Here is a 105,252-nt window from a genome sequence, read left to right on the forward strand (position 1 = left end):
CGGCGCAACGCACGCCAGACTTTCCGCAACGCCTTCTGAACGGGGTGGGCTGCCATCCCAGTGCGGTTGACAGAAAAAAGTGACAAGAGGTCAAATGCTTGCCACCGTTCTCGATCACCAAGCGGCCATCCATGTAGGCTTCGGCCGCCTTCAGTTCCGGATTGAAGAAGATCTCGCGTTCGACCGCTTTGTCGGTTAGGCGGATCGTCACGTCGGGCCCATCCTGTCCACTGCCGAAGGCTTGCCTGAAACCGTCCTCGAATATGACAGTCAGGCGCCCGTTTTTTACAAAACGGGAGAGCAGATTTGGCAGCAGACGCATTGTGGCTCGTTTCTCGTCACTTGCCCCGTAAGTATGACTGCCCGGTGTCGGTACATCAATACCGATCTGGGGCGGAGAGGGATCGGACTTCAGAAGTCTCCTCCCAATGCCGAAGTAGCGACCCATCCGGGGCCGCCTGCCCCGCGATCGGAAATGTCTGCCCTGGCGCAATAAGATGTCCAAGGTGGTCGCCGGCAGCGTCTGCTATCCGGCAATCGCAAAGGATCGCCTCAAGGGCGGACATGCGGCGCAAAGCAGCCATGCCGCCGTCGCGTGAGACTCTGCTTCGGGTCGGAGAACGAACCCGCTACGCGGGAGGGCGCCTGCGGTTGAGGTAGAGATCAGGGACCGGTCGTCGCGCCCGCATTGAGCGTCATTCGGCGGCGGCAGAGCATGACGGGCTTCTTCAACAAGGAGCCTGACAATGACCCATCCCGCTCTCGATGCACCCATCAGCCCTTTGCGCCAGCGGTTGATCGGCGACATGAACATGTGGCGTTTCTCACGGGAGACGCAGCGCAACTATCTCCGACCCATTCGGATTTGCGTAACGGCGCGAGCCAGGCGGCGAAGGTGTCAGCCTAGTGCAAGGCCGGCCAGGTCACGGAAGAAGGCCAGATCGCCTGATCGATGCTTGGGAGATTTTCCAACGCGGGCCGATGTCTGCGTTGCGCGCCCGCATCGAAAAACATTCACCGAGCCGGCCATCTGATGGAGGCGCCAGAGCCTCCAAACGCGGACGATCGACAGCTTTTTGAGGTGAGCGTAACGAGATTCGTCAACGGGCGGATCCCCAAAAACGGCACCGACCCGAGAACAGTAGCTTTATCATTTTTTTGAGTCCTGCGCGGTAAGGTTCCGCGCATGTGGTTGAAGACTTACTTGATCATCACCGGCGTCGGCGCGTTCGTGGCGCTGACAATGCCATGGCTGGTCATTATCGGCAGTTTCCTGATCATCCCGGGGCTCATCCTCGCGTCGATGCCCACGGCCTTCATGTATGGCGTCGCCTTCGCCCCGTTCCGCTTGCTGCTCGGACGTTTCGTTTCAGGGGTTCCTCTGAACGTCATGTCGGGCGCCGCGACGCTGGCACTGTTTTGGACCATCCCCCAGCCAGGCCTCACCTGGGCGAAGGGCATGCTGGCCAGCCTGAAGGAGCCGGACATTCAGTCGAGCGCACCGATTGCGCTCAACGGCGACATTCTCCTCGCCCGCCCGTTCGAGGGCCGTTGCGATGCATTGTGCGCGGCCTTGCTCAAGACCCCGGGCGTCAATTCGGTCCGCGTCCAGACCCTTCGCGGTCATTCCAATACTTATCGCGTCGTGCCGGACTCGACGCCAGGCAAACGAAGCGCCGTCATCGGGCATGGCCTGCTGGAAGAGCGGCGCTACAATGCCTCCGATCCGCTCGCCCCTCAGCGCGCGCTGGAAGCCGAATGGAACCTGATGTTGTCAGAGGGCAAGGCGCTGCTACAAAGCGACGACGCCCCCGAACCCGACTTCACCATCGCGATCGAGAACGGCCCCGCCGTGCCCGATGCCAAGCCCCGATCGGGACGGGTGGATTGGTCGCTCGAACCCTCCGCACCCCACCGCATGGCGCTCACCATCACCGACGCCGGTGAACGGGTGCTGCTGCGGCAGTCGATCCTGTCGATCTTTGCCCCGGCGGCGCCGTTGCTGATCGGGGCTTCGGGCGGGATCGAGAACTTCCGGTTCGGCTGGGCGCGTCGGCGGCTCGGTGACGGAAGGATGTACGCCGAGGTTCCGGTCAACCGGCTGCTACTCGACCACACCAGCGTTTCGCGCGGCGTGAATATGGAAACGACGAAAACGAGAACGCGCGAGGAACTCGCCAGAGCGCTCGACGATCCGCGTAAGCCGGTGAGGAATCCCGCGTTCGCGCTCGCCAATCAGTGGATGGACTCGTTCCGCGCGAACGACCAGCCGCTCGGCGAGAGCGACCGGCGTCTGCTGGTTCGCATCTTGGAGGACCCGCGGGTGCGATCCTCAGACGGTCTGTGGGCGATCATCAAACAGGTCGATGGTGACTCCGCCGATCTGCGGCGGCTCGCCGCCCGCCGCTACCTCGCGGCCTCTGACAAGAAGGAGGCGCGCCACTGGGTCAATGCCCTGGCCGGCCTTCCCTTAGATGCATACGCCGATCCTCTGCCGGAAGAGCGCGCGATTCTCGCGGATCCGGCGGTCAGCCGCTTTGCCACCGGCCTGATCCAGCGCCAGGGCGATCGCGGCGTCGATGCCGTGCCCGACCTGTTGCGGCTGCTGCGCGAGTACTCCGTCTACGATCCGGGCAAGTATGGCTTCAGCGACCTGACCGTGGCCACCGATGCCGTGCGAAGCGGCTTTCGCCGCATTGGCCCTGCGGCCTCTTTCGCGCGGCCTGAGATCGAGCAGCTCCTGGCTTCGCCGGGTCTGGAGTACCGCTACAAGACGCTCGGCCAGGAAGAATGGGACACGCTGCTGGTCGTCCTCGGGAAGCCTGTCGAAACGCTTACCAAGCCGGAAAACCGAAGTGGAACGGACGCGAGGTACCGCGAGCGCGTCGCTCAACGGGCCGCCAGGCCTTACGATCCGCGCCGGGATTGATCGACGACACGGGACGAGAACCTCGCCAATTATTGCATGCGGATTCCGCTATTTCGGCCTAATCGTTCAAGCGATTGATCGTGCTTCGAAACATCCTGCTTTTTGGAAGAGTGTGCCGCCGCTCAGAGGCAGAATCTCAGCGCAGAGTAACGTCAATGGTTTGATTCAGCCCTTGTCCGCGATGGCGGGATCGTTGGTTACTGGCGCAACCATGATCTCCAGCGTGGTCGTTGGCTATGTCTGCTTTCAGGAAACGGCAAAACTGATCTCAACGACCTGAATGAGGCGCAGGGCCGACCGACACAAGGTTTGGGGCCACCCCGATTGCGGCTGTCGGCCCGCTGGTCACCGCCAGCCCCGCGCTTTCCCCATAGCATCCACCCTGCACCCCGCGGCTTCCTGCTTGGGAGGTTTTCCAACGCGGGCTGATGTCGATCCCAGCCCGCACCCTCGCGTTGCGGCCCACATCGAAAAACCTTCACCGGTATGCCGTTAAATCGTGTAGTATCGACGTTTTTCGGAGACGGCATGTCCGAGGAGCGGGTTGAGCGCCGTCTGGCGGCGATCCTGGCTGCCGACGTGGTAGGCTACAGTCGCCTGATGGAAGCAAATGAAGAGCGAACGCTCGGCGCGCTTCGCCAGCATCGCCGCGAGTTCTTCGATCCCACTGTAGCCAAGCATGGCGGGCGCATCTTCAAGGTGATGGGCGACGGCTTACTTGTCGAGTTCGGCAGCGTTCTCAACGCCGCCCGTTGTGCCGTAGAAATCCAGCGCGGGATGGTAGAGCGCAACGCCGGGATCCCGGAAGACCGCCATTTCAAGTTTCGGATGGGCATCAATCTCGGCGATCTTATCGTCGACGGCGACGATTTTTACGGCGACGGTGTGAACATGGCAGTCCGGTTGCAAGGTCTCGCCGTACCCGGCGGCATTGCCTGTTCGGAGGCGGTGCGCCACGAGGTTGGCAACAAGCTCGGCGTGGGCTTCGCCGATCAGGGTGCCAGGACGGTGAAGAACATGTCCCATCCGGTGCATGTCTATTTCGCCAATTGGGGGAATGTCGCCTCGCGCAACGAAATGCGGACCGGTGACATTGGGACGCGCCCCGACAAGCCTTCGGTGGCCGTCCTGCCCTTCGCCAATATGAGCAACGATCCCGACCAGGAGTTCTTCAGCGACGGCATCACCGAGGACATCATCACGGACCTGTCCAACGTTTCGGGCCTCTTCGTGCTCAGCCGCAACACCGTCTTCGCCTGCAAGCGCCGCGCCCTGAACCTGGAACACATCGCCAGTGAACTCGGTGTCGCCTATGTGGTCGAGGGAAGCGTCCGCAAAGCCGGGAACCGCGTCAGGATCAATGCCGAACTGACCGAAGGGGCGAGCGACGGCCACGTCTGGGCCGCCCGCTACGACCGCGACCTCACCGATATCTTCGCCGTGCAGGACGGGATCACCAAGGCAATCGTCGAGCAGCTCAAGGTCAAACTCCTTCCCGAGGAGAAGAAGGCGATCGAGCAAGCGCCGACCGAGAATGTCGAAGCCTATACGCATTATCTGAGAGGCCGCGAGTATTACCACATCGCGTCGAAGGCAAACCACCTGATGGCCAGGCAAAGTTTCGCCAGGGCTATCGAACTCGACCCGAGCTATGCTCGAGCCTATGCCGGCATCGCGGTCTGCAACACGCGGCTCCGCTCGCAATTTGGCTTCGACATTCAGGTCGAGGATATTCTGGCAACCACTGCAAAGGCGTTGGCTATCGACCCCAATCTGCCAGAAGCGTATGCGGCCATGGGGCACGCCCTTTCGGGCGCTGGTCGCCGCGCCGAGGCGGTTGCCGCCTTCGAGCGGGCTTTGGCCATCGATCCTAACTGCCATGAGGCCAATCGGTACTATGCCGAGTTCTGCGTGACCCAGGGTCAGTTCGAAATGGCAGCGACGTATTTCCTGAGGGCAATGGAGATCAAGCCGGCGGACTATGGTGCGCCGGTTATGCTCGTGAACGTCTTCCGCTCGCTCGGGCAGAACGATCAAGCCGAAAACTATGCGCGGATCGCGATAGAGAAGGCCGAGGAGGAGCTAAGGCTCCACCCGGAGAATGCCAATGTCGGATGCCTTGGCGCGATCATGCTCGCCTTCCTCGGTGAGCACGATCGAGCATTGGCATGGCTGGAGCGCTCCCTTGCGACCGAATCCGGCGACATAAACATCCAGTACAATGCCGCCTGCACCTATGCGATGCTGGGCGAGAGCGACCGGTCGATCGACCTGCTGGAGGCCTGGTTGCCTCAGGTCGGCACGGAAATGAAGCTGTGGTTCAAGAACGACTCCGATTTCGAGTCCATTCGCGGCCACCCGCGCTATCCCAGGCTGATAGAACTCACGGAATAGGGCGGGGCCGGGGCGCGTTCGCAGACCCGACAAACAAAAGGCTTACGTTGCTTACGAAGTTCTCGCCAAGCAACGGAGATTAATTTATGCTTAGCTAATATAGGTCGTGGGGTACTGGGATGGCGACCCGATTCAGGCTCTTTGTCCAGCCTCCGTTCGAGGACGATAGAGCGTGCCCTGAAATCGTCACGGTTTCATCGCCCCTCGGAAGCGTCGGTGTCGGCCCGTCGGACGATCGAATGTATGTCGTGGAGCCGGTTGGCAAGACCATGCCCTATGGCGTGAACCGCGCGCCCTTGGGAACGCCGTTTATCTATCTGCCGCCCTGGACAGGAAATATCCTCGCGCCGGCAGTGCCCGACGAGCGCGGCAATTTCGATCACTACCAGCCATCGACGCCCGGCTTCGAGGCCGCGCATCTGTTCGGCTCCGTGCGGTTCACGCTCGATGTGTGGGAACGCTACCTCGGCCAGTCGGTAGCATGGCATTTCCGCGATCACCATGAGCGTCTGGAAATCTCGATTCTGCCGACATGGAACAATGCTCAGTTCGGCTACGGCTATCTCGAAGTGGGCAGCCAATTCGAGACGGACGGAAGTATCCTCCCTTTCAGCCTCGACTTCGATGTCATCGCTCACGAGGTCGGCCACGCGATAGCCTTCGCCGTGCTGGGCGTGCCGGGCCTGGGCAAAGAGTTCCCCGAATATGTCGGCTTCCAGGAAGCCTTTTCCGACTGCGTGTCGCTGATCGCCGCCATGCATTTCCCGTCGGTGATCGACAATGTGCTGGATGAGACGCGCGGCAACCTCTATCTCGCCAACCGTCTCGCGCGCTTTTCGGAATTTTCGCCGCATAGCCAGATAAGGTTGGCGAACAACCAGCGGACGATGGCCGAATTCGTTCACGGCTGGAAGAACGAGCATGACCTGTCGGAGCCGCTCACCGGCGCGATATTCGACATCCTGGTCGATATCTTTCACGAGAGCTTGGTGGCACGCGGCCTGATCTCGTCCGAGGTCGAGAATCTCGCCGATGTCGCCGAAGCCGATCCGGCTGCCCGGGCGCCACTACAGGACGCCTTCGACCGCGCTTTCGCCCGCCGGATTGACGGCTTCCGCGAGGCGCTGCTCGATGCGCGCGATGTCGTCGGGATGTATCTCGCCGAAACCCTATGGGCTCTGGGGCCCGATTTTCTGGACTATGGAGATGTCGCGACGGCGATGCTCGCCGTCGACGAGGTCGAGACGGGGGGTGGGTTCTCAAGGCTCATCGATCGCAATTTCAGGCGTCGGGGCATCGGCGAGCTGCACGCTGGCAGGCGGATCAACAATAGGCCGCGCCGCGGCCATTCCCATTCGGCGCGCACCTTGCTGCCGAGAGATATATCTAATTTTCCGAAGATGAGCTATCGAGAAAGAGTTCTGTTAGCGAGGTCGATGTCTATCTAGATAATAATGAGTGGAGAGGAAGATGTCAGATAATGAAACACTACTTGGCGTATCATCTGTATATCTGTTTGGGCGGCCGCTTGACGACGTGATCCTGAGAGGAGGCGGCGTATACGGTAACTTACGGGTACCAAGACCAGGAAACAACAATTTTCTGCGACGCCAGCTCGAACATGTTGTTGGAACTGCTCCGAATCAACGCCCTGATGCGCGTCTGGCGCGGATTTTTTCTTTTTCCTTTGAGGGAGCATTTTATGAACTGGCTCCGCCAGCGATTTTTCTCGTCCATGGGGCTGGCCTTGACCCCGACGACCCTCCCCCGACCAATGCCGCTGGCCAAGTTGAGTACAAAAGACTGTCCCGAGCTCCCGGCTCCAGTGCGCGAACGGGCCTCGGCTTGCAAATTGGAGCCTTCTCCAAGGACATGAGAGTATGGATTTACGACAAGAGCGACCATTCACTCAGGCTGGACGCAGAGACGGGGTCACTCGAGCAAATCCTGTTATCTGGAGAGGCCCATGGCGGAGGCATGGGCAGGTCGGGCGGAGGCATGGGTAGATCGGGCGGCGGCATGGGCAGATCCGGTGGCAGCATGGGTAGATCGGGCGGCGTGATGGCAAGATCAAGCGGATGGACGCCACGAAAAGCAGGCGATCTAGATTGATTTCGTCGAAAGTGAGGCAATAACAAGGAGGAACATCCTATGCCTGTAGATCCTGTAGATATAGATCGTTTGGAAGATAACCCTGTTGACGTCCCTAAAGGTGGCATTAAATACTTCGACATTGTTGGCAATAATCTACTGACAGCTGGCTTGGAATTCTACGCCTCATTCGATCAAGCTGGCGCGAAACGGGACAATGAAATTAAAATCTATGTCGATGAGTTTGGAACAAGAAAAAAAGAAAGACTGCCGATGATTGCTGAGGCAACTGAAAAAGCGGACAACAATGCGAATAAAGTACGCTGGGTTGTGATCAAATTGAATGGCAATATAGCGGACACAGAACAAGGTTTGAGAGTCATTTAGAGGCCTTCGCCGCCTGCAATCCGGCCCGCCAGAAGTCGGCTCCTGGCGCTGTTCCCACCATTTGAGCACACGCATTGCACGCAGCCTGTGCGCGGTTAATCGACCACCACTCAAGGTGTCAGCACGACCTTGCCGGTCGAGCGGCGCTCCTCCAGCAGGCGGTGCGCTTCGTTGGCCCGGTCGAGCGGATAGCGGCCGCCTGTTGTCACCAAAAGTCCGCCGCTGGCGGCTAGATGGAAAAGCTCTGACAGACTACCGCGCAGCACGTCGGGAGAAAGCAGCGGCAGCAGGGCAAAACCTCGCAGGGACTGGTTCCGGGTGATCATCGCTTCCAGTTCCGCAGCGCCGACCGTGTATCTGCCCAGCGCCGCAAAAACCAGCTCTCCGCCAGGCGCGAGCGCTTGCAGCGATGCCGCCGTCATCGAGCCGCCGACAATGTCGTAGACGACATCGACGCCGGCGCCGCCAGCCGCCTCCCGCACTCGCGCGGGCCAATCCGACGTGCTGTAATCGACCGCGGCATCGGCGCCAAGCGACAGGGCAAGATCGAGCTTGGCCCTGCTGCCGGCGACCGCGATCACGGCGCTGGCGCCCTGGCGTTTGGCGAGCTGGACCAGCAACGAGCCGACACCGCCCGCGGCTGCAGTGACCAGCACCGACTTGCCGGCTGGCGGGCTTTGCCGCAGCAGATGAAAAGCCGTCAGTCCCTGCACCATCAAGGCCGTCGCGTCTTCGAATGAGAGCGCGTCGGGCAAAGGCACGGCCAGCGATGCGTCGATCGTCACATAGTCGGCATAGCCGCCAAAGGGGTGCGTTGAAGCGAACAGCGGCGCCGCGACGCGTGTCCCTGCCAGCGAGGTGTCAGCGCCTTGACCAAGCGCCTCCACTGTGCCGGCAGTTTCGACGCCGAGAACCATCGGCAATTGCGGCGTCACCGCGTAGCGATCCCCGCGCATCAACACTTCGAAGAAATTCACGCCGGCCGCATGAACGCGGATCAGCACCTCGCCTGTTTGCGGCTCTGGCTTCGGCATCTCGACGACGTCCAGGACGTCGGGACCGCCGAAACGGTTCAGTTGAATGGCTCTCATGGCATGCATCCATCGCTATGGCATCGGCTGCTGTTTGCCACTATCTGCCTGATCGCGACTACACACTCATTTGTTCCCTGCTGACCAGGAGGTGACCATGGCCATGCCAACCAAAACGGGGCCGACCAAAAGGGTGTCGACCAAAAGGCTGCCAACCAAGAGACTGCCGCTGCTGCCGGCGGAACGCGCCCTGAAAGTTATCTCGGGCCGATGGAAGGCTGTCATTCTCTACCATCTCTTCGACGGCCCCCGGCGGCTGTCGGCGCTGAAGACGCTGGTGCCTGATATCACCCAGAAAGTGCTGATCCAGCAGCTTCGCGAAATGGAGGAACACGGCCTTGTCAGACGCGAGATCTTTGCCGAGATTCCCTCACGCGTCGAATATTCGGCGACGCGCCTCGGCCTCAGCCTCGAGCCTATCCTTCTGGCGCTCTGCGGGTGGGGCCAGCACCATGCGGATGAGTTGAACGAGATGGACCGCCTCGCCGACTGCATCATCAGGCCTCGGCAGGCGCGGCAGCCAGCCATCGCCTGAATCAAAAGGGGCGACGCAAGCGCCGCCCCGGAAAACCTTGGGAGGATTGTTCTGGTTCTGCGGTTCAGGCCGCCTTGACTTCCTCGGCCACCGCGTCGGCCTGGCGCGCCGCCTTCAGCACTTTGGCCCACCACGCAACGTCGTTGATCAGCGCGGTCGCCGCCTGGTTCAGGTGCTCGAGCTCCTCGAGCTTCTTTTCACCTTGCCGGACGGCAAGAAAATCGCCCCACGCAATATGGACTGCCGACTTGACCGGCGCCATCTGCAGCTCGACCGCATGCAGCCTCAGCTGCTCGACGGCACGCGCGCCGCCGACGCTGCCATAGCCGACGAAGCCGGCCGGCTTCTTGTTCCACTCATTGGCGGCGTAGTCGATCGCGTTCTTCAGCACGGCGGTCGGGCCATGGTTGTATTCGGCGGCGGTAAAGATGAAGCCATCGAACTCGGCGACCTTTCTCTGCCAGCGCTTGGCCACTTCATTCTGCGACGGCGCCCAGGCGGACGAAGCGACCTCGTCGAAGAACGGCAGCGGGAAGTCGCGCAGGTCGACCACCTCCACGTCGATGTCAGCATGCGACTTGGCGATCTTGGCGATCCACTGGGTCGGAACGTCGGCGAAGCGTGCGGCGCGGGTCGAACCGACGACAATGGCGATTTTGGGTTTGGACATAGAGGGGCTCTCCTTCAGGCGAATTACTGGTATCGTTTAGATACCTGAGCTATATGAGTGACTGTGCTCACGAGGCGCAAGGAGGCACCTTTTTGATACCAAGACACCCGCACCGCACCGAGGACTGCCGCGCCATCTCGGAAATCCTGCAGCGCGTCGGTGACAAATGGACCGTGCTCGTCGTCGGCAAGCTCGGTGACGGGCCGCTGCGCTTCAACGAATTGCGCAGCGCCGTCGGCGGCATTTCGCAAAAAATGCTGACCACCACGTTGCGCGGGCTGGAGCGCGACGGCTTCGTCACCCGCACAGTGTTTCCGACCATTCCGCCACGCGTCGACTATGAACTGACCGACCTTGGTTACGAGCTGCTTGTGCCGGTCGGCGCGCTCGGCGAATGGGCGCGCAAGAACACCGAGCGGGTCAAGGCCGCTCGCGAAAAGTTCGATGAGATACATGCCTGAAACCTTTGCGCTGCAAGGGTTGCGGCAGCGAGCGCTCGCCAAGGCAGGTTCAGGATGTGTTGACGCATTGCGGGCGAGCCGCCTTACAAGGGGGGAGCTTGGCCGTCATCTTTGATTTCGCCAATCGCCAACCTCGAAAAAGAGGCGCTGTCGGCGGAACTGCCAATCTCCCCCCAAGTGGGGGAGATGTCCGGCAGGACAGAGGGGGGCGCCGTAAAGCGCCATCCTCAATAACCACCGAGCGTTGACCAATGCCTCACACGCCACTGCCTCCGCGAAATCGCGCAAACGCCAGGTCGATGCGGAAGGCGATGACCGGTGCTGAACTGAAGCTTTGGAACGAGCTTCGCGCACATCGGCTGATGGGGCTTGGGTTCCGGAGACAATTTCCGATTGGCGGTTACATTGTCGACTTCGCTTGCCCGGACAAGAAGCTCGTCGTCGAAGTCGATGGTTCGCAGCATGCCGACGCCGATGCAGGCGATGAGGCGAGGACAAAGCGTCTGGAACGGGACGGCTGGACCATCCTGCGCTTCTGGAATGACGACGTCATTCGTGACATCGACAACGTCTGCCAGCATATTGTGATCGAGGCAGGGCTCGCCGGTACAACTTGATACGCCGGCGGGACAGCGCCCCCCTCTGTCCTGCCGGACATCTCCCCCACAAGGGGGGAGATTGGCAGTTCCGCCGACAGCGCCTCTTTTTCGAGGTTGGCGATTGGCGAAATTCAAAGATGACGGCCGATCTCCCCCCTTACAAGGAGAGAAGGGAAGTCAGCCACAAGGGGAGAAGGTAACTCAGCTTTCCGCCGGAACGGCCTTCGGCTTGCCTTCGCCGTCCAGCGCCACCATGACGAAGTCGGCGTGGGTGACCTTCTCCATCAGGTCGGAGAGGTAGCGCTGCGCCCATGCCTCGACCTTGAGCGTCATCGAGGTGCGGCCGACGCGCTCGACATGCGTATAGATGCACAGCGTATCGCCGATCTTCATCGCCTTGGCGAACGACATTTCCTTCACCGCCGCCGTCACCACGCGGCCCTTGGCACGCTCGGCGGCGCGGATGCCGCAGGCCAGGTCCATTTGCGCCATCACCCAGCCGCCAAAAATGTCGCCCGCCGCATTGGCGTCCGAAGGCATGGCCAAGGTCCTCAGCGTCAGATCGCCGATCGGCCGTCCGTCCGCGTAATGCACCATGCGCCAAAAATCCCCTCGATATCGATCTTCTCCCGTATCGGGATGGCACCGATGCGTCAACGCGCTGCCAGGTGCTAGACTGCGCACAGCGAGTTGAGAAAGGCAGCTGACATGAAACTTACCTCTCGCCCTCTGACATCAGATCTATGGCCCGCGCTCGAGGACCTGTTCGGTGAGAGCGCCGTCTGCAGTCGCTGTTGGTGTATGTACGGGCGGATCGGCAGTTCTTATCGAAAGCGACCAGGCGAGGAAAACAAGGCTGCGTTCCGGCAAGCCGTCGAGCATGGTCCGCCTCCAGGCGTACTCGCTTTCGACGGCGCTACTGCTGTCGGCTGGTGTCAGGTGACGCCCAGAGATGCCGTGCCCTGGCTCGATCGGCTGTGGCAGTTGAAGCGGGTGGATGATGCGCCGGTCTGGTCCTTGTCCTGCCTCTACGTGCGAAAAAAATACCGCCGGCAAGGCATCACGTCTCACCTGATCGCAGCGGCGCTGCAAGCTGCAAGGCGCGCAAACGCCCCTGCACTCGAGGCCTATCCGTTTGATGCCGGCGTATCGCCGAGCGCTTCCGGCAGCGGACACGCCTCCACCTTCGCTCGCGCCGGGTTCAGGGTCGTCGCCCGCAGAGTGCCAGCCCGCCCGATCATGCGTTATGATTTCCAGAAAAATGCTGATGATGGCGTGTAATACTGGACGGCTTGGAGACGCGGCAAAGGCCGCTTCGGGCAGGACACCAACTGCAAATGAATTGCCGGTCGCTTTTTTCACAGGCGATGCCGGAAGCTCCGGTGATCGCGGCGGCTTGTGGCGTCTAGGTTGAGCGAGAATTCGGAGCCGGCCGCAGCCATCATGCAGACCTATGACTTCATCATCGTTGGCTCCGGCTCGGCCGGTTCGGTCGTGGCCGAAAGACTGTCGGCTTCCGGACGCTTCTCGGTTCTGGTGCTCGAGGCCGGCGGCAGCGACCGGCGTTTCTACGTGCAGATGCCGCTCGGCTACGGCAAGACCTTCTTCGACCCTGCGGTCAACTGGAACTACAAGACCGAGCCGGACCCCGGCCTCGCCGGCAATGTCGACCACTGGCCGCGCGGCAGGCTGCTCGGCGGCTCGAGCTCGATCAACGCCATGGTCTGGATCAGGGGCGCGCGCGAGGATTTCGACGCTTGGGCAGCGGCCGGCAATCCCGGCTGGGCCTTCGACGACCTGCTGCCCGTCTTCAAGGCGCTGGAGGACAATCAGGCCGGCGCCGATCAATGGCGCGGCGTTGGCGGTCCGCTGCATATCACCGACTGCTCGACCGCCGTCCATCCGCTGACCAAGCGCTATCTGGCGGCCGCCAATCAGGCCGGCCTGCCGTTCAACCCGGATTTCAACGGCGCCGCCCAGGAGGGCGCCGGCATCTATCAGATCACCACCAAGAACGGCCGCCGCATGTCGGCTGCCCGCGCCTTCCTGCGCCCGGCGATGAAGCGCAAAAACCTCCGCGTCGAGATCAATGCGCTGGCGACCAGGATCCTGTTCGAGGGTAAGCGCGCCGTTGGCATCGAGTATCTCCAAAATGGTGAGACGAAAACCGCCCGCGCCGGCCGCGAGGTCATCCTGTCGGGCGGCTCGATCAATTCGCCCCAGTTGCTGCAGCTTTCCGGGATCGGTCCCTCGGCGATCCTTGGCGCGCTCGGCATTGCCGTCGTCCACGCCAACGAGAATGTCGGCGCGAACCTGCAGGACCATGTCGGCATCAACTACACCTTCAGGGGCAGGCTGCCGACGCTCAACCAAATCCTGCGCCCGTGGTGGGGCAAGCTCATGGTCGGCATGCAATACATGCTGATGCGCTCCGGCCCGCTGTCGCTGTCGATGAACAATGCCGGCGGCTTCTTCCGCACCGACCCGGCCGCGGCACGGCCCAACATGCAGCTCTATTTCCAGGCGTTCTCGACCGTCATTCCGAAGAGCGGAGAACGCCCGATCCTGACCCCAGACCCGTGGCCGGGCTTTTCGATCGGCCTGTCCAACTGCCGTCCATCGAGCCGTGGCGAGATCATGATCCGCTCCGCCAATCCGCGCGACTATCCGAAGATCGTCGCCAACGCCTTTTCGACCGAGGCTGATGTCGCCGAGATGCTGGCGGCGGTGAAATTCTTGAGGAAGATCGCCGCCATGCCGGCAATGGCCGAGATCATCGAGGAAGAGGTGTTGCCGGGCCCGTCGATCACCTCCGACGCGGATATCATCCAGGATTTCAGAAAGCGCTCGGGCACCGTTTACCACCCGGTCTCGACCTGCCGCATGGGACCGGACGCTACCGCCGCCGTCGTCGACCCGCGCCTGCGGGTTCACGGCCTCGCCGGCTTGCGGGTCATCGACGCCTCGATCTTTCCCGATAACATCACCGGCAACACCAACGCCGCCGCGATCATGACCGCATGGAAGGGCGCCGAACTGGTTCTGGAGGATCAAAAATGAAAATCACCGACGTCAAAACCTGGGTTGTCGGCAATCCGCCGCCCGGCATCGGCGGCAAGTATTTCATCTTCGTCAAGCTCACCACCGACGGCGGCGTCGTCGGCTATGGCGAGGCCTACAATGCTACCTTCTCCGCCCACGTCACCGCAAGGATGATCGAGGACATGGCCGAGCGCTATCTCATCGGCCGCGATCCGCACGACATCGAGAACTTCTTCCGCCGCGCCTATTCGTCGGGCTTCACCCAGCGCCCGGACGTGTCCGGCATGGGCTGTTTTTCGGCGCTCGAAATCGCCTGCTGGGACATCATCGGCAAGGAGGCCGGCAAGCCGGTCTACAAGCTGCTCGGCGGGCAGGTGAACGAAACGTTGCGTTCCTATACCTACCTCTATCCGCACAGCGGCAGCGTCCATTCGGAAGATGCCCGCGGCAACAACGTCTACAACGACCCCGAACTGGCGGCCGAATGCGCGCTCGAATATGTCGAGCAGGGTTTTAATGCCGTCAAGCTCGATCCGGCCGGCCCCTACACCGCCTTTGACGGTCACCAGCCGCGTCTCGTCGACATCGATCTCTCCGCCCGCATGGTCAAGGCGATCCGCGAGGCGGTCGGCACAAGGGCCGACATCCTGTTCGGCACGCATGGCCAGTTCACCGCATCGGGCGCGCTGCGCATGGCCCGCGCCATCGAACCTTACGACCCGCTGTGGTTCGAGGAACCGGTGCCGCCCGACATGCCCGAAGTGATGGCGCAGGTGGCGCGCGGCACGTCGATCCCGATCGCCACCGGCGAACGGCTGACGACCAAGTTCGAGTTTGCCCGCGTCATCGAGAACCGCGCCGCGACCATTCTGCAGCCCGACCTTGGCCGCTCCGGCGGCATTCTCGAAACCAAGAAGATCGCCGCCATGGCCGAGGCCTATCACATCCAGGTCGCCCCGCACTGCTATTGCGGGCCGATCGTCGGCGCGGCCAACATCCAGCTTGCCGTGACCTTGCCCAATTTCCTCATCCTGGAATCGCTGAAGCAGTGGGACGGTTTTCACGAAAAACTGCTGAAGAAGAAGATCGAGTGGCAGGACGGCAACGTCATTCCGTCGAAGGAGCCGGGCCTTGGCGTCGAGCTCGACGAAGCCGTCTGCGAAGCGCATCCCTGGACCGGCACGGAGCTGCAGTTGCAGATGATGCAGACGCCGTTGACGCCGTGAGCGCGCGCAAGAGATGCGGCCGGGTTTCCCGGCCAGGCTCAAGCTCTGCCGTCAGGTAATTGTCGCGCGATTCCAGCATGTTGGCCTGGTCGCCTAAATCACGATCGAAGCGACCGGAACCAAGGTCTCAACAGCTTGATTCAATACCTCAGCGTCAGCGCGCCGGGCAGGATTTCAAAGGTCGCCGGTATGCGCCCCGGCGACTCGCCGTCTATGTCGACCAGAGCGCCGTTCTTTTGCACATCGCCGAGTGGTTCGACAACGACTTTCCTGCCGCGCAAAATGGTGATTGCCGGATGGTTGCGATGCCGGCCGCCATAGAGCAGACGGATGTCCCAGATCAGCTTCAGCTTGCCAGCCGCGCGCAGGATGACGATGTCGAACTGGCCGTCGTCCAGTTCGGCATCCGGCGCGATCATCATGCCGGCGCCGAAGAATTTTCCGTTGGCCACCGCCACCAGCGCGACGCGCGCCTCGACCGGGACGCCATCGTCGATGGTGATCAAGACGTCCTGGAATCGGTAGCGCATGAATTCCCACACGGTGCGCCAATAGAACAGCGCCTTGGCCGACACATTGCCCTTGCGCTTGTCGGCGTTGACCGCGCGGTCGGTGGCGCCCGACAGGCCGAGGCTGGCGATGTTGATGAAATGGCGGCTGGCCAGGGCGCCATGGTCGTCGACGTAAGAGATGCGGCCGGCATCGACCCGGCGGGCCTTGGCCTCGGCGATGCGCTTCAGCGTCAGGTCGACCTCGTCCGAAAGGCCGAGCCCGCGGGCGAAATCGATGCCGGCGCCGCAAGGCAGCAGGCCGAGCTCGGCCGTCCGGCCACTTTCCGCAAACGCCTGCAGCAGCCCGTCGGCGACTTCGCTGGCGGTGCCGTCGCCGCCCGCCGCGATCACCAGGTCGAAGCCGCTGGCGGCAAGGACCAGCGCCAGCCGTTCGGCGTCGCCGGTCGCCTGCGTCTCGCGCAGCTCGAAATCGCCGAAATGTTTCCTGAGCGAAGCGCTGACCTCCGGCCAATGCCGCTTGAGCCAGCCGCCGCCGGCAATCGGATTGAGAACCACCCCGACCTTCAAGAATGCCTCCCCATAGGATAGCAACGACACTGCTGTCCTAAAATCCTTCGCCGGCATTGAAGCCCGCGCCGCAGTGTCGGGCAAGGGCGGAATGCTCGATCTTGCTGCTCACCGCAGATCAGGGCCGTGTCCCGCCTCCTGCATCTCGGCAAAATAAACGCGCCGATGCGGGCCCTGGTCCCCGATAATCCCGCTATCCACAGGCTCGCAACCGTTTCGCCGAACGCTTATCTCCCGTACATTAAACCCATCTCAGGCGGCTACCGATTGCCAAGTCGAAAGGCAAAGCGAAACGGCGGATTTCCTGAGGCCCGTACGGCCCCGAACGCAGGCTTGCCTGTTTTGAGGACCGAGACTACGGGGCCGCGGAAAGCGTGCGAACGCCTACGGCGGACCGATGCTGCCATGAAGGACGGCAAAAACCTTCGATGGCGCGCTGGACGAAGCTTGCAAGGGTGGAGACTGGCGAGGTCCCGAACGGACGCTGCCCTCGGGCGGTGGCTGGCAGGACCGTCAACATCAAGGCCGGGATGGCGCGACGTCTTTACGGAAGTTGCTGCCGCGACCGTGTCCTGATCTGACAGGGAGGCGCTGGGAGAAATCCCGGCGCCGACTGTTTTTTGGGCTTCTCTCGCGATTTGACCGCCTGTCTCACGCGGTTCGCCCGGAGCGAAGCTTCCTGGTGTTGTTTTCAGAAACTGGCAGCAGACCTCAAGTTCGGGCTAACCCGCCGCCGCGTCCGTTGCGCCGATCTTGCGCACCAGCGCCGCCGTCGCCAGCATCGCCCCGACGTCGGCGATGATAGGCGCGACATGCTTGGCGTAGTCGAGCGGCACCGAGATATCGGGCAGCTCGAAAAAATTCCTCGTCTGCGGCAGGAGTAAAAAGCCGTCGCTGCCATTGAGCGCGACCCGCGCCGGATCATCAGGCCATGTCTCCTTGAGCCATGTCAGTGCCTGCGCCAGCCGGCCGCTCACCAGCGGCTGCGCCGCTTCGACATTGTCGCTGCGGAAGTCGTAGGCGGCATCGAGCTCGGGCACGCCGCATGACAATTCCTGCATCTTGCTGGCGAACATGCCGCGGAAGAACCCGACGGCCAACCCAGTCCGGCGCGCCGCCACCAATATGCCGGGGAACGGCACCATGGTCCCGAAGGCAACGACGATCCCCTTGAATGCTATCGTGCCGCCCGTGCCTTGCCGGAGATCGGCTTCGTAAAGCTCGAACGGAAATCCCTCGTAGCGGCCGGATACGATGTCGTCGAAGCAATTGGTGTTGAACGTGCCGATCGTCTCGCGCGGCAGCCGGTCGAACGAATTCGGTGTCACCTCATGCTCGTAGCGCAGGTCCCTGATGAAGCCGAAGATGATCGGCAGCAGTGTCTTGCGATGCTGCAACCTGCTCGTCGGCTTGATCGCCTGGAAATAGAGCAGGATCGCCGCCACCAACCCGACGACATAGAGCAACACATGCGGCGTCGAGAGCCATTGCTCGTAGGGATCGGCGATCCTGTTGAAAAGCCAGCCGACAAGCGCCACGAACACCAGCACCAGTCCGATGAACAGCGGCACCCGCCAGCGGACTTGCCGGTAGGCCGAAGCCCTTTCGGCCTCGTAGGCCGCCAGATTGCTCTTGATGCCGGCGATGTCAGCTTCATCAGGCATGAAATCCGCTGCTTCCATCGCCATCCCACGCCCCCTAACAAACTCATGATAGCCGATTTTATCGACATCTCGACTACAGCACTGAGAGGCAGCGCTTCTCAAGCAGATGTTTGCGCTGCCCCTCATCCGCCTGCCGGCACCTTCTCCCCGTGAACGGGGAGAAGCCCGCTGTCGCTGCGCTGGCGCTCGTTCGGCGAGGCTGTGATTCGCGAAGTCATCAAATGACGGCGTCTTTCTCCCCGTTTACGGGGAGAAATGTCCGGCAGGACAATGAGGGGCAGCGCCATACCTGTGCGATAAGCAACGTGCGACTAGCCCTCACTTACGGCGCTACGGAAAAATCGCAGTCAACCGGCCTTCGACTTTGCTGCGCATTCGGTCCTCCAGCGCCTCGACGGGAACCAGATGCTCATGGTCGCCGGCGCGCAGCCGCATGAAGGGATGCAGCCGGTAGGCGGCAACGGCGCCACGCGTGCCGGCGTCGGCGCTGATATCGACGGTCAGGATGCTACCGATGCGGCCGGGCCATGGCTGGCGCGCAAAGGCGGTGCCGAGGAAATCGCCGAGCCCATAGGCGACGAGCGCCTTGCCGATCCGCTCCACCGGTTGCACGACATGGGCATGGTGGCCAGCGATCAGCCCGACGCCCTGCGCGGCCAATCGCCGGGCCAGCGCCCGCGTTTCAGCCTGCGGAAAATGCCGGAATTCCCAATCCCAATGTGGCACGGCGCAGGTAAGGTCGACGGCGTCGCGGCGCGGCCATCGTGCCGGCTCGCCTTGCATCGACACACGGCCGGCGAACGCCGCCGCGCCGGCGTTGCGCCACAGCGTTAAGGCGGCGAAGCCTATTGTCAGCGGCCCGACTGCGACGCGTTCGACCGGACCGGCGGCCGCGGTACCGATGCTGCGGATGCCAAGCCGTTCCAGCGCTGCCACGGTCTCGTCAAAACCCTCGACGCCCTGGTCGAGCGCATGGTTGTTGGCGAGCGACAGCACCAGCCTATCGCGCGAGATGCCGACGGCGGCCAGCGTCTCGGCAAGGAACCGCTCGGTCATGGCATGACGGGTGCCAAGCTTCGTGCCCATCGCCGCGCCCGGTCGCTCCACCACCGGGCTTTCGCAATTGCCGATCACCAGATCGGCGGAGCCGAGCAGCGTGGCGATCGCCGGGTCGCATTGCGGCGCGCTGCGATTGGCCACCGCCGAGATATCGCCGACAAAGGCGAGCCGCACCGTTCGCGCCGGTGGCGGCTCGATCATGATTCCTGCTGCTGGCGCAAGGCATTGGCGACCGCCGCTGAGCGAAGGCTTCAAGAAGCGTGGCAGCCAGGACAATTTGTAGGAAAGCGGATAATTCGACACGCGCAGCCTGCACCGGGATGAATGGCCACGGTAGACGATGCGCCCGATATAGCGAAGCGCCTCCGTTCGCAATCGTGCGGCCAGATGCCCCGCAGTAGGCGCAACACACAAGATGCGTATATGGTTGCCGCCGAACGGCATACCGGAGGACCAAGATGACGCGATTTCCGAGCCTGCTGGCGTCCGCCCTTCTTCTGCTGCTGCCGGTTGCTTCCGCCGGTGCCGCGGCCCGCGAACCGGCCGCCCTGTTCGAGGCAAAAACCGTGGCCGACCGCGACAGCACGCTTGCTGCGCTGGAAGCCGCTGCGCCCACTGATCCTGCGTCGGCCTACGCCACCGGCGCCGGCCAATTCTTTTCCGCGCTGGAGATTCTGGCCGGCGGTCTGCACCGCCACGGTTTCGAAAGCCCGCAATCCTTCATGCTGCCGCTGATGCGGCTGCCGGTGTCGGACAATCCCAATCCCGCGCCGCTGACCTACGACGGCTTCCGCGCCATCCTGGTCGCCTTCCGCGATCGGCTGGAAAAGTCCGCCGCCACGCTTGGATCCGTGCCTCCCGATGCCGACATCGGCATCGAGGTCGACCTCACCCGTCTCGGCATCGACCTCAACGAGGACGGCCAGATCGCGCCGGACGAAAGTGCCGCCGCAATCATGGCGTCCCTGTCACGCGGCGGTGCGCCAGACCCGGCCGCACCCGCCCTCACCTTCCGCTTCGACCGCGCCGACGGCTACTGGCTGCAGGGCTATGCCGAATTCCTGATGGCGCAGGCGGATTTCTGGCTGGCGCATGACTTCAGCAACGCCTTCGACGGCTCGTTTCACATGCTGTTTCCGCGCGCAAAACTGCCGCTGCAGGACACGCTCGTGCCGCCGGACGGCGGCATGAGCGGCGGCATGTTGTCGGCCGAGTGGCGCATCGCCGACTTCATCTCGCTGGTTCATCTGGTCAATTGGCCGGTGGTCGAGCCGGAGCGCCGCCAGGCGGCGCGCCGCCACCTCATGGAAATGATCCGGCTGTCCCGCGAAGACTGGAAGGCGATCCGCGCCGAAACCGACAACGACCGTGAATGGCTGCCCGGCCCGCAACAGAAAGGCGCCAGCCCGCTCACCGGCCTGGCGGTCGGCGAGGAGCAGGTCCAGGCCTGGCACGCCGCGCTTGACATGGCCGAGGACCTGCTCGAAGGTCGCATCCTGCTGCCGCATTTCCGCTTCGCCGACAAAGGCATCGACATGAAGCGCTTTTTCGACAAACCAAAGCCCTTCGATCTGGTGCTGTCGATCACCGGCCCGGCCATCGCGCCCTATCTCGAGAGCGGAAAGATCCTAACCAGCGAAGAGTTCGACCAGATCCGGCGCCAGTTCGGCGGCGCCGGGTTTTTGACCTTTGCGCTGTGGTTCAACTGAGGGCGTTTCGACATCGCTCCTGACACCCTTGTGTCAGCAGCCTGGTTTCCTCTCGCGCCCCTGGCCACTCCGCTCTTTCCATTTTGGCCGATACCTCCCATATTTGGGGCATGGCCAAACTTCCCGACAAAAAGACGCCGCCGCCGGCGCGTGACGATCGTGCTTCGCCGCCCAAGCGGCGCAGCCCGTTGACCGATTTCCTCGATGCGTCGGAGCCATTGCACAAGGGCGGCTTTGCCGAGGCGCCGCAGGCTGAATTGTCAGGCACGCCGCTGACCGGCTCGATCGCCGATTGGGCCGAGCAGATCGAGCAGGAGGCCGAAAAGGAAGGGCGCCAAGTCCCCCCCCTTGAGGGGGAGATGTCGCCGAAGGCGACAGAGGGGGTCGGCAAAGGAAGCGCTCAACATAAGGCATCGTCGAGCCCGGCCGCACCGACCCCACCCGGCGGCTCCGCCGCCACCCTCCCCTCAAGGGGGAGGGAAGTCGCCAAGGCGAAAAAGATCCCCGAACGCTCCTCCTCTCCGGGCCGCACGGCGCGAGGCACCTCGATGGGCGGCGCGGCGTCTGCCAGGGAGCGCACTGCGGCTGGCCTCAATCCTGTCGCCGGCCTCGATGTTTCGCTGGAGGAAGCCGAGACCATGGCCTCCGGCGGCGTCACCGCCACCGTTGCGGCGCTGTCGGCGCTGATCGAATCCGGCAACCCGCTGCACAAGGACGGCGTGCTGTGGACACCGCACCGCCCGGCCCGGCCCGAAAAATCCGAAGGCGGCATCGCCATCAAGATGGTGTCGGATTTCGAGCCGGCCGGCGACCAGCCGACGGCGATCAAGGATCTTGTCGAAGGCGTCAACGACAACGACCGCACCCAGGTGCTGCTCGGCGTCACCGGCTCGGGAAAAACTTTTACCATGGCCAAGGTGATCGAGGAGACGCAGCGCCCTGCCTTGATCCTCGCCCCCAACAAGACGCTGGCCGCGCAGCTTTATTCCGAGTTCAAGAAATTCTTCCCGGAAAACGCCGTCGAGTATTTCGTCTCCTATTACGACTACTACCAGCCGGAAGCCTATGTGCCGCGGACGGATACCTTTATCGAAAAGGAATCGTCGATCAACGAGCAGATCGACCGCATGCGCCATTCGGCGACGCGCTCGCTGCTGGAGCGCGACGATGTCATCATCGTCGCCTCGGTGTCCTGCATCTACGGTATCGGCTCGGTCGAGACCTACACGGCGATGACCTTCCAGATGCAGATCGGCGACCGGCTCGACCAGCGCGCGCTGCTCGCCGATCTCGTCGCCCAGCAGTACAAGCGGCAGGACATCAACTTCGTCCGCGGCTCGTTCCGCGTGCGCGGCGACACGATCGAGATTTTTCCGGCCCACCTTGAGGACCGCGCCTGGCGCATTTCGCTGTTCGGCGACGAGATCGAGGCGATCACCGAATTCGACCCGCTGACCGGCCAGAAGACCGGCGAATTGAAGAGCGTCAAGATCTATGCCAATTCGCACTATGTGACGCCGCGCCCGACACTGAACCAAGCCATCAAGTCGATCAAGGAAGAGCTCAAGCAGCGGCTGGTGGAACTCGAACGGGCAGGACGCCTGCTCGAGGCGCAGCGGCTGGAGCAGCGCTGCCGATTCGACCTCGAGATGCTGGAAGCCACCGGCTCCTGCGCCGGCATCGAGAACTATTCGCGCTATCTCACCGGCCGCCAGCCGGGCGATCCGCCGCCGACCCTGTTCGAGTACATCCCCGACAATGCGCTGGTCTTCATTGACGAAAGCCACGTCACCGTGCCGCAGATCGGCGGCATGTATCGCGGCGACTTTCGCCGCAAGGCGACGCTGGCCGAGTACGGTTTCCGTCTGCCGTCCTGCATGGACAACCGGCCGCTGCGTTTCGAGGAATGGGACGCGATGCGCCCGCTTTCGGTCGCGGTTTCGGCGACGCCCGGCGCCTGGGAGATGGAGCAGTCCGGCGGCGTCTTTGCCGAGCAGGTCATCCGCCCGACCGGCCTGATCGATCCGCCGGTCGAGGTGCGCCCGGCCAAGACCCAGGTCGACGACATCGTCGGCGAAATCCGCGAAACGACAAAAGCCGGCTACCGCACGCTGGTCACCGTGCTGACCAAGCGCATGGCCGAGGACCTGACCGAATATCTGCATGAGCAGGGCATTCGCGTCCGCTACATGCACTCCGACATCGACACGCTGGAGCGCATCGAGATCCTGCGCGACCTGCGCCTCGGCGCCTTCGACGTTCTGGTCGGCATCAACCTTTTGCGCGAAGGCCTCGACATCCCCGAATGCGGCTTCGTCGCTATTCTCGATGCCGACAAGGAGGGTTTTTTGCGCTCCGAAACCTCGCTGATCCAGACTATCGGCCGTGCCGCCCGAAACGTCGACGGCAAGGTCATCCTATACGCCGACCAGGTCACCGGCTCGATGGAGCGAGCGATGGCCGAGACCAACCGCCGGCGCGAAAAGCAGATGGAGTGGAACGCGGCCAACGGCATCACCCCGGAATCGGTCAAGTCGCGCATCTCCGACATCCTGGACTCGGTCTACGAGAAGGACCACGTCCGCGCCGACATCTCGCAGTTCACCGACAGCGCCGGCGCGATGATGGGCAACAATCTGAAAGCCCATCTCGATGCGATGGACAAGCAGATGCGCGACGCCGCCGCCAATCTCGATTTCGAGAAGGCGGCCCGCATCCGCGACGAGATCAAGCGGCTGCGCGAGATGGAACTGTCCATCTCCGACGATCCGCTGGCCAAGTATGCCGACATGGAAAGCCCGGTTTCGGGCCGCGAAAAGGGCAAGCACAACAAGGGCCGCGCCATCCACCGCACGGTGGATGATGACGGCAAGGGTCTGTTCCGCAAGCCCGCGCTCGACGAGATGGGCGCCGACGGCGCCGTGCTGGTCAAGAAGCCGCTCTTCGCAAAACCCTCGCTCGACGCCATGGGTCCGGGCACCGACATGCCGACGCCCGCCGGGGCGGTATCGCGCTCGCTGTTCAAGAAACAGTCGGCCGAAGAGGCGCACGGCTCCGATTTCGGCATCCCCGGCGAGCCGACCAAGCCGCTGTTCAAGAAGAACTCGCTCGACGAAATGACGGTGCGACGGACTGAAAAGCCTGTTGAGGGAAAAGTGCCGGCCAAGCCACAGCCGATCTCCCCACCTGTGGGCGCGAAGGAACGCGACGGTTCGGCCAAGCCAGTTGTCCGCCAGCGTTCCGGCATCGGCTCCTACGAAGACCCCGCCGACGCCCGCCGCGAAAAGCGCCGGCCGGGCAAGACGGGCAGGCCGGGACGGTAGTGAGCTTCCCTTCTCCCCTTGTGGGAGAAGGTGGCCGAGCGAAGCTCGGTCGGATGAGGGGTGTTCCAGCTTGGCAAAAGCGGTGCTCCGTCCAGCACCCCTCAACCGTCTCGGCGCTGCGCGCCGATCCACCTTCTCCCACAAGGGGAGAAGGGATGCGCCCGCCCTTGCCATCGGCCCCTCCCTTGGTGTAGCCAGTTCTACAACTCGAACGTCTTGAAAGGAGGGCTGCGTGCATATCGACCACCACCGTCAGCGCGGCCCTGTCCCTGCCCTGCGAGCTTGCTTGCAGGGCTGACCAAAGACGGTCCGGGTTCCCCCGCTTCGATTTTCTTGGTCCTGCCCTTCGTGGTGCTGCAACGCCGAGCCTGATGGCCAGCCTGCGCACCGTCAAAGTGCATCGAACCGGAATTCATTCCGGGCAGACCAGAGAAACCAACATGGCCCTGATCAGCCTCAAGTCCCTCGGCGTCACCATGAGTGCGCCGCTCTTTTCCAACCTTGACCTCAGCATCGGCACCGGCGACCGGCTCGGCATCGTCGCCGCCAACGGCCGCGGCAAGTCCACCTTGCTGAAGTGCCTGACCGGCGAGATGGAGCCGACATCCGGCGACATCACCCGCACGCGCGGCCTGCGCGTCGGCTATGTCGAGCAAGCCATTCCCGCAGCATTGGCCGAGCACGGCTTTCAGCAGGTGGTGGCCGACGCCTTGCCGGCCGAGCAGGCCCAAAGCGAGCAATGGCGCGTCGATGTCGTTCTCGATTCACTCGACGTGCCGCAGCCGATGCGCGAGCGGCCGATGCGGGCCTTGAGCGGCGGCTGGCAAAGACTGGCGCTGATCGCCCGCGTCTGGGTCACCGATCCCGATGTCCTGCTTCTCGACGAGCCGACCAACCATCTCGACCTCGCCAAGATCAGCCAGCTCGAAACCTGGCTGAACGCACTGCCGCGCGAGGTGCCGGTGGTGATCGCCAGCCACGATCGGGCTTTCCTCGACGCAACGACCAACCGGACGCTGTTCCTGCGCCCCAAGCAGTCGCCGGTATTTTCGTTGCCCTATTCGCGGGCGCGCGATGCGTTGAGCGAAGTCGACGCCTCGACCGAGCGCAAGTTCCAGCGCGACATGAAGGTGGCGCAGCAATTGCGCCGGCAGGCGGCCAAGCTCAACAACATCGGCATCAATTCGGGCAGCGACCTTTTGACGGTCAAGACCAAGCAGCTCAGCCAGCGCGCCCAGCGCCTCGAGGAGGTCGCAGCACCGGCGCACCGCGAAAAATCGGCGGGCGCGATAAAGCTCGCCAATCGCGGCACCCATGCCAAGGTGCTGATCACGCTTGACGACGTGGCGGTCGAAACGCCTGACGGCACGCTGCTGTTCAGGATCGGCAAGCGCCACATCTGCCAAGGCGACCGCATCGTGCTGCTCGGCCGCAACGGCGTCGGCAAGTCGCGGCTGATCAGCCTGATCAGAGATGCCGTCGTCGAGCCAGATACAGCAATACAAGGCGTGAAGGTGACGCCGTCGACGGTGCTCGGCTACAGCGACCAGGCATTGTCGGGCATCAGCGGCGACGACACGCCGCTGGCGATGCTCTCGCGCAGATTCGATGTCGGCGAGCAGCGCGCCCGCTCGCTGCTGGCGGGCGCAGGCGTCAGCATCGACATGCAGGAGCGCCGGATCGGCGTGCTGTCGGGCGGACAGAAGGCGCGGCTGATGATGCTGGCGCTCAGGCTCGCCAATCCCAACTTCTACCTGCTCGACGAGCCGACCAACCATCTCGACATCGACGGCCAGGAGGCGCTGGAGGCGGAATTGCTCGGCCATCAGGCGAGTTGCGTGCTGGCATCGCACGACCGCTCCTTTATCAGGGCGATCGGCAACCGTTTCTGGCTGATCAAGAAGCGGCGGCTGGCCGAGATCGACAGCCCGGAAGACTTCTTCCGATCGGTGGCAGAAGCGGACGGTTGAAGCTTTGCGGCAAAAAAATCTGACGCTCTGTCGGATCATGGCCGCGCGCCACGTCCTTGGGATGCCGACACGGTGATGCCGGCGCCAATCGAGGAGAGAGCATCATGTCCATTCTGTCGTCCGTTAGTCGCATCGCGACCCGTTACTCGGCGGCTCGCGCCCGTTACCGCAGCGAGCGCGCCCTGCTTTCATTGCCGATCGAACTGCGCAAGGACATCGGCTGGCCGGAGATCGTCGTCGACGCGCAAAACAGCCGCCGGATTGCAATCTCCTTGTCCGAGGCAAGATGATCCGAGGCAAGTTGAAGAGACCAACCGGCCGCAGCGGCGCCGTCATAAGCCTTGCGCGTCGCCCGGGGTCACTCCAACCGCCGGCGGCCCGGCGCATCTGGTCCCGGCATTAAAAAATGCATCTGACATGTAGGATCGCCGCCGCTTCATTCGTCCTGTGATCCGCAAGGTCAAACCAAACGCAGAGAGGAGCAAAAAGATGAACGACCAGCCCCAAACCCAGCCTAAAGCGAAAGTCCTCGGCGGATTGACGCCCTACCTTCAGCTGGACGGCGCCTTCAAGGCTTCGGAATTCTATCAGAAGGCCTTCGGCGCCGAGCAGGTCTTCTTCTACCCGCCGGACGAGCAGGGCCGGACGATGCACATCCATCTCCACATCAACGGTTCGACCTTGATGATTTCCGACTTCTATCCCGAGCACGGAATGGCCCCGGTGAAGCCGCAGGGCTTCACCATGCAGCTGCATCTCGGCAGCGACGACATCGACGCCTGGTGGCAGCGCGCCATCGATGCCGGTTGCAAGGTCGGCACGCCGCTGCAGGTGATGTTCTGGGGCGATCGCTGGGGTCAGTTGACTGATCCCTTCGGCGTGGAGTGGGCGATGAACGCGCCAGTAAAGGCGGCGTAGCGCCACCGTTTCTTCCTTCTCCCCTTGTGGGAGAAGGAAAATCCAACAAGGAGAACCACAATGTCCTATGTCGATGGTTTCGTACTCGCCGTGCCCAAGGCGAATCTCGATGCCTACAAGGAAATGGCGCGGCTGGGCGGCACTGTCTGGATGGAGCATGGCGCGCTTGCCTATGTCGAGTGCATTGGCGACGACGTGCCCTATGGCGAAATGACCTCGTTCCCGCGCGCCGTGCAGGCCAAGGACGACGAGATCGTCGTCTTCTCGTGGGTCGTCTATGAATCGCGGCAGAGCCGCGATGCGGTGATGGCCAAGGTCATGGCCGATGAGCGGCTGAAGTCCGACTGGTCGGCGATGCCGTTCGACGGCAAGCGCATGATCTTCGGCGGCTTTCAGCCCTTCATTGAGTTGTAGGCCCGCATTACGCCAGCCGGTCGAGCAGCGGCTTGAGCCGGTCGCCATAGCGCTTCCACAGATCGACCGAGCCCTGGTACATCGGCTGGCGCACCTGCGCCGCCGACGCCGTGCGCACCGGCCGATCGGTCTCGTGGAACGACAGCACTGCATCGTCCCATGGCAGGCCGAGATAGGCGATCAGCGCCCGCGTCTGCCCTTCCTGGTCGGCGACGAAATCCTCGTAGCGCACATCATGCACGACATCAGGCAAAACGGTGCGCCAATGCGCCATGATGTCGGTGTAGAGATTGTGAAAATCGGCGAGCTCGCCGAGATCGTAGCCGTAGCGGTGGCTGTCGCCGCGGAAATGCACCTTGTAGATCGACAGGCAGGTCGCCGCCGCGTCGCGCGCGCAATGGATGATCTTGGCCTTGGGCAGCATCAGATGAATGAAGCCGACCAAAAGGAAATTGCCGGGCATCTTGTCGGTGACATGCCGGAAACCCGGATAGCGGGCGTGCAGCAGGTCCAGATAGGCCTGGCCTGCCTCGGCAAAGGCCTTGTCGGGCATGTCGGCGATCCCGCTGGGGAAACCGCCCTTCATACCAGGCGGAAACTGTTTTCCCACCGCCGTCTTCAAAATGCCGAGCTCGCCCGCGCCATAGACCTGCGGATGGCTGGCGATGATCTGCTCGACAAGCGTGGTGCCGGAGCGCGGCATGCCGACGACGAAGATCGGCGTGTCGTCGGCAATCCCGCTCGGTCTGTGGTTATCGAAGAAGGCCTTGTCGAACACCGCCTTCATCGTTTCGAATTCGGCGCGTGTCTTGTCCGCATCATAGTCGATGCCCATGCGGCGGATGGCATTGCCTTCGGCGAAATAATCGAAGGCACGGCCATAATCCTTCAGGTCGTCATTGGCCTTGCCGAGGCCGAACGAAAGCTGCATGCGCGCCAGGCTGCCGTCCGGCGCCTTGGCGTGCTGCGCCTCCATCCCGGCAAGCTCGGCGTCGCGCTCCTGCTGGCGCTTGACCTGGGTGAGCAGCAGCCAGGCCCTGGCCATGCCGGGATCGACCGCCAGCGCCTGCCGGAAATGCTCCGCTGCCTCTGCGAGGCTGCCCTTCTCCATCAGCCCGACGCCCAGCCCGTGCAGCAGGTCGGCGTCCTTCGGCCGAATTGCCAATGCTTCGCGGAAGACGGCGAGCGCCTCGTCGAGCCGCCCAGCCTCCTGCAGCGTTTCGGCAAGCCCGATGCGGGCGCGGACATGGAACGGGTTGCGGCCGATGGTGCCGCGATAGATCTCCTCCGCGCCCTCGAACTGGCCGAGTTGCTTCAGCGAGGAGCCGAGATTGTCGCGCGCCGCGAGTTGCTCCGGCCGGATTGCCACCGCGCCACGGAAGAAATCGACGGCTGCACCGACACGGCCGAGGTCGCGCATCACCGTGCCGAGATTGTTGAGGAAATCTGGATTCTTGGGTTGCAGGCGCACCGACTGTTCGAGGAGATCAAGTCCTTCGGCGCTGCGCCCGGTCTGGTGCAGCAGCAAACCGAGGAAATGTGCTGCCGCCGCATGATTGGCCTTTTGCGCCAGCACCTGCCGGTAGAGCATCTCGGCTTCCTGCCGGCGCCCCGCCTGATGCAATTGCAGTGCCTGCTGCACGTGCTGGTCGAGCCCCAGCGGCGGCTGTCCGCCTGAGCCGAAATTGCCGCCCGCGCCTGCCGGTCTTCTCGGATCTCTGTTGATGGGAAACCTGCCGTGTTTTGTCCGCCTGCCGCGATCTAAGCCATCGGCGCGGCAGGTTCAAGGGTTCGCAGGCCAGCTTGCCGGAAATCCTGGGTTCATGGGCCGGCCGTGTCAGATCAGGCGGTTGGTCTCCGCAACCTGTCTGGCCCGCCGCAGCGTGCCGTCGGTATCGGCGATCCTGCGCCTTGCTGCCTCGTCACTTCGTATCGTCAGCCGTGCCGACACGACTTTCGCAGGCCCGGCGACCTGCTTGACAATCGGCTTGATGGTTACGGTCGAACCATTAGGTGTTTTCACGGAAACCATGATTTTTCCTTTCAGATATAAATAAAAATCGATGCCGGGATGAATTTTTCCGGCACAATCTCAAACAATTCTTGTGAAGTTTCCGGACCGTATCACCATTTCCCAAATAGCCCTAGAAAAGTAAATTTACGACAAGGTCGGCGACAGGCGGGAATCTTCTTGAATAAACCGCATTTTGGGATTAATGAATTGAGATCGTTTTTTGGGCCAAGCTTGGCATCTCGCGGCGTCAGAAGTTCTCGACCCGCCAAACTCATTCCAGATCGCCGATACCCAAATTGCCGATACCCAAATTGCCGAACAGGGACCCACGACCTTAAGTCCCGGTGCCGCGAAGCGGGCACCATCTTGTCGGATCCAAGACGCACTTCGAGGCACGAGAATGTCTGGCCGAACTACCCATTCCATCGCGCATTTCGAGGCACCGTTCATGATTGGCGGCCTGGACGGACAATTGCCGGCCGGCGACTACGACATCGACCATGATGAGGAGCTTGTCGATGGCATCTCGTGGCTTGCCTGGCGCCGTGTCGCCACATTCATCCACCTGCCGGCAAGGACGGTGAAAAGCCAGACCAGCCAATTGGTCGCCATCGACTTCGCCGAACTCGAAACCGCGCTGAGGCGCGACCAGGAGAATGCCGTATGATCCGCTTCCAGCAGAACGCGCGCCCGCGCACCGACACGCCAGCGCATCTTTTCGCGATCGGCCAGACCGTTCGCATGAAGAGTCGCACCGGCCTTGTCCAGAAGACCGCCGAGCTGTTCCAGATCAAAAGCAGGCTGCCGGTCAAGGACGGCTCGCCGCAATACCGCATCCGCAGCGACGAGGAGACCCATGAGCGGGTCACCACGGAAGACAATCTCGAAGTGGCCGACGATCCAAACAGCTAGCCGCCCATCAACCGTCGCCACCATGTTCACCAATCACGAGGGACCAGGAAATGGCCAAGGGTCAACAGCGCAGCAACCGCGAGACACGCAAGCCCAAGAAGGACAAGACGGCGGCAAAACCGGTCTCCCCCTTCGGCTCGGCTGTGAAGCAGGCGGAAGCCGGTTTGAAACCGAAGTCCAAGGGCTAGCGGCAAACGGATGAGCAGCCCTGCATTCATCCAGCCATCGCGGGCCAGATTAAAGATCACGTAATTTCGAAGCCCTATAAGGTCCGCTGGAACCGGGCCCGATCACGGTTGGCTGCCTGGCGGGCCGCGCGCGAAATCGTCGCTCGCAGCCGAAGGCAGGGAGGCGCACATGGACAGGTCGCGCATCATCGTGACTGCGGTGGTGCTGGCCCTGCTCGGGGCGATAGTGCCCATCGCGGCGATGTTCCACTTTTCATGGGTCCTGGCGGTTCAAGAAGAACACGAGCGGCTGGAGCTGTTCGCCAACCGCGCGATCGCCAGGGCCAGCATATCCCTCAAGGATGCAGCCGGCGCGTTGCGGGAGATCGACCGGTTCACCGGCGACCGCTGTTCGGTGGACCACATTGCCCGCATGCGGCGGCTCACCATCAACACGCGCTCGATCGAAGAAATGGGCTATTTCGAAAACGGCCTGCTCAAATGCACATCCTGGGGACCGACCGAAGGAAGCGTTGCGCAAGCCGCACCGGATTTCACCGCTGCAGACGGCGTTGCCGTCACTGCCCGGATACGGCCCCTGGCCAACCAGGACCATCCGCTGATGGCCCTGCAGTACAAGCGCCATAATGTCCTTATCGACCCCCTGCGCTTTGTCGACATCGTCGTCGATCCCGACGTTCAGCTTGCCCTGGCGACAAACACGGGCGTCCTGCTCAGCGCGCTGAACGGGCCTGATCCTGCGCGCATCGGCAAGATCATCGCCGACCCGGGCAAAGGCCTGGATGACGGTCATCTGTTTGCCGCGGTGCGCGGGACGGACTGGATCGCCGTCGCCACTGAACCGGAAAGCCAGATTGTCGACAGCGTGCGTCGGCGGCAATTGCTGTTGCTTCCCCTCGGCGCTTTCATCGCCGCCTTCATCATCGGCATGGTTGTCTGGCTGTCACGGCGGCGGCTGTCGCCGCTTGGAGAATTGCAGATTGCCGTGCGCAAGCACGAGTTTATCGTCCACTATCAGCCGATCGTCGCGCTCAGGACAGGCAATTGCGTGGGTGCCGAAGCGCTGGTGCGCTGGAGACGACCCGACGGCTCGCTGGTCCGGCCCGATCTTTTCGTCCCGCTGGCCGAAGAGAGCGGCCTGATCGCGGCAATCACCGACCAGATCATCGCCCTTGTTGTTTTGGACCTGAAAAAACTTCTTGTCGCCAATCGTTCGCTCCACATCGCGATCAATCTCAGCCCGGCCGACGTCAGAACGGCAAGGGTCCTTCCGGTCATCGAAAAGGCCCTGCAGCACACCGGAATTCAGCCTCGGCAGATCTGGCTGGAGGCGACGGAGCGCGGTTTCGTCGACGTCGGTTCAGCGCGTTCGACCGTCATTCGCGCCCGCGAGCTTGGCCATGCGGTCGCAATCGACGACTTCGGCACAGGCTATTCGAGCCTGTCCCATCTCGAGGGCCTGCCGCTCGATGCGCTGAAGATCGACAAGTCGTTCATCGACACGATCGCTACGGATTCCGCCACCAGTTCCGTCACGCCGCATATCATCGACATGGCCAAGACGCTGAAGCTGAAGATCATTGCCGAGGGCGTGGAGACGCAGGCACAGGTCGACTATCTGATGGAACGCGACGTCGACTATGGTCAGGGTTGGTTGTTTGCCAAACCTATGCCCGCGGCCGAGTTCATGGCCTATTGCCGCAGGGCGGGGCTGCCGGCGTAAAGGCAAGAGCCGCCAGCTGCCGTCGCGCGGCTGCGCCCAGTTGATGGATGAGCCTCCCCGCCCGGAGACGGGGAGTAAACCAGCCTCTCAGCAGGGACCGTCGTCTACGATGCGATAGTCGGCGGCGCGAGCCTCGCAAGCGTTGGGGAAGGTGCGCAACTCGCCGCCGCGGCGGGCGCAGACCGGGCGGTATTCGCGCGTGCAGAACGTCTGCTCTCCATCACCGCCACCGTCGCGGCACCGGCCGCCGCTGATGATGCGATATCCGGCCCGCTCGGCAAGGCAGGCATTGGCGAAGGTCTGGCGGTCGCCACCGCGCCGGGCGCAGACCGGATCATATTGTCTGGTGCAAAATTGCGGCTCGGGCCGAGGCGGGCGGTACCCCGGTCCGTCCTCCTCCACCACCACCGCGGTACAGGCTGCAAGTACTGCCGACAGCAACAGGATGGCAAAACCCTGTCGCGAGAAGATTGCCGCAGGAAATTTCATCACCAGACCTCCCTCGAGCCCCCGCTCCAATGCATGTCACCCAAAGCATGCCCACGGGACTCTGACCCGAGGGTGCGAAGCGGTTTGGGACAACGGCATGCCAAAAATGAAGCCGATCCTCGCCATTCCACCCGCCGAATGCAACCCCTGTTTGCAGGCTCCCAGCCTGCGTGGCAGGGCTATGGCCGACGACCACCGGGCGAGAACACCGCTTTCTCGATGCCGTGCGTGCGGACGCGCCCATGGGCGGCCGTTGGCGCTACCTTGCAACCACCGCGTTTCCGTGCGATAAATTTTGTGTTCGGGCATTTGCGACCCGGAGAGCGGAACGTTTTGGACGACCTTTCCCCGATACTGTGAATCTCTGACGGCCCCGTTTTTCGGCGGGGGGTTTTGACCATGCGCCAATGCATGACTGCCGAAGCAACCACCGGGACTTGCCCACGGCGTCAGGCGGCGGGCAAACCACAAAGACTGACACGGGTGAAGGAGTTTCCCCAATGGCCCAGACCGGCACCGTTAAATTCTTCAACGCTACCAAAGGCTTCGGCTTCATCACGCCAGATGACGGCGCCAAGGATGTGTTCGTTCACATCTCCGCGATCGAGGCTTCGGGCCTGCGCACGCTCGTCGATGGCCAGAAGGTCACGTTCGATGTCGAGCCCGACCGCATGGGCAAGGGACCGAAGGCGGTCAATCTCCGCGCGGACTGAACCGTCAGCGCTCACTCCAGCCCGGACGTGCCAGGCCGGAGGTGCCAGGAATGAGCCCGAGGCCGCTCCAAAGGCCTTGAACCGGCTTTCAGCGCCGGACCCGAGTTTCGAAGGGCGCGGCGGTTTCGTCGCGCCTTTTTTCGTGGCAGGGCGGCAAGCCACTGCTCGCAAAACTTTCTCTTGCCGATGGCGCTAAAATAAACGACAAATTTCCACTCGGGCATTTGCCGGCCCGAGACTGGACTTGATGGGATCAAAGGAGCTTCCCATGCCGCAGACCGGCACCGTCAAATTCTTCAATCATGCCAAAGGCTTCGGCTTCATCACGCCGGATGATGGCGCGAAGGATGTCTTCGTCCATATTTCGGCCGTGCAGGCGTCGGGTCTTCCCGGTCTTGAGGATGGGCAGAAGGTAACATTCGACACCGAGCCGGACAAGCGCGGCAAGGGTCCGAAAGCCGTCAACCTGTCGATCGGCTGAGCCGAGTTCGAGACAGCGTCGGACGGTCCGCTGGCGCAGCTCCGCTCCTTGTTGAGCATACGATATCTGTGCCTTTCGCCATGCCTGATCGATGAATCGACTGGTCCCAGCCCGCCAATTTCGTTCAGCCCCCGTTCAGCCACGGTCACCTATTAATCTTCGGTAAAGCCGGACCGCATCCCCCAGATTACCCGGGCCGCAGATTACCCGGGCCGGCATGAAGGAGACCGAGATGAACCGAATTTTCAAGACCGCCGTCCTGTCCGCCGCAATTGTTGCAACCACGCTCGCGACCTTGCCGGCGGCCAGCGCTGGTGACTGGCGCCACCGGCACCACCGGGGTAATGGCGATGCGATCGCGGCAGGCGTCCTTGGCCTCGCGGCCGGCGCCCTGATCGTTGGCGCGCTCAACAACCCGCAGCCCAGCTATTACGACCCCGGCTATGACGATTATGGTCGTTATCCACGGCCCGCCCCGGTGCGCCGCTACTACACGGAACCGCGGGTCGTCTACAATGACAGCTATGCCGAGCCATGGACCCGTGGCTGGTATGAATATTGTTCGGATCGCTATCGCTCTTTCAACGGCCGCACCGGCACGTTCACCGGCTATGACGGCGAACAGCATTTCTGCACCGCGAACTGAGGCTTCCCTGCCCCCCAAAAAGCGCTGTCCGCAAGGCCAGCGCTTTTTTTTCGGCGTCATAAGGAAAGGAGAGACCGACGCGCGCCGCGTGACGCTCCGCAGCCACGACGCGTTTAAATCAGGAAGGGGTTGCTCCGGCGCTCCTCGCCGAAGCGGCCGCCGGGACCATGGCCGCAGATGAAGCCGATGTCGTCGCCGAGCGGCAGAAGCTTGTTCTTGATCGAGGCGATCAGCGCGGCGTGGTCGCCGCCCGGCAGATCGGTGCGCCCGACCGAGCCGCGGAACAACACGTCGCCAACATGGGCGAACTTCGCAGCACGATTGTAGTAGACGACATGGCCGGGCGCGTGGCCCGGGCAATGAAAGACTTCGAACGCGTGCTGGCCGAACGAGACGGTATCGCCTTCGCCGAGAAAGCGGTCGGGCACGCAGTTGCGCACCGGCTCGGTGATGCCGTAGTGTTTCGCCTGCTTCTCGAGATTGGCAAGCAACGGACGGTCGGCCTCATGCGGGCCGATGATCTCGATGCCGAGCGCGTCCTTCAGCTCCATGGCGCCGCCGGCGTGGTCGATGTGACCATGCGTGATCCAGATCGCGCCGGCGTTGATCGCATTGTCCTTGAGCACTGCCAGCACCTTGTCAATGTCGCCGCCGGGATCGACGACGACGCCTTGCCTGTCGTCCATGTCGAAGAGGATGGTGCAGTTTTGCTGGAAGGCCGTGACCGGCACGATGCCGGCGTTGAGCTGACCCATGATCGTCCTTTCGCTGTGTCGCTTCTGATTTAGAGACACATGCGAACGTCGTCCACCGCATCCGGCTGTCGCGACAACGCCAAAATGAAATGGGCGGCCGAAGCCGCCCACGCAAAAGCCCGAAACCGCTAAAGCGCGTCGCGGCTGAATGGATTTATGCGACGCGCTTTAAGTTATTGTTTTTATGCATGTCGTTATCGCAAAACCGCTGCGCATCACGGGTCAGGCCCTGGAGGGCATGCTTTTGCGCGACATGCATTAAGCTTACTTCTTCGTCGCGTTCATGACCGCGCCGATGATGGCCGTCAGGATGGCGCCACCACCAGCACCGCCGAGGATGTTCTGCACATTCAGCGCGCTGCCCAATCCGCCCGTTGCCGCTGCGGCCGCAGCCGGATCGATCGTGCCGCCGCCGAGCAGGCTGCCGAGGATGGCCGCACCGCCGACGCCGCCAAGGGCGCCGCCGAGGATTTTGGTAAGCTGCCCCATTGCCGCTGTCTTGAGCGCGGCGCCCACCGCCTGGCCACCAATGACACCCATAATCACCTGAACAATGATCTGAAGAAGCGTGTTCATGTCCATATTACCAGTCCCTCCATAGCTGCCAGCCTCCCGGGCCGACAGCATCATGAGACGCCGAACTGGACGAAAGTCAAATGCCGAGGTGCTTAAATAAAAGGGGCAGTCCGAAAACCGCCCCTACTTGTTAAAAAAGTTGTGACTTTCGTTATTCTGCGGCAATCGCATGCTTGGGTTGAACGGCTGCAGAATAGTCGTTCATCAGAGTCTTGGCGATTTCGCCCACCTCGAATCGGTATGGACCGATTTCTGAAACGGGCGTCACCTCGGCCGCCGTTCCGGTGAGGAAGCACTGCTGGAAGCCTTCGAGTTCTTCCGGCATGATGGTGCGCTCGATCACCTCGAAGCCGCGATCCTTGGCAAGACCAATGACTGTACGGCGGGTGATGCCGTCGAGGAAGCAATCGGGGGTGGGTGTGTGGATCTTGCCGTCCTTGACGAAGAAGATGTTGGCGCCGGTTGCTTCCGCAACCTGGCCGCGCCAGTCGAGCATCATGGCGTCGGCATAGCCTTTGGCTTCGGCGGCATGCTTGGACATGGTGCAGATCATGTAGAGGCCGGCAGCCTTCGATTTCGACGGCGCGGTGCGCGGATCGGGGCGGCGCCATTCGGCCAGATCGAGGCGGATGCCCTTCAGCTTCTGTGCCGGATCGAAATAGCTGGGCCACTGCCAGATGGCGATGGCGCAGTTGATCCGGCTGTTTTGCGCCGAGACGCCCATCTGTTCGCTGCCGCGCCAGGCGATCGGCCGGACATAGGCATCCTGAAAACCCTGCTTCTTCAACAGCGTGCGGCAGGCGTCGTCGATCTCGGCAACCGAATAGGGAATCTTGAAGCCGAGCAGGCGTGCCGATTCGTGCAGGCGCTCGCTGTGGTCGGTCAGCTTGAAAATCTCGCCGCCATAGGCGCGTTCGCCCTCGAACACCGCGCTGGCGTAGTGCAGGCCATGGGTCAGCACGTGGATCTTGGCGTCGGCCCATTGGACGAACTCGCCGTTCATCCAGATAAAGCCGTCCATTTGGTCAAAGGGAACGGATGCCATGGTAACCTCCCGCGGGCGGCCGCCCGCACATTATCGTTGCGCGTTTCTTGTCAGCCGCACCGGGCGGCCACTATCTCGAAGCGTAGGCGGATATATAAGGTCTGGCAAACACAGGAAGTTCCGGAAAAACGGCTTTCCCTTGCCTTTTCGTTCGCAATCCGCCGAAAAGCTTGTCAAAAATTACCATTGCCGGGAAATTACGTCAATAGTACTGACATAATTTCCCTTTCGCACGGAGAAAAGATGACGGATCGCAGCCACCCAGCCGGAAAACCGATCAGGACGGCGATCACCGACGAGGACGGCATCGACTTTGCCATCATCGAACTGTTCTTCTTCGCCTATCGCGATTTTACCTCCGATCCGGACCAGATCCTGTCCGACTATGGTTTCGGCCGCGCCCATCACCGGGTCCTGCATTTCGTCAATCGCAGGCCGGGCCTGACGGTCGCCGAACTCCTCGACGTGCTGAAGATCACCAAGCAGAGCCTGGCGCGCGTGCTCAAACAACTGATCGATACCGACCACATCGTCCAGTTGCAGGGTCCGCGCGACCGCCGCCAGCGCGAGCTCTATCCGACAGCCAAGGGCCGCGCCCTGGCGCTGGCGCTGGCACGGCCACAGTCACGCCGCATCCATGCTGCATTGGAAGATTCCGGAGCCACCGAACGCGCCTTGATCGAGCGCTTCCTGGAAGCGATGGTCAATCCGGAACTAAGGGCGCAGATCGACATTGTGCCCGCAAAAACGTCAGGGAAAAGCCATGGAGACCATTGAAAGGGTTGATCAACCGGCAGCACCGGACGACGATGCGCCGCATCTGCTGGTGATTGATGACGATACCCGTATCCGCAATCTTCTCAAACAATATCTGACCGAAAACGGCTTTCGCGTCACTGTTGCCGGAAATTCCGGCGAAGCGCGGCGCAAGCTCGCCGGCCTCGATTTCGATCTGCTCGTGCTCGATATCATGATGCCGGGGGAAACCGGCGTCGATCTCGCCAAGGCATTGCGGGCAACCAAGAACGTCCCGATCCTGATGCTTACCGCGCTGTCCGAGACCGACAGCCGGATCACCGGGCTCGAGGCCGGCGCCGACGACTATCTGCCGAAGCCTTTCGATCCCCGAGAATTGATCCTGCGCATCAACAACATCCTGCGCCGCGGCGGTCCTGCAACGACGCCCAAGGTCGAGCAGCTGGTTTTCGGGCCTTACACGTTCCAGATCGCCAGGCGGGAACTCAAGCGCGGCGGCGAGGCTCTGAAGCTGACCGACCGCGAGCAGGAGATCCTGGCGATCTTCGCGGCCCGGGCCGGCGAAACGATACCGCGTCATGAACTTGTCGGCGACGAGTCCGAAGTCGGCGAGCGCACCATCGACGTCCAGATCAACAGGCTGCGCCGCAAGATCGAGCGCGATCCGTCCAATCCGGTCTGGCTGCAGACCGTGCGCGGTATTGGGTATCGGCTCAGCGTGGAATAGACTGCCGCCCGCAGCCCCTTGTCGAGCGGCTGCGGATGAGCAAAAAGGGCGAATGGCGACCACGCAACTGGAACGGCCGGGAGATCGCGGCTTGAGCGCTCGCGCCAGGCGGGCGCTGAAGGCCGTGCCGCTTGCCTGGAAACGGTTCTGGCGCCTCGTTTCGCTTTACATGCCGAAGCGGCTCTATGCCCGCTCGCTGATCATCGTCATCGCGCCGATGATCCTGCTGCAATCGGTCCTCGCCTTTGTCTTCATGGAACGCCACTGGCAGACCGTGACGCAGCGCCTGTCGCAGGCCACGGTCCGCGACATTGCCGCGATCGTCGACCTGGTGGAAACCTATCCGCACGACGCCGACTACGCCAACATCATCCGCATCGCGCAGGATCGCATGCAGCTGAAGATCGACTTGCTGCCGCCCGATCCGCTGCCGGCGCCCGGTCCAAAGCCGTTCTTCTCGATCCTCGACGAAATTCTCTCGTCCGAGATCACCCATCAGATCAACCGTCCGTTCTGGATCGATACGGTCGGCAATTCCAATATCATTGAGGTCCGCGTCCAGCTCGAAGGCAAGGTGCTGCGCGCCTTCGTGCGCCGCAGCCAGGCCTATGCCTCGAACACGCACATTTTCCTGATCTGGATGGTCGGCACCTCGCTGGTGCTGCTGATGATCGCCATCCCGTTCCTGCGCAACCAGATCCGGCCGATCCTGACGCTGGCCGAGGCCGCCGAAAGCTTCGGCAAGGGCCGGCCGATGCCGCTCGATTTCCGTCCGCGCGGCGCCGAGGAGGTTCGCCGCGCCGGCTTTGCCTTCATCCAGATGCGCGAACGCATCGAACGCCAGCTCGAACAGCGCACCGCCATGCTGAGCGGCGTCAGTCACGACTTGAGGACCATCCTCACGCGCTTCAAGCTGCAGCTTGCGCTGACCGGGACCAAGGCCGACACCGAGGCGCTCGGCCAGGACATCGACGACATGCAGTCCATGCTGGAAGGCTATCTCGCCTTTGCCCGCGGCGAGGCAACGGAAGACGCCGGCCGTTTCAACCTTGAAGCCTATTTCGACAAGCTCGGCGAGGAGGCGACGCTGCGCAAGCGCAAACTGTCGACCTCGCTCGCCGGCGATCCAAATGTGCATGTGCGGCCCCACGCCTTTGCCCGGCTGTTGTCCAATGTCGTCGGCAACGCCTTCCGTTATGCCAAAACGGTTGAGATCAACGCCAACCACGGCCGCGGCTCGCTGCTCGTCACCATCGACGACGACGGTCCGGGCATTCCGCCTGAAAAGCGCGAGCACGTGTTCAAGCCTTTCGTGCGGCTTGACGAAGCCCGCAACCTCGATGCCAGCGGCACCGGCCTTGGCCTTGCCATCGCACGCGACATTGCCCGCAGCCATGGCGGCGACATCATGCTCGACAAGAGCCCGCTCGGCGGCTTGCGCGCCGTCATCAAGGTTCCGGCCTGAATTAGAGCGACGTGCGTCCAATTGAACGCACAAAGTACGCTCTACACTTTGAACCCACGCGACGTGCGTCCAATTGGGCGTACTGCCTTCATCGGCCCGTCATGAAACCATGCTGAAGAGCGCGCATGAAGCGCGTGATCCCGATTGATTCGGCCTTGCGGCCCCGCATCAAGGAAACCGACGACCTTTCAAGCAAAGGCCTGCTATGCGCATCCTGATGGTCACCGACGCCTGGCGGCCGCAAGTCAACGGCGTTGTCCATACGCTGGAACGGCTTTCAGAAACCCTGAAATCGTTCGACGTCGAGACGGACTTCCTGACCCCGAATATCTTTCGCACCTTGCCGCTGCCGACCTATCCCGACATCCGGCTGGCGCTGACGACGCCGGGCCACGTCGCGCGCCTGATCGAAGTGCGCAACGCAGACCATATCCATATCGTCACCGAGGGCCCGCTCGGCATGATGGCGCGGCGCTATTGCCGCAAGGCCGGCCGGCCGTTCACGACAAGCTATCACACGCGCTTTCCGGAATATCTGAGCGCGCGGCTGCCAATACCGGAAGCCTGGGCCTATCGCTGGCTTCGCGATTTCCACAATTCCGGACAAGGCACGCTGGTCGCCACCCAGTCGCTGGCGGACGATCTGGCGGCGCGCGGCTTCACCAAGCTCAGGCCATGGACGCGGGGCGTCGATACCGACCATTTCCGGCCGGACAAGAAAAAGGATATGGGGCTCAAGCGACCGATCTTCCTCTGCGTCGGCCGCGTCGCGATCGAAAAGAACCTGGCCGCCTTCCTCGACCTGGATTTGCCCGGCAGCAAGGTGGTCGTCGGCGAGGGACCGGAGTTGGCCAGGCTCAAGGCGAGATACCCCGATGCCCATTTCCTTGGCCACCGCCCGAACGACGAACTGGCCGAAATCTATGCCTCGGCCGATGTCTTCATTTTTCCCAGCCGCACCGACACGTTCGGCAATGTCATCATCGAGGCGCTGGCCAGCGGCACGCCGGTCGCAGCCTATCCGGTGACCGGGCCGATCGACATTGTCGGCGACGGCGTCGGCGGAGCCGTATCGAACGATTTGCGTGAGGCCGCGCTCGCCGCGCTCGATGTCGACCGCGCCGAAGCGCGCCAACGGGCAATGCGCTATAGCTGGAAGGCCTGCGCGGAGATGTTCCTGGAGACGGTTGGAGAGGCGCTGGGCACCCAGCGAAAACTGACACCACCTTCGTCATCCACGGGCGAAGCGGCGGCAACGCCGGCGCGCAGACCCGAGGATCCATTTCGTGACCTCCGAGCGGCCCCTTCGGTGAAGAACTTGTTGGGTTGAGGCGGCGGCGGGCCGCACTTACTCCGCAGGTTCATCCGGAACGCTTTGCCGAAAACAGGCAAGCGGAGGCGCTGATCGATTTCAATTACTTGCGCCAGGGTGCAGCTCTTGGCGTCCGTCAGGATCGTGACTGCGCTAGCTGAGGCAGCGACCCGGTAGCGCACCCCTCCCGTCGGAAGCAAGAACGCCGTTGATCAGTTGAAGGTGTGCAGCCGGAGTTTCAGGCTGCCATCTGCCTGCTTTTCGAAGACGTGGGTTGCCACCCCGGCCCACGGCTGATCCGCACCATTGGCGTCTTTACCCTTGGCCGACCATTTCGCCGTGCCAAACAGCAGGTTGCCGTCACCTCCTGCTTCGATAAGTTCGAGCTTGTGGCCTGTCACTCCCATGCCGAAGAGGCCGCCAAAGAATTTCTCGACCCCGTCCGGTGCCTTGATGACGTCATGGGTGGCGGGCAAGAAGATCGCGTCGTCGGTGTAGAACGCCGCAACCGCCTTTGCGTCTGCTTTGTTGAAAGCAGCGTCCCAGGCCACGTAAGCGGCTTTCACCTGATCGTCGACGGGGTCAGCGTTGGCGGACGACCACGAAAAGAGGCAAAGGGAAAGCACAGCGAAAATCGCAGTCAGCAGTCGAACCATCGTATCCTCCCGAGAATTGGCGGCACAGCCCGACAGATGCCGCGTCAAAACAATAAGCCTGGGCCGTTGGACTGTCGACTAATCCGTTTGGGGTGGCCGCCCACAACGAAAACTCAATCGATGTTGTCGCCGAGAACTGCAATCACGTGCAGGTCAAGGCTGTGGGCACCCTTGGTTCATTCGCGGGCATTCGGCGTGGTCGCGATACTGCGGCCGAGGTTTCTGGTGATCACGACTTTTGGGGAAACCACGCGCTTCTTGAGATCAAACCCTGGAGCGGCCAAGGAAAATCTGCGCGTCGGCGTCGCTCCCGCTCCGCCCGTGGATGACGAAGCTAGAACAGTCGGCCGCCGTCAGGCACCCTGCGTTCGATCGCACCGAGGACGACCGCACCCTCCTCGTCGGGAAAGCCAAGCGTCAGCACTTCCGACATGAAGGGGCCGATCTGCCGCGGCGGAAAATTGACCACCGCGAACACCTGCCGGCCGATCAGCGTCTCGGGCGCATAGTATTTGGTGATCTGCGCCGACGATTTCTTCACTCCGATGTCAGCGCCGAAATCGATCTTCAGCTTGATCGACGGCTTGCGCGCCTCGGGAAACGGCTCGGCCTCGACGATCGTGCCGGCGCGAATGTCGACACGGTCGAAATCGGCGAAGCTGATCTCTGGCTTGCGCTGGCTGCTCGAACTCATGGAGGATCAGGACCTGGCTCAGGCGTTTCCGTAGGTCTCGAACAGGACGCCGGCCAGCGCATCCTTGGCCGAGGTTCCCGACCAGACGACGAACTGGAACGCCTGGAAGTAGCATTCGCAGGCTTCCAGCGCCGACGACAACAGCACCTCGACCTGCTGGCTCGACGGCTCGACCCCGCCGGCGAGCAGCAGCGACTGGCGGAACATGATCGCGCCCTCCTGCTCCCAGAGGTCGAAATGGCCGAACAGCATCTGCTCGTTGATCAGCGAAAGCAGCCGCATCACTTCGAGTGCGCGCGCCTCCGGCACCTTGATGTCGAAAGCGCAGGCCAGATGCAGCGCCTCGAAATCCTCCATCCAGGAAAATGAGACGTGGTAGTCGGTCCAGCTTCCGGCAACCGAAATCGAAATCTCGTCGTCGCCGGCCCGTTCGAAGGACCAGTCGTTGTTGTGCGCCACCTGCTCGATAACATCCACCGGATGGATTTCGCGCGAGAATTCGAGTTCGAGAAGTTCCATGAATGCTTCCTGTCGTTCCTTCGCCTCGGCCGGCGGGGCACCCACAACGAACAATTTTGTCTAGAACTCGGACGGCCGGGACTTCGTCAACGCAAAGACCCCAGACCGGACCCCACCGCCCGGCGCATGACCCTGCTCCGAATCATGCAACAAATTCAGTCTATTGATCGGGAGTCGCGTGACCAGCCCAATTTTTCGCACTGCGTCATTCGCATGTGGAAAGCCGCTGTCACAAAGATTCACGCAATGCCGGTAAGCGATTCACGACAAAGCGCTTTTTGCGATTGTGCTTTGTGGAAAAGTTTAACGTTATTTTTTCGGTCTGGGCTTTGCCGCGGCCGCAGGCGCGGCCTGCCCGGTCAGTTCGGCGAGCTTCGCCTCGAGCGCTTCGAGGCGCGTCGCGAGACGGGTGTTTTCTTCCCTGGCTTTTACCGCCATGTCGCGGGCGGCCTCGAATTCTTCGCGCTGCACCAGGTCCATCGAGTTGAGAACACGCTCGGCCTGCCCCTTGAAGGCGGTTTCCACTTCGCGGCGCACGCCTTGCGCGGCACCGGCAGCGTCGGTCATCAGCTTGGCGAATTCATCGAGAATGCGGTTCGGTCCGGTCGACATGGCAAATCCTCGCTTGCTCGATTTGACGTAGTGGCGCGCGACGCGGAATGCAAGCATCCACGTCGCCTTGACCCCGTCAAAACCCTGCCGCATGGTCCGCGCCCGAACGTGATCGCAACCGGGAGATCCTGTTGAGCGAGTATCTTATGCTGCCGCTGGCCGCCCTGCCCTTCCCCAACATCGACCCCGTCATCGTCCAGATCGGGCCGCTGGCGGTGCATTGGTATGGCGTCGGCTACATCGTCGGCATTTTGTTCGCCTGGTGGTATGCCAAACGGCTCGTCACCAATGCAAGGCTCTGGCCCGACGGCACCATGCCCATGAAGCCTGAGGATCTCGACGACTTCATCGTCTGGGCGGCTATCGGCGTGGTGCTTGGCGGGCGTGTCGGCTACGTGCTGTTCTACGACCTGCCGCGCTACATCGCTCAACCCTTCGATATCCTTGCCGTCTGGCAGGGCGGCATGTCGTTCCATGGCGGGCTGCTCGGCGTCATTCTCGCCATGACGCTGTTTTCCTGGTCGCGCGGCATCCGCACATGGTCGCTGTTCGACGTGGTGGCGGCCGGCGTGCCGGTCGGCCTTGGCCTCGTCCGCATGGCGAATTTCATCAACTCCGAACTCTGGGGCCGGCCGACCGACGTGCCATGGGCGGTCGAATTCCCCAATGGCGGGCCCTTTGCGCGCCATCCGAGCCAGCTCTACGAGGCGCTGCTCGAAGGCCTGGTGCTGTTCCTGGTCCTGCGCTTCCTCACCCATTCCAGGCTCAAGCTGAAGACGCCGCGCTTCGTCGGCGGCGCCTTCATCGCCGGTTACGGTCTCTCGCGCATCTTTGTCGAATTCTTCCGCGAGCCCGACCAGCAGCTCGGCTACCTCCTCGGCACCAACTGGCTGACGATGGGCATGGTGCTGTCGCTGCCGATGCTGCTGGCCGGCATCTGGGCGATGGTGACTGCAAAGCCGGTAACACAGCCACAGCCGGTATGACCCGGCTGAAAACCCGCATCGTCGAGCTGATCGGTGCGGCGGGGCCAATCCCCGTCAACCATTACATGGCGCTTTGCCTGTTCGATCCGCTGGACGGCTACTATACGACGCGCGAGCCGTTCGGGGCTGCCGGCGACTTCGTCACCGCACCGGAGATCAGCCAGATGTTCGGCGAGCTTATCGCCGTCTGGCTCTACGAAGCCTGGCTGGCGACCGGCCGGCCGATGCCGGCCACCATCGCCGAGATCGGCCCCGGCCGCGGCACGCTGATGAAGGACATGCTGCGCACGCTTGCGCGGCTCGATCCGGCGCTGATCGCCGGTGCATCGTTCGCCATGATCGAGACCAGCCCGCGGCTGGCCGATGTCCAGAAGCAAACGCTTGCCGCCACGCCTGCCGCGATCGGCTGGCACGAAAGCATCGACACTTTGCCGCAAACCCCGCTTTTCATCGTCGGCAACGAATTGTTCGACGCAGTGCCGATCCGCCAGTTCGTCCGCGCCGGAACAGGCTGGCGCGAACGGATGATCGGCCTCGACGGCGCCGACGAATTGCACGTCTTCGCCGGCGCCGGCTCGGTCGATCCAACGCTGTTGCCGGACGATGCCGAAAACGCGCCACAGGGCGCGATCGTCGAGGTCGCGCCGGCCCGAGCCGCGCTGATGGCGACCATCGCCGAGCGATTGGCCGGGCTCGGCGGCGCCGGCCTGTTTCTCGACTATGGCTACCTCCAGCCAGGGATCGGCGACACCTTGCAGGCCTTGCGCAAGCACGATCACGAAGATGTGCTGGCCAATCCGGGCGAAGCCGATCTCACCGCCCATGTCGATTTCGCCGCCCTCGCCGCGGTTGTGCGGGCGCATGGCCTCGATGCCCATCTCTCCACGCAAGGCGAATTCCTGGTGGAAATGGGGCTTCTCGAACGCGCCGGTCAGCTCGGCGCCAATGCCAATGAGGCGGCGCGCGAAAAGATTGCGGGCGAGGTCGAACGCCTCGCCGGCCCGCAAGCCATGGGCGACCTGTTCAAGGTGCTTGCTGTCCTGCCTGCCGGCATCGCCGTTCCGCCCTTTGCAACGGCGGATTGACTTTTCACTGCCGCCTCTCCCACTCTCCCGCCTTCCGACTGTCGCCGTTGGACTGTCGCCATCTTTCGACTGTCGCTTGACGAAATCGCTCTCACGGACAACAACGCAGCCATGCTGAATCAGACCAAACCGGATCCCGTTCGGTCGCCCTTGCTGGAGAAAGCGCGTGCGCAAGGCATTCGCCACGGCTATTTCACCCGCGTCGGCGGCGTCTCCAGCGGCATCTATCAGGGCCTCAACATCGGCACCGGCTCGAGCGACGACCAGACGCAGGTCGCCGAGAACCGCCGCCGCGTCGCCGACTGGATGGGCGTGCCATCAAGACATCTGTTGACCGCCCACCAGATCCATTCGCCCGACGTCGTCATCGCCAGGGAGCCTTTTTCCGGCGAGCGGCCGAAGGCCGACGCCGTCGTCACCGACCGGACGGGGATTGCGGTGGGCGCCTCGACGGCCGATTGCGGACCGGTGCTGTTCGCCGATGCCGGGGCGCGAATCGTCGGCGCAGCCCATGCCGGCTGGAAGGGCGCCTTGTCAGGCGTGCTGGAAAACACCATTGCGGCGATGGAAAGCCTCGGCGCCCGGCGCGAGCGCATCGTTGCGGTTCTCGGCCCGTCCATCGGCCCGGAAAACTATGAAGTCGGCCCGGAATTCATCGCTCGCTTCGTCGAGGTCGATGCCAACAATATCGGCTATTTCGCGCCCTCGGCGAAGCCGGAACATGCAATGTTCGACCTCAACCGCTATACGGTCGATCGGCTGACCCGGGCCGGCGTCACCGCCGATGGGCTCGGCCGCTGCACCTACGCCGAGGAGGATCTGTTCTATTCCTACCGGCGCAGCACCCATCGCAAGGAGCCGGATTACGGGCGGCAGATTTCGGCAATCGTTTTGGAGACAGAATAATGGCGCTGCATTTCGAACGGTCGGAATTTGACGCGCGGCGCGATCGGCTGATGATCGAGATCGCCGAGAAGAAGCTCGATGCCGTCCTTTTGTTTGCGCAGGAGAGCATGTACTGGCTGACCGGCTACGATACGTTCGGCTTCTGCTTCTTCCAGTGCCTGGTGGTGAAGGCAGACGGCTCGATGATCCTGCTCACGCGCTCGGCCGATCTGCGCCAGGCGCGCCACACCTCGATCATCGACAACATCGTGCTGTGGACCGACCGCGACGGCGCCAATCCGGCGATCGACCTGCGCAATTTGCTCAACGACCTCGACCTGCTCGGCGCCCGCATCGGCGTCGAATACGACACCCACGGCCTGACCGCCTACAATGGCCGGCGCCTGGACGAGCAATTGCAGACCTTTGGCCAGATCGCCGACGCGTCCGGCATCGTCAGCCGGCTGCGCTTGTTCAAGAGCCCCGCCGAAATCGCCAAGGTGGAAAAGGCCGCAAATCTCGCCGACGACGCTCTGGACGCGGCCCTGCCGCTGATCAAGCAGGGTGGCGACGAAGCCTTGATCCTCGCCGCCATGCAGGGCGCGATCTTTGCCGGCGGCGGCGACTATCCGGCCAACGAGTTCATCATCGGCTCCGGCGTGGACGCACTGCTTTGCCGTTACAAGGCTGGCCGCCGCAAGCTGAGCAAGAACGACCAGCTGACGCTCGAATGGGCCGGCGTCTTCCACCATTACCATGCGGCGATGATGCGCACGGTGCTGACCGGCAAAGTGTCGAAACGTCACCAGGAACTGTTCGATGCGGCGCGCGCCGCACTTCTGGCGGTCGAAAAGGCGATGACGCCCGGAAATACCTTCGGCGACGTGTTCGACGCGCATGCCCGCACGCTCGAGGCGCACAATTTGACCAAGCACCGGCTCAACGCCTGCGGCTATTCGCTCGGCGCCCGCTTCACCCCATCATGGATGGACATGCCGATGTTCTATCAGGGCAATCCCGAACCGATCGCGCCGAACATGACGCTGTTCGCCCACATGATCATCATGGACTCCGAAACCGAGACGGCGATGACGCTTGGCCGCACCTATCTGACGACTGAATCGCAGCCGAAGCCGCTGTCCCGCCATGATCTCGACTTGATTGTGCAATGAATCCATAATGGTAAGAATGCAAGAGGCGTTCATCGCCAGGGAGTTTTGAGGGAAATGAGGCGATCGCATGCGACGACCGTGTCATTGCTCGCGGCGCTGACGCTGGCCGCCTGCACCAACGCGAAGGACGTTCTCGAACCCTCGGCCATCGCCCCGCAGTCGACGCAGGCCGTGGCAACGCCCGGAAGCGGCACGGCTGCAACGCCGACCGCACCTGCAGCCACCGCCCAGCCTTCCGCGACAACACAGCCTTCCGCGACGGCACAGCCCGCAACCGAGCTGCCGGCAAAAAGCGCCGCCGTCATCGCACGCACCCGCCTGCAGGTGGCGCCGATCGTCGGCGCCTCGGTGGAAGCCGCGACACCATTGACCGCGCAGCTTCAGACGCGAGCCAAGCAGCGCGGCATCACCTTGGCAGGAAGCGCCGGACAGACCCCGACGCATGTGCTGAAAGGCTATTTCTCGACGATGTCGGAAGGCAAGGATACCACCGTCATCTATGTCTGGGACGTCTATGACCCGGCAGGCAACCGGCTGCATCGCATCAACGGCCAGCAGAAGGCGCCCTCGGTCAATGATGGCGAAGGCTGGGCTGCAGTCGCGCCGGAGACCATGCAATCGATCGCCGACCAGACGATCGACCAGTTTGCCACATGGCTTGGCGGGCAAGCGGGCTGACCGGCGGGCTGACATGTTGCCGGCTTCCCTCGCCGTTCATGTTTATTGAGATTAGCCGGCGGATTCCGATCACGACGCTTGCAATACCGGCACGGGCCGCTAAAAGCCCCGACTAAGGGGCTCAAGAGAGTCTGCCAGAGTCTCCATCCTTCACCAGGAACGGTGCATGAAGCTTTTCGCGGGCAATTCCAACAGGGTGCTGGCCGAAGCGGTCGCCCGCTATCTCAACATCCCGCTGGGCAAAGCCAGCGTCAGGCGCTTCGCCGATCAGGAGATCTTCGTCGAAATACAGGAGAATGTGCGTGGCGAGGATGTCTTCATCCTGCAGTCCACCTCGTTCCCGACCAACGATCACCTGATGGAACTGCTCATCATGATCGATGCCTTCATGCGCTCGTCGGCCAAGCGCATCACGGCGGTCATTCCCTATTTCGGCTATGCAAGGCAAGACCGCCGCGCCTCGGGCCGCACGCCGATCTCGGCCAAGCTGGTCGCCAACATGATCACGCGGGCCGGGGTCGATCGCGTCTTGACGCTGGATCTCCACGCCGGCCAGATCCAGGGCTTTTTCGACATCCCGACCGACAATCTGTTCTCGGTGCCGGTCATGGCCCGCGATGTGAAGGCGAAATACAAGCGCCTTGCCAATGTCATGGTCGTGTCGCCGGATGTTGGCGGCGTGGTCCGCGCCCGCGCTCTCGCCAAGCGCATCGACGCCCAGCTTGCCATTGTCGACAAGCGTCGCGAGCGCCCTGGCGAATCGGAAGTCATGAACGTCATCGGCGACGTGCGCGGCAAGGATTGCCTGCTGATCGACGACATCATCGATTCGGGCGGTACCTTGTGCAATGCGGCCGATGCGCTGCTTGCCGCCGGCGCCACCAGCGTCACCGCCTACACCACCCATGGCGTTCTGTCCGGCGGCGCCATCGCCCGCATCGGCGCCTCGAAGCTGCAGGAACTGGTCATCACCGATTCCATCCAGCCGACCCAGGCGGTGCTCGACGCCAGCAACATCCGCGTCGTCTCCATCGCCGACCTGATGGGTGAGGCGATCTCGCGCACGGCGACCGAAGAGTCGGTGTCGAGCCTGTTCGACTGAAATCTGCCCGCGATACAGCGCCGCGCGTCCAGAGACGCGCAAAGGACGCTGTAGCACCTTGATTTTGCGCATGATCCTTTCGGGGTCATGCGCTTCCGTTCGACACCCTGATGTTGTCCCTTGAGCCGCGCATATAGCCGCGCGGCGACGCCCCCAGCATGCGCTTGAACATGGTGATGAAGGCCGGCACGCTGTCATAGCCGAGATCGAGCGCTACCCTTGTGATCGGCTCGCCGTCCGCCAGCCTCGGCAAGGCCGCGAACAGGCAGGCCTGCTGGCGCCATGTCGACAACGACAATCCGGTCTGGCGATGAAAGGCGCGGGTGAAGGAACGCCTGCTCATGCCGACAATATCGGCCCATTCGTCGATCGTCGCGTGCGGCGAGGGTGCTGCGACGAAGCGCCGGCACAGTGCCGCAAGCCTTGGATCCGAAGGAAAAGGCAGGCCGAGCGGCCGTTCCGGCAGGTTCGGGATTTCGTGCAGCAGCAGGCTCATGATCAGCCCGCCGCGCCCCTCAAGCTCGGCGCCCTGCGGCAGCTTTTCCGATTCCACGATCAGGCTGTGCATCAGATCGGTGATGCCGACGACGCGTAAGCCATCCGGCAGCCCGGCAATGGCGTCCGGCATCACATAGACCGAGCGCATGCTGACGTCGCCAAGCATCTCGACGGAATGCTCGGTGCCGGCGGGTATCCACATCGCATGATCGGGCGGCACCATCCAGCGCCCATGCCGCGTCGTCACCAGCACGACGCCGACAAGCGCATGCAGCAATTGACTGCGGCTGTGACGGTGCTGCGGAACGTGGTAGCCGTCGGGAAATTCGGTCGGCAGGGCCACCGCCGGCCCGACAGCCTGCTCCAGCCATTGCCAGCGGCGCAACAGCCCGAGATCGGTGAACTGGCCGAGATCGGTGTCGCCCGCTTTGAAGATTTCTTTGCCATGCGGCATTGGCTATTGGCCCACTCGCGAAACTATTGGACCAAACCACGAAAGAAGTCGCCCGGCAAGTAACTTATAAGGCAGCGGGGCCATAAGGGCCGCCTGCGGGAGCGTCCGCCAAAAAGACCATGGAGCCTGCGTTGACTGATACGACAGCCACCTCCGCCGCCACGCCGGCGACGGCCAGCCACACTTCGGCGCAAGCGACGGCCTTCACCGTCATCCTTGCGGTGAGCTTCTGCCATTGTGTCAACGACATCATGCAGTCGCTGCTGTCGGCCATCTATCCGCTGCTGAAGGACAATTACCGTCTCGATTTCTGGCAGATCGGCCTTTTGACCTTCACCTTCCAGGTGACGGCGTCATTGCTGCAGCCGCTGATCGGCATGGTCACCGACAAGCGGCCGATGCCCTATTCGCTGCCCTACGGCATGGCGTCCTCGCTGATCGGCCTGGTCGTGCTGGCCTATGCCGGACACTACTGGCTGCTGCTGATCGGCGCGTCGCTGATCGGCATTGGCTCGGCGATCTTCCACCCGGAATCCTCGCGCATCGCCCGCTTCGCCTCGGGCGGCAGGTTCGGCCTGGCGCAATCGCTGTTCCAGGTCGGCGGCAATCTCGGCCAGGCCATCGGGCCGCTGCTCGCCGCCTTCATCGTCGTGCCGTTCGGCCAGACCAGCATAGCGTGGTTCGCCGCCGGATCGCTGATCGGCATCATCGTGCTGTGGCGGGTCGGCGGCTGGTACAGCCGGCTGCGCGCCTCGCTCGCCAACCGCAAGGCGGCAGGCTTCGTCTCGCCCTTCCCGCGCCGCAAGGTGATGAGCGCGCTGGCGGTGCTGACCTTGCTGGTGCTGACAAAAAACGCCTACGTTGCCAGCCTCGCCAGTTACTACACCTTCTACGCCATCGATAAATTCGGCGTTTCGGTGCAGATGTCGCAGGTCATGCTGTTCCTGTTCCTCGGCGCCTCGGCGCTGGGCATCCTGCTCGGCGGCCCGTTCGGCGACCGCTACGGACAGAAGCCGATGATCTGGTTCTCGATCGTCGGCGTGCTGCCGTTTACGCTGGCCCTGCCCTACGCCAATTTCGAATGGACGATGATCCTGACCGTGCTGATCGGCCTGATCCTGTCCTCGGCCTTCTCGAACATCGTCGTCTTCGCCCAGGAACTGGTGCCCGGCCGCGTCGGCATGATCGCCGGCATCTTCTTCGGCTTCGCCTTCGGCATGGGCGGCATAGCCGCCGCTGTGCTCGGCGTCGTCGCCGACATGAAAGGCATCGACTTCGTCTTTCAGATCTGCTCGTATTTGCCGCTGCTCGGGCTGCTGACGGTTTTTCTTCCCAATATGAGGCAAGCCAGGAAGATCGAGGAGGAGACCCCGATCGGGTGAGGCTTGAGTTGGATTTCGGCCTTAAAGCTGGGCTGTCATTGCTCTCAGGAGCCGGCTTCGGTCTGGCGAGATTGTGACCGGAGTGCCCAGCGATATTCGGGCGTGCCCGGCGACGCCGGCTTCGGCTTCTGTCAGCCGCTTTCGTAGTTCATGCTGTCGACATCAAGGCTTGGGGTCAGCCACTCGGGAAAGCCGCCTTCGAACCGGCGTGAGGCCCAGCCTCGCGCCCTCAGGATTGCCAGCGCGTCAGCAGAAAGAACGCACTGGACACCACGACAATAGGCGACGATGACCTTCTGTCGTGGAAGCTCCGCAAGTCGTTCTTCCAACTCACCCACGGGAATGTTGATCGCACCCGGCAAATGCCCGGCCGCGTATTCCTCTTGCGGCCGGACGTCGAGCAGCACGACTTCGTCGTCCCGCATGCGACGCACCAGTTCCTCGCGCGAGATGCTCTCCAGCCTGTCCGGCCGGCTCATAGTGTCATCGATAAGCTCGCGGATTTGCTCGCGCCTGTGGTTCGCAAGGCTGCGCAGGGCCCCAAGCACGTTTTCGATTGGACCATCGGCCAAACGATAAAGCACGCGTTTCCCGTCTCGCCGGGTCTGCACCAAGCCGGCCCGCTTGAGCTGTTGAAGATGCTGCGAGGTGTTGGCCATGGCGATGCCGGAAAGTTGCGTCAGCTGCTCCACGGCCAGTTCGCCGTCGGCTATGTGGCGCAGAAGAACCAGCCGGTGTGCATGCCCCAGCGTGCGGGCGAGATCGGCTATTTCGTCAAAGATCGGATGATGGACATCTGCGTTTTTCATATCGCATGGTACAATAATCAAACGATCAATCAATACATTGATTGTTTTATTTGAAGCGGCTAGTGTCCGGCGCCCGTGACAGGAAGCATGGACAAGGCAGGAGCAAAAAAATGAACGAGCAGTTGGAGTTCGTTGTCCGCGCAGCCGCGATCGGAACGGGGGCGACGGCGGTGATGGATCTTTGGGGATTGTTTCTGAAACGAACGTTGGCGATTCCGCCGCTTGATTATGCTTGGGTCGGCCGCTGGATCGGCCACTTTCCGCGAGGACGTTTCGCACATGCGAATATCGCGCAGGCGCCCCGAATTCGCGGCGAAACGCCTGTTGGCTGGGTCGCGCATTACACGATCGGCATCGTCTTTGCTGCATTGCTGATGGCAGTATGGGGCCTCGACTGGGCACGAGACCCGACATTGCTTCCCGCCCTTGTTGTCGGCATGTCCACTGTCGTTGCCCCGTTTTTCATAATGCAGCCAGCCTTTGGAGCCGGAATTGCAGCCTCGAAAACGCACAATCCGAGCACCGCGCGTCTGCGCGGCCTCATCACTCATCTGTCCTTCGGCGTCGGGCTGTATGCCGCTGCGTTGTTTTCCGCACACCTGTTCCCGATCTGATACTGGTCGATTGCGGTCGGCTTTCAGGACACAACCCCAATATTTTGCAAATGCGGGAGCAAGCACGAATTCAAAAGCGAGACACTGCCCACCCGCGTTCGCCACCCGCCTTTGGCTTGCACCCCGCCCCACCTTCCGCTATAGAGCCGCCACCCGCGTAGACACCCTTGGAGGCAACGCGGCGGAAGGCTGTCCGGCCTCACGTGATCCCAAAAAGATTTTGGACCAGATCATGTAAGGCCATGACGGCTTTCGACGTTTACGGCCCAGGCATCTCGCCGGCCGCGAACGCTCCAGAACAACGCGAAAGGAAATGCCATGAGCCAAGCTTCTTACGAGCTCAAGGCCGAAGCGCGCGAACAGGTCGGTAAGGGGTCCGCCCGTGCAGTTCGCCGCAACGGTAAAGTGCCTGCAGTAATCTACGGCGACAAGCAGCCTCCCCTGGCGATTGCGCTGACCTACAAGGACATCTACTACAAGATCCATGGCGGCGGGTTCCTGACCACGATCGCCACGATCGATGTCGACGGCAAGAAGATCCAGGTCCTGCCGAAAGACTACCAGCTCGACCCTGTCAAGGATTTTCCAGTCCATGTCGACTTCCTGCGCATCGGCAAGGACACCGAAGTCAATGTCGACGTGCCGGTCCACTTCATCAACGAGGACAAGTCGCCCGGCATCAAGCGCGGCGGCGTGCTCAACATCGTGCGTCACGAGGTCGAGTTCCACTGCCCGGCCAATGCGATCCCGGAATTCATCACCGTCGATCTCACCGGCACCGATATCGGCGATTCGATCCACATCTCGGCGGTCAAGCTGCCGGCCGGCGTCAAGCCGGTGATCTCCGACCGCGACTTCACCGTCGCGACCATTGCCGGCTCCGCGGCGATGAAGCCGGAGGCGGAAGAGACGGTCGAAGCGGCTGAACCCGAAGCGGCTCCTGCCGACGAAGAGAAGTAATCCTTTCCGCTCGGAGGTGACGATGCTGCTGTTTGCAGGCCTCGGCAATCCGGGCGCGAAATACGCCAACAATCGGCACAATGTCGGCTTCATGGCGGCGGACGCAATCGCCCGCCGCCATTCCTTTTCGCCCTGGTCGAAAAAGTTCCAGGGCCTGATCGCCGAAGGCACGCTTGCCGGCGAGAAAATCGTCCTGATCAAGCCGCAGACCTTCATGAACCTGTCCGGCCAGTCGGTCGGCGAGGCCCTGCGCTTTTACAAGCTTGACGCTTCGGCGCTGACCGTCTTTTATGACGAGATCGACCTTGCCGCGGGCAAGGTGCGGGTCAAGGTCGGCGGCGGTTCCGGTGGCCACAACGGTATCCGCTCGATAGACCAGCATGTCGGCAAGGATTTCCGCCGTGTGCGCATTGGCGTCAGCCACCCTGGCGTCAAGGAAATGGTGCATGGCCATGTGCTTGGCGATTTCGCCAAAGCCGACCGCGAGTGGCTGGACGTGCTGCTCGACACCATCGCCGACGATGCCGGACTGCTTGCCAAGGGCGACGACAATTCCTTCATGAATCGCGTGACGCTGGCCTTGCGCGACAAGCTCACGCCGACGGGCGACGACGACCGCCCACCACCCAAGGCGCCGAAAGCACAAAGCCACGTTCGCCAGGCGCGGCCGCAGCAGCCGGCAGCCAAGCTGCCCGAAACCGGCCCGATGGCCGCCGTGCTGAAGAAGCTGTTTGGCGGCAAGGATTGAGCCTGGCCACGGATCGGGGCTGCAGGGCTTGACGTTCGTCACCCGTTTCGCCCATAGCCCTCATCAAATTACGATTTCCCGATAGGACCGGATAAAAATGGGTTTCAAATGCGGCATCGTTGGCTTGCCCAACGTCGGCAAGTCGACGCTTTTCAACGCGCTGACCAGAACGGCGGCGGCGCAGGCCGCCAACTATCCGTTCTGCACCATCGAACCGAACACCGGCGAAGTGGCGGTGCCCGACCCGCGCCTGCAAAAAATCGCGGCGATCGGCAAGTCGAAGGAGATCATCCCGACCCGCATCTCGTTCGTCGACATCGCCGGCCTGGTGCGCGGCGCCTCGAAAGGCGAAGGGCTGGGCAACCAGTTCCTGGCCAATATCCGCGAGGTCGACGCCATCGTCCATGTGCTGCGCTGCTTCGAGGATGACGACATCACCCATGTCGAGGGCCGCATCGATCCCGTCGCCGACGCCGAAACCGTCGAGACCGAGCTGATGCTCGCCGATCTCGACAGCCTCGAGCGCCGCATCGTGCAGTTCCGCAAGCGCGCTTCCGGCAAGGACAAGGAGGCGCTGACCGTGCTTCCGATGATGGAAGCCGCCCTTGAACTCCTGCAGGCCGGCAAGCCGGCCCGCATCCTGCTCAAAAATATCTCCGCGGAGGATCTGCGCATCCTGCAGGGGCTGAACCTGCTGACATCGCACCCCGTGCTCTATGTCTGCAATGTCGCCGAGGCCGATGCTGCCACCGGCAACGCACACACCAAAGCGGTCGAACAGATGGCTGCCGCGCAGGGCGCCCGCACCGTGGTGATTTCGGCGGCGATCGAAGCCGAGGTCGCGCAGCTCAGCGACGAAGAGGAAATGGAATTTTTGGCGACCCTGGGGCTCGACGAGCCCGGCCTGAACAAGGTCATCCGCGCCGGCTACGAGCTGTTGCAGCTCATCACCTATTTCACCGTCGGGCCGAAGGAGACGCGCGCCTGGACCGTGCACAAGGGCGCCAAGGCGCCACAGGCGGCAGGCGTCATCCACACCGATTTCGAGCGCGGCTTCATCCGCGCCCAGACCATCGCCTACAACGACTTCGTCACGCTGGGCGGCGAAGTCGCGGCCAAGGAAGCCGGCAAGGCGCGCGACGAAGGCAAGGAGTATGTCGTCCAGGACGGCGACATCATGCTGTTCAAGTTCAACACCTGAGCCGACCGACGGCGCCTTCTTCCTTCTCTGGTGCCAAGCTGGAACACCCCTCATCCGACCTCGATTCGCGAGGCCACCTTCTCCCACAACAAGGGGAGAAGGAAGAGACTGCACGGGCCTTTCCACCCGGCTTGACTGCCCGCAACGCCCGGTCTAAGGGGCGTCTGCACCGGCCCTGCTTTCGTCGAAAGCGCGTGCAATCCGAAACGACGCGCCCGCTCCAACCTATCCTTTTGGCCTCAGCAAGGGAGACCCGGCGATGATCAAGGCATTCGTCGTGGACAATGATCGCCTGCGCCTTGCCGACGATCTCCTGGCAAACAGCGACCAGGTCGTCTGGGCCGACCTTGTGAGCCCGACAAAGGAAGAGGAAGCGGCCATCGAGGCCTGGCTCGGCGTTGCCATTCCGACGCGCGAGGAGATGGAGGAGATCGAGATTTCGAGCCGCCTCTATGTCGAGGACGGCGCCTATTTCATGACCGCCATTCTGCCGGCCCAGACCGAGGCCGACGATCCCCTGATGTCGCCAGTCACCTTCGTGCTGGCCGGCAACAGGCTGATCACGGTGCGCTACCACGAACCGAAGGCCTTCAAGACGTTTCCGCAGCGTGCCGAGAAGGTGGCGACCGGCTGCACCAGCGGCGACACCATCCTGATCGGCCTGCTGGAGGCGATCGTCGACCGCCTCGCCGACATTCTGGAGCGCGCCGGCCGCGACATCGAGACGATCTCGCGCGACATCTTCCAGCCAAGTTCGACCAAGGCGTCGAAGCGCAATCGCGATTTTCAGGAATTGCTGAAAGCCATCGGCCGCAAGGAGGACATCGCCTCCTCGATCCGCGACAGCCTGATCTCGCTGCAGCGGCTCGCCGGCTTCCTCACCCACGCCTCGACCCAGACCAAGATGAGCAAGGACATCCGCGCGCGCATCAAGACCTTGTCGCGCGATGTGCTGTCGCTCGCCGACCACGCCACCTTCCTGTCGCAGAAGATCAACTTCCTGCTCGACGCGACGCTCGGCATGATCTCGATCGAGCAGAACGCCATCATCAAGATCTTCTCCGTCGCCGCGGTCATCTTCCTGCCGCCGACGCTGGTCGCTTCGATCTACGGCATGAATTTCAATGTCATGCCCGAACTGACCTGGAGCTTCGGCTATCCTTTCGCCATCGGCTTGATGATCCTCTCGGCGATCCTGCCCTTCTGGTATTTCCGCCGCCGCGGCTGGTTGTAGAGGCTCGGAGCTTCCATTCCCGTTGAGCGTGATGGCCTGGCGCACCAGAAATGACTTGACCGCCCCGCCTGCATCCGGGAAACCCGATCCGTGGCGATCGTACAATCTTGAACCGGATTCCAGACCATGACCGGAAAGAACGCAAAGACCTCGGCCCATGAAAAGACTGGGGCCCATGAAAAGACCTGGGCCTATGAGGATTTCGTCGAGGGCGCATCGCTCGACCTCGGCACGAAGCTGGTGAGTGCGGCCGAGATCGTCGAATTCGCGCAAGAGTTCGATGCGCAGCCAATGCATCTCGACGAGGCGGCGGGCAGGGCCAGCATCCTTGGCGGGCTGGCGGCCTCCGGCTGGCACACCTGCGCGATGTTCATGCGCATGCTGTGCGACGCTTTCCTGCTGGACTCGACCTCGCAGGGCGCGCCTGGTGTCGACCAGGTCCGGTGGAAGCGGCCGGTGCTGGCCGGCGACATCTTGAGCGGCAGCACCACCGTCCTTGCCAAGCGTCTGTCCAGGTCCAAGCCGCAGCTCGGTCTCGTCACTTTGCGCAGCGAGCTTTTCAACCAGCGTGGCGAAGGCGTCTTCGAACTCGAGAACACGGTCATGTTCCTCGCCCGTGATGCCGCACAGGGCCGCTCATGACATTGGACGAGTTCTTCTGCATCGGCGTCACCGTCACCCTCGGCTCGCACAGATTCGAGCCCGAGGCGATCAAGGCGTTCGCCAGGAAATACGATCCGCAGATATTCCATCTCGACGAAGAGGCGGCGAAGAACAGCGTGTTCGGCGGCCTGTGCGCTTCCGGCTGGCACACAGCTGCAACCTGGATGAAGTTGAACCTCGAGACCGGCGTGGAAGCCGAGGGCGTCCGCTGGGCCGGCGCTGGGCCCGCCCCCGAATTCGGCCCCTCGCCCGGCTTCAAGAACCTCAAATGGCTAAAACCCGTCTATGCCGGAGAAACCGTGACCTTCACCCGCACCGCGCTTGCCCACCGCCCCATCGCATCGCGGCCGGGCTGGCGAGTGCTGACACTGCGCTCGGAAGCTTTCGATTCGACCGGCGACAAGGTCATCGAGTTCGAAAGCGCCGTGCTGGTGAAAGTGGAATAGTTTCTTCCTTCTCCCCTTGTGGGAGAAGGTGGATCGGCGCGTAGCGCCGAGACGGATGAGGGGTGCTCCAGCTTGGCACTGCGGCACTCCATGCAGCACCCCTCATCCGACCTCGCTTCGCGAGGCCACCTTCTCCCACAAGGGGAGAAGGCAGAGCCGCGTCCTCTCAATGCCCTTCGAACCCGATCAGCGTCCTGACCGGCACGCCGAGCGCCTCGAGCTTGTCGCGGCCGCCGAGGTCCGGCAGGTCGATGACGAAGCAGGCGGCGAGGATGTCGGCGCCGATCTGCCGCAGAAGCTTGACCGCTGCCTCTGCCGTGCCGCCGGTGGCGATCAAATCGTCGACGAGGATCACCTTCTCACCCGGAGACACGCCATCCCTGTGCATCTCCATCTCGTCCAGCCCGTATTCGAGGCTGTAGGCGACGCGCACCGTCTCGTAAGGCAGCTTGCCCTTCTTGCGGATCGGCACGAAGCCGGCCGAGAGCTGGTGGGCGACGGCGCCGCCAAGGATGAAACCACGCGCCTCGATGCCGGCGATCTTGTCGACCTTCTGGCCGGCATAGGGATGCACCAGCTCGTCGATGGCGCGGCGGAAGGCGCGCGCATTGCTTAGCAGTGTGGTGATGTCGCGAAACAGGATGCCCGGCTTCGGATAGTCCGGAATGGTGCGGATCGCGGCAAGCAGCGTGTCTTCGAGCGAAGGTTTCATGGGGCGGCTCTCCGGGCGTTCGTCCGACTTGAAGACGTGAGGGGGAATTTCGGCCGATCGTAACCCGGCGCGGCCGCCGACGGCTACCGCGATGTGGCGCCTGGAAAGAAAATTGTCCGGCAAAGGACCGGAGCCGGCGGCCTTCGGAGGCGGTCTTCGGAGGCAGTCCTCAGAACATGCAAAAAGGGCGCCCTTCGGCGCCCTTTTGATCCCGTGGTTTTCCGTAGCTCAGTGCGCCACGCCGGCCCACACCTTGCGCTTGGTCAGATAGACCAGCGCGCCGAACAGCAACAGGAAGACCAGCACGCGAAAGCCGGTCTTCTTGCGGGCTTCCAGATGCGGCTCGGCTGCCCACATCAGGAAGGCCGACACGTCGCGGGAATACTGGTCGACCGTCTGCGGCGAGCCGTCGTCATAGGTCACCTGATCGTCGGAAAGCGGGTTGGGCATCTTCAGCGAGACGCCGGCTATGAAGTACGGATTGTAGTGGGTGCCTTCCGGTATCTCCATGCCCGCCGGCGGCTGCTCGTCATAGCCGGTCAGCAGCGAGTGGATGTAGTCGGGACCGCCCTGGGCGTATTGCGTGAAGATGTCGAAGACGAATTGCGGAAAACCGCGCGTGACGCCGCGCGCCTTGGCCAGCAGCGACATATCGGGCGGCGCAGCCCCGCCATTGGCGGCCGCTGCTGCCTGGTCGTTGGGAAACGGCGCCGGGAAATGGTCGGACGGTATGCCGGGACGTTCGAACATGTCGCCGGCATCGTTGGGACCATCGTTGATCGTGTACTCGGCGGCCAGCGCCTTGACCTGCGCTTCCGAATAGCCAAGATCTTCCAGCGTGCGAAACGCCACCAATTTCATCGAATGGCAGGTGGCGCAGACTTCCTTGAAGACCTTCAGCCCGCGCTGCAACTGCGCCTTGTCGTAGGTGCCGAAAGGCCCGGCGAAGCTCCAGTCCATCTCCTTCGGCTGGTGTATCGGGAAATGCGTCGGCGCGGCTTCGCTGTGCGCCTCCTCCTGGGCGATCGCCCCGGTGGTCGCGGCCGCGGTGCCTGCCAGCACAAGGCCGAGCAGCGCCAGCGAGGTGAGAATCGTCTTCATACCAAATCCCCTTGAGATTCTCTGGCGCGCTGTCGTCGTCTCGAGCATGATCTTGTCCGAAAACCGGTCTCCACTTTTCGGGGTCATGCTCAGCCCTTGGTTTCCGGCGCGGCTGTCGCGCGAGCCGGATGCCCGCCACCGCCACCCTTGTTCTTCTCGAGAACTGCCTCGGTGATCGAGTTCGGCAATCGGCGCGGCTTCTCGACCAGGCCCAGCACCGGCAGCACGACCAGGAAGAAGGCGAAGTAGAACAATGTCGCCATCTGCGCCATGAAGACGTAGCTGCCCTCGGCCGGCTGCGAGCCCAGCCAGCCAAGCAGGACGGCATCGATCACGAACAGCCAGAAGAACAGCTTGTACCAGGGCCGGTAGACCGCCGAGCGCACTTTCGAGGTGTCGAGCCACGGCACCAGGAACAGCATGGCGATGGAGCCGAACATCGCGAGCACGCCACCGAGCTTGGAGTTGATCGGCCCGATATTGAAGGTGATGGCGCGCAGGATCGCGTAGAACGGCAGGAAGTACCATTCCGGCACGATGTGGGCCGGCGTCTTCAGCGGGTCGGCGACGACGTAGTTGTCCGGATGGCCGAGAAAGTTCGGCAGGTAGAAGACGAAATAGGCGAAGATGAACAGGAACACCAGCATCCCGAACGCGTCCTTGATGGTCGCGTAAGGGGTGAAGGCGACGGTATCGGTCTTCGATTTGACCTCGATGCCGGTCGGGTTCGACTGCCCGACCACATGCAGCGCCCATATGTGCAGCACGACGACGCCGGCGATCATGAACGGCAGCAGGTAGTGCAGTGAAAAGAAACGGTTCAGCGTCGGGTTGTCGACAGCGAAGCCGCCGAGCAGAAGCTGCTGGATCCATTCGCCGACCAGCGGAATGGCGGTGAAGAAGCCGGTGATGACGGTCGCGCCCCAGAACGACATCTGTCCCCAGGGCAGCACATAGCCCATGAAGCCTGTCGCCATCATCAGGAGATAGATGATGCAGCCGAGGATCCACAGAAGCTCGCGCGGCGCTTTGTAGGAGCCGTAATAGAGGCCGCGGAAGATGTGGATGTAGACGGCGACGAAGAAGAACGACGCGCCGTTCGAATGCAGATAGCGCAACAGCCAGCCCGAATTCACGTCGCGCATGATCTTCTCGACCGAATCGAAGGCGAGACTGCTGTCCGCCGCGTAGTGCATGGCCAGCACGATGCCGGTCAGCATCTGCGCCGCCAGCATAAGCGCCAGGATGCCGCCGAAGGTCCACGCATAATTGAGGTTGCGCGGCACCGGATAGGCGACGAAGCTGTCATAGACCAGCCGCGGCAGCGGCATGCGGGCGTCGACCCAGCGTCCGATACCGGTCTTGGGCGTATAGGTCGAGTGTCCCTCGCTCATCGAAATGTCCCTCGCCTCAGCCGATACGGATCTTGGTGTCGGAAATGAACTGGAATACCGGCACCGACATGTTCTCCGGCGCCGGCCCGCCGCGGACGCGGCCGGCGGTGTCGTATGTCGAACCGTGGCACGGGCAGAACCAGCCGCCGAACTCGCCTTCCTGGCCGAGCGGAATGCAGCCGAGATGGGTGCAGACCTGGACCATCACCATCCAGGCCTCCTTGCCCGGCATGGTGCGGTTGGCGTCCGTCGCCGGCGCATCGGCCGGCAGATTGGCGTTGCGAGCGAGCGGATCCTTGAGCTCGGCCAGATTGACCGCCTCGCCGTCCTTCATCTCTTGTTCGGTGCGATTGCGCACCACCACCGGCTTGCCGCGCCATTTCACGACAAGCGACGTTCCCGGCGTCAGCGAGGAGACGTCGACCTCTACCGAGGCCAGCGCCAGCGTCGAGGCATCCGGGCGCATCTGGTCGATGAACGGCCAGGCGACGGCACCCGCGCCGACCACCGCGGCCATGCCCGTGGCGACGTAGAGAAAATCACGACGGTTGGGATCCTGGATGTCGGTTGCGCTCACGGGTGCCTGATCCTTTCGCCTCTTCCGTGCCGGTGGCCGAGGCTTGTTCCCCGCTCTTTCACGCCAACCCGACAGCGCATGGCGAACAGGCTAGCGAATTCCTCCGGCAATTGGCCTTCGGTTTATGCGTGAAGCCCGTTTTTGTCCAGACGGGTGAAGGCACAAGGGCAGATTGTCGCGGGGACGCAATTCGACGGCGGACGGCGTGGCGACGGGCACATGTCGAACACGGCGAAAACGAGCGAAATCAACCCGCGAAGCAGCGCGTGCGTTGTCTCGACAGGAGACCCAGCCTCGGTCTATCCTCGGCTCATGGCGCATGTCATCGACCGCGACAAATGGGCCAGGACGCCCGACCGCTCGCCCGACCATTGGCAGGGCGAACTGCAGTGCGGTGCCTACGGCTCCAGAAGCTGCCTGATCTTCAACCATCTGCCGGAGATCGGCGGCGGCCCGCGGCTGCACATGCATCCCTATTGCGAGATTTTCATCATCCGCACGGGCACCGGGCTGTTCACCGTCGGCGACCGGCAGATCGAGGCGTCGGCCGGCCAGATCCTGATCGTGCCGCCGAACACGCCGCACAAATTCACCAATCTCGGCCCAGGCGCGCTGGAGACCACCGACATCCACGAAAACGGCAGCTTCATCACCGAATGGCTCGAGTAGACCCCGAACCGAAAGTCCGCGTCAGCGAATAGCGGAACCGGTTTCGGAAAAGACCATGGTCGAACTGGTGGTGAGAATCCGACGCTTGGTACCCGAGGTTAGACAACCGCTTTGGGTGGAATGCTGCCATTCGTCTCGTCGATTGGGAACGAGAAAGTGGCGCCATTAACGGACCTTCGTGCGATCCGACTTCTTTGGCGGCAGGCGCTCTCGGCGTGGCCCGAAATTTGGTCGTGCCGTAAGGCGGCACAGATGTTATCTTAGTAGAAACTAATATTAATGCCGAGGGGACAACCATGCAAAGGAGGACCAACCATGAAGCCGCATTCCCTCAGCGCCCGCCGTATTGGCCTGCTCATGTTCTCACTGTGTGCTTTCGGGCTGATGACGTCAGCCTCAATGCCCGCAGACAGCAAATTCGCCGTCGAGCCGGTGGTTGAGAAAAAGCTGAAGGAACTGCCGCCCGGACCATTGTTTTGGCGGCTGGAAAATTTCCCAACGCTGGCGCAGGCCCAGAGCGCTGCGGGCCCGACCTCACTTGCGGCGGAGGTCGCAGGCAAGGTCTGGCTGTTCACGCTTGGACCGAAGGATGGCTCCACGCCCGGCGGAACCAAGGTCGTCGAGATCGGACCCCTTCCGCCGATCAGCGCGAGCGAGTATTTGCTGCGCGTCAACCGCGCCGGTGGAGCGCCCGGTGCCAAGTCGGCGATCCATACACATCCGGGACCGGAGGCCTTCTATGTGCTGGCCGGCAAGCTCGGCCAGAGGACGCCCCACGGCGTGACCTATGCTGAAGCCGGCACGACCATGACCGGACACGGGGCCAACACGCCGATGGAGGTGTTCAGCGCCGGCACAACCGATCTCGACGAGCTGGCCATCTTCGTGGTCGACGCCAATCAGCCGTTCTCGTCGCCGGCCAGCCTCGACTGAGGCGCGAATGTTTTGGACGAGCTGAGGCGGCACCCCAAGCGAAGATCCGCAAGATTCCAGAAATTTGGATCTTCGCTTACACGCATCATCGAATGTCAGTTTTGGTCCTCAATCCTGCCACAGATGACAATTCCTGGTACCTCCGCTCTCCACCCCGGCCGGACCTTCCTGAGCCTCATCAAGCAATCTGAAGCCGAACGCACCAACCGACGATGTGCGCCACTGCAGTCGGCTGCGAACGGCTCAGCATTGACCGCTATGAGATCCAATGCGCGCCTTTGAGACAACGGCGATGGGCTACGGCGTGGCCGTTGAGGTAACGATACCAGTCATGGGCGTTGGGCGACATCAGCTTGGACAAGCGCTAACGTCGCCTTCTACGGGAAGGAAGAAGCGACGCCGTTCGCACGCGGTCAGTTCGCGTGGAACAGTTTGCTTCGCGAAATCGATGAGTTCTTGGTGTGTCTGAAAAGCCCGTATGACGCGAACGCCTTCATTATGGGATACAATCACTATCCTCGTTCCATCCGAATTAAAGGCCGCGCGCGTCAGTGCTGGTCGCTTGTTCTCCTCGTCCGGACTGACAAGTACTGCCATCTGGCGCCCCGATTGAGCTGCCCAAAGACGGACCGTTCGATCCTGGAATGAAGCCGTCACGACATAAAGGCCATTGCCACTGAATTGCGCACTATTCACTCCGCCACTGTGTCCCCTTAGAACTGTTCTTTCCGTTCCTTCCGGGACGCCCCAGGTTCGTACGGTGCCGTCGCGTGAGGCAGTCAGCACGGACCGGCCGTCCTGGCTGAAGGACACTGTTGTCAGCTCGTTGCTGTGCCCTTTCAGGATCGCGACGGTGCGTCCGTCTTTGACCGACCAGATCCGCGCCGTGTGGTCGAGCGAAGCCGTGGCAACCAGTTGGCCATCCGGACTGAATGCCGCGCCGGTTATTGAGCGCTCGTGCCCGACCAGTTTCTTCAGTTCGGTCCCGTCCGGTTTCACCAGGTGTCCCGCGCTGCCGGTCGCAGCGAAGACGAGATCGCCATCCCGGTTGAAAACAACCTGCGGTAACGTCTTGCTTGAAGGGATGGTGGCGACTTTGGCGCCGCTCGCGGCGTCCCACATCAGGGCGGCACCGCGACCCGAACCCGCCGCCAGAAGGCTTCCCGCCGGGCTGAACTGAATATGACGCAGTCCAATGGGCGATTTGATGGTCGCGAGCTGACGTTTACTCGCAACATCCCAGACCAGAACTCGGCCCGCGAGAGATACGGTTGCGACCCGAGTTCCGTCCGGGCTGAACGTCGCACTGTGGACGATCTCGCCTGTGTCGAACTTGGCAATCTCGCGTTCGGTCGTGACATCCCAAAGGTGTACTTTGGCGTCCCCGCCTCCAGTCAGAAGATGCACGCTATCGGGACTGAAGACCGCAAAGGTCGGTGGATATTCATGCAGCAGATCCGTCGTCAGAATCCCGTTGACGTCCCATAGGCGAGCGGTGCCATCGTGTGAAGCGGTGAGAAGAGTGTTGCTGTCGACCGGACTGAACTCCACGTGTTCGATCAAGGCATCATGGCCGGCAATGGTTGTGAACAGCGACGCTCGACCGACGTCCCAGATGCGTATCGGACCGTCGATGGATGTGGTCACCAGGAGGCGATCGTCGGGGCTGAACGCGCTGTTCATTTCCTTGTAGGGGTCATAACCGATGTCAGCCAGTTTCAAGTTCGGGGTCTCCTGGCCAAGCACGTCAAGCAAGGTTCCCGACTTGCCGTCCCAAATCCGTGCGCTGCCATCGAGCGAGACCGTTGCGATCTGGCGGCCACCGTGACTGAAGATGACACCCTGCAGTTGGGTGTCGCTCTTGTGGCCGGCCAGTCTGGCGATCTCGGTCCCGTTCCCAACGTCCCAAAGGGCGGGCAAACTACTGTATGAAATTGTGCCCCACGAGCCTACCAACAGCCGGCTTCCGTCGGGGCTGAATGTCAGCATGGATGCCCAAGTGCCTACATTCCATTCATGGATCAGAGTGCCATCCGTGGCATTCCAGACGAAGACCTTCCGCGCTTGTGAAGTCGCAAAACTGCGACCATCCGGATTAAAGTCGGCCAATGCATCTCCAATGTCTGATGCACCTCCGGTGCTGCCTACGCTCAGGAGTTTCGTTCCCGTCCGGGCGTCCCAGAGTGACGCCTGAACGTTTAATCCCTCTGTCAGCACCCGCTCGCCGTTAGGATCGAACACAGCCGTAGGATAGGCGCCGGACGACTCGAGCACAGCACGTTGCTCACCGGACGCAGCATCCCAGATGCGCGCGGTGCCGTCCGTTGCGGCCGTAATGACCCGGCGTCCGTCCGGACTGAATCCGGCTCTCTCCACAGGTCCCCGATGGCCCTTCAAGACTGCAATCTCGGTACCTTTCGAGACGTCCCAAATGCGTGCCGTCTTGTCGTGGGACGCAGTGACAATGCGATCGCCCGTCCGATTGAAGACGGCCTGCGTCACTTCGGCGTCGTGTTTGAACACCATCGTCTGGCGGTGTGCCAGCAGAGCGTTGAAAAGTGCGGCCTCCGCTTCAAAGAGATGTGGTCGCGCAGGCTTCGCTCCGCTCTTAGGCAACGCCTCCAGCGCCAACAGGATCGCGGTCTCCGTATCGCCGCTCGCTGCGGTTTGCTTTGAGAGAAGCGAGAGCGAAAGAGATTGGTTGCGGAGCGCCTGGTCTCGTGCTGCGAGGGCGTCCTTTTCGGCCGACCTCGCCTTGTCCGCGCTCTGTTCCGCCAACTCCGCTTGCCGCGTTGCTTCCTGTTGTCCTTTAAACCCGAAGAACGCGCCCGCGCAGGCTATGAGAGCCAATACGGTTGCCACGATCGCAGCATAGCGCGTGCGTCGCGCGAGCCGGCCCGCTGCCGTGGCTGCGAGAGTACGGCGTTCGGCCTCGCGCTCCAGACGTTCAGCCTCGCGCTCCAGACGTTCAGCCTCTCGCTCGAGGCGTTCGCGTCTTGCAGCTTCAGCGGCCTCAATCAGTGCCCGCTCGCCTTGCCGGTCCTTCTCCTCCCGCTCTTTCTGGGCACGCGAAGAAGCCTCGATGTAGGCGATGACCTGATCGTCGACTTCTTCCCGTCTCGACTGCAGCAGTTCCTCGCCTTCAGCCAGACGCTTGCCGGATGGCAGGAGGAGTTCCTGGTTCCTGTTATCCGAGTGCCAGCGTTGGGCATCGGCCATGAGCCGAGCCCGCGCCTCGAGGAATCTCCTGTTTGCATTAACAATATTGCCAGCGCGCGGCCACCGGCTCAACAAGGCTTCATGGGCCACGCGGACGAAGACGTGGCCTGCGGCATCCTCGTCGCTGACGAGGAGGCGAGCGGCGACCAGTGCTTCAACGAGAGCCAATCGTTGAGGTGTGCCCGTGACCTCGGCGCGCAAGGCCGGACGTGCCGCAACGGCTTCATCACCCGGGCGCACCGTGGTAAGGGCACGCAACACGACTGGCAGCTCCTCCTGGATGTCGGGCGGGAGCGCGTCAACGACTTCGTCGGCGCGGCGCGCGATCGCCCCTTCGAAACCGCCAAGCGCCTGATACGCAGCAAAGGTCAAAATGCGCTGCTCCCGCCCCGCCTCGTACAGAGCGTCGAGCACAAATTCGAGAAGCGGCAAGGATCTGGGATCAGCAGATGCCGCACCCCGCAACACATCGTCGAGCCGCCCGCGATCAGGACTCTCCTCGAAGCGGAGCCCGGCGGCGCGGGCCGGCTCGCGGATAATCTGGGCGATCTCGGGCCCGGACGGCGGCAAAAGCTCGTAGCTGCCGAGCCCATCCTTCAATTCCGAGAAACCGGGGACTTCGCCACAACGGTGAAAGAAATCAGATCTGATCGTCGCAATCACCCAAACCAGTCCACTGCCGGCGAGAGCTGCGAGGAACCGCAGCAACGCCGCACGCGCTGCCGGCTCATCCTCCGTCGTGAACAACTCCTCCATCTGGTCGATGGCCACGATCAGTCGCAGTCGCGTAGGGACTGAACCTGCTGCGGCCGCAGCTTTGGCGTGGGCCTGGCGTACCAGCGCCAAAGCTCGATCAGGCGAACTCCGACAGAGTCGAGCCAACGCTGCCGGTTCGCAGCCAAGCTCGGGGAGTGCATCTTCCCGAAGCAGCCCCGCAGCCAATGATGTGACAGGATCAGACCCATCCGACGGGCGGACCAGACAGCGGCGCCAAAAATTGATGCCAGCCACTGCGCCGGGTCGAGTGATGGAAGGCAGCAGCCCGGCTCGAAGGAGAGAAGACTTACCGGAGCCACTCATACCATAGATGAGCAGGAATGCCTTGCCATTGGCAGCTTGCTGCTCGAGGCGCTCAATGCAGTCGGCAATCGCGCGGGTTCGGCCGAAGAAAAGGTCAGCGTTTTCGAACTCGAAGGGGTTGAGACCTCGAAAGGGCGACGTGACCTGCTCCTCCGAGGCGAGCGGCACGCGGTAAGCGTGTACAGGCCGAGCGATGTTCTTCACCCTGTGCTCGCCAAGATCCACGAATTCCAGCGAGAGCCGATCACGTGCCTGTGCGTAGACCGCTTCCGAAATGCACATTCCACCCGGGTGTGACAGCGCTTCCAGACGGGCAGCGACGTTCACACCGTCGCCCATGAGATTGTCGCCCTCTACGACGACATCGCCAAGATTTATGCCGATGCGAAAGCGCAGTCGGCTCGCCTCGGAAAGCTCAGCATTTTGTTTGTCGACCTCGAATTGGATTTCGGTCGCGCACCGAACCGCTTCGACAGGGCTCGCGAACTCGGCGATGACGCTGTCCCCAGCGCTCCCGAATATCCGCCCCTCATGTTGCTCGATTACCCGGTCAATGATCTGACGATGCGCCCGCAGCGTCGCAAGCGTCCCTTCCTCGTCTCTGCCTGTCAGACGGCTATAGCCAACTGCGTCGGCAGCGAGGATGGTAGCCATTCTGCGATGAACGCGATCCAAGCCGGAACCCTCCCGCGATCTCGCAACATCCTAGTGGAAATGGTGCCTTTTGGGGAGGGGCGCCCAACTAACCGCAAGGGGTCCGCTTCCGGCGTGCAACCAGACATCCCGCCTGTGTGGCGGCAATCACTGCGTTAGGTCAACTTATTCCGTAGCGCGAGCGAATCTGGACGACTGGAACGGGTCGAGTATTTCGTCCTCGGTACCAAGCGTCAGATTTCAACACTGGTATCTATTTCGCGCCGAGCCTGGCCAGCACGGCCTTGGGAATATTGTATTCCCGGATCACCGCGTCGTGCTTGCGCAAGCCGCACAATTCGCGCTGGATGAAATAGGCGTGGACGGCCTCGGCCGCGTCCTTGAGCAGCTGGGCGCGATGTTCGCCATCGTCGCCATGCTCTCGCAATCTCGCTAGCGTCTCATCCACGCGCCGGCCGGCGCGGCCGAGCGCCGCCGCCTTTTCGCCGAGGATTTCATGGCCGAGCAGGTCGAGCGCGCTCTCCTGCGCCCCCGACCGTCCGAAATTCGATGGCATTCGCACCGACATGATTCACTCCGGTTTTGCTGAAATCTGGCCCTACTCCGCCGGCCGCGTTTCCTCCAGCACGCTCTCCTCGTTGAACAGGAAGCCGCCGGACTGCCGCTTCCACAGCCGCGCATAGAGCCCGTCTAGCGCGACCAGCTCGTCATGCGTGCCTTGCTCGACGATGCGGCCGCCGTCGAGCACCACCAGGCGATCGAGCGCGGCGATGGTCGACAGCCGGTGCGCGATGGCGATGACCGTCTTGTTCTCCATCAGCCGCGCCAGATTTTCCTGGATGGCCGCCTCGATGTCGGAATCGAGCGCCGACGTCGCCTCGTCGAGTATCAGGATCGGCGCGTCCTTGAGGAAGACGCGGGCGATCGCCACGCGCTGGCGCTGGCCGCCAGACAATTTCACGCCGCGCTCGCCGACAAAGGCCTCATAGCCTTGGCGACCGCGATTGTCGCGCAAGTCGAGGATGAAGTCGTGCGCCTCGGCCTTCCTCGCGGCCGCGATCACCTCGGCGTCGGTTGCTTCCGGCATGCCGAGCTTGATGTTGTCGCGCAAGGAACGGTGGAAAAGCGCGGTATCCTGGCTGACGACGCCGATGTTGGCACGCAGCGAATTCTGCGTCACCTTCGAGACGTCCTGGCCGTCGATGGTGATCTTGCCGGCCTCGAGCTCGTAGAGGCGCAGGATCAGATTGGCCAGCGTCGTCTTGCCGGCGCCGGACGGACCGACCAGTCCGACCTTCTCGCCCGGCCGCACGACAAGATCGATGCCGTTGAGCACGCCGAATCCCTTGCCGTAGTGGAACTCGACGTTGTTCACTTCGATCCGGCCGCCGGTCACGACAAGCTCCTTGGCGTCGGGCGTATCGGTCAGGCCGAGCGGCTGCGAGATCAGCGCCTTCGAGTTTTCCAGCACGCCGAGATTCCGCAGGATGCTGTTGAGCTGCATCATCAGCCGGCCGAGCAGCATGTTGAGTCGCAGCACCAGGGAAAGCGTGAAGGCGACGGCGCCGACGGTGATCGAGCCTCCGATCCAGAGATAGACGGCAAAACAGGCGATCGCAGTGATCATGATCCCCGACAGCGTCGTCAGCGCCATGCGCACGCCGGTCAGCCTGCGGGTGAACGGGCGCAGCGCATCGAGATAGATATTGAAGCCGCTCCTGATGTATCGGTCGTCGCCATCGGCGGAGAACAGCTTCAGCGTCTGCACGTTCGAGTAGGAATCGACAAAGCGGCCGGTGATCATCGAACCGGCCTCTGCGGTCTGCTCGGCATGCTTGCGGATTGCCGGCAGATAGCGCCTGGCCAGCCAGCCGAAGGCGGTGATCCAGATCACCACCAGCGCCGCCAGCCGCAAGTCGAGGCCGGCGACCAGCACCAGCGTCGTCACCGTATAGACGACCATGAACCAGACGACCTCGATGAAGCTTTGCATCAAATCGCCGGTCGCCTGCCCGGCCTGCCAGACTTTTGTTGCGATGCGGCCGGCGAAATCGTTCTGGAAGAAGTTGTAGGACTGGCGCGAGACATGGCGGTGCGCCTGCCAGCGCACCAGATTGTAGAAGCCGGGGGTGATAGTCTGCTCGTCGACCAGCGCCGCCAGGCCGACGACGATGGTGCGGATGACCAGCACCACGGCGGCCATGAAGACAAGTTCGGGGCCGGCGGCAGTCCACAGCGCGTCCCAGCTGCGCTCGCCCGGGATCTGGTCGAGAATGTCGACCAGCCTGCCGACGAAGTAGAACAGCCCAGCCTCGACCAGCGGCGCAATGCCGCCGATGACAAGCATGGCGAAGAAGGCGACCTTCGCCTGGCCGACATAGTGCCAGAGGAAACCGCTGACGCTGACCGGTGGCCGAAGGTCCGCGGGCTCCCTGAACGGATAGACCCAGTTCTCGAACCAGCGATAGACGGCAATCATCATTCTGGTGCCATCATTCTGCGGCCCATCATTCCGCTGCTTGACCCTTGACAATGGCATCGTTGGCGGCCGCACCCTCGTCGAGCAGGAAGCCGCCCGACTGACGCTGCCAAAGCTGCGCATAGAGCCCGCCGCTGGCGACGAGTTGCTCATGCGAACCCTCCTCGATGAGGCGGCCCTTGTCCATGACGACGAGCCGGTCCATCGCTGCGATGGTCGAGAGCCGGTGCGCGATGGCGATGACGGTCTTGCCTTGCATAAGCTTGTAAAGGTTCTCCTGGATTGCCGCCTCGGCCTCTGAATCCAGCGCAGACGTCGCCTCGTCGAGGATGAGGATCGGTGCGTCCTTCAGCATGACACGGGCAATCGCGATGCGTTGGCGCTGGCCGCCGGACAATTTGACGCCGCGATCGCCGACATGCGCATCGAAACCGGTGCGGCCACTGGCGTCCGAAAGCTTTGATATGAAATCAAGCGCCTCGGCGCGGCGTGCTGCCTCGACCAGCATCTCGTTGCTGGCGTCCGGTCGGCCATAAAGGATGTTCTCGCGCACCGAGCGATGCAGCAGCGAGGTATCCTGCGTGACCATGGCGATCTGGGCGCGCAGCGAATCCTGCGTCACCGCCGCGATTTCCTGGCCGTCGATCAGGATCCTGCCGCTTTCAAGGTCGTAGAAGCGCAATAGAAGGTTGACCAGCGTCGACTTGCCGGCGCCCGAGCGGCCGACGATGCCGACCTTTTCGCCCGGCCTCACCGTCAGCGACAGGCGTTCGATCATGCCTTTCTGCTTGCCGTAGTGGAAGCGGATGTCCTCGAAACGGATCTCGCCCTTGGTCACGACAATGTCCTTGGCGCCAGGCCTGTCTTCGACGACGCGCGGCAGCGAGATCGAGCTGATGCCGTCCTGCACCGTGCCGATATTCTCGAACAGGGTGGACATCTCCCACATGATCCATTGCGACATGCCCCAGAGCCGAAGCACGAGGCCGATGACCAGGGCGACGGCGCCGATCGTCACCACCTGGCCGAGCCAAAGCCACAGCGAGATCGCAGTGACCGAAAACAACAGCAGTGAGTTGAGGACGTAGAGCAGGCCGTAGAGCTGCGTCACCAGCCGCATCGACCGGTAGACCGTATCGAGAAAGCCGGCCATGCCTTCCCGGGCGAAGGACGCCTCGCGCCGCGCATGCGAGAACAGCTTGACCGTCTGGATGTTGGAGTAGCTGTCGACGACGCGGCCGGTCATGGTCGAGCGCGCGTTGGCCTGCTCCTCGCCGACCTTGCCCAATCGCGGGATGAAATAGCGCAGCAGCAAGACATAGCCGGCAAGCCAGACGGCAAGCGGTGCCGCCAGCCGCCAGTCGGCCGAGCCGACAATCAACAGCATGCCGAGGAAATAGACCACGACATAATTGAGCACGTCGATGAGCTTGATGACGCATTCGCGCACGGCGAGCGCCGTCTGCATCAGCTTGGTCGCGATGCGTCCGGCGAACTCGTCCTGGTAGAAGGCCATCGACTGCTTGAGCAGATAGCGATGCACCTGCCAGCGGATACGCATCGGATAGTTGCCCATCAGCGTCTGCTGGTTGAGGAGCGCATGGAACCAGACCGTCGCCGGCAGCGCGAAAACCACGATGAAAGCCATGCCTGCGAGCTTCCAGCCCTCGGTCTGCAGGAATGTCTCGCGATTCTGCACCGACAGCCAGTCGACGATCCGGCCCATGAAGCCGAACATCCACACCTCGGCAAGGGCGATAGCCGTCACCAGCATCGCATCGATTGCGATGTAGGGCCACGCGCCGCGCGTATAGTGGACGCAGAAGGCGATCAGCGTCTTCGGCGGCTCGACCGGCTCCTCGGCAGGGAACGGATCGAGCCTTGTTTCAAACCAGCGGAACATTGTCTTGGTACTCACATGCTCGTTTTCGCTCACGCCGCGCGGGAGTGCGTAGCGTCCTGGGAGCGCATGGCGTCATGGTTCGCGTGGCAGCAAGGACCGGCGTCCCGGAATCACCCGGGCCGCCGATCCTGCTTCGCGCAATATAGGATGTCGCGGGCTTTTCGCCGACAGGCTCGTTTGACGATCCTGACAGCGCTGTGTCGACGACCCGGAGTTTCGCGCCGGTTTTTGCGGCAGGGCGGATCAGCCTGATGATCCGGCGCACCAGCGACGGCCGGCTGCGGTCGGGAACCGCGCGCGAGAAATCGACGTCCGGCAGCATGCCGCGATGTGGGCGCCGGCGGGTTTCGGCGTGAACCGCCGACGAGTAGGTTTCGCCAACCAAAAGCGCCCAGGTCGCCATCCTGCGCTCGTGAAGGTTTCTTGAACCGGGAATTTTGCAGGGATCGAACATCGGTCCGTCCTCCATGTGAAAATAGGGAAGAAAATCCGGCCTGTTCGCAGGTGAATGGCCAGCGAATGGCGGGGGTTGAACAGCGGCGTGCTCAGGCGGGGCGTTCAGCCCCTTCGACAGCTTGAAAAACATCGCAGGATTCCTTCGAAGACCGAAAAAGGGTTTCGGCTAAGAATCGGTGCGATCGAAATCTAAAAGGTCAGGAGAATCGTCGAACCGAAACCGCCGGCAGGCTGGTAAGCCCACATGAGGGGCGCTGGATGTGCATGATCATCATGAATTACCCCTCCATCGGTTCGGGTTGACAATGCCCGGCGTATAACCGACTTCGCAGAAAATGACCACCCGCCGGTCCAGAAATTTCCAAAACCGCGAACCTGTTGTGGCCGATCTGCCACTTATTAGAAGGATGCGGAAATGAACAACCGTCTCCGCATCGCGCTCTACCAGCCGGATATCGCCGGCAACACCGGGACAATCCTGCGCTTCGCGGCTTGCCTCGGTCTCGGCGTCGACATCATCGAACCGGCCGGCTTCCCGCTCTCCGACCGGGCGCTGAAACGGGCCGGCATGGATTATCTCGAAATGGCGGCGCTGACCCGGCATGTCGACTGGCAAGCCTTCGAGCACTGGCGCAGGGGCGAAGCGCGGCGGCTGGTGCTGCTGTCGACCAGAGCCGCGACCGCCTATACGGATTTCGCCTTCGCCGACGCCGACATTCTTCTGTTCGGCCGCGAATCCGCAGGCGTGCCTGACCCTGTCCACGAAGCGGCGGATGCGCGACTGATCATCCCGATGCAGCCGGGCGCGCGCAGCATCAACGTCGCGCTTTCCGTCGCCATGGTGGCCGGCGAGGCGATCCGGCAGCTCGGATAGGATTTGCAGATCCTCAGCGGGTGCAGCGATTATGGCGGCTTTCTCGCCGACGACCGCACCGGTGCTTGTCATTCTCACCCAGGCGCACATCGCCTTCTCCTGCGGTTTGCATATCAAGGGTTTCTTCGTTACAAGCTCAACTTAACTTGAGGTCAAGCGGAAAATTCAAATGGCTGCGGTGACGGAATTGACGGTCGGCCAGGTGGCCACGCGCAGCGGGGTGGCAGTGTCGGCGCTGCATTTCTACGAGGCGCGCGGATTGATCCGCAGCCACCGCACATCAGGCAACCAGCGGCGCTACGGCCGCGACGTGCTGCGGCGGGTGGCGATCATCAAGGTGGCACAGGAGGTCGGCATCTCGCTGGCCGAGATCGGCGAGGCATTGGCATCGCTGCCTGAAGGCCGCACGCCGACGCGCGGGGACTGGAATGTGCTTTCAACCGCCTGGCGCGACCAGCTCGATCGCAAGATTGCCCAGTTGAAGAAGCTGCGCGACGGGCTGACCGATTGCATCGGCTGCGGCTGCATGTCGATCGACAAGTGCCCGCTGCGCAACAAGGAAGACCGGCTGAGCGCCCAAGGCCCGGGCGCAAGGCGGTTGTTGGTCGCTCGCTAATCCGCCGCCGGCAATCGCCTGATGGTGAATTCGATGACGTCGCCCGGCCGCTCGAACCAGCTTTCGATCTCGGTCCAGTAGGCCTGCTTGGGAAAGCGCTCGAACCACTCCTTCGCCTTGAGCCGCGCATCGGAGCGCGGCAGGACGAAGGTCTCGCGCAAAAACCCGTCGCGCGGCATGCGCTCGCGCTCGGCGCGCGAACGGTCGAGCCTCTTCTTCAGGCCATCCAGCGGCGGTCTTGCCGGAGTGCGCACGAAAGAACTCCATTCACACTTGACCCTTGCACCTAAGAGATTAGGGATCGCGGCCGGAAAAGACGAGTCATTTGTCGGGGTACGCTCCCCACAACCGGAGACAGCATTTGCAACGACCCGAAATACCGGCGGGGCTGCCGGCCGACATCGAGCAGAAGAAGATGAAGGCGCGGCTGTGGTTCGAGACGCTGCGCGAGCGCATCTGCGCCGCCTTCGAGCAGATCGAGCAGGACCTGCAGGGGCCGCAGGCCTCATGGTCGCCCGGCCGCTTCGAAAAGACGCCGTGGCAGCGCGACGCCGGCAAGGGCGGCGGCGGCACCATGTCGATGATGCGCGGCCGCGTCTTCGAGAAGGTCGGCGTCCACACCTCGACGGTCTATGGCGAGTTCTCGCCGGAGTTCAGGAAGCAGATGCCGGGCGCCGAGGAAGACCCGCGCTTCTGGGCGAGCGGCATTTCGCTGATCGCCCATCCGTGGAACCCCAACGTGCCGGCGGTGCACATGAACACGCGCATGGTCGTCACCTCGCGCCAATGGTTCGGCGGCGGCGCCGACCTGACGCCGGTGCTCGACCGTCGCCGCAGCCAGGAGGACCCGGACACGGTCGCCTTCCACCGCGCGATGCAATTTGCCTGCGAGAAGCACGCTGGCGTCGCCGACCACGCGAAATTCAAGGCCTGGTGCGACGAGTATTTCTATCTGCCGCACCGCAACGAACCGCGCGGCACCGGCGGCATCTTCTTCGACTGGCTGCATTCGGACGAGGACAGAGGCGGCTGGAACGCCGATTTCAACTTCGTCCAGGATGTCGGGCGCACTTTTCTCGTCGTCTACGGGCATCTGGTGCGGGCCAATTTCAACAACAACTGGACCGACGGCGACCGCGAAGAACAGCTCATTCGCCGCGGCCGCTATGTCGAATTCAACTTGCTTCACGATCGCGGCACCATCTTCGGGCTGAAGACCGGCGGCAACGTTGCCGCGATCCTGTCCAGCCTGCCGCCAGAGGTGAAATGGCCGTAAAATCTCGGTGAGTCGGACGTGAGTCGCAATCAGGCCCAAATCGCAGGATTCTGGCGGCGAATGTGGCGCGCAGAATATCTTTTTCGTCTAATATCCATTTGAAAAAGCAAGACTATTTTTCGTTACGGGCCGGGAAACGCCGGCGGTTCTCGCCTCCCTGGAACCGCGACCCGACGCGACTGGACGGCCCATGATTAAGTGGGGCACCTTCCCAAAATGGTGCCTTCATTTCCAGGAGAGCATGCCATGCGCAAGCTTATTATGTCGGTTGCGGCTGCTGCCGTTCTTGCCTCTGGTGGAGCTGCCTTCGCAGCGGTCAAGCACACCACGGGCACGATCAAAACTTACGATGGAACGGCGATGAGCCTTGTTCTGGATAACGGATCTACCTTTACGCTGCCCAAGGCCTTCAAAAATCCTGGCCTGAAGGCCGGCGAAAAGGTCCGCGTTTCGTGGGACATGAGCGGCAAGCACAAAATCGCCGAGGCAGTCAGGATCGTGAAGTGATGGCCTGCCCGCGGGAGCAAGACGAGGTCTTGCCTCCGGGGTAGCGTCAAGAGGGCGGAGCAGCGATGCTCCGCCTTTTTCGGTCTCTGCAGCAACCAAAACCATCCGATCGTGTTATGCTGGTTCGGCCAGCGCATGACCCGAAAACCGAACCGGTTTCCGACAGGGATCATGCGTCGATCAAAGGTGCTGGAGCTTCCGTGTCAGAGCAGATGCGGCGCTTCGAGGAGGAAAAGGGAGAAATCCGATGAAGGAATTCCACTGCGGCTCGCTGGTTCCGGGTTGTGACTGGCATACGCGCGCCGACGAAGAAGCCGAGATCATGCGGCGCGCCGTCGAGCATATGCGTGAGACGCATGGCGAGACGATCATTCGCGAGACGATGATCGAAGCGATCCGTTCGCGCATCGAAAAGGCTCGCGACGCGGCCTGATTTGCCTAAGAGACTGTTTCGAAATTCGCTCTGGCGAGTCATATGGTGGTGGCTTCGAGAACCGGAGCGCAGCGGACATTTGGGTCCGTGAGCACCGGAAGCGCAGAAAACGCCATCAGATGGCCGCCAGAGTAGAGTTTCCAAACGGTCTCTAACTTTCGAGTGCTTCTGCGGCGCGCTCGAGAAGTGCGCCGCGATCCAGCGCAAAGCCGGACTCGATCCACTCGTTTTCGAGGTTCTTCAGGGTTGCGCCGAGTTTCGGCCCGGGCGACGCGCCAAGCCTCGTCAGATCGGCGCCCTTGAGCGGAAAGCCGGGCTTTTTCCATTTTTCGGCAAAGGCCAGCAGCCGCGAGAAGCCGCCGGCTTCGAGCAGCGCGTCGTTGTCCTCGACGGCGCGGGCTCGAGCGGAAGCGAGCGACAGCCGCAAGCGATCGACAAGGCCCTGACGATTGCCGCGATAGAGCCGTTTTGCGAGTCCCGCTTCGGTCGTCTTCGGCCCGACGGGCGCTGTCAGCGCCCACTGCCTGAGGCGACCGGCGTCGCTGACGGAGAACCTCAACCGCTCGGCGAGCGTCTTCATCCGCGCTGCGTCCGGTGGCACGATCGCTTCCAGCCTGAGCAGCGGGTCCGGCGCCCAGCCGAGATCCTTCTCGGCCCTGGTCAGCGCATGGATCGCATCGATGCCCCATTTCTCGCTCTCCGGCAGAACGCTGGTGAGCACGCCCGCCTGGCGCATCCACAGCAAGGCACGCGATGGATCGGGGGCCGACAGCAGCTTCTTCAGTTCGGACCAGACGCGCTCGACCGAGAGTTGGCCAAGCCCCTCCTTGAGCCGGGCGCAAGCCTTCAGCCCTTCGGCATCCGGCCGGCCGTCGCCATACCAGGCGAAGAAGCGGAAAAAGCGCAGGATGCGCAGATAATCCTCGCGGATGCGCGCCTCCGGATCGCCGATGAAGCGCAGCCGGCGCGCCTCGATATCGGCAATGCCGCCGACCAGGTCGACGATCGTGCCGTCGGCCTCGGCATAGAGCGCGTTGATGGTGAAATCGCGCCGTTCCGCATCGGCTTTCCAGTCGCGTCCGAACGACACTTTTGCCCGCCGACCGTCGGTTTCGATGTCGGCGCGCAGCGTGGTCACCTCGAACGGCTTGCCGCCGGCGACAATCGTGACGGTGCCGTGCTCGATGCCGGTCGGCACGGCCTTGAAGCCTGCCGCCTCGGCGCGGCGGATGGTCTCGTCAGGCACGGTCGTGGTGGCGATATCGATGTCGGCAACCGGCTGGCCGATGAGCGCATTGCGCACCGCACCGCCGGCGACGCGCGCCTCCTCGCCGCCATCCGCGAGCGCCGCAAGCAGGCGCTGCAAATGCCGTTCCCCGAGCCAGTCGGCTTTGCCCGCGAGCGACTCCCGGCCGCTCACGTATAGAGCCTTTCATAGAGCGTGCGGATGATGCCCGCGGTGACGCCCCAGATGTGTTGTCCGTCATAGGGCATTTCGTAGAACACCCATTCGAGATCGTTCCACATGCGGCTGTCGCGGCCGTGGTTGGCCGGGTCCATCAGAAAGCGCAGCGGCACTTCGAAGGCGGCGTCGACCTCCTCGGAATTCAGCGTCAGCGAAAAGTCCGGCCGCACTATTCCCAGCACCGGGGCGATCCGGTAGCCGCTGCCGGAGACGTAATCGGGCATGCGGCCGATGATCTCGACCCGATCCTGACCAAGCCCGATCTCCTCGAATGTCTCGCGCAATGCCGCCGCCTCCGGGCTCGGGTCGGTAGGATCGATCGTGCCTCCGGGAAAGGCCACCTGCCCCGAATGGTTGCGCAGCTTTTCCGCCCGCTTGGTCAGCAGAAGCGTTGCGTCGCGCCCGTGATCGACCACCGGGATCAGCACGGCGGCATCGCGCAGCGCCTTTGCGAGCTTCAAACGCGGATGTCCCGGGTTGAAGCGATGGTCACCATAGTCGTCGGCGGCATGCGCCAGCGGCTGCGCCGCGACGCGGGCGCGAAAATCCTCGGCCGAAAACGGCGCCGGCGTCACTTGGTCCATCGCGTCACCTGGTCCATCATGCCCCGGTTCATTTGGCCCTGGTCCATTTGGCCCCGGTCCATTTGGCGTCGCCCTCTCATGCGCTCAGCCGCTGCAGCTTTTCCGCCGGCATGATCGGATAGACCGCACCCTTCGAGCGGACGGCAAACATCCTTCGGCCGCCGACCTCGATCTCCTCGCCATGCTCGACCAATTCATACATGACCGGCCGCGCCAGCAGCGCCTCAAGCCGCCCGCGCACCAGCACATAGGGTTTCAGGCCGCCGGTTGCCTCCTCGTCGACAAAGCGCAGCGGATGCTCCGGCCCGGCCTCGACCACATCGCCGACATTGGTACGAAAGGTGATGACCTGGCCATCGCCGGTGCCGCAAACGTCCATCTCGACGGCGATGAAGGGCGCGTCGACGACGCGGATGCCGACCCTTTCCACCGGCGTAACCAGGTAGGTCCTGCCGTCTTCGTCCTTGCGCAGCACGGAGGAAAACAGCTGCACCAGCGGCATGCGGCCGATCGGCGTGCCCTGGTAGAACCAGGTGCCGTCCTGTCTGATCTCCATGTCGAGATCGCCGCAAAAGGCCGGATTCCAACGATCCACCGGCGCCGGTCCTTTGCCCGCGCGGGCGGCACGCGAGATCAGCGCCTCCAGTCCGAGCGCCGCGGTCGCGGTCGTCAAACTTCCTTCACGATCTTCGGCGCGTTCTGTCATGGTCACGAAATAGTCACTGTTGTTCCGCTTGTCAGCCTAAGTCAGTGATTTAAGTTCAAAGACGGGCGCCACGCGAGGCCGAATCGCGGCACTCTGTGGCGTCGAAGCTGCAAGCCGGTATTTCCAACGAGAAGGATCGATGCTGCATGAGCGTGATGATCAAGGAAAGCCCGATCAGCGAAGAGGACATGATCGCCCTGGCCGAGACGGCGCTGGCCGACATTTCCAGGGTTCGCGAGGGCGTCGGCCGCGTCATCTTCGGCCAGGAAAGCGTCGTCGAACGCACGCTGGTGGCGCTGCTCGCAGGCGGCCATGCGCTGCTGGTCGGCGTGCCCGGCCTCGCCAAGACCAAGCTGGTCGAGACGCTGGGCATCGTGCTCGGCCTCGATTCCCGCCGCATCCAGTTCACGCCCGACCTGATGCCGTCCGATATTCTCGGCTCCGAGGTGATGGAGCAGGACGAATTCGGCAAGCGCTCGTTCCGCTTCATCTCCGGGCCGATCTTCGCGCAACTGCTGATGGCCGACGAGATCAACCGCGCCTCGCCGCGCACCCAGTCGGCGCTGCTGCAGGCGATGCAGGAATACCACGTCACCATTGCCGGTGTCCGCCATGACCTGCCGGCGCCCTTCCACGTGCTGGCGACGCAGAACCCGCTGGAGCAGGAGGGTACCTATCCGCTGCCCGAGGCGCAGCTTGACCGTTTCCTGATGCAAGTCGACATCCTCTATCCGGAAATCGAGGCGGAGCGCCGCATCCTCCTGGAAACCACCGGCATTGAGGACGCCAAGGCGCAGAACGTGTTGCAGCCGGCGCGGCTGAAGGAGATCCAGACCCTCATTCGCCGCATGCCGGTGCCGGAAAGCGTCGTCGAGGCGATCCTCCAACTGGTGCGCTCGGCGCGCCCCGGCCAGGGCAATGCCGAGACCGACAAGCACGTCGCCTGGGGCCCAGGCCCGCGCGCCAGCCAGTCGCTGACACTGTGCGCCCGCGCCCGCGCCCTTTATGACGGACGGCTGGCGCCGTCGATCGACGATATCAGAGCGCTGGCCGAGCCGGTGCTGCAGCACCGCATGGCGCTGACCTTTGCCGCCCGTGCCGAGGGCACAACCGTGCGCGACGTGGTGGCGAAACTGGCAAAAGGCATCTGATGGCGCGTATAGGCGAGGCCCAGGCTCCGGCGGCGACGCGTGACGCGCTCGCCCGCGGCCGGTTGCGGGCTTCGCTGGTGCCGGACCTGCTGGTCGAGGCGCGTCGCATCGTCAACACGGTGATCGCCGGCTGGCACGGCCGCCGCAAGCGCGGCATCGGCGAGAATTTCTGGCAGTTCCGGCCCTATGTCGAGGGCGACTCCTCGCGCATCGACTGGCGCCGCTCGGCCCGCGACGACCACATCTATGTGCGAGACCGCGAATGGGAGGCCGCCCATACGGTGTGGCTGTGGGCAGATCCCTCGCCTTCCATGCTCTACAAATCGACCGGCGCCACCGTCTCGAAGGAGTCCCGCGCGCTGGTGCTGGCGCTGGCCATGGCCGAGCTTCTGTCGCGCAGCGGCGAGCGCATCGCCTGGCCCGGGCTGACCGATCCGTTCACCGCCCGCAACGGCGCCGAGCGGATCGCAGCACAACTCAGCCATGCCGGCGAATTGCCGGCAAAGCCCGACCTGTCGGCCATCCGCCGCTTCTGCGACATCGTCATCGTCAGCGACTTCCTCGATCCGGTCGAGGACACCATCGCCTGGCTTGACGTGCTCGCCCGCCACGGCGTGCGTGCCCATCTGATCGAGGTCGCCGACCCGGCCGAGGAGAGATTCCCCTATGCCGGCCGCACCGAATTCACCGATCCCGAGACCGGCGACAAGCTGACCGCGGGCCGCGCCGAAATGCTGGGCGACGACTACCGACTGCTTTACATCGCCCGCCGCCAGGAACTGACCGACTGGTGCAAGCGCCTCGGCTGGAGCTTTACCGTCAACCACACCGACCGCCTCGCCTCCGATGCGCTGGTGCGTGTCCACATGGCGATGACCGTCGATGGCAGCTCAGCCGGGAGGATCCGCGCATGAGCTGGCTGCCGCTCTCCTTCGGGGCGCCGATGGTGCTGTGGGGCCTTCTGGCCCTGCCGGTGATCTGGTGGCTTTTGCGGTTCACCCCGCCCAAGCCGCAGACTGAGGTCTTCCCGCCGCTGAAGATCCTGGCCCGCGTGCTGAAGCGCGAGGAGACGCCGCAACAGAGCCCGTGGTGGCTGACGCTGCTCAGGCTGCTGATGGCGGCCCTTATCGTTGCGGCGCTGGCCGAACCTGTCTTCAACCCGCGTGAAAGACTGCCGGCCGAGGGCACCGCTCTTGCGCTAGTCATCGACAATGACTGGGCAAGTGCCGCCGACTGGGGCCAGCGCGTCGCCACTGCCGAACGGCTGATCACCGATGCCAGCTCCAACGACGTGCCTGTCATCATCGCCTTCACCGCCGAAAAACCGAATGCCGAGATCGGCCCGTTCGACGCCGCCACCGCGCTCGACCGGCTGCGCGCGGCAAAGCCGCGGCCGATCCCGACCGACCGCCCGGCCGTCTATGCCCGCGTCGCGACAACCCTGGAGAGCTTGCCGGGCGCCAGCGTCGCCGTGCTCGCCGACGGTCTGGCGGCGGAAGGCGACGAGGCCGCCTTCAACACGCTTCTGTCGAAGAACGCCGCCCGTGTCGTCTGGGCCGCCTCCGACCGGCCTGGCCTGATCGGCCTGACTGGCGCCGACAACCAGGTGGACGGCTTCGAGCTGACCGCCATCCGCGCGCCGGGCGATCCGGCGCCGGCTCAGGTGACCGCCGGCGCCTTCGACGACAAGGGCCGCCGCATCGCCGACGCCACGCTGACCTTCTCGCCGGGCGAATCCACCGCCACCGGCACGATGGCGGTGCCGTTCGAGCTGCGCAACGACTTCGCCTCGATCGCGCTCGACGGTCAGCGGCAGGCCGGCGCCGTCCGCGTGCTCGACGAGAGTTCCAAGCGCCGCCGCGTCGGACTGCTGTCGCAGGCCGAAGCCGACCAGGCGCAGCCGCTTCTGTCGCCGCTGTACTACATCCGCCGCGCGCTGCAGCCCTTCGCCGATCTGGCCGAGCCGTCGAGCGCCGACCTTGCCGACGCCATCCCGCAGCTCCTCGACCAGAAGCCGGCGATGATCGTCATGGCCGATGTCGGCACCATTCCGCAGCAGGTGCGGCAAAGGCTGGTCGACTGGGTCGACAATGGCGGCACGCTGGTGCGATTTGCCGGCTCGCGGCTGGTCGCCGCCGGCAATGACGACGACCTGCTGCCGGTCAGGCTGCGCACCGGCGAGCGCTCGCTCGGCGGCGCGCTGTCGTGGACGACGCCGCAGCCGGTCACCGATTTTCCGAAGACCGGCCCCTTCGCCGATCTCGCTCCGCCGGCCGAGGTCACCGTCACCAGGCAGGTGCTGGCCGAGCCGACGCCCGATATCGTCGAGCGCAGCTGGGCCACGCTTGCCGACGGCACGCCGCTGGTGACCGGTATGAAGAAGGGCAAAGGCACGCTCGTCCTGTTCCATGTCACGCCGGAGGCGACCTGGTCGAACCTGCCGATCTCCGGCAGCTTCGTCGAGATGCTGCGCCGCATCGTGCAACTGTCACGCAACCAGGGTGCGGCGGTCGCCAATGCCGAAGCCGCCGCCGCCTCGCTGGCGCCCTACCGCATGATATCAGCCGATGGCACGCTGGTGCCGCCGACGCCGGATGCACGGCCGCTGGTGCCGGGTGCCGGCCCGCTGCCGGTGACGTTCGAGAATCCGCCCGGCCTGTATGGCTCCGACACCGGCGTCATCGCTCACAATCTGCTCAATGCCGAAAGCCGCTTGGCGCCGCTGGTCCGTCCTCAGATCACCGTGCCGGTCACCACCGTCCAGTACGCTTTCGACGAATCGCACAATTTGAAGGGCCCGCTGGTGGCGGCAGCTCTCCTGCTGATGGTCCTTGATACGCTGGCGGTGTTCTGGATGGGCGGCCTGTTATCGCGCCGGCCGCGCCGCGCCGGCACGGCCGCCGCAACCACCGCCGCCCTGCTGATTACGCTCGGCGCCCTGGTCGGCCACACCGACATCGCCCGCGCCGACGATGCCAAACCCGGTGATGAGCGGGCGATCGAGGACATTTCGAAAACCCGGATCGGCTATGTGCAGACCGGCGACCGGAGCGTCGATTCGATCAGCCAGGCCGGGCTGGAGGGCCTGACCCGCTTCCTGATCGAGAAGACCGCGCTCGAGCCGGGGGCGCCGGCCAGCGTCGATATCTCGAAGGACCAGCTTGCCTTCTATCCGCTGATCTATTGGCCGATCGATCCTGCCGCGCCGATGCCGAGCCAGGCCGCGATCGCCCGCGTCGACGCCTACATGCAGCAGGGCGGCACGGTGCTGTTCGACACGCGCGACCAGTTCGCCACCGGCATCGGCGCGGAGCAGGCCAGCCCGGCGACAGAGCGGCTGCGCGACATCCTCGGCAACCTCAACGTGCCGGCGCTGGAGCCGGTGCCGTCGGACCATGTGCTGACCAAATCCTTTTACATCCTGCCTGAGTTTCCCGGACGCTTCGCCGGTGGCCCGCTGTGGGTCGCGGCGTCGCTCGAAGCCAGCAACACCGAGAACCGCCCGGTACGCACCGGCGACGGCGTCTCGCCGATCATGATCACCGCCAATGATTTCGCCGGCGCCTGGGCGGTCGACGAGAATGGCGACCCGCTTTTGCCGACCGTGCCGTCGGATCCGATGCAGCGCATTTATGCGCTGCGCGCCGGCGTCAACATCATGATGTACATGCTGACCGGCAACTACAAATCCGATCAGGTGCATGTGCCGGTGCTGCTCGAACGGCTGGGGCAGTAAGCCATGAACTTGTCGCTCGCCTTCGAACCGCTCATCTCCTGGCCGCTGCTCGGCCTGGTGCTGGCGCCGCTGTTGCTGCTGGCATTGGTCGGCCTGTGGTTCCGCCAGCGCGGCGCGGTCTTCCGTTTTGCCGCCCTGCTGGCGCTGACTGCGGCCCTGCTCAACCCGGTGTTGCTCGACGAAGAGCGCGAGGCGCTGAAAAGCGTCGTCGCCGTCGTCGTCGACCGCAGCCAGAGCCAGGACATTGGCGAGCGCACCAGGCAGACCGACGAGGCGCTGGCCGGGCTTCAGCAGCGCCTCGGCCGCTTCAAACAGTTCGATGTCCGCGTCGTCGAGGCCGGCAAGTCGGAAGCCGCCGAGGAGCGCACCGAAACGCGGCTTTTCGGGGCGCTTGAGAGCGCTTTCCGCGACGTGCCGCCTTCGCGCATCGGCGGCGCCATCATGATCACCGACGGCGAGGTGCATGACGCCCCAGGCGGAACGCCCGACTTCAACGCCCCGCTGCACGCTCTGATCACCGGCAACGACCAGGAAAAGGATCGCCGCATCCGCTTCGAGAATGCGCCGCGCTTCGGTCTGGTCGGCAAGCCGCTCGAAATGACCTATCGCGTCATCGGCACCAACAACGAGGCGGGCTCGGTCGATGTGCGCGTCTCGGTCAATGGCGAGCAGGTTTCGGTCGAGCGCGCCACCATCGGCCAGGCTATGCCGCTGCAGGTGACCATTCCCGGCGCCGGCCGCAACATCGTCGAGCTCGCCATCGATCCCGAGCCCGACGAACTCACCGACACCAACAACCGCGCCATCGCGCTGATCGACGGCATCCGCGAGAATTTGCGCGTGCTGCTGGTTTCCGGCGAACCGCATGCCGGCGAACGCACCTGGCGCAACCTTCTGAAATCCGATGCCTCGGTCGATCTGGTCCACTTCACCATTCTGCGGCCGCCGGAAAAGCAGGATGGCACGCCGATCAACGAATTGTCGCTGATCGCCTTCCCGACGCGCGAACTGTTCGTCGAGAAGATCAAGGATTTCGACCTGATCATCTTCGACCGCTACCAGCACCGCGACGTGCTGCCGGTCCTCTATTACGACTACATCGCCGAATATGTCGAAAAGGGCGGCGCGCTGCTGATCGCGGCAGGACCCGAATATGCCGGCGAAAGTTCCATCGCCCGCACGCCTTTGATGTCGGCGCTGCCGGCGATGCCGACCGGCGAAGTCGTCGAAAAGGCCTTTTATCCGCGCCTCACCGAGCTCGGCCAGCGCCATCCGGTGACGCGCGGGCTTGACGGCTCCGCCACCGAGCCGCCGCACTGGAGCCGCTGGTTCCGCACCATCGGCGTCGAGAACCCCGGGGGCGAGGCGGTGATGAAGGGCGCCGACAACCGTCCGCTGCTGCTGCTCGACCGCAAGGGTGAAGGCCGCGTCGGCATGTTTTTGTCCGACCAGGGCTGGTTGTGGGCGCGCGGCTTCGAGGGTGGCGGCCCGCATGTCCAGCTCTATCGCCGCATCGCCCACTGGCTGATGAAGGAGCCCGAACTCGAGGAGGAGCGGCTGACTGCCGACGGCCGCGGCATGATGCTGGAAATCCGCCGCCAGACGATGAGCGACGATCCCGGCCCGGCGCAGATCATCACCCCGTCCGGCAAGGCGATGACCGTCAAGCTCGAGAGAGCTGAACCCGGCGTTTTCCTGGGCAGCATCGAGACCAGCGAGATCGGCCTCTATCAGGTCGGCAATGGCGACCTGAAAGCGCTTGCCCATGTCGGCCCGGTCAACGCACCGGAATTCACCGACGTCGTCTCAACCGAGAACCGGCTGAGAGCCCCGGCCGAGGCCACCGGCGGCAGCGTGCGCCGGCTGGCGCAATCGTCGACCCTTGGCAATCTCGCCGGCGGCGTGACGCTGCCGTCGGTCGTCCCGGTCCGCTCCACGGGCGCGGCGGCCGGCAACGACTGGATCGGCCTGCGCACCACCGACGACAGCGTGCTGAAGGCCGTCTCGCGCGTGCCGCTGTTCGGCGGGTTCCTCGGCCTCGGCCTGCTGCTTCTGGCATTGGGCTCGATGTGGTACCGAGAGGGGCGTTAGCGACGCGCCTTTCCTTCTCCCCTTGTGGGAGAAGGTGGCCGAGCGAAGCTCGGTCGGATGAGGGGTGCTCCAGCTTGACGCAAACTCTCGTATACATCGGCAAAATCACCAACGCCTCATTCCGTCCAACACCCCTCAACCGTCTTGGCGCTGCGCGCCAATCCACCTTCTCCCACAGGGGGAGAAGGGAAAGCGGGCGCTACTCCTCCGGTTCCGTCGTGAACATCAGCGGATAGCCCTTGGCCTTGCCGGCATCGGTCGCCCGAGTCGCCTTGGCCTCGGCGACGTCCCTTGTGAAGACGGCGACGACGCAGACGGCTCACTCGCCCGGGCCAGCAAACAAAATGAGATTTCCGTCTGGATCCATAACAATGAAGTTTCTGGCACCCCAGGGTTCTTTCCTGAGGACTTGGTGAAAGGGCACCCCCGCGGCCTGAAAATTCAGAAAGAGCTGTTTAATCTCGTCTGCAGTATCGACTGTGATCCCGGCGGAGAGCAGGTGTTCACGTTGCCGTATATCGCCAACGAACACAGGTTCGCAAACCAACCTCAGCGCGAGCTGCGCATTGTCACGTGTCACCTGTCCGTAAAATGCCGGGTCGCCGTAAACAAAGTCGACTCCGAAGCCGAGCTTGGTGGTGAAGAATTCGAACGACGCATTGATGTCGGTGACGAACAACTGCGCTGAGGTTGAACTCAGAACGGGTGCAGGCACGGTCTGTTTTTTCTGATCTGTCATGGCTGGGGCTCCTGTCTTGAGCGCCTGCCATCCCTCGAACCCCAATTGACGCGCGATCAGTTCCTGCGCGTCGCTGAGCTTGAAATTTGCTGCCAGTACCTGATTGTCATCGAGATGCTGGAAGCGTGGCAACGCAGCTCTGATCTCGGCTGCGACCGGATAGTACCGTTCGCGGTGCCACCGCAAATATTGCTTGGCCTGCTTTTTGAGGTTTTCGAGATTCGGCATAGGCGCAACTGTGGTCACAGTATAGGCGGGCATTGCCCTTTCGACGTTACACCGATGCGCCCTACGCAGCGCTGCGAACCGTGCCTCGGCGATGAGCAGTTGTCAATCACCGCACTCCGTCCAGTACCCTCAACCGTCTTGGCGCTGCGCGCCAATCCACCTTCTCCCGCAGCAAGGGGAGGAGGGGAAGCCGGCGCTACTCCTCCGGTTCCGTCGTGAACATCAGCGGGTAGCCCTTGGCCTTGCCGGCATCGGTCGCCCGTGTCGCCTTGGTCTCGGCGACGTCCCTGGTGAAGACGGCGACGACGCAGACGCCGCGCTGGTGCGCGGTGATCATCACCCGCCGCGCCTGATCCTCGCTCAGCTTGAATTCGCCCTTGAGCACCGTCACCACGAACTCGCGCGGCGTGAAATCGTCATTGAGGAGGATGACCTTGTAGAGCTTCGGGCGTTCGATCTTCGGCCGCGTCTTGGTGCGGGGTTTTGTGACGATCTCAGGCATCGGAACCGGCAACTGTGCGCAAGAAATTCGCTTTTATTCTGACATGGACGAAAGCAATCGTCCATTTTGAACCGCCCGCAAACCGCCTTCCTGGCGGGGCGCCGCCGTTCACAAGTCCGTGCCTATATGGGACCGCCGCCAAGCCAGCGCAGACCGCGAAGAAACGATACGGACCGTTCCGTTTAGAAACAACTATCGCCGCAATACCGCGCTCAGCACGTCCCTGATGCCGATGGCGCCGACGAAGCGCGACTGGTCGTCGAACAGCGCCACCGGTGCGGTCTGCGAGCGGTGCATGGCCAGCATCACCGTCTTCAGCGAGGTGCCGGGATTGGCCCAGAATACCTGCGTCGTCTCCTCCGGCTGCGCCTCGACATCGGCGCACGACACCCAGAACGCCGGCTTGCCGTCGCGCTCGGCCGCTGCCACCAGCCCGCGCTCGTCGATCTTGAAACGCGTCGTCTTGCGGCGGTCGAGCCACACCCAGCCGTCCTCGCCGTGATCGAGGTCGCGGCGGTCGCGCATCACGTTCCAGGCGGTCAGCACCGAGAGCGGATTCACATTGGCGATGAAGTCGCGGACATAGTCATTGGCGGGGCGCAGCACGATGTCTTCCGGCGCGCCGGTCTGCACGATGCGCCCGCCTTCCATGATGGTGATGTGGCTGCCGATCTTCAGCGCCTCCTCGAGATCGTGGCTGACGAAGACGATGGTCTTCTTCAGCTCGGCCTGAAGCTGCAGCAATTCGTCCTGCAGCTTGGTCCGGATCAGCGGGTCGAGCGCCGAGAACGGCTCGTCCATCAGCAGGATCGGCGCTTCGGTGGCAAACGCGCGCGCCAGCCCGACGCGCTGCTGCATGCCGCCGGAAAGCTCGTGGGCGTATTTCGACGCCCACTGGTCGAGCCCGACGAGCTTCAACTGGCGCTCGACGCGCGCATTGCGCTCGGCTTCGGGCACGCCGGAAAGCTCGAGCCCGAAGCCGACATTTTCCGCGACGGTGCGCCAGGGCAGAAGGCCGAACTGCTGAAACACCATGGCGACCCGCGTCTGTCTGATGTGGCGCAGCGTGGCGGCGTCGCAGGCCGCGACATCGACCATGCGGTCGCCGTCCTTGACCATGACGTTGCCACGCGCCGGCACGTTGAGCAGGTTGACGGCGCGCAGCAGCGTCGATTTGCCGGAGCCGGAGAGGCCCATCAGGACGGAAATCTCGCCCTCGTTGACGGTCAAATTGGCACCGGCGCAGCCGAGCACGGCGCCGGTCTTCTCCAAAATTTCCTGACGCGTTGCGCCCCTGTCGACGAGCGCCAGCGCTTCCTTGCGCGCCGCGCCGAAGACGATGTCGACATTCTTGAAATCGACCGCAGCGCTCATTTGGCGGCTCCCGTGCCGATGCGGCTGATGCGGTCGAGGATGATGGCGAGCACGACGATGGCGAGGCCGGCTTCGAGCCCGAGCGGGATGTTGACCGAGTTCAGCGCGCGCACCACCGGCTTGCCGAGGCCGTTGGCGCCGATGAGCGCAGCGATCACGACCATGGAGAGACAGAGCATGATGCACTGCGTCAGGCCCGCCATGATGGTCGGCAGTGCCGCCGGCAGCTCGACTTTCCACAGCAGCTGGCGTTTTGTCGCGCCGAAGGCTTCGCCGGCCTCGATCATCGGTTTCGGCACCGAGGTGATGCCGAGATGCGTCAGGCGGATCGGCGCGGGAGCCGCGAAGATGACGGTGACGATGAGGCCGGGTGCGATGCCGAGGCCGAAGAGAATGAGCACCGGGATCAGGTAGACGAAGGTCGGCATGGTCTGCATCAGGTCTAGGACCGGCTGGAGATAGCGGTAGCCGCGCTCGTTATGCGCCGCCCAGATGCCGATCGGCACGCCGATGGCCATCGAGGCCGCAGCGGCGCCCACGACCAACACCAGTGTCTCGACGGTTTCCTGCCAGAGATCCTGGTTGACGATGAAGAGCAGGCCGAGCGCGACGGCAAGCGCCAGCTTCCATGATTTCTGCAGGTACCAGGCAAGCCCGGCTATGGCGGCGACCAGGAGGACCGGGGGGACGAGCAGCAAAAGATCGACGAGCCCGTCGAGAACGACGGTTAGCCCGTCGGCGATACTGTCGAAAAACCACTCGAAATTGGTGGTCAGAAAGTCGAAGAAGGTCTTGCCCCACCGCCCGATCGGGATCTTGAAGCTCGAAATCAGTTGCGAAACCGGATCCATGGCAAATGTCCCCTCATTCTTCTTCACCTCTCCCCTGACGGAGTGGGCCGAACCGCGCAGCCGAGCCGGGTGGGATGGTCACGGTTATGCTCCGTTCCGAACCATCCCAACCGCGGCGCGTGCCGCGCCGAACCTCCCCACACGGGGGAGGTGTAAGTTTGCTACGAACCCAGTGCGGTTTTCACCGCGGCCGCGGCGTCGCCGCCGTCGAAGGTCGTCACGCCGGCGAGCCATGGCGTCATCGCGTCCGGATTGGCCTTGAGCCATTCGGTGGCCGCGGCTTTCGGGTCGGCGCCGTCATTGAGGATCGCACCCATGATCTCGTTTTCCATCTTGAGCGAGAACACCATGTTCTTGAGCAGCGCGCCGACGTTCGGGCATTCGGTGGTGTAGCCGGCCCGGACATTGGTGGCGACGGTCGCGCCGCCGAAATTCGGGCCGAACACCTCGTCGCCACCCGACAGATAGGCCATCTTGATGTTGGCGTTCATCGGATGCGGCTCCCAGCCGAGGAAGACCACGTCTTCGCCCGATGCGGCCGCTTTCTGCACCGCCGACAGCATGCCGGCCTCGGAGCTTTCGACAAGCTCGAAATCCTTCAGGCCGAACTTGTCGGCGGCGATCATGTCGAGGATCAGGCGGTTGCCGTCATTGCCGGCTTCGATGCCGTAAATCTTGCCGTCGAGCTTGTCCTTGAATTTGGCGATATCGGCGAAATCCTTGAGACCGGCATCATAGGTGTGCTGTGGAACGGCGAGCGTATATTTCGCGCCTTCCAGGTTGGTCACGACCGTCTCGACCGACTTGTCTTCGAGATAGGGTTTTATGTCGGCTTCCATGGTCGGCATCCAATTGCCAAGGAAGACGTCGACGTCCTTGTTCTTCAGCGAGGTGTAGGTGACCGGAACCGACAGCACCTGCACGTCGGGCTCGTAGCCGAGCGCTTCGAGGATGACGCTGGCGGTAGCGGTGGTGGCGGTGATGTCGGTCCAGCCGACATCGGCAAAACGCACCGGCTTGCAGCTTTCCGGCTCGGCGGCGAGTGCACCGCTCGCCGAAAGAAATGCCGCCAGACCGAAGCCGGCGGCGAGTAGTTTCATACGCGACATCTGTATTCTCCCATTGTGATCTGTCGGCGAAGCGAAATTGCGGTTTTGTCTCCGCCTTGTTTCGTCAGCCAAACACCATTCTGGTGCGGTTTCAAGCGATAAGACAATCGCGATCAACGGCGCGGGCTGGCCGACCAGCGACAGATTCGCCGCTTTTCCGGTGGCCAGGCGCTTTTCCGGTGGAACGTCGGGACGCCCCCTCCCCGCGTTGGGACAACTCGGCTTAAAAGGGCGGCATGGCCAAGCTGTACTTCCACTATGCGACGATGAATGCCGGCAAGACGACGATGCTGCTGCAGGCCTCCTACAATTACCGCGAGCGCGGCATGACGACGATGCTGTTCGTCGCCGGCCACTACCGCAAGGGCGACACCGGGCTGATCTCGTCGCGCATCGGCCTGGAGACTGAGGCTGAGATGTTCCGCGACGGCGACGACCCGTTCGCCAGGGTCGCCGAGCATCACGACCACACGACCGTGCATTGCGTCTTCGTCGACGAGGCGCAGTTCCTCGAAGAGGAGCAGGCGTGGCAGCTTGCCCGCATCGCCGACCGGCTGGACATCCCGGTGATGTGCTACGGCCTGCGCACGGATTTCCAGGGCAAGCTGTTTTCCGGCTCGCGCGCGCTCCTGGCGATAGCAGACGATCTGCGCGAGGTGCGCACCATCTGCCGCTGCGGCCGCAAGGCGACGATGGTCGTGCGCCTCGGCGCGGACGGCAAGGCGGCGAGACAGGGCGAACAGGTGGCGATCGGCAAGGATGTTTATGTCTCGCTCTGCCGCCGCCATTGGGAAGAGGAAATGGGCCGCGCCGCGCCCGACGATTTCATCGGCTTCACCAAGGCCTGAGCAGCGCCGTCGGCGACGCTGCCGATCTCCCCCCTTGCGGGCCCTTGCGGGGGAGATCGGGTGCGGCTTCGGCTTTTCGCCAATCACCAGCGGTGGAAGGCAGGCCGATGGGGTCGGGTTTTGTTTGAGATATCGCGGCATCTTCCGCCTTTCCTTCCCCCCTTGCCATACATATATTCGCGGCGTTCGCGACACGAACAATTGCCGAAGCGGGAGGCTCCTATGGCGACATTGCAGAATTTCGATGCCGAAATTGCCAAGACCAATCAGGTCGTGCAGGACATGCGCACCAAGATCGAGCAGTCCGGCGCCGTGCTCGACACGCTTGCCAAGACCGACAGGAAGATCGGCGACGCCAATTTCGACCTCGAGAACGCCCGCATCGAGGATGTGCTGAAGCAGCAGAAGGTGATGGAAGGCAACATCGCCGACCTGATCATCGGGCTGGAGGACGCCACCAACGTCTTCGGCGCCGAATTCGAGAGCATGAAGAACTACACCGGCTGGGAAAGCTTCGTCGGCATATTTTCCGACCAGAGCAAGCAACGCATGCGCACCGACCGCGTCCGCAACATGTCGCTGGCCGGCAATCTGCAGGAGCTTCTGGCGAAATCCGACACCATCGTCGGCATCCTCAAGGCGCAGAAGCAGATCCTCGACCAGCGTTATAAGACCTCCGAGGCCAGCCTGTCGCAGGTGATCGAGCGCCGCAAGGCAACCATGTCGAATCTCGAGATCGTGCAAAAGCGCATCGAGGAGCTCAATCCGATGCTGCTCGACATCGAGAACAAGATCGCCGCCTCGACCAGCCAGAAGGAGCGCACCGAGCTTGAGGGCGAGCGTTCGAAACTGGCAACCGAGTACAACGAGAAGCAGGCCAAGGAGCAGGAACTGCTGGCCGAAAGCCAGACCCTGGAGCGCTACACCTCGATGTTCCAGACCTTCGTCGATTCGCTCAACAACCAGATCGCGGCGCAGTCGACGCTGATCAACAAGCTGACCATCGATACCGAGCAGCGCATCGTGCTCTACAAGGCCCTGGAAGATTCGCTGAAGACCGCCGCCCAGCAGGACGTCGCTCACAAGATTAATACGCTGGGCAGCCAGGTCGACAACACCGCCGAGGAAACCATGGCCGGCATCGGCGCGGCCTCGCAGAAGCACATTGGCGATCTCCTCGAAATGCACGAGAAGAACATGGTGGCGACCGCCGACATCCAGCGCCGCAAGAAGCTGGCCGACGATGCCTTTGCCCGCCGCTTCGACGACGTGCTGAAAAAGCACAATGCGGCAAACTACGTGCAGTCGTAATTGCTGCATATCTCCCAAGGGCTGGCTGCATGACCCCCGAAAACGAAGCGGCAACGCGGTATTTCTCGGCGATCACCGCGGCACTCAGCGGCCTCGAAGTGTTCATGCGCGACGATCGCTCGCCGCTCTACCGGCACGGCATCGTCGCCAAGATCGTCGCCGAATACATAGCGCGGCTCGACAACTCGTTTTCCTGCTGGCGCAACCGGCTGGGCTTCATGGAGACATTCCGCATCTCGCGCGCCGAAAGCGGTTTTCCGGTCTTCCAGAACGTGCTCGAACTTGAAAACGACCGCCGCCAGGCCGATACGCGTCTCGCCAACATACCGCTGGCCGACGAGTTGCGCGAGGAAATGGCCGACTTCATCCTGCGCCACAAGGAATTCCCCGAGGCGCTGCAGAAGTCGATGGCCGAGCGGCTTTATCTGGAAGGCGTCAGGAGCGAGACGACCTTCGGGCCGTTCACCTTGGCGCAGACGGCAAAAGTCTCGGTCAATCCGAAGACCAGGCGGCCTTACTACCTCGCCCATTGGGCGGCCTTCGACGGCAGCGCCAACCTGCCGCTGGTCTACATGGTGACGGTCGAGGATTCCTCCGAAGAGATGATCGGGCAGCTTGTCGACCGCAATGGCAAGCTCAACGAAAAGGTCGACATTCCGCTTCCGGTTGAAGGACTGCTCAATCCCGAGCTTGCCCACCGCTTCGACGACTTCACCGAGAAGAACTCCGCCTATACGCTGTCGCCGGCTACGATCGCGGTCAACCTCGACAAGGATTTCGAGCAACTCCACCCCAAGCAGCTGCGCCGCGTCGTGCTCGGGCCTTTCTATTCGGCCGGGATCACCGACAACAATTCGACGGTGACCGACATTCTGGACAAGGTGCGCAAGCCGGAAAACGCCTGGCTGCTGACCTGGACCATCCAGGAGGTTTATTCGAAATCCGAAAAGCCAGGTCGCAAGGGGTTGTTTTCGAGCGAGAAGGCGACGCAGGAATTCTTCATCGACACCGACGATCTGGAGGCGGCGCGACAAGGCGTGTCGAGCTACGAGAAGCACGCGCTGATCCCGCATGAGGCCTATCAGGCGCTCTACGCCGCCGGCGAGGCGCAGAAGATCTTTTCCGGCTACAAGGTCCACATCCTGTCCAAAGGACAGGTCATCAGTGACGTCTGACAGTCAAACCGCGGAGCATCCTTCATGGACACCGGCCTGACCACGATTTCGGAAGCGGCAATCGAAAAGCACCGCGCCACCGCGCAGAGCTTCATCACCCGCATCGTCGTGCTGGAGGACCCGTCGCGGGAATCCGGAACCGCGCTTGCCGGCACCAACCGCCGCTTCGTCTCGACCGTCTCGGTCGGCTCGGTGCGCCGCACGCGCGAGGTCGAGCTTTCCAAGACCGTCGCCGCCGTCCATCCCGACGACCAGCTGCTGAGCATTGCACAGCACATGCTGCTTTATCGCACCCGGCGCGGGCTGGCGATCGCGCTGGCCATCGCCGATGTCTTCGCCGAAGGCTCAGATCTCGAGAGCCTGAAGGCGAAAAACGCCCGCGCGCCGCTCGAAGGCGACGAGGCCGCCGCCTTCAAGAAGCTGCTGTCGGCCTCGGCCTATATTTCGGCCTTCAGCCTCGCCTCCTATCTGTTCCAGCTGATCGACAGCGACGGCGAGGCGCCGAACGACACGCCCGAGCCGGACTTTTTGTTCGACACGCCGCAGGACGCGGTGAAATCGATCGTGGCCGGCCTTGACAGGGCGATAGCAGGCGCGAAGGACGACGCCGATCTGATGACCCGGGCGCGCGCATTCGCCCGTGTCGTCATCGACGGGCTTTTGGCGCGAAAGGGCCGCTTCGACGGCATTGGTCCGTTTGAGAATGCGCATATCCGCATCGACGTCGACGACTTCACCCTCGACGGCTTCGACGTCGCGCCGGGCAAGCGGTCGAAGCCGCTGGTAATGACCTTCAAGAAGCCGGAAGAGGTCGTCGGCAACCACATCGCCAAATACCAGTCGGTCAAGCTCGCCAAGATGCTGATGGCATACGACTTCGAGCGCGAGCTGAACCCGTTCGTCGAGCTCGGCGGCTTCCTGTTCACCTTCATCGGCGACGGCGCGCCCGGCACCGGCAAGACGACGCTGATCCAGATGATCGCCGGTCTCGTCAACGGCTACTGCCAGGTCGCCGGCTATCCCTTCGCCTACGAGAATTTCGGTGTCGACCAGATCTCCTCCTACCAGGGCAAGTCGGGCCAGAACTGCCGCCAGTTCATCAACAATGTGCTGAACTCGCGCGTCATCGGCTTCGGCACCATCGACGACATCGACCAGGTGGCGGCCCGCCGCTCCGACGATCGCGCCTCGGCCGGCCAGCAGGAAATCACCGGCGTCCTGATGGACGCATTCGGGGGTGCGGCCACGGTGGTGCGCGGCAACTGCTCCTTCGGCATGTTCTCCAACTATCCCGAAAACGTCGACGACGCGCTGCGCCAGCGCGCCGGCGCCCGCTGGCTGGTCAATGGGCCCCAAACGCGCGACGACTATATCGACATCTTCGTGCTGCTCGCCGGCAAGAACCACAAGATCCCGCTCGGCGACCACAAGCTCTATGCCGCCCAAGAAATCCAGCGCGCGGTGATGGAGGCCTATGAAGAGCACGAGAAGCCCAGGGAAGACGGGCTGATGAAGGTCTATGAGCGCTACATGAAGGAGAACGGCGCGCCGAAGTCGATGGCCGACATCGGCACCTATCTGCACATGATCAAGGAGGCCGAGCCGCGCTTCACCGGCCGCGCCATCAAGAATGTCACCGATGCGATCAAGATGCGCGCCATGGACCTCGAGTTGCCGGACGAATGGTTCGAGAAGCCTGAAGTCTTCATGCACAAGAGCTACGACGACAAGAAGGCGATGATCGAGGAACTGCGCGGCCCGTTCTCGATGGACATGGTCATGCAGGAGGTCAACCGCTACGCCGACTCGGAGTTCCGCTATTCCGACAAGTCAGACGACGCCGCAGTGACCAAGATGATCCGCGACACCCGCCTGCGCGACCGCGCGGTCCGCGAGATCGAGGAGCTGAAGAAGAAGGGCCTGTGGAATGCGTGAGACGCGCCGACGCTCCCTTCTCCCCTTGTGGGAGAAGGTGTCGCCGAAGGCGACGGATGAGGGGTGCTCCAGCTTGGCGCCGATGGCGCTCCGTCCAGCACCCCTCATCCGTCTCGGCGCTGCGCGCCGATCCACCTTCTCCCACCAGGGGAGAAGGGATGCCCGCGCCCCTCATCCGCCCTTCGGGCACCTTCTCCCCGTGAACGGGGAGAAGGCATAGATGAGCCCCGCCAGGAAGTCCGACCTTTTGCGCGAGAACGAGCTGATCTATGGCCGGCTGCTGACCATCGACGAGCCACATCTGATCCAGCGCTACAACAAGGCTTTGGTCGCCTTCGGCCTGAAGCCGACGAAGCTGAAGAGCTTCGAGATCGACCGCACCGGCTTCTCGCCGCAAGTGGCCGAGGAATGCGGCGACTACAGCTACCTCGATCCCAACGAGATCAATCGCCGCTTCATCCTCCTGACCCCGTCGCAGGTCGACCTGCCGGTGGTCCACACCGCCTTTTCCAACACCTCGCAGCTGATGTTCGAGTTCATGTCGACGAACCAGCGCGCCATCGACGCGCTGACCATCAAGGATGTCATCTACGGCGAGATCGAGGATTCGGTCCCCAAGGTCGACGACATCGAGGACCTGCTGTCGATCAACCAAGTCGAGTTCAAGGTGCTGTCGGCGGAGGACGTGCTCGGCAAAGCCGCCGAACTCGGCAAGCTCGTCGACCGGTTGAAGCAGGAGCCGGACGCCTGGCGCGACAGCGCCATGCTCACCCGCATGGTCGAGCTTGCCAAGATCTGCGGCGACATCCGCGAGAACGCGCTGGTGCCGGATCAGGTGATCTTTCGCCACAGCGCCTATTGGACCAGCCATTTCGGCGGGCTCTATGTGTTCATCGACCCCGACATGACGACGGTGATCAGCGACCCGGCAGCACCCGGCTTCCGCCGCTCGCGGCCGTGGCAGGTGAGCTACCTCTCGATCAATGATGCCGACAGGGTGTTCAAGTTCCTTGCCGCGACCGGCCGCATCGAACTGCCGCGGGCCTCGTGGATCGAAACATCAGGCTATCTCGAGCATCGCGCCGAAATGGTGGTGCGGGCGCTGATCCGCGACGCCGAGCCCGACCGTAATCTGACCGACGTCGACAAGGTCTGGCTGCAGACCTGGATCCACAGCCATGCCGACCTGATCACCAGGGACGGCAATTTTCCTTTCCTCAACGCCGCCAAGCGCGAGATCGCTCACCTCGGCTATCTCAAGGTCGAGGACGTGTTCCCGCAGCAGCGTTTCCTGACGATCCGGGCCAAGCCCGGACATCCCGACGCCTGGCTGACCAACCAGCTGATCTCGGATTTCGTGCCGCAGGACTTCGTCTCGCGCTACGTCTTCAACAAACCGGGTTTTTACAGGGACTATGACGGCTTCAGCGACGCTTGGCGATCGCATGTTGTGGACGTTCTGAAAACCACATATCTGAAAGACAAGGTGGCGTTTCGCACACGCCTCTACGGCCTTACCGATTGAATGCCTAACCTTATCGAATACTTGGCTGACTGACGAGGGGTGACATCGCCATGCTTGATCCGATCGTGAATTTTTTCACACGGATATTCCAGTGGATCGGCCGCGGCATCGGCTTCGCCGTCGGCGTGATCCTGTGGCCGTTCATGTGGGCCGGGCGCTGGTATACGCAGCGCGGCTGGATCCTGAAGGCGGTGCTCGGCCTCGCTCTGCTCATGCTGATCGGCCTCTACGGCTATTTCATCTGGAACACGCAGGTCTGGAGCAATTTCAATCCCGCCTATGCGGAAGCATATAGGTTCACGCAGCCGGCCGGAACCACGCCGGCACAGCCCGCTCCTTCCGCCACCGGGGAAACCGCTGGCGTCGAGGGAGAGGTCAAGACCTGCACCCACTCGGCCATTGTCCAGGTTACGGCCGATCTCATCGATTTCAACGTCAACGAGAATGCCTGGATCTCGTCGATGATACTCTACAAGCTCGGGCTCTTCGGCATGGACTGGGACCGCACGCCGTTTCTCGACAACAAGGCCTCCTTCCAGCGCGGGGTCAATCAGGCCATCCGGCGCACCACGGTCGAGCTTGTCGACACGCTGGGCCGCGTCCGTGGCACCAGCCAGATCGACCAGAACCTGCAGGATGCGCGCGGCGCGATCACCTTCGACGAGGAAACCTGGTATTTCGGCCTCAGGCCGTTTGGTCCGAAAACCCCGACGCCGAGTTTTTATCGCACGGCGGCGAACAGCCTTCGCGCCTTCAACGACCGGCTCATGAAATGCGAGGTTGTCTTCAACGCGCGCGCCGACAATCTCTTGCAGTTCGTCGACCGGATCGCGAGTGACATAGGCTCGACGTCGGACCTGATCCGCGACCGTTCGCAGAACTTCAACAGCGGCTGGTTCGACACGCGCGCTGACGACCGCTTCTGGTTCGCCTACGGCCAGCTCTACGGCTATTACGGCATCCTGACGGCGGCGCATCACGATTTTCAGCAGATCCTCGACAATCGCGGCCTCACGCCGCTGTGGAACAGCGTGGAAGGCCAGCTCAAGGCAGCGCTCGCCATCCAGCCTCTGATAATCTCCAACGGCCGCGAGGATGGCTGGATCATGCCCACCCACCTCACCACGATGGGTTTCTATGTGCTTAGGGTTCGATCGAACCTCGTCGAGGTCAGGTCTGTCCTGGATCGGTGAAGCAAGCGATTGGTGAAAGACGCCTTGGCTTGAATCACCGCTGGCCCTGGTCGAGATCGGCAACGTCCTGTCGCAGCAGTTCGGCTGCGCATTGCGAGGAGCGGAACCTGATCGTCGCGCCGTCGTTCAACCGTGGGCGGCAGCCAGCGAGGACACGCGATGGATATCCGGGAATTTGCTCGAAATTTCTATGCCACGATCGATGCGCAAGACTGGGATAAACTGGCCGGTCTGGTCTCTCCGGATCTCGCCGTTCACCTCGCCAGCGCCAGTCCGATCGGCTTCGATGACTGGCGAAAATCCCTGACCGAATTCTTTGTTGGATTCCCCGACGGCCATCACGTCATCGACGACTTTGTCGGCGATGCCGACAAGGTGGTCACGCGCGGTCGCTTTCAGGGCACGCACACCGGCACCTTCCACGGCGTCGCACCGAGCGAAAATTGCGTCTCGGTTGGTGTGATTAACATTGATCGCGTCGAGAACGGCATCGTGGTCGAACATTTCGGCCAGCTTGACGGCTTGGGGCTGATGCACCAGATCGGCGCATTCTAGCGAGACCGCTCGAAGCGCCGACCGGCGCTCGAACCCTGTCGCATTCCGTGCATTCCGCGGCTGTTTTGAGACGGCAGGACGGCGCGTGCTCTGGCTTCTATACGGCGCGACAACCCGCGAAGATACGGGTCAGGTCGACCAAGAGCCGTCTTTCTCTAGAGGAAACATAGTTGCATGCAAGTTGACGCCACGGCAGCGACAGGGCTAGAAAGTGCCCTCGCCTGCAGTACCGGGCTGTTTCGAACAGGCTTGCGACCACACTGATCAAACCCGTCCCCTCCACCGTCCAATCCAGAGGAAAGCCGCCATGGCCGAAGTGAAGTCCGACATCGAGATCGCGCGCGCCGCCGACAAGAAGCAGATCCAGGCGATCGGCCAGAAGATCGGCATTCCAAGCGAGCATCTTTTGCCTTACGGCCACGACAAGGCGAAGATCTCGGCCGAGTTCATCAAGTCGGTGAAGGCAAACAAGGACGGCAAGCTGATCCTCGTCACCGCCATCAACCCGACGCCGGCCGGCGAAGGCAAGACGACGACGACGGTGGGCCTCGGCGACGGTCTCAACCGTATCGGCAAGAAGGCCATCGTCTGCATCCGCGAGGCCTCGCTCGGGCCGAATTTCGGCGTCAAGGGCGGCGCTGCCGGCGGCGGCTATGCGCAGGTCGTGCCGATGGAGGACATGAACCTCCACTTCACCGGCGATTTCCATGCCATCACCACGGCACATAATTTGCTTTCGGCGCTGATCGACAACCACATCTACTGGGGCAACGAACTCGGCATCGACATCCGCCGCGTCGTCTGGCGCCGCGTCATGGACATGAACGACCGCGCACTGCGCGAGATCATTTGCTCGCTCGGCGGCGTCGCCAACGGTTTTCCGCGCGAGGGCGGCTTTGACATCACCGTCGCCTCGGAGGTCATGGCGATCCTGTGCCTCGCCACCGACCTGAAGGATTTGGAAAAGCGCCTCGGCGACATCATCGTCGCCTATCGCCGCGACAAGTCGGCCGTCTATGCCCGCGACCTCAAGGCCGACGGCGCCATGGCCGTGCTGCTCAAGGACGCCATGCAGCCCAACCTCGTGCAGACGCTGGAGAACAACCCGGCCTTCGTCCATGGCGGCCCCTTCGCCAACATCGCGCACGGCTGCAACTCGGTCGTCGCCACCACGACTGCGCTAAAACTTGCCGACTATGTCGTCACCGAAGCCGGTTTCGGCGCCGATCTCGGTGCCGAAAAGTTCTTCGACATCAAGTGCCGCAAGGCCGGCCTGAAGCCGGCGGCCACGGTCATCGTCGCCACCGTGCGCGCCATGAAGATGAATGGCGGCGTCAAGAAGGAAGACCTCGGCAAGGAGAACGTCGAGGCGGTGAAGAAGGGCTGCGCCAATCTCGGCCGTCACATCGAGAATGTCAGGCAGTTCGGCGTGCCTGCGGTGGTCGCCATCAACCATTTCTATTCCGACACCGACGCTGAAATCAGGGCGATGAAGGACTACGTCGCCTCGATGGGCGAAGAGGCGATCCTGTGCAAGCACTGGGCCCACGGCTCGGCCGGCATCGAGGAACTCGCCAACAAGGTGGTGACACTCGCCGAATCCGGCTCCTCGCAGTTTGCGCCGCTCTATCCCGACGCCATGCCGCTGTTCGAGAAGATCAACACCATCGTCCAGCGCATCTATCGCGGTTCCGAAGCGATCGCCGACAAATCGGTGCGCGACCAGCTCCACGCCTGGGAGCACGCCGGCTACGGCAATTTGCCGGTCTGCATGGCCAAGACGCAATATTCGTTCTCGACCGATCCGAACCTACGCGGCGCGCCGACCGGCCACACTGTGCCGGTGCGCGAGGTCAGGCTGTCTGCCGGCGCCGGCTTCATCGTCGTCATCTGCGGCGAGGTCATGACCATGCCCGGGCTGCCCAAGGCACCGTCCTCGGAGAAGATATTCCTGAACGAGATGGGCCAGATCGAAGGCCTGTTCTGAGGGCTCGCGGCGACTGGCTGATCGACCAGCGCGTCGACCAATTCTCAATGTCGGCGCCGCCCCTCATCTGCCTGCCGGCATCTTCTCCCCGTGAACGGGGAGAAGGGGCTGGCCGCAACCTCGGCACGCATTCTGCAACGCTGTAGATTGGCGAAATCGGCGATGACGGCATCTTTCTCCCCGTCACTATACGGGGAGAAATGCCCGGCAGGGCAATGAGGGGCGGCGCTGATTTCAACGATTGTCCTTGGTAAAGGAACGCCGGAGACGCCTGAACATCCAAGTTCGCCTAAGCGGCGCTCCGCGCCAGCGCGCGCTGGTTGGAGGCGTAGGGCGTATCGCGCTCGGGCAGCACGCCAGTCTTCAGGCAGTCGATCCATTCGGCGGTCTTGAGAACGGCGGCGAAGCGCGACTGCAGGACAACCGTCACCACGCGATGGATGTCCTCGGCCGAGGCGTAGCCGGCGCTGTTGGCATAGGGCAGCGACCCCGTTGCATCCGACAGGAACTCGACCGCAAAGCCCATATGGACGGCGTGGATGACCGTCGACAGATCGCAATTATGCGTCATGTAGCCGATGACCGTAATCGTATCGATAGCGTTGGCGCGCAACCATTCCTCGAGGTCGGTGCCGGTGAAGGCGCTTGGCAAGGTCTTTTCGATGGTGTGGTCACGGTTTCGCCTCGCGATCTCGGGATGCAATTCGGCGCCATGGCTGCCCTTGGCGAAGACCGGTGAGGTTTCCGGCGCCAACTGCTTGACGACCACCACCTTGACGCCTGCCTCGGCGGCAGCGTCCATGGCGCGCGCCACATTGGCGACGGTGTCGCGGAAGGGCGGGTGCTTGATGGCGAGATTGCCGCCGTCATAGTCGTTCTGAACGTCGACGACGATGAGGGCACGGCGTGGCGCTTTGCCTTTGGCTGAGTCCGACATGGAGCTTTCCTTTCCCGTTGACATTGATGGATCGAGCATAGACTCGGCATCAGGCCGCAAAAGTGTCCCGATTGACATAGTTCGAAATAATTGGGACATTCCGGAAACTCTCATGGTGCTTATCATGGCCGATCCGATCGTTGCCGCCATCGCCTTCGATGGCATCAGCCCGTTCCACCTCTCCGTGCCCTGCCTTGTATTCGCAGAGGATCGCACGACGCTCGGCCTGCCGCGCTTCGAGTTCCGGGTCTGCGCGATTGAGGGCGGGCCGATCCGCACCGATGCGGGGCTGACCATCAGCGTCCCGCACGGGCTTTCCGCGCTTGATGACGCCGACATCGTCATCGTGCCCAGCTGGAAGAACCTCGAAGTCGCACCGCCGGCGGCACTGATCGAGGCGCTGCGTCGCGCGCACCGGCGCGGCGCGCTGATTGTCGGATTGTGCTTGGGAACGTTCGCTGTTGCGGCGACCGGCCTGCTTTCGGGGCGGCGAGCCGCGACGCATTGGGCTTTTTCCGACCAGCTGCAGACACTCTATCCCGACATTCTCGTCGAGCCGGAGGTGCTCTACATCGACAACGGCGATGTCGTGACCTCGGCCGGTGTCGCCGCCGGGCTCGACTGCTGTCTCCACATCATACGGGCCCGCTATGGCGCGGAGGCGGCACTCCGGCTTGCCCGGCAGATCGTGCTTTCTCCTCATCGGCAGGGCGGACAGGCACAGTTCATAGAACGTCCGATCGCCAGGACCGAAAATGCCGACCGCTTCACCCACGCCATCGACACCGTGCGCCAGACGTTACACGCGACGCACAGCCTGGACAGCGTCGCCGCTACCGCCGGCCTCACCCGCCGGACATTCACGCGCCGCTTCCAGAAAACAATCGGCACCAGCTTCGGCGACTGGCTGACCGACCAGCGCGTCGCGCTGGCGCAGCGGCTGCTGGAAGTAACGGAAAAATCAATGGACACGGTTGCCTTCGAGGCCGGCTTCGGCAGCGCCACCTCGCTGCGCCAGCATTTTGCGGCGCGGCTCAGAACCACGCCCGCGCAGTACCGCCGCGAATTCTCGAAGAACGCTCAGGAGCGCGTCGCAAGATAGCTCCAACTCATGTAGGAAATCACCGTCGATGTCGGCGCTGCCCCTCATCTGCCTGCCGGCATCTCTCCCCGTACAGCGACGGGGAGAAGGGGCTGGCCGCAACCTCGGTACCCTTTCTGCAGCGCTGGTGATTTGCGAAATCGCCGATGACGTGTCCAGTTGATAGATGGGTAACACTTTGAACCGGATACATGGGTTACAGTTTTCCCCCTGTCGTGTCCGCCGCAGCGCCAAGCGGTTTGGTTGGCGCGGCGCTGCGGCGGACAAGCTTCATGCGCCTCGTGTCGAGGATCCCGAGCGGGTGGGCATGGAAGTTGAGCGCCCATTGGCCATCCTCCTCGGTTTCGGTGGCGGCGACCGCTTCGCCGGCCAGCGTCTTGGAAACGTAGACGAAGCCGCCGTTCCACCTGATCTCGCCATTGTGGCGCACGCTGCGCACTGCCGCCTCGGCCGGATAGTCGGGCTCGGGCGGTGTCGCGGGCATGGCGCGCGACGACGGGCGGT

Annotated in this window: 99 protein-coding genes and 2 pseudogenes; 62 read left to right on the top strand and 39 right to left on the bottom strand. The window is 62.9% G+C overall.

The window, feature by feature from the left end; genetic code table 11:
* Positions 1-448: DUF7884 domain-containing protein (locus tag BLT09_RS25680; protein WP_483127911.1), on the bottom strand; the 448-nt coding region annotated here is incomplete at its 3' end.
* Between the two features lie 756 nt (positions 449-1,204).
* Between BLT09_RS25680 and BLT09_RS25690 the strand changes: the two genes are divergently transcribed.
* The 5 genes from BLT09_RS25690 (at position 1,205) to BLT09_RS25710 (ending at position 7,801) form a co-directional block, all read left to right on the top strand.
* Positions 1,205-2,929 (top strand): hypothetical protein, encoded by a 1,725-nt coding sequence (locus BLT09_RS25690; protein WP_139172681.1) that lies wholly within the window; start codon positions 1,205-1,207, stop codon positions 2,927-2,929.
* Positions 2,930-3,457: 528 nt separating this feature from the next.
* The gene (locus tag BLT09_RS25695) at positions 3,458-5,323 is read left to right on the top strand and encodes an adenylate/guanylate cyclase domain-containing protein (protein ID WP_091598321.1); all 1,866 of its coding nucleotides are present in this window, start codon (positions 3,458-3,460) and stop codon (positions 5,321-5,323) included.
* Between the two features lie 119 nt (positions 5,324-5,442).
* The gene (locus BLT09_RS25700) at positions 5,443-6,771 is read left to right on the top strand and encodes a gluzincin family metallopeptidase (RefSeq protein WP_091598324.1); all 1,329 of its coding nucleotides are present in this window, start codon (positions 5,443-5,445) and stop codon (positions 6,769-6,771) included.
* A 22-nt stretch (positions 6,772-6,793) separates the two neighbouring features.
* Positions 6,794-7,435, top strand: coding sequence for a hypothetical protein (locus tag BLT09_RS25705; protein ID WP_091598498.1), 642 nt, complete (start codon positions 6,794-6,796; stop codon positions 7,433-7,435).
* Between the two features lie 39 nt (positions 7,436-7,474).
* On the top strand, positions 7,475-7,801 hold the full coding sequence (locus tag BLT09_RS25710) for a hypothetical protein (RefSeq protein ID WP_091598327.1): 327 nt from the start codon (positions 7,475-7,477) through the stop codon (positions 7,799-7,801).
* A gap of 110 nt (positions 7,802-7,911) precedes the next feature.
* On the opposite strand, the gene BLT09_RS25715 is transcribed toward BLT09_RS25710, so the two are convergent.
* A complete protein-coding gene (locus BLT09_RS25715) occupies positions 7,912-8,892 on the bottom strand; it encodes a quinone oxidoreductase family protein (RefSeq protein ID WP_091598500.1) in 981 nt (326 codons plus the stop codon).
* Between the two features lie 97 nt (positions 8,893-8,989).
* Here BLT09_RS25715 and BLT09_RS25720 point away from each other — a divergent pair, with 97 nt between their 5' ends.
* Positions 8,990-9,427: a winged helix-turn-helix transcriptional regulator gene (locus BLT09_RS25720; RefSeq protein ID WP_236473073.1), complete on the top strand. Its 438-nt coding sequence runs from the start codon at positions 8,990-8,992 to the stop codon at positions 9,425-9,427.
* Positions 9,428-9,491: 64 nt separating this feature from the next.
* On the opposite strand, the gene BLT09_RS25725 is transcribed toward BLT09_RS25720, so the two are convergent.
* Positions 9,492-10,097, bottom strand: coding sequence for an NADPH-dependent FMN reductase (locus BLT09_RS25725; protein ID WP_091598330.1), 606 nt, complete (start codon positions 10,095-10,097; stop codon positions 9,492-9,494).
* 92 nt (positions 10,098-10,189) lie between these two features.
* Here BLT09_RS25725 and BLT09_RS25730 point away from each other — a divergent pair, with 92 nt between their 5' ends.
* Together BLT09_RS25730 and BLT09_RS25735 are read left to right on the top strand one after the other, a co-directional pair.
* Positions 10,190-10,558 (top strand): winged helix-turn-helix transcriptional regulator, encoded by a 369-nt coding sequence (locus tag BLT09_RS25730; protein WP_167366537.1) that lies wholly within the window; start codon positions 10,190-10,192, stop codon positions 10,556-10,558.
* Between the two features lie 251 nt (positions 10,559-10,809).
* The gene (locus tag BLT09_RS25735) at positions 10,810-11,175 is read left to right on the top strand and encodes an endonuclease domain-containing protein (RefSeq protein WP_091598336.1); all 366 of its coding nucleotides are present in this window, start codon (positions 10,810-10,812) and stop codon (positions 11,173-11,175) included.
* Between the two features lie 183 nt (positions 11,176-11,358).
* Here the strand turns inward: BLT09_RS25735 and BLT09_RS25745 are convergent, their stop codons facing one another.
* Positions 11,359-11,754, bottom strand: a complete 396-nt coding sequence (locus BLT09_RS25745) for an acyl-CoA thioesterase (protein WP_027151084.1) — start codon at positions 11,752-11,754, stop codon at positions 11,359-11,361.
* Between the two features lie 204 nt (positions 11,755-11,958).
* Here BLT09_RS25745 and BLT09_RS25750 point away from each other — a divergent pair, with 204 nt between their 5' ends.
* The 3 genes from BLT09_RS25750 to BLT09_RS25760 all read left to right on the top strand — a co-directional run bounded on the left by BLT09_RS25750 (position 11,959) and on the right by BLT09_RS25760 (position 15,425).
* On the top strand, positions 11,959-12,438 hold the full coding sequence (locus tag BLT09_RS25750) for a GNAT family N-acetyltransferase (RefSeq protein WP_091598342.1): 480 nt from the start codon (positions 11,959-11,961) through the stop codon (positions 12,436-12,438).
* A gap of 162 nt (positions 12,439-12,600) precedes the next feature.
* On the top strand, positions 12,601-14,217 hold the full coding sequence (locus BLT09_RS25755; protein ID WP_091598506.1) for a GMC family oxidoreductase: 1,617 nt from the start codon (positions 12,601-12,603) through the stop codon (positions 14,215-14,217).
* Positions 14,214-15,425: a mandelate racemase/muconate lactonizing enzyme family protein gene (locus tag BLT09_RS25760; RefSeq protein WP_091598345.1), complete on the top strand. Its 1,212-nt coding sequence runs from the start codon at positions 14,214-14,216 to the stop codon at positions 15,423-15,425. Before BLT09_RS25755 ends, BLT09_RS25760 begins: the two co-directional genes overlap by 4 nt.
* A 140-nt stretch (positions 15,426-15,565) precedes the next feature.
* Here the strand turns inward: BLT09_RS25760 and BLT09_RS25765 are convergent, their stop codons facing one another.
* The 3 genes from BLT09_RS25765 to BLT09_RS25775 form a co-directional block, all read right to left on the bottom strand.
* A complete protein-coding gene (locus tag BLT09_RS25765; RefSeq protein ID WP_091598509.1) occupies positions 15,566-16,504 on the bottom strand; it encodes a diacylglycerol/lipid kinase family protein in 939 nt (312 codons plus the stop codon).
* Positions 16,505-17,226: 722 nt separating this feature from the next.
* Entirely contained in the window at positions 17,227-18,186 is a 960-nt protein-coding gene (locus BLT09_RS25770; RefSeq protein ID WP_091598512.1) for a DUF3137 domain-containing protein, read from the bottom strand.
* A 312-nt stretch (positions 18,187-18,498) separates the two neighbouring features.
* Positions 18,499-19,530: a CapA family protein gene (locus tag BLT09_RS25775; RefSeq protein WP_091598515.1), complete on the bottom strand. Its 1,032-nt coding sequence runs from the start codon at positions 19,528-19,530 to the stop codon at positions 18,499-18,501.
* Between the two features lie 155 nt (positions 19,531-19,685).
* On the opposite strand from BLT09_RS25775, the gene BLT09_RS25780 reads away from it, so the two are divergent.
* The 6 genes from BLT09_RS25780 (at position 19,686) to BLT09_RS25805 (ending at position 27,561) form a co-directional block, all read left to right on the top strand.
* The gene (locus tag BLT09_RS25780) at positions 19,686-20,936 is read left to right on the top strand and encodes a hypothetical protein (protein WP_091598348.1); all 1,251 of its coding nucleotides are present in this window, start codon (positions 19,686-19,688) and stop codon (positions 20,934-20,936) included.
* Positions 20,937-21,046: 110 nt separating this feature from the next.
* Positions 21,047-24,259 (top strand): excinuclease ABC subunit UvrB, encoded by a 3,213-nt coding sequence (uvrB, locus tag BLT09_RS25785; protein ID WP_091598351.1) that lies wholly within the window; start codon positions 21,047-21,049, stop codon positions 24,257-24,259.
* A gap of 440 nt (positions 24,260-24,699) precedes the next feature.
* Entirely contained in the window at positions 24,700-26,229 is a 1,530-nt protein-coding gene (locus BLT09_RS25790) for an ABC-F family ATP-binding cassette domain-containing protein (protein WP_091598518.1), read from the top strand.
* Between the two features lie 104 nt (positions 26,230-26,333).
* Positions 26,334-26,519, top strand: coding sequence for a hypothetical protein (locus BLT09_RS25795; protein ID WP_091598354.1), 186 nt, complete (start codon positions 26,334-26,336; stop codon positions 26,517-26,519).
* A gap of 199 nt (positions 26,520-26,718) precedes the next feature.
* Complete coding sequence (locus tag BLT09_RS25800) at positions 26,719-27,147, top strand: VOC family protein (RefSeq protein WP_091598521.1); 429 nt, start codon at positions 26,719-26,721, stop codon at positions 27,145-27,147.
* A gap of 60 nt (positions 27,148-27,207) precedes the next feature.
* Positions 27,208-27,561 (top strand): DUF1428 domain-containing protein, encoded by a 354-nt coding sequence (locus tag BLT09_RS25805; RefSeq protein ID WP_091598357.1) that lies wholly within the window; start codon positions 27,208-27,210, stop codon positions 27,559-27,561.
* A 7-nt stretch (positions 27,562-27,568) separates the two neighbouring features.
* Here the strand turns inward: BLT09_RS25805 and BLT09_RS25810 are convergent, their stop codons facing one another.
* Together BLT09_RS25810 and BLT09_RS25815 are read right to left on the bottom strand one after the other, a co-directional pair.
* Positions 27,569-29,203: a tetratricopeptide repeat-containing sulfotransferase family protein gene (locus tag BLT09_RS25810; RefSeq protein WP_091598360.1), complete on the bottom strand. Its 1,635-nt coding sequence runs from the start codon at positions 29,201-29,203 to the stop codon at positions 27,569-27,571.
* Positions 29,204-29,398: 195 nt separating this feature from the next.
* The gene (locus BLT09_RS25815; RefSeq protein WP_091598363.1) at positions 29,399-29,593 is read right to left on the bottom strand and encodes a hypothetical protein; all 195 of its coding nucleotides are present in this window, start codon (positions 29,591-29,593) and stop codon (positions 29,399-29,401) included.
* Between the two features lie 382 nt (positions 29,594-29,975).
* Between BLT09_RS25815 and BLT09_RS25820 the strand changes: the two genes are divergently transcribed.
* The 4 genes from BLT09_RS25820 (at position 29,976) to BLT09_RS25830 (ending at position 32,398) form a co-directional block, all read left to right on the top strand.
* Complete coding sequence (locus BLT09_RS25820) at positions 29,976-30,242, top strand: hypothetical protein (protein WP_091598366.1); 267 nt, start codon at positions 29,976-29,978, stop codon at positions 30,240-30,242.
* A complete protein-coding gene (locus tag BLT09_RS25825) occupies positions 30,239-30,487 on the top strand; it encodes a hypothetical protein (protein ID WP_027151070.1) in 249 nt (82 codons plus the stop codon). Before BLT09_RS25820 ends, BLT09_RS25825 begins: the two co-directional genes overlap by 4 nt.
* A gap of 50 nt (positions 30,488-30,537) precedes the next feature.
* A complete protein-coding gene (locus BLT09_RS34455) occupies positions 30,538-30,675 on the top strand; it encodes a hypothetical protein (protein ID WP_167366538.1) in 138 nt (45 codons plus the stop codon).
* Positions 30,676-30,844: 169 nt separating this feature from the next.
* The gene (locus BLT09_RS25830) at positions 30,845-32,398 is read left to right on the top strand and encodes an EAL domain-containing protein (protein WP_091598369.1); all 1,554 of its coding nucleotides are present in this window, start codon (positions 30,845-30,847) and stop codon (positions 32,396-32,398) included.
* 87 nt (positions 32,399-32,485) lie between these two features.
* On the opposite strand, the gene BLT09_RS25835 is transcribed toward BLT09_RS25830, so the two are convergent.
* Positions 32,486-32,887 carry a Kazal-type serine protease inhibitor family protein gene (locus BLT09_RS25835; RefSeq protein WP_023799870.1) on the bottom strand — a complete coding sequence of 134 codons (402 nt, stop codon included), beginning with the start codon at positions 32,885-32,887 and terminating at the stop codon, positions 32,486-32,488.
* Positions 32,888-33,387: 500 nt separating this feature from the next.
* Here BLT09_RS25835 and BLT09_RS25840 point away from each other — a divergent pair, with 500 nt between their 5' ends.
* From BLT09_RS25840 to BLT09_RS25850, 3 genes are all read left to right on the top strand, one after another.
* Complete coding sequence (locus tag BLT09_RS25840; protein ID WP_023799871.1) at positions 33,388-33,600, top strand: cold-shock protein; 213 nt, start codon at positions 33,388-33,390, stop codon at positions 33,598-33,600.
* 268 nt (positions 33,601-33,868) lie between these two features.
* Complete coding sequence (locus tag BLT09_RS25845; protein ID WP_006202521.1) at positions 33,869-34,081, top strand: cold-shock protein; 213 nt, start codon at positions 33,869-33,871, stop codon at positions 34,079-34,081.
* A gap of 232 nt (positions 34,082-34,313) precedes the next feature.
* Positions 34,314-34,727, top strand: coding sequence for a BA14K family protein (locus tag BLT09_RS25850; protein WP_091598524.1), 414 nt, complete (start codon positions 34,314-34,316; stop codon positions 34,725-34,727).
* Positions 34,728-34,840: 113 nt separating this feature from the next.
* Here BLT09_RS25850 and BLT09_RS25855 read toward each other — a convergent pair whose 3' ends face one another.
* The 3 genes from BLT09_RS25855 to BLT09_RS25865 form a co-directional block, all read right to left on the bottom strand.
* A complete protein-coding gene (locus tag BLT09_RS25855; RefSeq protein WP_091598371.1) occupies positions 34,841-35,482 on the bottom strand; it encodes an MBL fold metallo-hydrolase in 642 nt (213 codons plus the stop codon).
* 264 nt (positions 35,483-35,746) lie between these two features.
* Positions 35,747-36,064, bottom strand: a complete 318-nt coding sequence (locus tag BLT09_RS25860) for a hypothetical protein (protein ID WP_027151066.1) — start codon at positions 36,062-36,064, stop codon at positions 35,747-35,749.
* Between the two features lie 145 nt (positions 36,065-36,209).
* Positions 36,210-37,103, bottom strand: coding sequence for a branched-chain amino acid aminotransferase (locus tag BLT09_RS25865; RefSeq protein ID WP_091598375.1), 894 nt, complete (start codon positions 37,101-37,103; stop codon positions 36,210-36,212).
* Between the two features lie 243 nt (positions 37,104-37,346).
* Between BLT09_RS25865 and BLT09_RS25870 the strand changes: the two genes are divergently transcribed.
* The 4 genes from BLT09_RS25870 (at position 37,347) to BLT09_RS25885 (ending at position 41,381) form a co-directional block, all read left to right on the top strand.
* Positions 37,347-37,880, top strand: coding sequence for a MarR family winged helix-turn-helix transcriptional regulator (locus tag BLT09_RS25870; protein ID WP_031255243.1), 534 nt, complete (start codon positions 37,347-37,349; stop codon positions 37,878-37,880).
* Positions 37,867-38,586, top strand: a complete 720-nt coding sequence (locus BLT09_RS25875) for a response regulator (RefSeq protein WP_036261013.1) — start codon at positions 37,867-37,869, stop codon at positions 38,584-38,586. The genes BLT09_RS25870 and BLT09_RS25875 overlap by 14 nt, the downstream gene beginning before the upstream one ends.
* Positions 38,587-38,638: 52 nt before the next feature.
* Entirely contained in the window at positions 38,639-40,051 is a 1,413-nt protein-coding gene (locus BLT09_RS25880; RefSeq protein WP_091598380.1) for an ATP-binding protein, read from the top strand.
* A gap of 205 nt (positions 40,052-40,256) precedes the next feature.
* Positions 40,257-41,381 carry a glycosyltransferase family 4 protein gene (locus BLT09_RS25885; protein ID WP_236473074.1) on the top strand — a complete coding sequence of 375 codons (1,125 nt, stop codon included), beginning with the start codon at positions 40,257-40,259 and terminating at the stop codon, positions 41,379-41,381.
* Positions 41,382-41,575: 194 nt separating this feature from the next.
* On the opposite strand, the gene BLT09_RS25890 is transcribed toward BLT09_RS25885, so the two are convergent.
* The 4 genes from BLT09_RS25890 to BLT09_RS25905 all read right to left on the bottom strand — a co-directional run bounded on the left by BLT09_RS25890 (position 41,576) and on the right by BLT09_RS25905 (position 43,844).
* Complete coding sequence (locus BLT09_RS25890; RefSeq protein ID WP_091598383.1) at positions 41,576-42,019, bottom strand: YybH family protein; 444 nt, start codon at positions 42,017-42,019, stop codon at positions 41,576-41,578.
* A 334-nt stretch (positions 42,020-42,353) separates the two neighbouring features.
* Positions 42,354-42,713, bottom strand: a complete 360-nt coding sequence (locus BLT09_RS25895; protein WP_027151061.1) for a tRNA-binding protein — start codon at positions 42,711-42,713, stop codon at positions 42,354-42,356.
* An 18-nt stretch (positions 42,714-42,731) separates the two neighbouring features.
* A complete protein-coding gene (locus BLT09_RS25900) occupies positions 42,732-43,232 on the bottom strand; it encodes a type III secretion system chaperone family protein (RefSeq protein WP_006202532.1) in 501 nt (166 codons plus the stop codon).
* 309 nt (positions 43,233-43,541) lie between these two features.
* On the bottom strand, positions 43,542-43,844 hold the full coding sequence (locus BLT09_RS25905; protein ID WP_091598528.1) for an accessory factor UbiK family protein: 303 nt from the start codon (positions 43,842-43,844) through the stop codon (positions 43,542-43,544).
* Positions 43,845-43,975: 131 nt separating this feature from the next.
* Between BLT09_RS25905 and lgt the strand changes: the two genes are divergently transcribed.
* The 6 genes from lgt (at position 43,976) to BLT09_RS25935 (ending at position 49,752) form a co-directional block, all read left to right on the top strand.
* Entirely contained in the window at positions 43,976-44,830 is an 855-nt protein-coding gene (lgt, locus tag BLT09_RS25910) for a prolipoprotein diacylglyceryl transferase (RefSeq protein ID WP_091598386.1), read from the top strand.
* The gene (locus BLT09_RS25915) at positions 44,827-45,915 is read left to right on the top strand and encodes a class I SAM-dependent methyltransferase (protein WP_091598389.1); all 1,089 of its coding nucleotides are present in this window, start codon (positions 44,827-44,829) and stop codon (positions 45,913-45,915) included. The genes lgt and BLT09_RS25915 overlap by 4 nt, the downstream gene beginning before the upstream one ends.
* A gap of 111 nt (positions 45,916-46,026) precedes the next feature.
* Entirely contained in the window at positions 46,027-46,821 is a 795-nt protein-coding gene (gene pgeF, locus BLT09_RS25920; protein ID WP_091598392.1) for a peptidoglycan editing factor PgeF, read from the top strand.
* On the top strand, positions 46,821-47,972 hold the full coding sequence (locus tag BLT09_RS25925) for a M24 family metallopeptidase (RefSeq protein WP_091598395.1): 1,152 nt from the start codon (positions 46,821-46,823) through the stop codon (positions 47,970-47,972). The genes pgeF and BLT09_RS25925 overlap by 1 nt, the downstream gene beginning before the upstream one ends.
* A gap of 54 nt (positions 47,973-48,026) precedes the next feature.
* Positions 48,027-48,650: a hypothetical protein gene (locus BLT09_RS25930; protein WP_091598398.1), complete on the top strand. Its 624-nt coding sequence runs from the start codon at positions 48,027-48,029 to the stop codon at positions 48,648-48,650.
* A gap of 166 nt (positions 48,651-48,816) precedes the next feature.
* Positions 48,817-49,752: a ribose-phosphate pyrophosphokinase gene (locus BLT09_RS25935; protein WP_023799890.1), complete on the top strand. Its 936-nt coding sequence runs from the start codon at positions 48,817-48,819 to the stop codon at positions 49,750-49,752.
* Positions 49,753-49,837: 85 nt separating this feature from the next.
* Here the strand turns inward: BLT09_RS25935 and BLT09_RS25940 are convergent, their stop codons facing one another.
* A complete protein-coding gene (locus BLT09_RS25940; RefSeq protein ID WP_091598401.1) occupies positions 49,838-50,704 on the bottom strand; it encodes an AraC family transcriptional regulator in 867 nt (288 codons plus the stop codon).
* Between the two features lie 131 nt (positions 50,705-50,835).
* On the opposite strand from BLT09_RS25940, the gene BLT09_RS25945 reads away from it, so the two are divergent.
* The gene (locus tag BLT09_RS25945) at positions 50,836-52,086 is read left to right on the top strand and encodes an MFS transporter (RefSeq protein WP_280141223.1); all 1,251 of its coding nucleotides are present in this window, start codon (positions 50,836-50,838) and stop codon (positions 52,084-52,086) included.
* 131 nt (positions 52,087-52,217) lie between these two features.
* Here BLT09_RS25945 and BLT09_RS25950 read toward each other — a convergent pair whose 3' ends face one another.
* On the bottom strand, positions 52,218-52,928 hold the full coding sequence (locus tag BLT09_RS25950; RefSeq protein ID WP_236473075.1) for an ArsR/SmtB family transcription factor: 711 nt from the start codon (positions 52,926-52,928) through the stop codon (positions 52,218-52,220).
* 77 nt (positions 52,929-53,005) lie between these two features.
* On the opposite strand from BLT09_RS25950, the gene BLT09_RS25955 reads away from it, so the two are divergent.
* The 7 genes from BLT09_RS25955 (at position 53,006) to BLT09_RS25985 (ending at position 58,761) form a co-directional block, all read left to right on the top strand.
* Complete coding sequence (locus tag BLT09_RS25955) at positions 53,006-53,509, top strand: DUF2938 domain-containing protein (protein ID WP_091598411.1); 504 nt, start codon at positions 53,006-53,008, stop codon at positions 53,507-53,509.
* A gap of 318 nt (positions 53,510-53,827) precedes the next feature.
* Positions 53,828-54,469: a 50S ribosomal protein L25/general stress protein Ctc gene (locus BLT09_RS25960; RefSeq protein ID WP_023799895.1), complete on the top strand. Its 642-nt coding sequence runs from the start codon at positions 53,828-53,830 to the stop codon at positions 54,467-54,469.
* A 22-nt stretch (positions 54,470-54,491) separates the two neighbouring features.
* Positions 54,492-55,217, top strand: coding sequence for an aminoacyl-tRNA hydrolase (gene pth, locus BLT09_RS25965; protein WP_091598414.1), 726 nt, complete (start codon positions 54,492-54,494; stop codon positions 55,215-55,217).
* A gap of 97 nt (positions 55,218-55,314) precedes the next feature.
* Complete coding sequence (gene ychF / locus BLT09_RS25970; protein ID WP_091598417.1) at positions 55,315-56,418, top strand: redox-regulated ATPase YchF; 1,104 nt, start codon at positions 55,315-55,317, stop codon at positions 56,416-56,418.
* Positions 56,419-56,677: 259 nt separating this feature from the next.
* The gene (gene corA, locus BLT09_RS25975; RefSeq protein WP_091598420.1) at positions 56,678-57,652 is read left to right on the top strand and encodes a magnesium/cobalt transporter CorA; all 975 of its coding nucleotides are present in this window, start codon (positions 56,678-56,680) and stop codon (positions 57,650-57,652) included.
* A gap of 126 nt (positions 57,653-57,778) precedes the next feature.
* The gene (locus BLT09_RS25980; RefSeq protein ID WP_091598423.1) at positions 57,779-58,294 is read left to right on the top strand and encodes a MaoC family dehydratase; all 516 of its coding nucleotides are present in this window, start codon (positions 57,779-57,781) and stop codon (positions 58,292-58,294) included.
* Positions 58,291-58,761 carry a MaoC family dehydratase gene (locus BLT09_RS25985; RefSeq protein ID WP_091598427.1) on the top strand — a complete coding sequence of 157 codons (471 nt, stop codon included), beginning with the start codon at positions 58,291-58,293 and terminating at the stop codon, positions 58,759-58,761. The genes BLT09_RS25980 and BLT09_RS25985 overlap by 4 nt, the downstream gene beginning before the upstream one ends.
* A gap of 166 nt (positions 58,762-58,927) precedes the next feature.
* Here the strand turns inward: BLT09_RS25985 and BLT09_RS25990 are convergent, their stop codons facing one another.
* The 4 genes from BLT09_RS25990 to petA all read right to left on the bottom strand — a co-directional run bounded on the left by BLT09_RS25990 (position 58,928) and on the right by petA (position 62,545).
* The gene (locus BLT09_RS25990) at positions 58,928-59,473 is read right to left on the bottom strand and encodes an adenine phosphoribosyltransferase (protein ID WP_091598429.1); all 546 of its coding nucleotides are present in this window, start codon (positions 59,471-59,473) and stop codon (positions 58,928-58,930) included.
* Between the two features lie 228 nt (positions 59,474-59,701).
* Positions 59,702-60,574, bottom strand: a complete 873-nt coding sequence (locus tag BLT09_RS25995) for a cytochrome c1 (protein ID WP_091598432.1) — start codon at positions 60,572-60,574, stop codon at positions 59,702-59,704.
* Between the two features lie 89 nt (positions 60,575-60,663).
* Positions 60,664-61,968 (bottom strand): cytochrome b, encoded by a 1,305-nt coding sequence (locus tag BLT09_RS26000; RefSeq protein WP_091598435.1) that lies wholly within the window; start codon positions 61,966-61,968, stop codon positions 60,664-60,666.
* 16 nt (positions 61,969-61,984) lie between these two features.
* On the bottom strand, positions 61,985-62,545 hold the full coding sequence (gene petA / locus BLT09_RS26005) for a ubiquinol-cytochrome c reductase iron-sulfur subunit (RefSeq protein ID WP_027151039.1): 561 nt from the start codon (positions 62,543-62,545) through the stop codon (positions 61,985-61,987).
* A gap of 312 nt (positions 62,546-62,857) precedes the next feature.
* Between petA and BLT09_RS26010 the strand changes: the two genes are divergently transcribed.
* Together BLT09_RS26010 and BLT09_RS26015 are read left to right on the top strand one after the other, a co-directional pair.
* Positions 62,858-63,214, top strand: a complete 357-nt coding sequence (locus tag BLT09_RS26010; RefSeq protein ID WP_091598531.1) for a cupin domain-containing protein — start codon at positions 62,858-62,860, stop codon at positions 63,212-63,214.
* Between the two features lie 315 nt (positions 63,215-63,529).
* Positions 63,530-64,147, top strand: a complete 618-nt coding sequence (locus BLT09_RS26015; protein ID WP_091598438.1) for a cupin domain-containing protein — start codon at positions 63,530-63,532, stop codon at positions 64,145-64,147.
* A 348-nt stretch (positions 64,148-64,495) separates the two neighbouring features.
* Here the strand turns inward: BLT09_RS26015 and BLT09_RS26020 are convergent, their stop codons facing one another.
* From BLT09_RS26020 to BLT09_RS26035, 4 genes are all read right to left on the bottom strand, one after another.
* A complete protein-coding gene (locus BLT09_RS26020; RefSeq protein ID WP_167366539.1) occupies positions 64,496-69,100 on the bottom strand; it encodes an nSTAND1 domain-containing NTPase in 4,605 nt (1,534 codons plus the stop codon).
* Positions 69,101-69,353: 253 nt separating this feature from the next.
* Positions 69,354-69,668 carry a DUF6665 family protein gene (locus tag BLT09_RS26025; protein WP_091598444.1) on the bottom strand — a complete coding sequence of 105 codons (315 nt, stop codon included), beginning with the start codon at positions 69,666-69,668 and terminating at the stop codon, positions 69,354-69,356.
* Between the two features lie 30 nt (positions 69,669-69,698).
* Entirely contained in the window at positions 69,699-71,582 is a 1,884-nt protein-coding gene (locus BLT09_RS26030; RefSeq protein WP_091598447.1) for an ABC transporter ATP-binding protein, read from the bottom strand.
* Positions 71,583-71,607: 25 nt separating this feature from the next.
* Positions 71,608-73,482 carry an ABC transporter ATP-binding protein gene (locus tag BLT09_RS26035; RefSeq protein ID WP_091598450.1) on the bottom strand — a complete coding sequence of 625 codons (1,875 nt, stop codon included), beginning with the start codon at positions 73,480-73,482 and terminating at the stop codon, positions 71,608-71,610.
* Positions 73,483-74,353: 871 nt separating this feature from the next.
* Here BLT09_RS26035 and BLT09_RS26045 point away from each other — a divergent pair.
* Together BLT09_RS26045 and soxR are read left to right on the top strand one after the other, a co-directional pair.
* Entirely contained in the window at positions 74,354-74,812 is a 459-nt protein-coding gene (locus BLT09_RS26045) for a tRNA (cytidine(34)-2'-O)-methyltransferase (protein ID WP_091598453.1), read from the top strand.
* Between the two features lie 169 nt (positions 74,813-74,981).
* Positions 74,982-75,428 (top strand): redox-sensitive transcriptional activator SoxR, encoded by a 447-nt coding sequence (soxR, locus tag BLT09_RS26050; protein ID WP_023799942.1) that lies wholly within the window; start codon positions 74,982-74,984, stop codon positions 75,426-75,428.
* On the opposite strand, the gene BLT09_RS26055 is transcribed toward soxR, so the two are convergent.
* Complete coding sequence (locus BLT09_RS26055) at positions 75,425-75,682, bottom strand: hypothetical protein (RefSeq protein WP_006202578.1); 258 nt, start codon at positions 75,680-75,682, stop codon at positions 75,425-75,427. The genes soxR and BLT09_RS26055 overlap by 4 nt on opposite strands.
* A gap of 107 nt (positions 75,683-75,789) precedes the next feature.
* On the opposite strand from BLT09_RS26055, the gene hemF reads away from it, so the two are divergent.
* The 3 genes from hemF (at position 75,790) to BLT09_RS26070 (ending at position 77,644) form a co-directional block, all read left to right on the top strand.
* The gene (gene hemF / locus BLT09_RS26060) at positions 75,790-76,704 is read left to right on the top strand and encodes an oxygen-dependent coproporphyrinogen oxidase (RefSeq protein WP_091598456.1); all 915 of its coding nucleotides are present in this window, start codon (positions 75,790-75,792) and stop codon (positions 76,702-76,704) included.
* Positions 76,705-76,950: 246 nt separating this feature from the next.
* On the top strand, positions 76,951-77,211 hold the full coding sequence (locus tag BLT09_RS26065; protein ID WP_023799944.1) for a DUF1344 domain-containing protein: 261 nt from the start codon (positions 76,951-76,953) through the stop codon (positions 77,209-77,211).
* 247 nt (positions 77,212-77,458) lie between these two features.
* A complete protein-coding gene (locus BLT09_RS26070; RefSeq protein ID WP_023799945.1) occupies positions 77,459-77,644 on the top strand; it encodes a DUF1059 domain-containing protein in 186 nt (61 codons plus the stop codon).
* A gap of 151 nt (positions 77,645-77,795) precedes the next feature.
* On the opposite strand, the gene BLT09_RS26075 is transcribed toward BLT09_RS26070, so the two are convergent.
* From BLT09_RS26075 to BLT09_RS26085, 3 genes are all read right to left on the bottom strand, one after another.
* On the bottom strand, positions 77,796-79,064 hold the full coding sequence (locus BLT09_RS26075) for a CCA tRNA nucleotidyltransferase (RefSeq protein WP_091598459.1): 1,269 nt from the start codon (positions 79,062-79,064) through the stop codon (positions 77,796-77,798).
* Positions 79,061-79,693: a CoA pyrophosphatase gene (locus BLT09_RS26080; protein WP_091598462.1), complete on the bottom strand. Its 633-nt coding sequence runs from the start codon at positions 79,691-79,693 to the stop codon at positions 79,061-79,063. The genes BLT09_RS26075 and BLT09_RS26080 overlap by 4 nt, the downstream gene beginning before the upstream one ends.
* 76 nt (positions 79,694-79,769) lie before the next feature.
* On the bottom strand, positions 79,770-80,399 hold the full coding sequence (locus BLT09_RS26085; RefSeq protein WP_091598465.1) for a DUF1285 domain-containing protein: 630 nt from the start codon (positions 80,397-80,399) through the stop codon (positions 79,770-79,772).
* 146 nt (positions 80,400-80,545) lie between these two features.
* Between BLT09_RS26085 and BLT09_RS26090 the strand changes: the two genes are divergently transcribed.
* From BLT09_RS26090 to BLT09_RS26105, 4 genes are read left to right on the top strand one after another with little or no spacing between them, the layout of a single operon-like run.
* Positions 80,546-81,550, top strand: coding sequence for an AAA family ATPase (locus tag BLT09_RS26090; protein ID WP_023799949.1), 1,005 nt, complete (start codon positions 80,546-80,548; stop codon positions 81,548-81,550).
* Positions 81,550-82,464, top strand: coding sequence for a DUF58 domain-containing protein (locus tag BLT09_RS26095; protein WP_091598468.1), 915 nt, complete (start codon positions 81,550-81,552; stop codon positions 82,462-82,464). Before BLT09_RS26090 ends, BLT09_RS26095 begins: the two co-directional genes overlap by 1 nt.
* Positions 82,461-85,286 (top strand): DUF4159 domain-containing protein, encoded by a 2,826-nt coding sequence (locus BLT09_RS26100; protein WP_091598471.1) that lies wholly within the window; start codon positions 82,461-82,463, stop codon positions 85,284-85,286. Before BLT09_RS26095 ends, BLT09_RS26100 begins: the two co-directional genes overlap by 4 nt.
* 3 nt (positions 85,287-85,289) lie before the next feature.
* A complete protein-coding gene (locus BLT09_RS26105) occupies positions 85,290-87,377 on the top strand; it encodes a membrane protein (protein WP_023799952.1) in 2,088 nt (695 codons plus the stop codon).
* A 199-nt stretch (positions 87,378-87,576) separates the two neighbouring features.
* Here BLT09_RS26105 and clpS (BLT09_RS26110) read toward each other — a convergent pair.
* The 6 genes and pseudogenes from clpS (BLT09_RS26110) to BLT09_RS26135 form a co-directional block, all read right to left on the bottom strand.
* Positions 87,577-87,693: pseudogene (clpS, locus tag BLT09_RS26110) on the bottom strand (ATP-dependent Clp protease adaptor ClpS); the annotation flags it as partial.
* Positions 87,694-87,696: 3 nt separating this feature from the next.
* Positions 87,697-88,344, bottom strand: a complete 648-nt coding sequence (locus tag BLT09_RS26115; RefSeq protein WP_091598534.1) for a VOC family protein — start codon at positions 88,342-88,344, stop codon at positions 87,697-87,699.
* Positions 88,345-88,540: 196 nt separating this feature from the next.
* Positions 88,541-88,846 carry an ATP-dependent Clp protease adapter ClpS gene (clpS, locus tag BLT09_RS26120; protein WP_027151022.1) on the bottom strand — a complete coding sequence of 102 codons (306 nt, stop codon included), beginning with the start codon at positions 88,844-88,846 and terminating at the stop codon, positions 88,541-88,543.
* Between the two features lie 192 nt (positions 88,847-89,038).
* The gene (gene choV, locus BLT09_RS26125) at positions 89,039-90,220 is read right to left on the bottom strand and encodes a choline ABC transporter ATP-binding protein (RefSeq protein WP_091598474.1); all 1,182 of its coding nucleotides are present in this window, start codon (positions 90,218-90,220) and stop codon (positions 89,039-89,041) included.
* The gene (choW, locus tag BLT09_RS26130; protein WP_023799956.1) at positions 90,217-91,071 is read right to left on the bottom strand and encodes a choline ABC transporter permease subunit; all 855 of its coding nucleotides are present in this window, start codon (positions 91,069-91,071) and stop codon (positions 90,217-90,219) included. Before choW ends, choV begins: the two co-directional genes overlap by 4 nt.
* A 161-nt stretch (positions 91,072-91,232) precedes the next feature.
* Positions 91,233-92,180, bottom strand: a complete 948-nt coding sequence (locus BLT09_RS26135) for a choline ABC transporter substrate-binding protein (protein WP_023799957.1) — start codon at positions 92,178-92,180, stop codon at positions 91,233-91,235.
* A gap of 236 nt (positions 92,181-92,416) precedes the next feature.
* Here BLT09_RS26135 and BLT09_RS26140 point away from each other — a divergent pair, with 236 nt between their 5' ends.
* From BLT09_RS26140 to BLT09_RS26175, 8 genes are all read left to right on the top strand, one after another.
* Positions 92,417-93,028 (top strand): thymidine kinase, encoded by a 612-nt coding sequence (locus tag BLT09_RS26140; protein WP_091598477.1) that lies wholly within the window; start codon positions 92,417-92,419, stop codon positions 93,026-93,028.
* Positions 93,029-93,250: 222 nt separating this feature from the next.
* Positions 93,251-94,339, top strand: coding sequence for a hypothetical protein (locus BLT09_RS26145; RefSeq protein ID WP_091598480.1), 1,089 nt, complete (start codon positions 93,251-93,253; stop codon positions 94,337-94,339).
* 29 nt (positions 94,340-94,368) lie between these two features.
* A complete protein-coding gene (locus tag BLT09_RS26150) occupies positions 94,369-95,514 on the top strand; it encodes a hypothetical protein (RefSeq protein WP_027151017.1) in 1,146 nt (381 codons plus the stop codon).
* A gap of 24 nt (positions 95,515-95,538) precedes the next feature.
* Complete coding sequence (locus BLT09_RS26155; protein WP_091598483.1) at positions 95,539-97,449, top strand: AAA family ATPase; 1,911 nt, start codon at positions 95,539-95,541, stop codon at positions 97,447-97,449.
* A 220-nt stretch (positions 97,450-97,669) separates the two neighbouring features.
* The gene (locus BLT09_RS26160) at positions 97,670-98,974 is read left to right on the top strand and encodes a DUF6638 family protein (RefSeq protein ID WP_091598489.1); all 1,305 of its coding nucleotides are present in this window, start codon (positions 97,670-97,672) and stop codon (positions 98,972-98,974) included.
* Between the two features lie 50 nt (positions 98,975-99,024).
* Entirely contained in the window at positions 99,025-100,167 is a 1,143-nt protein-coding gene (locus tag BLT09_RS26165) for a DUF2333 family protein (protein ID WP_091598492.1), read from the top strand.
* 132 nt (positions 100,168-100,299) lie between these two features.
* Positions 100,300-100,722 (top strand): ester cyclase, encoded by a 423-nt coding sequence (locus BLT09_RS26170; protein ID WP_139172683.1) that lies wholly within the window; start codon positions 100,300-100,302, stop codon positions 100,720-100,722.
* 307 nt (positions 100,723-101,029) lie between these two features.
* On the top strand, positions 101,030-102,709 hold the full coding sequence (locus tag BLT09_RS26175; protein WP_023799967.1) for a formate--tetrahydrofolate ligase: 1,680 nt from the start codon (positions 101,030-101,032) through the stop codon (positions 102,707-102,709).
* Positions 102,710-102,998: 289 nt separating this feature from the next.
* Here BLT09_RS26175 and BLT09_RS26185 read toward each other — a convergent pair whose 3' ends face one another.
* On the bottom strand, positions 102,999-103,646 hold the full coding sequence (locus BLT09_RS26185; protein WP_091598537.1) for a cysteine hydrolase family protein: 648 nt from the start codon (positions 103,644-103,646) through the stop codon (positions 102,999-103,001).
* Between the two features lie 124 nt (positions 103,647-103,770).
* Between BLT09_RS26185 and BLT09_RS26190 the strand changes: the two genes are divergently transcribed.
* Positions 103,771-104,748, top strand: a complete 978-nt coding sequence (locus BLT09_RS26190; protein WP_091598540.1) for a helix-turn-helix domain-containing protein — start codon at positions 103,771-103,773, stop codon at positions 104,746-104,748.
* A 196-nt stretch (positions 104,749-104,944) separates the two neighbouring features.
* On the opposite strand, the pseudogene BLT09_RS26195 reads toward BLT09_RS26190, so the two are convergent.
* Positions 104,945-105,252, bottom strand: a pseudogene (locus BLT09_RS26195) (integrase); the annotation flags it as partial.

Source organism: Mesorhizobium muleiense, assembly GCF_900099905.1.
In the GTDB taxonomy this organism is placed as follows: domain Bacteria; phylum Pseudomonadota; class Alphaproteobacteria; order Rhizobiales; family Rhizobiaceae; genus Mesorhizobium; species Mesorhizobium muleiense.

What these genes read in the sequence shown, in the direction of transcription:
- BLT09_RS25695 (WP_091598321.1), top strand. Translation starts at nt 3,458, where the DNA reads ATGTCCGAGGAGCGGGTTGAGCGCCGTCTGGCGGCGATCCTGGCTGCC.
- BLT09_RS25700 (WP_091598324.1), top strand. Translation starts at nt 5,443, where the DNA reads ATGGCGACCCGATTCAGGCTCTTTGTCCAGCCTCCGTTCGAGGACGAT.
- BLT09_RS25705 (WP_091598498.1), top strand. Translation starts at nt 6,794, where the DNA reads ATGTCAGATAATGAAACACTACTTGGCGTATCATCTGTATATCTGTTT.
- BLT09_RS25710 (WP_091598327.1), top strand. Translation starts at nt 7,475, where the DNA reads ATGCCTGTAGATCCTGTAGATATAGATCGTTTGGAAGATAACCCTGTT.
- BLT09_RS25715 (WP_091598500.1), bottom strand. Translation starts at nt 8,892, where the DNA reads ATGAGAGCCATTCAACTGAACCGTTTCGGCGGTCCCGACGTCCTGGAC.
- BLT09_RS25720 (WP_236473073.1), top strand. Translation starts at nt 8,990, where the DNA reads ATGGCCATGCCAACCAAAACGGGGCCGACCAAAAGGGTGTCGACCAAA.
- BLT09_RS25725 (WP_091598330.1), bottom strand. Translation starts at nt 10,097, where the DNA reads ATGTCCAAACCCAAAATCGCCATTGTCGTCGGTTCGACCCGCGCCGCA.
- BLT09_RS25735 (WP_091598336.1), top strand. Translation starts at nt 10,810, where the DNA reads ATGCCTCACACGCCACTGCCTCCGCGAAATCGCGCAAACGCCAGGTCG.
- BLT09_RS25745 (WP_027151084.1), bottom strand. Translation starts at nt 11,754, where the DNA reads ATGGTGCATTACGCGGACGGACGGCCGATCGGCGATCTGACGCTGAGG.
- BLT09_RS25750 (WP_091598342.1), top strand. Translation starts at nt 11,959, where the DNA reads ATGTACGGGCGGATCGGCAGTTCTTATCGAAAGCGACCAGGCGAGGAA.
- BLT09_RS25755 (WP_091598506.1), top strand. Translation starts at nt 12,601, where the DNA reads ATGCAGACCTATGACTTCATCATCGTTGGCTCCGGCTCGGCCGGTTCG.
- BLT09_RS25760 (WP_091598345.1), top strand. Translation starts at nt 14,214, where the DNA reads ATGAAAATCACCGACGTCAAAACCTGGGTTGTCGGCAATCCGCCGCCC.
- BLT09_RS25770 (WP_091598512.1), bottom strand. Translation starts at nt 18,186, where the DNA reads ATGGAAGCAGCGGATTTCATGCCTGATGAAGCTGACATCGCCGGCATC.
- BLT09_RS25780 (WP_091598348.1), top strand. Translation starts at nt 19,686, where the DNA reads ATGACGCGATTTCCGAGCCTGCTGGCGTCCGCCCTTCTTCTGCTGCTG.
- uvrB (WP_091598351.1), top strand. Translation starts at nt 21,047, where the DNA reads ATGGCCAAACTTCCCGACAAAAAGACGCCGCCGCCGGCGCGTGACGAT.
- BLT09_RS25790 (WP_091598518.1), top strand. Translation starts at nt 24,700, where the DNA reads ATGGCCCTGATCAGCCTCAAGTCCCTCGGCGTCACCATGAGTGCGCCG.
- BLT09_RS25795 (WP_091598354.1), top strand. Translation starts at nt 26,334, where the DNA reads ATGTCCATTCTGTCGTCCGTTAGTCGCATCGCGACCCGTTACTCGGCG.
- BLT09_RS25800 (WP_091598521.1), top strand. Translation starts at nt 26,719, where the DNA reads ATGAACGACCAGCCCCAAACCCAGCCTAAAGCGAAAGTCCTCGGCGGA.
- BLT09_RS25805 (WP_091598357.1), top strand. Translation starts at nt 27,208, where the DNA reads ATGTCCTATGTCGATGGTTTCGTACTCGCCGTGCCCAAGGCGAATCTC.
- BLT09_RS25815 (WP_091598363.1), bottom strand. Translation starts at nt 29,593, where the DNA reads ATGGTTTCCGTGAAAACACCTAATGGTTCGACCGTAACCATCAAGCCG.
- BLT09_RS25820 (WP_091598366.1), top strand. Translation starts at nt 29,976, where the DNA reads ATGTCTGGCCGAACTACCCATTCCATCGCGCATTTCGAGGCACCGTTC.
- BLT09_RS25825 (WP_027151070.1), top strand. Translation starts at nt 30,239, where the DNA reads ATGATCCGCTTCCAGCAGAACGCGCGCCCGCGCACCGACACGCCAGCG.
- BLT09_RS34455 (WP_167366538.1), top strand. Translation starts at nt 30,538, where the DNA reads ATGGCCAAGGGTCAACAGCGCAGCAACCGCGAGACACGCAAGCCCAAG.
- BLT09_RS25830 (WP_091598369.1), top strand. Translation starts at nt 30,845, where the DNA reads ATGGACAGGTCGCGCATCATCGTGACTGCGGTGGTGCTGGCCCTGCTC.
- BLT09_RS25835 (WP_023799870.1), bottom strand. Translation starts at nt 32,887, where the DNA reads ATGAAATTTCCTGCGGCAATCTTCTCGCGACAGGGTTTTGCCATCCTG.
- BLT09_RS25840 (WP_023799871.1), top strand. Translation starts at nt 33,388, where the DNA reads ATGGCCCAGACCGGCACCGTTAAATTCTTCAACGCTACCAAAGGCTTC.
- BLT09_RS25845 (WP_006202521.1), top strand. Translation starts at nt 33,869, where the DNA reads ATGCCGCAGACCGGCACCGTCAAATTCTTCAATCATGCCAAAGGCTTC.
- BLT09_RS25850 (WP_091598524.1), top strand. Translation starts at nt 34,314, where the DNA reads ATGAACCGAATTTTCAAGACCGCCGTCCTGTCCGCCGCAATTGTTGCA.
- BLT09_RS25855 (WP_091598371.1), bottom strand. Translation starts at nt 35,482, where the DNA reads ATGGGTCAGCTCAACGCCGGCATCGTGCCGGTCACGGCCTTCCAGCAA.
- BLT09_RS25860 (WP_027151066.1), bottom strand. Translation starts at nt 36,064, where the DNA reads ATGGACATGAACACGCTTCTTCAGATCATTGTTCAGGTGATTATGGGT.
- BLT09_RS25865 (WP_091598375.1), bottom strand. Translation starts at nt 37,103, where the DNA reads ATGGCATCCGTTCCCTTTGACCAAATGGACGGCTTTATCTGGATGAAC.
- BLT09_RS25870 (WP_031255243.1), top strand. Translation starts at nt 37,347, where the DNA reads ATGACGGATCGCAGCCACCCAGCCGGAAAACCGATCAGGACGGCGATC.
- BLT09_RS25875 (WP_036261013.1), top strand. Translation starts at nt 37,867, where the DNA reads ATGGAGACCATTGAAAGGGTTGATCAACCGGCAGCACCGGACGACGAT.
- BLT09_RS25880 (WP_091598380.1), top strand. Translation starts at nt 38,639, where the DNA reads ATGGCGACCACGCAACTGGAACGGCCGGGAGATCGCGGCTTGAGCGCT.
- BLT09_RS25885 (WP_236473074.1), top strand. Translation starts at nt 40,257, where the DNA reads ATGCGCATCCTGATGGTCACCGACGCCTGGCGGCCGCAAGTCAACGGC.
- BLT09_RS25890 (WP_091598383.1), bottom strand. Translation starts at nt 42,019, where the DNA reads ATGGTTCGACTGCTGACTGCGATTTTCGCTGTGCTTTCCCTTTGCCTC.
- BLT09_RS25895 (WP_027151061.1), bottom strand. Translation starts at nt 42,713, where the DNA reads ATGAGTTCGAGCAGCCAGCGCAAGCCAGAGATCAGCTTCGCCGATTTC.
- BLT09_RS25900 (WP_006202532.1), bottom strand. Translation starts at nt 43,232, where the DNA reads ATGGAACTTCTCGAACTCGAATTCTCGCGCGAAATCCATCCGGTGGAT.
- BLT09_RS25905 (WP_091598528.1), bottom strand. Translation starts at nt 43,844, where the DNA reads ATGTCGACCGGACCGAACCGCATTCTCGATGAATTCGCCAAGCTGATG.
- BLT09_RS25915 (WP_091598389.1), top strand. Translation starts at nt 44,827, where the DNA reads ATGACCCGGCTGAAAACCCGCATCGTCGAGCTGATCGGTGCGGCGGGG.
- pgeF (WP_091598392.1), top strand. Translation starts at nt 46,027, where the DNA reads ATGCTGAATCAGACCAAACCGGATCCCGTTCGGTCGCCCTTGCTGGAG.
- BLT09_RS25925 (WP_091598395.1), top strand. Translation starts at nt 46,821, where the DNA reads ATGGCGCTGCATTTCGAACGGTCGGAATTTGACGCGCGGCGCGATCGG.
- BLT09_RS25930 (WP_091598398.1), top strand. Translation starts at nt 48,027, where the DNA reads ATGAGGCGATCGCATGCGACGACCGTGTCATTGCTCGCGGCGCTGACG.
- BLT09_RS25935 (WP_023799890.1), top strand. Translation starts at nt 48,817, where the DNA reads ATGAAGCTTTTCGCGGGCAATTCCAACAGGGTGCTGGCCGAAGCGGTC.
- BLT09_RS25940 (WP_091598401.1), bottom strand. Translation starts at nt 50,704, where the DNA reads ATGCCGCATGGCAAAGAAATCTTCAAAGCGGGCGACACCGATCTCGGC.
- BLT09_RS25955 (WP_091598411.1), top strand. Translation starts at nt 53,006, where the DNA reads ATGAACGAGCAGTTGGAGTTCGTTGTCCGCGCAGCCGCGATCGGAACG.
- BLT09_RS25960 (WP_023799895.1), top strand. Translation starts at nt 53,828, where the DNA reads ATGAGCCAAGCTTCTTACGAGCTCAAGGCCGAAGCGCGCGAACAGGTC.
- pth (WP_091598414.1), top strand. Translation starts at nt 54,492, where the DNA reads ATGCTGCTGTTTGCAGGCCTCGGCAATCCGGGCGCGAAATACGCCAAC.
- ychF (WP_091598417.1), top strand. Translation starts at nt 55,315, where the DNA reads ATGGGTTTCAAATGCGGCATCGTTGGCTTGCCCAACGTCGGCAAGTCG.
- corA (WP_091598420.1), top strand. Translation starts at nt 56,678, where the DNA reads ATGATCAAGGCATTCGTCGTGGACAATGATCGCCTGCGCCTTGCCGAC.
- BLT09_RS25980 (WP_091598423.1), top strand. Translation starts at nt 57,779, where the DNA reads ATGACCGGAAAGAACGCAAAGACCTCGGCCCATGAAAAGACTGGGGCC.
- BLT09_RS25985 (WP_091598427.1), top strand. Translation starts at nt 58,291, where the DNA reads ATGACATTGGACGAGTTCTTCTGCATCGGCGTCACCGTCACCCTCGGC.
- BLT09_RS25990 (WP_091598429.1), bottom strand. Translation starts at nt 59,473, where the DNA reads ATGAAACCTTCGCTCGAAGACACGCTGCTTGCCGCGATCCGCACCATT.
- BLT09_RS25995 (WP_091598432.1), bottom strand. Translation starts at nt 60,574, where the DNA reads ATGAAGACGATTCTCACCTCGCTGGCGCTGCTCGGCCTTGTGCTGGCA.
- BLT09_RS26000 (WP_091598435.1), bottom strand. Translation starts at nt 61,968, where the DNA reads ATGAGCGAGGGACACTCGACCTATACGCCCAAGACCGGTATCGGACGC.
- BLT09_RS26010 (WP_091598531.1), top strand. Translation starts at nt 62,858, where the DNA reads ATGGCGCATGTCATCGACCGCGACAAATGGGCCAGGACGCCCGACCGC.
- BLT09_RS26015 (WP_091598438.1), top strand. Translation starts at nt 63,530, where the DNA reads ATGAAGCCGCATTCCCTCAGCGCCCGCCGTATTGGCCTGCTCATGTTC.
- BLT09_RS26020 (WP_167366539.1), bottom strand. Translation starts at nt 69,100, where the DNA reads ATGGCTACCATCCTCGCTGCCGACGCAGTTGGCTATAGCCGTCTGACA.
- BLT09_RS26025 (WP_091598444.1), bottom strand. Translation starts at nt 69,668, where the DNA reads ATGTCGGTGCGAATGCCATCGAATTTCGGACGGTCGGGGGCGCAGGAG.
- BLT09_RS26030 (WP_091598447.1), bottom strand. Translation starts at nt 71,582, where the DNA reads ATGATGATTGCCGTCTATCGCTGGTTCGAGAACTGGGTCTATCCGTTC.
- BLT09_RS26035 (WP_091598450.1), bottom strand. Translation starts at nt 73,482, where the DNA reads ATGTTCCGCTGGTTTGAAACAAGGCTCGATCCGTTCCCTGCCGAGGAG.
- BLT09_RS26045 (WP_091598453.1), top strand. Translation starts at nt 74,354, where the DNA reads ATGAACAACCGTCTCCGCATCGCGCTCTACCAGCCGGATATCGCCGGC.
- soxR (WP_023799942.1), top strand. Translation starts at nt 74,982, where the DNA reads ATGGCTGCGGTGACGGAATTGACGGTCGGCCAGGTGGCCACGCGCAGC.
- BLT09_RS26065 (WP_023799944.1), top strand. Translation starts at nt 76,951, where the DNA reads ATGCGCAAGCTTATTATGTCGGTTGCGGCTGCTGCCGTTCTTGCCTCT.
- BLT09_RS26070 (WP_023799945.1), top strand. Translation starts at nt 77,459, where the DNA reads ATGAAGGAATTCCACTGCGGCTCGCTGGTTCCGGGTTGTGACTGGCAT.
- BLT09_RS26080 (WP_091598462.1), bottom strand. Translation starts at nt 79,693, where the DNA reads ATGGACCAAGTGACGCCGGCGCCGTTTTCGGCCGAGGATTTTCGCGCC.
- BLT09_RS26085 (WP_091598465.1), bottom strand. Translation starts at nt 80,399, where the DNA reads ATGACAGAACGCGCCGAAGATCGTGAAGGAAGTTTGACGACCGCGACC.
- BLT09_RS26090 (WP_023799949.1), top strand. Translation starts at nt 80,546, where the DNA reads ATGAGCGTGATGATCAAGGAAAGCCCGATCAGCGAAGAGGACATGATC.
- BLT09_RS26095 (WP_091598468.1), top strand. Translation starts at nt 81,550, where the DNA reads ATGGCGCGTATAGGCGAGGCCCAGGCTCCGGCGGCGACGCGTGACGCG.
- BLT09_RS26100 (WP_091598471.1), top strand. Translation starts at nt 82,461, where the DNA reads ATGAGCTGGCTGCCGCTCTCCTTCGGGGCGCCGATGGTGCTGTGGGGC.
- BLT09_RS26105 (WP_023799952.1), top strand. Translation starts at nt 85,290, where the DNA reads ATGAACTTGTCGCTCGCCTTCGAACCGCTCATCTCCTGGCCGCTGCTC.
- BLT09_RS26115 (WP_091598534.1), bottom strand. Translation starts at nt 88,344, where the DNA reads ATGCCGAATCTCGAAAACCTCAAAAAGCAGGCCAAGCAATATTTGCGG.
- clpS (WP_027151022.1), bottom strand. Translation starts at nt 88,846, where the DNA reads ATGCCTGAGATCGTCACAAAACCCCGCACCAAGACGCGGCCGAAGATC.
- choV (WP_091598474.1), bottom strand. Translation starts at nt 90,220, where the DNA reads ATGAGCGCTGCGGTCGATTTCAAGAATGTCGACATCGTCTTCGGCGCG.
- choW (WP_023799956.1), bottom strand. Translation starts at nt 91,071, where the DNA reads ATGGATCCGGTTTCGCAACTGATTTCGAGCTTCAAGATCCCGATCGGG.
- BLT09_RS26135 (WP_023799957.1), bottom strand. Translation starts at nt 92,180, where the DNA reads ATGTCGCGTATGAAACTACTCGCCGCCGGCTTCGGTCTGGCGGCATTT.
- BLT09_RS26140 (WP_091598477.1), top strand. Translation starts at nt 92,417, where the DNA reads ATGGCCAAGCTGTACTTCCACTATGCGACGATGAATGCCGGCAAGACG.
- BLT09_RS26145 (WP_091598480.1), top strand. Translation starts at nt 93,251, where the DNA reads ATGGCGACATTGCAGAATTTCGATGCCGAAATTGCCAAGACCAATCAG.
- BLT09_RS26150 (WP_027151017.1), top strand. Translation starts at nt 94,369, where the DNA reads ATGACCCCCGAAAACGAAGCGGCAACGCGGTATTTCTCGGCGATCACC.
- BLT09_RS26155 (WP_091598483.1), top strand. Translation starts at nt 95,539, where the DNA reads ATGGACACCGGCCTGACCACGATTTCGGAAGCGGCAATCGAAAAGCAC.
- BLT09_RS26160 (WP_091598489.1), top strand. Translation starts at nt 97,670, where the DNA reads ATGAGCCCCGCCAGGAAGTCCGACCTTTTGCGCGAGAACGAGCTGATC.
- BLT09_RS26165 (WP_091598492.1), top strand. Translation starts at nt 99,025, where the DNA reads ATGCTTGATCCGATCGTGAATTTTTTCACACGGATATTCCAGTGGATC.
- BLT09_RS26175 (WP_023799967.1), top strand. Translation starts at nt 101,030, where the DNA reads ATGGCCGAAGTGAAGTCCGACATCGAGATCGCGCGCGCCGCCGACAAG.
- BLT09_RS26185 (WP_091598537.1), bottom strand. Translation starts at nt 103,646, where the DNA reads ATGTCGGACTCAGCCAAAGGCAAAGCGCCACGCCGTGCCCTCATCGTC.
- BLT09_RS26190 (WP_091598540.1), top strand. Translation starts at nt 103,771, where the DNA reads ATGGCCGATCCGATCGTTGCCGCCATCGCCTTCGATGGCATCAGCCCG.